The 109,850-nt window shown below is 64.8% G+C and carries 117 protein-coding genes (2 of these 117 only partly in view); 43 read left to right on the top strand and 74 right to left on the bottom strand.

Going from position 1 to position 109,850, the window contains the following annotated elements:
• A protein-coding gene (locus FQU96_RS14945) for an enoyl-CoA hydratase-related protein (protein ID WP_146542068.1) crosses the window boundary here: on the bottom strand, positions 1-216 show its 5' end (the start). Its footprint begins 564 nt before the window's first position; only the first 216 of its 780 coding nucleotides appear in the window; it begins with the start codon at positions 214-216; its stop codon lies off the left edge, out of view.
• A gap of 90 nt (positions 217-306) precedes the next feature.
• On the opposite strand from FQU96_RS14945, the gene FQU96_RS14940 reads away from it, so the two are divergent.
• The 6 genes from FQU96_RS14940 (at position 307) to FQU96_RS14915 (ending at position 5,068) form a co-directional block, all read left to right on the top strand.
• Positions 307-1,176 (top strand): LysR family transcriptional regulator, encoded by an 870-nt coding sequence (locus FQU96_RS14940; RefSeq protein ID WP_146542067.1) that lies wholly within the window; start codon positions 307-309, stop codon positions 1,174-1,176.
• Positions 1,176-1,862, top strand: a complete 687-nt coding sequence (locus FQU96_RS14935) for a DUF2161 domain-containing phosphodiesterase (protein WP_146542066.1) — start codon at positions 1,176-1,178, stop codon at positions 1,860-1,862. The genes FQU96_RS14940 and FQU96_RS14935 overlap by 1 nt, the downstream gene beginning before the upstream one ends.
• A gap of 264 nt (positions 1,863-2,126) precedes the next feature.
• Complete coding sequence (locus FQU96_RS14930) at positions 2,127-2,894, top strand: helix-turn-helix transcriptional regulator (RefSeq protein ID WP_146542065.1); 768 nt, start codon at positions 2,127-2,129, stop codon at positions 2,892-2,894.
• Positions 2,879-3,628, top strand: coding sequence for a crotonase/enoyl-CoA hydratase family protein (locus tag FQU96_RS14925; RefSeq protein ID WP_146542064.1), 750 nt, complete (start codon positions 2,879-2,881; stop codon positions 3,626-3,628). The genes FQU96_RS14930 and FQU96_RS14925 overlap by 16 nt, the downstream gene beginning before the upstream one ends.
• Positions 3,629-3,705: 77 nt before the next feature.
• Positions 3,706-4,455: a class I SAM-dependent methyltransferase gene (locus tag FQU96_RS14920; protein WP_255468319.1), complete on the top strand. Its 750-nt coding sequence runs from the start codon at positions 3,706-3,708 to the stop codon at positions 4,453-4,455.
• Between the two features lie 58 nt (positions 4,456-4,513).
• Positions 4,514-5,068, top strand: coding sequence for a TetR/AcrR family transcriptional regulator (locus FQU96_RS14915; RefSeq protein ID WP_146542062.1), 555 nt, complete (start codon positions 4,514-4,516; stop codon positions 5,066-5,068).
• A gap of 12 nt (positions 5,069-5,080) precedes the next feature.
• On the opposite strand, the gene FQU96_RS14910 is transcribed toward FQU96_RS14915, so the two are convergent.
• Positions 5,081-5,452 (bottom strand): cupredoxin domain-containing protein, encoded by a 372-nt coding sequence (locus tag FQU96_RS14910; protein WP_178130520.1) that lies wholly within the window; start codon positions 5,450-5,452, stop codon positions 5,081-5,083.
• A gap of 2 nt (positions 5,453-5,454) precedes the next feature.
• Complete coding sequence (locus FQU96_RS14905; protein WP_146542060.1) at positions 5,455-6,339, bottom strand: metallophosphoesterase; 885 nt, start codon at positions 6,337-6,339, stop codon at positions 5,455-5,457.
• Positions 6,340-6,477: 138 nt separating this feature from the next.
• Between FQU96_RS14905 and FQU96_RS14900 the strand changes: the two genes are divergently transcribed.
• The 3 genes from FQU96_RS14900 to FQU96_RS14890 all read left to right on the top strand — a co-directional run bounded on the left by FQU96_RS14900 (position 6,478) and on the right by FQU96_RS14890 (position 8,639).
• Complete coding sequence (locus tag FQU96_RS14900; RefSeq protein ID WP_146542059.1) at positions 6,478-7,026, top strand: sigma-70 family RNA polymerase sigma factor; 549 nt, start codon at positions 6,478-6,480, stop codon at positions 7,024-7,026.
• Complete coding sequence (locus FQU96_RS14895) at positions 7,023-7,817, top strand: anti-sigma factor (protein WP_146542058.1); 795 nt, start codon at positions 7,023-7,025, stop codon at positions 7,815-7,817. Before FQU96_RS14900 ends, FQU96_RS14895 begins: the two co-directional genes overlap by 4 nt.
• Positions 7,818-7,913: 96 nt before the next feature.
• Positions 7,914-8,639, top strand: a complete 726-nt coding sequence (locus FQU96_RS14890; protein WP_146542057.1) for an ABC transporter substrate-binding protein — start codon at positions 7,914-7,916, stop codon at positions 8,637-8,639.
• Between the two features lie 24 nt (positions 8,640-8,663).
• Here the strand turns inward: FQU96_RS14890 and FQU96_RS14885 are convergent, their stop codons facing one another.
• Positions 8,664-9,341 (bottom strand): 3-oxoacid CoA-transferase subunit B, encoded by a 678-nt coding sequence (locus FQU96_RS14885; protein ID WP_146542056.1) that lies wholly within the window; start codon positions 9,339-9,341, stop codon positions 8,664-8,666.
• A 2-nt stretch (positions 9,342-9,343) separates the two neighbouring features.
• Positions 9,344-10,015 (bottom strand): CoA transferase subunit A, encoded by a 672-nt coding sequence (locus tag FQU96_RS14880; protein ID WP_146542055.1) that lies wholly within the window; start codon positions 10,013-10,015, stop codon positions 9,344-9,346.
• A 184-nt stretch (positions 10,016-10,199) separates the two neighbouring features.
• Between FQU96_RS14880 and FQU96_RS14875 the strand changes: the two genes are divergently transcribed.
• On the top strand, positions 10,200-11,216 hold the full coding sequence (locus tag FQU96_RS14875; RefSeq protein ID WP_146542054.1) for an LLM class flavin-dependent oxidoreductase: 1,017 nt from the start codon (positions 10,200-10,202) through the stop codon (positions 11,214-11,216).
• 123 nt (positions 11,217-11,339) lie between these two features.
• Here the strand turns inward: FQU96_RS14875 and FQU96_RS14870 are convergent, their stop codons facing one another.
• Positions 11,340-12,599 (bottom strand): serine hydrolase, encoded by a 1,260-nt coding sequence (locus FQU96_RS14870; protein WP_146542053.1) that lies wholly within the window; start codon positions 12,597-12,599, stop codon positions 11,340-11,342.
• A 90-nt stretch (positions 12,600-12,689) separates the two neighbouring features.
• Between FQU96_RS14870 and FQU96_RS14865 the strand changes: the two genes are divergently transcribed.
• A complete protein-coding gene (locus FQU96_RS14865) occupies positions 12,690-12,893 on the top strand; it encodes a hypothetical protein (RefSeq protein WP_146542052.1) in 204 nt (67 codons plus the stop codon).
• Here FQU96_RS14865 and FQU96_RS14860 read toward each other — a convergent pair whose 3' ends face one another.
• Positions 12,894-14,090 (bottom strand): CaiB/BaiF CoA-transferase family protein, encoded by a 1,197-nt coding sequence (locus tag FQU96_RS14860; RefSeq protein WP_178130519.1) that lies wholly within the window; start codon positions 14,088-14,090, stop codon positions 12,894-12,896.
• Positions 14,091-14,480: 390 nt separating this feature from the next.
• Here FQU96_RS14860 and FQU96_RS14855 point away from each other — a divergent pair, with 390 nt between their 5' ends.
• A complete protein-coding gene (locus FQU96_RS14855; RefSeq protein ID WP_146542050.1) occupies positions 14,481-15,989 on the top strand; it encodes an ATP-binding cassette domain-containing protein in 1,509 nt (502 codons plus the stop codon).
• Between the two features lie 47 nt (positions 15,990-16,036).
• On the opposite strand, the gene FQU96_RS14850 is transcribed toward FQU96_RS14855, so the two are convergent.
• The 3 genes from FQU96_RS14850 to FQU96_RS14840 form a co-directional block, all read right to left on the bottom strand.
• Positions 16,037-17,023, bottom strand: coding sequence for an LLM class flavin-dependent oxidoreductase (locus FQU96_RS14850; RefSeq protein ID WP_146542049.1), 987 nt, complete (start codon positions 17,021-17,023; stop codon positions 16,037-16,039).
• A gap of 542 nt (positions 17,024-17,565) precedes the next feature.
• Complete coding sequence (locus tag FQU96_RS43045; protein ID WP_146542048.1) at positions 17,566-18,108, bottom strand: UGSC family (seleno)protein; 543 nt, start codon at positions 18,106-18,108, stop codon at positions 17,566-17,568.
• A gap of 27 nt (positions 18,109-18,135) precedes the next feature.
• A complete protein-coding gene (locus tag FQU96_RS14840) occupies positions 18,136-19,260 on the bottom strand; it encodes a hypothetical protein (protein WP_146542047.1) in 1,125 nt (374 codons plus the stop codon).
• Positions 19,261-19,389: 129 nt separating this feature from the next.
• Here FQU96_RS14840 and FQU96_RS14835 point away from each other — a divergent pair, with 129 nt between their 5' ends.
• The gene (locus tag FQU96_RS14835; protein ID WP_146542046.1) at positions 19,390-20,325 is read left to right on the top strand and encodes a LysR family transcriptional regulator; all 936 of its coding nucleotides are present in this window, start codon (positions 19,390-19,392) and stop codon (positions 20,323-20,325) included.
• A gap of 50 nt (positions 20,326-20,375) precedes the next feature.
• Here the strand turns inward: FQU96_RS14835 and FQU96_RS42475 are convergent, their stop codons facing one another.
• On the bottom strand, positions 20,376-20,606 hold the full coding sequence (locus FQU96_RS42475) for a hypothetical protein (protein WP_218574721.1): 231 nt from the start codon (positions 20,604-20,606) through the stop codon (positions 20,376-20,378).
• Here FQU96_RS42475 and FQU96_RS14830 point away from each other — a divergent pair.
• On the top strand, positions 20,574-22,220 hold the full coding sequence (locus FQU96_RS14830; RefSeq protein WP_218574720.1) for a hybrid sensor histidine kinase/response regulator: 1,647 nt from the start codon (positions 20,574-20,576) through the stop codon (positions 22,218-22,220). The two genes, FQU96_RS42475 and FQU96_RS14830, sit on opposite strands and share 33 nt — an antisense overlap.
• A 12-nt stretch (positions 22,221-22,232) precedes the next feature.
• On the opposite strand, the gene FQU96_RS14825 is transcribed toward FQU96_RS14830, so the two are convergent.
• Positions 22,233-22,904 (bottom strand): response regulator transcription factor, encoded by a 672-nt coding sequence (locus FQU96_RS14825; RefSeq protein WP_146542044.1) that lies wholly within the window; start codon positions 22,902-22,904, stop codon positions 22,233-22,235.
• Between the two features lie 485 nt (positions 22,905-23,389).
• On the opposite strand from FQU96_RS14825, the gene FQU96_RS14820 reads away from it, so the two are divergent.
• Positions 23,390-24,211, top strand: coding sequence for a hypothetical protein (locus FQU96_RS14820; protein WP_146542043.1), 822 nt, complete (start codon positions 23,390-23,392; stop codon positions 24,209-24,211).
• Positions 24,212-24,235: 24 nt separating this feature from the next.
• On the opposite strand, the gene FQU96_RS14815 is transcribed toward FQU96_RS14820, so the two are convergent.
• The 3 genes from FQU96_RS14815 to FQU96_RS14805 are packed head-to-tail and all read right to left on the bottom strand — an operon-like array spanning position 24,236 to position 26,116.
• Positions 24,236-25,072 (bottom strand): glucose 1-dehydrogenase, encoded by an 837-nt coding sequence (locus FQU96_RS14815; RefSeq protein WP_255468301.1) that lies wholly within the window; start codon positions 25,070-25,072, stop codon positions 24,236-24,238.
• Positions 25,044-25,514 (bottom strand): DUF2147 domain-containing protein, encoded by a 471-nt coding sequence (locus FQU96_RS14810; protein WP_146542042.1) that lies wholly within the window; start codon positions 25,512-25,514, stop codon positions 25,044-25,046. The genes FQU96_RS14815 and FQU96_RS14810 overlap by 29 nt, the downstream gene beginning before the upstream one ends.
• The gene (locus tag FQU96_RS14805; protein ID WP_146542041.1) at positions 25,511-26,116 is read right to left on the bottom strand and encodes a TetR/AcrR family transcriptional regulator; all 606 of its coding nucleotides are present in this window, start codon (positions 26,114-26,116) and stop codon (positions 25,511-25,513) included. Before FQU96_RS14805 ends, FQU96_RS14810 begins: the two co-directional genes overlap by 4 nt.
• A 114-nt stretch (positions 26,117-26,230) precedes the next feature.
• On the opposite strand from FQU96_RS14805, the gene FQU96_RS14800 reads away from it, so the two are divergent.
• From FQU96_RS14800 to FQU96_RS14780, 5 genes are all read left to right on the top strand, one after another.
• Positions 26,231-27,055 (top strand): MipA/OmpV family protein, encoded by an 825-nt coding sequence (locus FQU96_RS14800; RefSeq protein ID WP_146542040.1) that lies wholly within the window; start codon positions 26,231-26,233, stop codon positions 27,053-27,055.
• A 119-nt stretch (positions 27,056-27,174) separates the two neighbouring features.
• Complete coding sequence (hutH, locus tag FQU96_RS14795) at positions 27,175-28,716, top strand: histidine ammonia-lyase (protein ID WP_370461369.1); 1,542 nt, start codon at positions 27,175-27,177, stop codon at positions 28,714-28,716.
• Positions 28,717-28,903: 187 nt separating this feature from the next.
• Positions 28,904-30,238 carry an MFS family transporter gene (locus FQU96_RS14790; RefSeq protein WP_304623179.1) on the top strand — a complete coding sequence of 445 codons (1,335 nt, stop codon included), beginning with the start codon at positions 28,904-28,906 and terminating at the stop codon, positions 30,236-30,238.
• Positions 30,239-30,471: 233 nt separating this feature from the next.
• Entirely contained in the window at positions 30,472-31,290 is an 819-nt protein-coding gene (gene xth / locus FQU96_RS14785; RefSeq protein WP_146542181.1) for an exodeoxyribonuclease III, read from the top strand.
• A gap of 122 nt (positions 31,291-31,412) precedes the next feature.
• On the top strand, positions 31,413-32,627 hold the full coding sequence (locus FQU96_RS14780) for a Bcr/CflA family multidrug efflux MFS transporter (RefSeq protein WP_146542038.1): 1,215 nt from the start codon (positions 31,413-31,415) through the stop codon (positions 32,625-32,627).
• A gap of 45 nt (positions 32,628-32,672) precedes the next feature.
• Here FQU96_RS14780 and FQU96_RS14775 read toward each other — a convergent pair whose 3' ends face one another.
• Complete coding sequence (locus FQU96_RS14775) at positions 32,673-33,548, bottom strand: sulfurtransferase (protein ID WP_146542037.1); 876 nt, start codon at positions 33,546-33,548, stop codon at positions 32,673-32,675.
• Between the two features lie 151 nt (positions 33,549-33,699).
• Here FQU96_RS14775 and FQU96_RS14770 point away from each other — a divergent pair, with 151 nt between their 5' ends.
• Entirely contained in the window at positions 33,700-36,012 is a 2,313-nt protein-coding gene (locus tag FQU96_RS14770) for a molybdopterin guanine dinucleotide-containing S/N-oxide reductase (RefSeq protein ID WP_146542036.1), read from the top strand.
• 65 nt (positions 36,013-36,077) lie between these two features.
• Complete coding sequence (locus tag FQU96_RS14765; protein ID WP_146542035.1) at positions 36,078-36,965, top strand: PhzF family phenazine biosynthesis protein; 888 nt, start codon at positions 36,078-36,080, stop codon at positions 36,963-36,965.
• Between the two features lie 3 nt (positions 36,966-36,968).
• On the opposite strand, the gene FQU96_RS14760 is transcribed toward FQU96_RS14765, so the two are convergent.
• The 4 genes from FQU96_RS14760 to FQU96_RS14745 are packed head-to-tail and all read right to left on the bottom strand — an operon-like array spanning position 36,969 to position 41,249.
• Positions 36,969-39,164: a xanthine dehydrogenase family protein molybdopterin-binding subunit gene (locus FQU96_RS14760; RefSeq protein ID WP_146542034.1), complete on the bottom strand. Its 2,196-nt coding sequence runs from the start codon at positions 39,162-39,164 to the stop codon at positions 36,969-36,971.
• On the bottom strand, positions 39,161-40,138 hold the full coding sequence (locus FQU96_RS14755; protein ID WP_146542033.1) for a xanthine dehydrogenase family protein subunit M: 978 nt from the start codon (positions 40,136-40,138) through the stop codon (positions 39,161-39,163). The genes FQU96_RS14760 and FQU96_RS14755 overlap by 4 nt, the downstream gene beginning before the upstream one ends.
• Positions 40,135-40,620 carry a (2Fe-2S)-binding protein gene (locus tag FQU96_RS14750; RefSeq protein WP_146542032.1) on the bottom strand — a complete coding sequence of 162 codons (486 nt, stop codon included), beginning with the start codon at positions 40,618-40,620 and terminating at the stop codon, positions 40,135-40,137. The genes FQU96_RS14755 and FQU96_RS14750 overlap by 4 nt, the downstream gene beginning before the upstream one ends.
• 26 nt (positions 40,621-40,646) lie before the next feature.
• Positions 40,647-41,249, bottom strand: coding sequence for a TetR/AcrR family transcriptional regulator (locus FQU96_RS14745; RefSeq protein WP_178130518.1), 603 nt, complete (start codon positions 41,247-41,249; stop codon positions 40,647-40,649).
• Between the two features lie 122 nt (positions 41,250-41,371).
• Between FQU96_RS14745 and FQU96_RS14740 the strand changes: the two genes are divergently transcribed.
• Positions 41,372-42,604 carry an SGNH/GDSL hydrolase family protein gene (locus FQU96_RS14740; protein WP_146542030.1) on the top strand — a complete coding sequence of 411 codons (1,233 nt, stop codon included), beginning with the start codon at positions 41,372-41,374 and terminating at the stop codon, positions 42,602-42,604.
• Positions 42,605-42,619: 15 nt separating this feature from the next.
• Here the strand turns inward: FQU96_RS14740 and FQU96_RS14735 are convergent, their stop codons facing one another.
• The 6 genes from FQU96_RS14735 to FQU96_RS14710 all read right to left on the bottom strand — a co-directional run bounded on the left by FQU96_RS14735 (position 42,620) and on the right by FQU96_RS14710 (position 46,291).
• Positions 42,620-42,883, bottom strand: coding sequence for a hypothetical protein (locus FQU96_RS14735; RefSeq protein ID WP_146542029.1), 264 nt, complete (start codon positions 42,881-42,883; stop codon positions 42,620-42,622).
• 765 nt (positions 42,884-43,648) lie between these two features.
• Positions 43,649-44,740 carry a hypothetical protein gene (locus FQU96_RS14730; protein ID WP_146542028.1) on the bottom strand — a complete coding sequence of 364 codons (1,092 nt, stop codon included), beginning with the start codon at positions 44,738-44,740 and terminating at the stop codon, positions 43,649-43,651.
• An 8-nt stretch (positions 44,741-44,748) separates the two neighbouring features.
• Positions 44,749-44,928 carry a hypothetical protein gene (locus FQU96_RS14725; RefSeq protein ID WP_146542027.1) on the bottom strand — a complete coding sequence of 60 codons (180 nt, stop codon included), beginning with the start codon at positions 44,926-44,928 and terminating at the stop codon, positions 44,749-44,751.
• Positions 44,897-45,130: a hypothetical protein gene (locus FQU96_RS14720; RefSeq protein ID WP_146542026.1), complete on the bottom strand. Its 234-nt coding sequence runs from the start codon at positions 45,128-45,130 to the stop codon at positions 44,897-44,899. The genes FQU96_RS14725 and FQU96_RS14720 overlap by 32 nt, the downstream gene beginning before the upstream one ends.
• Positions 45,127-46,011 carry a glycosyl hydrolase 108 family protein gene (locus tag FQU96_RS14715; RefSeq protein WP_146542025.1) on the bottom strand — a complete coding sequence of 295 codons (885 nt, stop codon included), beginning with the start codon at positions 46,009-46,011 and terminating at the stop codon, positions 45,127-45,129. The genes FQU96_RS14720 and FQU96_RS14715 overlap by 4 nt, the downstream gene beginning before the upstream one ends.
• Before the next feature lie 7 nt (positions 46,012-46,018).
• Positions 46,019-46,291, bottom strand: coding sequence for a hypothetical protein (locus FQU96_RS14710; RefSeq protein ID WP_146542024.1), 273 nt, complete (start codon positions 46,289-46,291; stop codon positions 46,019-46,021).
• Positions 46,292-46,344: 53 nt separating this feature from the next.
• On the opposite strand from FQU96_RS14710, the gene FQU96_RS14705 reads away from it, so the two are divergent.
• Positions 46,345-46,971, top strand: coding sequence for a methyltransferase domain-containing protein (locus FQU96_RS14705; protein ID WP_146542023.1), 627 nt, complete (start codon positions 46,345-46,347; stop codon positions 46,969-46,971).
• Between the two features lie 5 nt (positions 46,972-46,976).
• Here the strand turns inward: FQU96_RS14705 and FQU96_RS42680 are convergent, their stop codons facing one another.
• Complete coding sequence (locus FQU96_RS42680) at positions 46,977-47,582, bottom strand: hypothetical protein (RefSeq protein ID WP_255468276.1); 606 nt, start codon at positions 47,580-47,582, stop codon at positions 46,977-46,979.
• Between the two features lies 1 nt (position 47,583).
• Positions 47,584-48,993 carry a hypothetical protein gene (locus FQU96_RS42675; RefSeq protein ID WP_255468275.1) on the bottom strand — a complete coding sequence of 470 codons (1,410 nt, stop codon included), beginning with the start codon at positions 48,991-48,993 and terminating at the stop codon, positions 47,584-47,586.
• A 28-nt stretch (positions 48,994-49,021) separates the two neighbouring features.
• Here FQU96_RS42675 and FQU96_RS14690 point away from each other — a divergent pair, with 28 nt between their 5' ends.
• The gene (locus FQU96_RS14690; RefSeq protein WP_146542022.1) at positions 49,022-49,240 is read left to right on the top strand and encodes a hypothetical protein; all 219 of its coding nucleotides are present in this window, start codon (positions 49,022-49,024) and stop codon (positions 49,238-49,240) included.
• On the opposite strand, the gene FQU96_RS14685 is transcribed toward FQU96_RS14690, so the two are convergent.
• The 6 genes from FQU96_RS14685 to FQU96_RS14660 are packed head-to-tail and all read right to left on the bottom strand — an operon-like array spanning position 49,206 to position 55,562.
• Positions 49,206-51,137 (bottom strand): hypothetical protein, encoded by a 1,932-nt coding sequence (locus FQU96_RS14685; protein WP_218574719.1) that lies wholly within the window; start codon positions 51,135-51,137, stop codon positions 49,206-49,208. The genes FQU96_RS14690 and FQU96_RS14685 overlap by 35 nt on opposite strands.
• A gap of 35 nt (positions 51,138-51,172) precedes the next feature.
• On the bottom strand, positions 51,173-52,729 hold the full coding sequence (locus FQU96_RS14680) for a hypothetical protein (RefSeq protein WP_146542020.1): 1,557 nt from the start codon (positions 52,727-52,729) through the stop codon (positions 51,173-51,175).
• A 3-nt stretch (positions 52,730-52,732) separates the two neighbouring features.
• Positions 52,733-54,046, bottom strand: coding sequence for a tail fiber domain-containing protein (locus tag FQU96_RS14675; RefSeq protein WP_146542019.1), 1,314 nt, complete (start codon positions 54,044-54,046; stop codon positions 52,733-52,735).
• A 15-nt stretch (positions 54,047-54,061) separates the two neighbouring features.
• Complete coding sequence (locus FQU96_RS43040) at positions 54,062-54,328, bottom strand: hypothetical protein (RefSeq protein WP_146542018.1); 267 nt, start codon at positions 54,326-54,328, stop codon at positions 54,062-54,064.
• On the bottom strand, positions 54,328-54,828 hold the full coding sequence (locus FQU96_RS14665) for a hypothetical protein (protein ID WP_146542017.1): 501 nt from the start codon (positions 54,826-54,828) through the stop codon (positions 54,328-54,330). Before FQU96_RS14665 ends, FQU96_RS43040 begins: the two co-directional genes overlap by 1 nt.
• Positions 54,828-55,562, bottom strand: coding sequence for a hypothetical protein (locus FQU96_RS14660; protein ID WP_146542016.1), 735 nt, complete (start codon positions 55,560-55,562; stop codon positions 54,828-54,830). Before FQU96_RS14660 ends, FQU96_RS14665 begins: the two co-directional genes overlap by 1 nt.
• A gap of 129 nt (positions 55,563-55,691) precedes the next feature.
• Between FQU96_RS14660 and FQU96_RS14655 the strand changes: the two genes are divergently transcribed.
• Positions 55,692-56,012 (top strand): hypothetical protein, encoded by a 321-nt coding sequence (locus FQU96_RS14655; RefSeq protein ID WP_146542015.1) that lies wholly within the window; start codon positions 55,692-55,694, stop codon positions 56,010-56,012.
• On the opposite strand, the gene FQU96_RS14650 is transcribed toward FQU96_RS14655, so the two are convergent.
• From FQU96_RS14650 to FQU96_RS14615, 9 genes are all read right to left on the bottom strand, one after another.
• A complete protein-coding gene (locus tag FQU96_RS14650) occupies positions 56,013-57,473 on the bottom strand; it encodes a hypothetical protein (RefSeq protein ID WP_146542014.1) in 1,461 nt (486 codons plus the stop codon).
• A 1-nt stretch (position 57,474) separates the two neighbouring features.
• A complete protein-coding gene (locus tag FQU96_RS14645) occupies positions 57,475-57,873 on the bottom strand; it encodes a hypothetical protein (RefSeq protein ID WP_146542013.1) in 399 nt (132 codons plus the stop codon).
• Positions 57,874-58,167: 294 nt separating this feature from the next.
• Positions 58,168-58,299: a hypothetical protein gene (locus FQU96_RS42665; protein WP_255468261.1), complete on the bottom strand. Its 132-nt coding sequence runs from the start codon at positions 58,297-58,299 to the stop codon at positions 58,168-58,170.
• Between the two features lie 2 nt (positions 58,300-58,301).
• Entirely contained in the window at positions 58,302-58,922 is a 621-nt protein-coding gene (locus FQU96_RS14640) for a hypothetical protein (RefSeq protein WP_146542012.1), read from the bottom strand.
• A 204-nt stretch (positions 58,923-59,126) separates the two neighbouring features.
• Complete coding sequence (locus tag FQU96_RS14635; protein ID WP_146542011.1) at positions 59,127-59,864, bottom strand: glycosyltransferase; 738 nt, start codon at positions 59,862-59,864, stop codon at positions 59,127-59,129.
• Entirely contained in the window at positions 59,861-60,472 is a 612-nt protein-coding gene (locus FQU96_RS14630; protein WP_146542010.1) for a hypothetical protein, read from the bottom strand. The genes FQU96_RS14635 and FQU96_RS14630 overlap by 4 nt, the downstream gene beginning before the upstream one ends.
• Complete coding sequence (locus FQU96_RS14625) at positions 60,469-60,789, bottom strand: hypothetical protein (protein ID WP_146542009.1); 321 nt, start codon at positions 60,787-60,789, stop codon at positions 60,469-60,471. The genes FQU96_RS14630 and FQU96_RS14625 overlap by 4 nt, the downstream gene beginning before the upstream one ends.
• Positions 60,782-61,300: a class I SAM-dependent methyltransferase gene (locus FQU96_RS14620; RefSeq protein WP_146542008.1), complete on the bottom strand. Its 519-nt coding sequence runs from the start codon at positions 61,298-61,300 to the stop codon at positions 60,782-60,784. Before FQU96_RS14620 ends, FQU96_RS14625 begins: the two co-directional genes overlap by 8 nt.
• The gene (locus FQU96_RS14615) at positions 61,297-62,391 is read right to left on the bottom strand and encodes a hypothetical protein (RefSeq protein WP_146542007.1); all 1,095 of its coding nucleotides are present in this window, start codon (positions 62,389-62,391) and stop codon (positions 61,297-61,299) included. The genes FQU96_RS14620 and FQU96_RS14615 overlap by 4 nt, the downstream gene beginning before the upstream one ends.
• Before the next feature lie 354 nt (positions 62,392-62,745).
• Here FQU96_RS14615 and FQU96_RS14610 point away from each other — a divergent pair, with 354 nt between their 5' ends.
• Positions 62,746-62,958, top strand: coding sequence for a hypothetical protein (locus FQU96_RS14610; RefSeq protein ID WP_146542006.1), 213 nt, complete (start codon positions 62,746-62,748; stop codon positions 62,956-62,958).
• Here the strand turns inward: FQU96_RS14610 and FQU96_RS14605 are convergent.
• From FQU96_RS14605 to FQU96_RS14575, 7 genes are all read right to left on the bottom strand, one after another.
• Positions 62,955-63,974, bottom strand: coding sequence for a DUF3626 domain-containing protein (locus FQU96_RS14605; RefSeq protein WP_146542005.1), 1,020 nt, complete (start codon positions 63,972-63,974; stop codon positions 62,955-62,957). The two genes, FQU96_RS14610 and FQU96_RS14605, sit on opposite strands and share 4 nt — an antisense overlap.
• A complete protein-coding gene (locus FQU96_RS14600) occupies positions 63,974-64,177 on the bottom strand; it encodes a hypothetical protein (protein WP_146542004.1) in 204 nt (67 codons plus the stop codon). The genes FQU96_RS14605 and FQU96_RS14600 overlap by 1 nt, the downstream gene beginning before the upstream one ends.
• On the bottom strand, positions 64,174-65,427 hold the full coding sequence (locus FQU96_RS14595; RefSeq protein ID WP_146542003.1) for a hypothetical protein: 1,254 nt from the start codon (positions 65,425-65,427) through the stop codon (positions 64,174-64,176). The genes FQU96_RS14600 and FQU96_RS14595 overlap by 4 nt, the downstream gene beginning before the upstream one ends.
• Positions 65,427-66,962 carry a tetratricopeptide repeat protein gene (locus FQU96_RS14590; RefSeq protein WP_146542002.1) on the bottom strand — a complete coding sequence of 512 codons (1,536 nt, stop codon included), beginning with the start codon at positions 66,960-66,962 and terminating at the stop codon, positions 65,427-65,429. Before FQU96_RS14590 ends, FQU96_RS14595 begins: the two co-directional genes overlap by 1 nt.
• Positions 66,937-67,155 carry a hypothetical protein gene (locus FQU96_RS14585; protein ID WP_146542001.1) on the bottom strand — a complete coding sequence of 73 codons (219 nt, stop codon included), beginning with the start codon at positions 67,153-67,155 and terminating at the stop codon, positions 66,937-66,939. Before FQU96_RS14585 ends, FQU96_RS14590 begins: the two co-directional genes overlap by 26 nt.
• An 835-nt stretch (positions 67,156-67,990) precedes the next feature.
• Positions 67,991-68,437 (bottom strand): hypothetical protein, encoded by a 447-nt coding sequence (locus FQU96_RS14580; RefSeq protein ID WP_146542000.1) that lies wholly within the window; start codon positions 68,435-68,437, stop codon positions 67,991-67,993.
• Between the two features lie 14 nt (positions 68,438-68,451).
• A complete protein-coding gene (locus FQU96_RS14575; protein WP_178130517.1) occupies positions 68,452-69,507 on the bottom strand; it encodes a N4-gp56 family major capsid protein in 1,056 nt (351 codons plus the stop codon).
• A gap of 333 nt (positions 69,508-69,840) precedes the next feature.
• On the opposite strand from FQU96_RS14575, the gene FQU96_RS43130 reads away from it, so the two are divergent.
• Complete coding sequence (locus FQU96_RS43130; protein WP_146541998.1) at positions 69,841-70,173, top strand: YegP family protein; 333 nt, start codon at positions 69,841-69,843, stop codon at positions 70,171-70,173.
• Between the two features lie 30 nt (positions 70,174-70,203).
• Here the strand turns inward: FQU96_RS43130 and FQU96_RS14565 are convergent, their stop codons facing one another.
• From FQU96_RS14565 to FQU96_RS14550, 4 genes are all read right to left on the bottom strand, one after another.
• Positions 70,204-71,562: an MATE family efflux transporter gene (locus tag FQU96_RS14565; protein ID WP_218574718.1), complete on the bottom strand. Its 1,359-nt coding sequence runs from the start codon at positions 71,560-71,562 to the stop codon at positions 70,204-70,206.
• 94 nt (positions 71,563-71,656) lie between these two features.
• Positions 71,657-72,442, bottom strand: a complete 786-nt coding sequence (locus FQU96_RS14560) for an ABC transporter ATP-binding protein (RefSeq protein ID WP_146541997.1) — start codon at positions 72,440-72,442, stop codon at positions 71,657-71,659.
• Positions 72,439-73,215: an ABC transporter permease gene (locus tag FQU96_RS14555; protein WP_146541996.1), complete on the bottom strand. Its 777-nt coding sequence runs from the start codon at positions 73,213-73,215 to the stop codon at positions 72,439-72,441. The genes FQU96_RS14560 and FQU96_RS14555 overlap by 4 nt, the downstream gene beginning before the upstream one ends.
• A gap of 72 nt (positions 73,216-73,287) precedes the next feature.
• Positions 73,288-74,238 (bottom strand): ABC transporter substrate-binding protein, encoded by a 951-nt coding sequence (locus FQU96_RS14550; RefSeq protein ID WP_146541995.1) that lies wholly within the window; start codon positions 74,236-74,238, stop codon positions 73,288-73,290.
• Positions 74,239-74,325: 87 nt separating this feature from the next.
• On the opposite strand from FQU96_RS14550, the gene FQU96_RS14545 reads away from it, so the two are divergent.
• Positions 74,326-74,853 (top strand): hypothetical protein, encoded by a 528-nt coding sequence (locus FQU96_RS14545; RefSeq protein ID WP_146541994.1) that lies wholly within the window; start codon positions 74,326-74,328, stop codon positions 74,851-74,853.
• 1 nt (position 74,854) lies between these two features.
• On the opposite strand, the gene FQU96_RS14540 is transcribed toward FQU96_RS14545, so the two are convergent.
• The 11 genes from FQU96_RS14540 to FQU96_RS14495 form a co-directional block, all read right to left on the bottom strand.
• Complete coding sequence (locus FQU96_RS14540; protein WP_146541993.1) at positions 74,855-75,739, bottom strand: hypothetical protein; 885 nt, start codon at positions 75,737-75,739, stop codon at positions 74,855-74,857.
• 8 nt (positions 75,740-75,747) lie between these two features.
• Positions 75,748-76,473 carry a hypothetical protein gene (locus FQU96_RS14535; RefSeq protein ID WP_146541992.1) on the bottom strand — a complete coding sequence of 242 codons (726 nt, stop codon included), beginning with the start codon at positions 76,471-76,473 and terminating at the stop codon, positions 75,748-75,750.
• A gap of 179 nt (positions 76,474-76,652) precedes the next feature.
• Complete coding sequence (locus tag FQU96_RS14530; protein WP_146541991.1) at positions 76,653-77,426, bottom strand: hypothetical protein; 774 nt, start codon at positions 77,424-77,426, stop codon at positions 76,653-76,655.
• Positions 77,426-77,833, bottom strand: coding sequence for a hypothetical protein (locus tag FQU96_RS14525; RefSeq protein WP_146541990.1), 408 nt, complete (start codon positions 77,831-77,833; stop codon positions 77,426-77,428). Before FQU96_RS14525 ends, FQU96_RS14530 begins: the two co-directional genes overlap by 1 nt.
• A 35-nt stretch (positions 77,834-77,868) precedes the next feature.
• Positions 77,869-80,124 (bottom strand): portal protein, encoded by a 2,256-nt coding sequence (locus FQU96_RS14520; RefSeq protein WP_146541989.1) that lies wholly within the window; start codon positions 80,122-80,124, stop codon positions 77,869-77,871.
• Between the two features lie 118 nt (positions 80,125-80,242).
• Positions 80,243-81,661, bottom strand: a complete 1,419-nt coding sequence (locus tag FQU96_RS14515) for a DEAD/DEAH box helicase family protein (RefSeq protein ID WP_146541988.1) — start codon at positions 81,659-81,661, stop codon at positions 80,243-80,245.
• Positions 81,594-81,920, bottom strand: a complete 327-nt coding sequence (locus FQU96_RS14510; protein WP_146541987.1) for a hypothetical protein — start codon at positions 81,918-81,920, stop codon at positions 81,594-81,596. The genes FQU96_RS14515 and FQU96_RS14510 overlap by 68 nt, the downstream gene beginning before the upstream one ends.
• On the bottom strand, positions 81,917-82,081 hold the full coding sequence (locus tag FQU96_RS42200; RefSeq protein WP_178130516.1) for a hypothetical protein: 165 nt from the start codon (positions 82,079-82,081) through the stop codon (positions 81,917-81,919). Before FQU96_RS42200 ends, FQU96_RS14510 begins: the two co-directional genes overlap by 4 nt.
• 264 nt (positions 82,082-82,345) lie before the next feature.
• The gene (locus FQU96_RS14505) at positions 82,346-82,822 is read right to left on the bottom strand and encodes a thermonuclease family protein (protein ID WP_178130515.1); all 477 of its coding nucleotides are present in this window, start codon (positions 82,820-82,822) and stop codon (positions 82,346-82,348) included.
• 146 nt (positions 82,823-82,968) lie between these two features.
• Positions 82,969-83,889 (bottom strand): tetratricopeptide repeat protein, encoded by a 921-nt coding sequence (locus tag FQU96_RS14500; protein ID WP_178130514.1) that lies wholly within the window; start codon positions 83,887-83,889, stop codon positions 82,969-82,971.
• A 199-nt stretch (positions 83,890-84,088) separates the two neighbouring features.
• Positions 84,089-86,752 (bottom strand): SEL1-like repeat protein, encoded by a 2,664-nt coding sequence (locus tag FQU96_RS14495; protein WP_178130513.1) that lies wholly within the window; start codon positions 86,750-86,752, stop codon positions 84,089-84,091.
• A gap of 115 nt (positions 86,753-86,867) precedes the next feature.
• Between FQU96_RS14495 and FQU96_RS14490 the strand changes: the two genes are divergently transcribed.
• From FQU96_RS14490 to FQU96_RS14430, 13 genes are all read left to right on the top strand, one after another.
• Positions 86,868-87,770, top strand: coding sequence for a DMT family transporter (locus FQU96_RS14490; RefSeq protein ID WP_146541983.1), 903 nt, complete (start codon positions 86,868-86,870; stop codon positions 87,768-87,770).
• 12 nt (positions 87,771-87,782) lie between these two features.
• On the top strand, positions 87,783-88,277 hold the full coding sequence (locus FQU96_RS14485) for a DUF2569 domain-containing protein (RefSeq protein WP_146541982.1): 495 nt from the start codon (positions 87,783-87,785) through the stop codon (positions 88,275-88,277).
• A 199-nt stretch (positions 88,278-88,476) separates the two neighbouring features.
• Entirely contained in the window at positions 88,477-89,652 is a 1,176-nt protein-coding gene (locus FQU96_RS14480; protein ID WP_146541981.1) for a transporter substrate-binding domain-containing protein, read from the top strand.
• Between the two features lie 112 nt (positions 89,653-89,764).
• Positions 89,765-90,406, top strand: a complete 642-nt coding sequence (locus FQU96_RS14475; RefSeq protein WP_146541980.1) for an ANTAR domain-containing response regulator — start codon at positions 89,765-89,767, stop codon at positions 90,404-90,406.
• Between the two features lie 126 nt (positions 90,407-90,532).
• Positions 90,533-91,780, top strand: coding sequence for a transporter substrate-binding domain-containing protein (locus tag FQU96_RS14470; RefSeq protein WP_178130512.1), 1,248 nt, complete (start codon positions 90,533-90,535; stop codon positions 91,778-91,780).
• Between the two features lie 127 nt (positions 91,781-91,907).
• Positions 91,908-92,777, top strand: coding sequence for an urea ABC transporter permease subunit UrtB (gene urtB, locus FQU96_RS14465; RefSeq protein WP_146541979.1), 870 nt, complete (start codon positions 91,908-91,910; stop codon positions 92,775-92,777).
• Positions 92,774-93,931 carry an urea ABC transporter permease subunit UrtC gene (gene urtC / locus FQU96_RS14460; protein ID WP_146541978.1) on the top strand — a complete coding sequence of 386 codons (1,158 nt, stop codon included), beginning with the start codon at positions 92,774-92,776 and terminating at the stop codon, positions 93,929-93,931. The genes urtB and urtC overlap by 4 nt, the downstream gene beginning before the upstream one ends.
• Before the next feature lie 140 nt (positions 93,932-94,071).
• Complete coding sequence (urtD, locus tag FQU96_RS14455) at positions 94,072-94,824, top strand: urea ABC transporter ATP-binding protein UrtD (protein WP_146541977.1); 753 nt, start codon at positions 94,072-94,074, stop codon at positions 94,822-94,824.
• On the top strand, positions 94,817-95,512 hold the full coding sequence (urtE, locus tag FQU96_RS14450) for an urea ABC transporter ATP-binding subunit UrtE (RefSeq protein WP_146541976.1): 696 nt from the start codon (positions 94,817-94,819) through the stop codon (positions 95,510-95,512). Before urtD ends, urtE begins: the two co-directional genes overlap by 8 nt.
• A 36-nt stretch (positions 95,513-95,548) precedes the next feature.
• Positions 95,549-96,586, top strand: a complete 1,038-nt coding sequence (locus FQU96_RS14445) for an aliphatic amidase (RefSeq protein WP_146541975.1) — start codon at positions 95,549-95,551, stop codon at positions 96,584-96,586.
• A gap of 149 nt (positions 96,587-96,735) precedes the next feature.
• Positions 96,736-97,755 carry an alpha/beta fold hydrolase gene (locus FQU96_RS14440; protein ID WP_146541974.1) on the top strand — a complete coding sequence of 340 codons (1,020 nt, stop codon included), beginning with the start codon at positions 96,736-96,738 and terminating at the stop codon, positions 97,753-97,755.
• Positions 97,756-97,800: 45 nt separating this feature from the next.
• On the top strand, positions 97,801-98,601 hold the full coding sequence (locus FQU96_RS14435) for a CbbQ/NirQ/NorQ/GpvN family protein (protein ID WP_146541973.1): 801 nt from the start codon (positions 97,801-97,803) through the stop codon (positions 98,599-98,601).
• Positions 98,598-100,895: a hypothetical protein gene (locus FQU96_RS14430; protein ID WP_146541972.1), complete on the top strand. Its 2,298-nt coding sequence runs from the start codon at positions 98,598-98,600 to the stop codon at positions 100,893-100,895. Before FQU96_RS14435 ends, FQU96_RS14430 begins: the two co-directional genes overlap by 4 nt.
• Here the strand turns inward: FQU96_RS14430 and FQU96_RS14425 are convergent.
• The 5 genes from FQU96_RS14425 to FQU96_RS14405 all read right to left on the bottom strand — a co-directional run bounded on the left by FQU96_RS14425 (position 100,874) and on the right by FQU96_RS14405 (position 105,952).
• Positions 100,874-101,467, bottom strand: coding sequence for an alpha-isopropylmalate synthase regulatory domain-containing protein (locus tag FQU96_RS14425; protein WP_218574717.1), 594 nt, complete (start codon positions 101,465-101,467; stop codon positions 100,874-100,876). The genes FQU96_RS14430 and FQU96_RS14425 overlap by 22 nt on opposite strands.
• A gap of 100 nt (positions 101,468-101,567) precedes the next feature.
• The gene (locus FQU96_RS14420; RefSeq protein WP_146541970.1) at positions 101,568-102,992 is read right to left on the bottom strand and encodes an MFS transporter; all 1,425 of its coding nucleotides are present in this window, start codon (positions 102,990-102,992) and stop codon (positions 101,568-101,570) included.
• A 16-nt stretch (positions 102,993-103,008) separates the two neighbouring features.
• Positions 103,009-104,253, bottom strand: coding sequence for an amidohydrolase family protein (locus FQU96_RS14415; RefSeq protein ID WP_146541969.1), 1,245 nt, complete (start codon positions 104,251-104,253; stop codon positions 103,009-103,011).
• Positions 104,253-105,209: a DMT family transporter gene (locus FQU96_RS14410; RefSeq protein WP_146541968.1), complete on the bottom strand. Its 957-nt coding sequence runs from the start codon at positions 105,207-105,209 to the stop codon at positions 104,253-104,255. Before FQU96_RS14410 ends, FQU96_RS14415 begins: the two co-directional genes overlap by 1 nt.
• Before the next feature lie 20 nt (positions 105,210-105,229).
• Complete coding sequence (locus tag FQU96_RS14405; protein ID WP_146541967.1) at positions 105,230-105,952, bottom strand: iron-containing redox enzyme family protein; 723 nt, start codon at positions 105,950-105,952, stop codon at positions 105,230-105,232.
• Positions 105,953-106,177: 225 nt separating this feature from the next.
• Between FQU96_RS14405 and FQU96_RS14400 the strand changes: the two genes are divergently transcribed.
• A complete protein-coding gene (locus FQU96_RS14400) occupies positions 106,178-106,687 on the top strand; it encodes an Lrp/AsnC family transcriptional regulator (RefSeq protein ID WP_146541966.1) in 510 nt (169 codons plus the stop codon).
• 29 nt (positions 106,688-106,716) lie between these two features.
• On the opposite strand, the gene FQU96_RS14395 is transcribed toward FQU96_RS14400, so the two are convergent.
• The 4 genes from FQU96_RS14395 to FQU96_RS14380 form a co-directional block, all read right to left on the bottom strand.
• A complete protein-coding gene (locus FQU96_RS14395; RefSeq protein ID WP_146541965.1) occupies positions 106,717-107,718 on the bottom strand; it encodes an NrtA/SsuA/CpmA family ABC transporter substrate-binding protein in 1,002 nt (333 codons plus the stop codon).
• Between the two features lie 65 nt (positions 107,719-107,783).
• On the bottom strand, positions 107,784-108,563 hold the full coding sequence (locus tag FQU96_RS14390; protein ID WP_146541964.1) for an ABC transporter ATP-binding protein: 780 nt from the start codon (positions 108,561-108,563) through the stop codon (positions 107,784-107,786).
• Positions 108,530-109,402 carry an ABC transporter permease subunit gene (locus tag FQU96_RS14385; protein ID WP_146541963.1) on the bottom strand — a complete coding sequence of 291 codons (873 nt, stop codon included), beginning with the start codon at positions 109,400-109,402 and terminating at the stop codon, positions 108,530-108,532. The genes FQU96_RS14390 and FQU96_RS14385 overlap by 34 nt, the downstream gene beginning before the upstream one ends.
• A gap of 219 nt (positions 109,403-109,621) precedes the next feature.
• Positions 109,622-109,850, bottom strand: partial view of an LLM class flavin-dependent oxidoreductase gene (locus tag FQU96_RS14380; protein ID WP_178130525.1) — the 3' end only. 863 nt of this gene lie beyond the right edge of the window; the window shows 229 of its 1,092 coding nt (coding positions 864-1,092); its start codon lies off the right edge, out of view — the gene reads right to left on this strand; the stop codon is at positions 109,622-109,624.

Here is a 109,850-nt window from a genome sequence, read left to right as displayed (position 1 = left end):
GGCCGCCATCTCACCGATGTCGGCACCGGCCGCGAACGCCTGGTCATTGCCGGTCACCACAATAGCACCGATCTCACCGGCAGCCTCGAAGATGTCCAGTGCATCGCGCAACTCGGCGATCAGCGCCATGCTGAGTGCATTGCGCCGATCCGGCCTGTTGAAGCGGACCAGGCCAACCCTGCCGTGGGTCTCGGTCAGAATGTGGTCGTAAACCATGAAGCCTCCGATCGATATGTCGGGCCGGAGGCTAGCCATGCTCTCTTTATAAGTATAATATATGTTTATGATACTTTCTTATAATCAAATATGATGAAGATCCAACATCTCCAATTCCTCTCGGCTGTGGTGGAGTGCGGTGGCGTCGGCAAGGCGGCCAAGCGACTGCACATTTCCCAGCCAGCGATTTCCGTTGGCCTCCGGACCCTTGAACAAGAGCTGGGGGCTCCGCTTTTCGAGCGCTACGGACGTCGGCTGGTCGCGACGCCGAATACCATGGCTTTCCACCAGCACGCCGTCGACATCCTGAAACGATGCGAAGCCGCGCGCCTGACATTCCGGGCCAAGCCCGAGGCATCGCCGCGGTTGCGCGTGGGTGTGCTCACCACCATTGCGGGGAGCGACGTGTCATCTCTCACCGAGGTGTGGTCTCACCGGCAGCCCAGCACACGCCTGCAGCTGTGGGAAGGTGACCAGCAGCGCCTGGTGCAATGGCTGCGCGCAGGGCGCATCGACGCGGCCTGGACGCTTGTCGGCAAGGAAACCACGACCACGCGCGTCCTCTGGCGAGAGCCGTTCGTCGCCCTCGTCCCCCGAGATCATCGGCTGGCGGGCCGCCGGCCCGCACGCATCACCACGGCGGATCTGGACGGCGAACCCATCGTCATGCGCGGCACGTGCGAACTGAAGAATGGCCGTCTGAGCGCAGCGGGTATCACGATACGGACGGCGGCGCGGGCGCAACGCGATGATCTGGCGTTGCGCCTTGTGGCGCAGGGAATCGGCATCGCCATTGCGCCGCGCAGTCTCGCGACAAGGGATGTCGTTTCGCTGGCGGTGACCAAGCTCGGCCTGGCGCGCGCGATCGGGCTGAAATGGCGAACAGGCCTGCCGAAAGACATGATCGATGCGGTGGTCGACGCTACATCGTCGCTCGGCTGGATCGGAGGACCGCGATAATGCCTCTGGAGAGCGACCTCTACGCACCCGTGAAAGCCCTGCTCGAGGGGCAAGGCTATGTCGTGAAGGGCGAGGTGCGCCACTGCGACCTCGTCGGCGTGCGCGGCGCGGAGCCACCTGTCGTGGTCGAACTGAAACGCGCGTTCAACCTCGGCCTGGTCATGCAGGGGGTCGATCGTCTCACCTTGACCGACTCCGTCTACCTGGCCGTCGGTACGTGGCCCAAGCGCATGCGGGACGTGAAGAAGCTCTGTCGACGCCTGGGCCTGGGACTGATGATCGTGGCCCATGCGCATGTCGAGGTCATCCTCGATCCCCTGCCCTATACGCCGCGCAAGAACACCAGGCGTGTTCATCGGCTGCTCGGCGAACATGCACGCCGCGTCGGCGATCCGACCCGCGGCGGCTCGACACGGCAACCCATCATGACAGCCTATCGGCAGGAGGCGCTGCGCTGTGCCAGTCTTCTGGCCGCCCACGGCCCGATGAAACTCTCGGCACTGCGCACGTCAGGCTGCGGTCCCCACATCGGGCGCCTCCTGCAGCAGGATGTCTATGGCTGGTTCGAACGCACCGGACGCGCCGTCTACGGCCTGACCCCGGAAGGGCGGCGCGGTTTGGAACGGTTCGGTATGGTGCCTACCGAGGTGTCGCGTTCACCGGAACCCGATGCTCAGCACGTGTGATCCGGCTCCCGTATTTCCGTATTGTAACGACTTGATCCGACGCGATTTTCCTGTCGTTGGACGTTCTTTCGAGCGCCTATAGAAATCCCGTCGCTCGCCTATGACTTGTGGTGCCCGCTTCACTAGGCTCCACCAGCAAGCCGGTGCTCCCGTCGCGCCGGCACGGACGCTCCTCGAACAGCAGCGACGCGACTTGTGCCGTTCGCCGTGATGCGTTAAGTATCCAATGGATGCTTTGATCATGAACTTTATTCGAGGCACGTGATGACAGGCCTGCTTGCTGTTCTGAATGGCACGGGCACCGCCCCTCTCTTCCCTGTCCCGATGCCGAACACCGCGGGCGTCGCCGGCAGCCATGCCGTCGGGAAGGCTCATGGCGCCGTGCTCGAGCGCCTCAATGTCGGTGTCATCGTGGTGGATGCTGACGGACGTCCCGTTTTCGTGAACAGTCACGCCGCGCGAATTCTGGCGTGCGAAGATGGCCTCGCTACGGACAACACCGGTGTAAAGGCCGGATCATCAGCCGAAACACGCGTCTTGAGAGCCGCGATCCTGGCATCCGTGACATCGCTGGCCGCTGATGCGTTGCCCCAGGCTCCAACCGTCCAGTCCACCACCGCGCTACCCACCCGTCTGTACCTGGAACGCCCTTCAGGACTCGCACCGCTGGTCGTCACCATCGTGCGTCTCGATGGCATGGCCGATACCGCTTCGTGTGAACTACGCTGCGCCGCATTGTTTGTCGTCGATCCGGCGGCCCCCGTCCGTATCGATACGCATGGCCTCGGTGCGACCTACGGCCTGACACCGCGCGAAGCGTCCGTTACCGCAATGCTGTCGCGCGGCGCGGACATCACGCAAGTTGCCGAGACGCTCGGCATCTGTGTGTCCAGTGCCCGCCAGTACCTCAAACGCGCACTGGACAAGACCGGTACCCGCCGACAGGCGAACCTGGTCCGCCTCGTGCTGCAAACCTTCACCGACGTCCATACTTCAGTGCACGAGGAAACCCGCCAATGTCCAAGCCGTTGACCTATCTGCGTGCTGGCCCGGTCAGCGAAATCATCATGAACGACGGCAAGGCGAACGTGATGTCGGTCGTCATGCTGAGTGAGCTTCATGCCGCGTTCGACAAGGCGGAGAGCGATCGTGCCATCGTCATCCTCAGCGCACGGGGCCGGCACTTCTCCGGCGGTTTTGATCTCAACGTGTTTGCCCGCGGCAGCGCCGGCGACATCCACCAAATGCTGAAGCTGGGCAGTGAACTGGCGCTCAGGATCCTGTCGTTTCCACGCCCTGTCGTCGTCGCCTGCAACGGCAACGCGTTTCCCATGGGCGCTTTCCTGATCCTGTCATCGGACATCCGGATCGCGGCCCAGGGCAGCTACAAGATCGGGATGAACGAGGTTGCGATCGGTCTTACTGTTCCCCGGTTCGCCATCGAGGTCGCACGCCAGAGGCTGACTCCGCCCTATTTCAGCCGCGCGGTCGCGACCGGCCAGATGTTCGGCCCGGATGAGGCGGTATCAGCCGGCTTCTTCGATTGGACGGTCCCCGCCGCGGATCTGGGCGCGGCGGCGCAGCAGGCAGCCGAGGCGCTGACCGCCATCGATCTCGAAGCCCATGCCGCCACCAAGCTGCGCGCCCGCGAGCCGGCCATCAAAGCCATCCGGGACGCCATCGACACCGACATCACCCTGGCGTACGCCGAAGGACGCGTCGCGCGCCGTGCCATGCAGCCGCGCGACACCCAGCCTCGCCGGTGACACCTTGGAGATCCGCCATGACGAATTCCGTCACGCGCCATGATGCCTGGAATGCCGGGGACAGTTACGATTCCTACATGGGGCGCTGGAGCCGCGCGATTGCGCCCCGCTTCCTGGACTGGCTCGGGGCGCCGGATGACCAGAACTGGCTGGATGTCGGTTGTGGGACCGGGGCGCTGTCCGCTTCCATCCTGGCGCAGTGCCAACCCAGGAGCCTGATCGCCGTGGATTCGTCCGCGGGCTTCCTTGAGAGGGCTCGGGCGGCCACGCCCCATGAGCGGGCCTTCTTCCAGGTTGGCGACGCACAGGACCTTCCCCTGGAGACGGCGAGCCGGGATATCACCGTGTCGGCACTCGTTCTGAATTTCGTGCATGACAAGGAGACGATGCTGGCCGAGATGAAACGGGTGACGCGCCCTGGTGGTTCGGTGGGGCTCTACGTGTGGGACTATCCCGGTGGCGGCGTCGCGTTCATGCGTGCCTTCTGGGCGGCCGCGGCCAGTCTCGATGCGGCAGCGGGAGATCTCGCCGAAAACAAGCGTTTCCCCTACTGCACGCCGGACGGGCTGACGGCGCTGGCCACCAACGCAGGCCTGGCGTCCATCGCATGCGCGCCGCTCGAGATCGCGACCGTGTTCGAGGACTTCGACGATCTCTGGCGCCCGTTCACGCTGGGCGCCGGACCGGCACCTGGATATTGCGCCACACTCTCCACAGACGCTCGCGAGCGACTGAAACAGGCGCTGTATGACATGCTGCCGCATCGCGACGACGGCTCCATTCATCTGGCGGCCCGTGCATGGGCCATCAAGGCGCGCGTCGCCTGATTGATCTGGAGGCCACCGCCGATCTGGTATCGTGATCACCTTCTTTGTATGAAGGCGCATGACGAAATCCCAGCGGGATACTTTTCATCACGGCAACCTGAAGGCAGCGGCACTCGATGCGGCCTATGACCTGGTCGCTGGCACAGGACACGAGACGCTCAGTTTGCGCCAGGTCGCGGGGGCCGTGGGTGTCGCCCACCGGTCGATCTACAATCACTTCGAAGACCGCGAGGCGCTGCTCGACGCAGTCGCCATGGAAGGCTTCACGCGACTGGCGGCGCTCCTGAGGAAAGCCACGACGGCGGCGGATTACACCCGCCAGTATGTACGCTTCGCACTGGCCAACCCGTCGATCTACAGCCTGATGTCGAGCCGGCGGCACGGCACGATGAAGCACAACCCGCCGCTGCAGGCCGCCACGCACGGCGTCATTACAGAAGCAATGCGGGTCTTCTGCCGCCCAGACCAGACATCGGCAGAACGGCGTCGAACCGTCATGAAAGTATACATGATCCTCTATGGTGGCATCTCGCTGTATGCCGCCGGCATCCTGGATCTGCCAAACGAGCAAGCGCTGGTCGCCGAACTCATGGCCATGACGACCAGCGCTTGAACGACGGCGCATCTACGCAACGACGATCATGGTGCCTTCCATGTCCTCATGGCCATCGCCACAGAAGACGTCACAGAAATAGCTGAACTTGCCGGCACGATCTGGCGTCAGCCGCACGGTGGTCGTCACACCGGGCACGATATCGGCACGCAGGTTGAAGTCAGGCATCTTGAAGCCATGAATACGATCCTCGGCGGTCAGGAGCAGCACGACGGACTCACCCAGTTTCACGGTGATGGTTGATGGCGTGTACTCGAACCGCTTGGCCGAAATGTGGATTTCGCGCGCGGCAGGTTCGGCCGCCAAACCGGCGGCGGCCACGACAAGACCGGCCGCCGCCGGCGCCGCGATGAGCCACCGCAGCGTGGTTCTACGATCGATCATCATCAGGCCTTGGCGACCGGCAGTTCTTTGATGCCGTAGCCGCTGGCCGGGCTGACGCCGACGTCGCGCGTTCCCAGGCCGCGATAAGGATTGGCCGCATCGAAGGGCAGCGGGCCGCGTTTGGGCTGCGATCCTGCCTGTGGCAGCGGGAAGATCAGCGACTGCGCCGCGTGGTGCTGGATGTGGCCCGTGGTGTGATGGTGTTCCTGATGGATGTGGCCGTAGAACACCACCACGTTGCGATACGGCATCAGCAATTCCATGACCTTGGCGCCGTCTGCCGTTGTCCAATCCCATTGCGGATAGAGATCGAACAGCGGGCGGTGTGTCAGCACGACAATGCGGTCGTCGGGCTTGCGCTGCTTGAGGTCGGCGGCCAGCCAGGCCAATTGTTCGTCACCGACCTTGGCGGCCGGGTCGGAGACGTTGTCGAGTGCGATGAAATGCACGCCCTTGTGATCGAACGTGTAATACGGCGCGCCGAAGAATTCCTTGTAGGCTTCGCCGCGATCGAGCGCCGCGTCATGCTCGCCCGGCATGAACCGGACGTCCTTGACGCGCAGGGCCGAAACGATCTCCTTGAACCGCGCCAATCGCGTCCGGCGTTCCTTGGGATCATCCGTCGTATGTGTCAGATCGCCGGTGAAGACGATGAAGTCAGGTTGTGACGCCAGGCCGTTGACCGTCGCGACCGCCTTTTCCAGCGTGTGCGCGGCGTCCGGATTGGCAGCACCGGCATAACCCCAATGCGTGTCGGAAAACTGCACGAAATGGAAATCGGCGGCCTGTGCCCGCGCGCCGGCGGTCGAGAACAAACCCGAGGCAAAGGCAACGCCGGCGATGCCGCCGAGCCTGAGGAATTCGCGGCGGTCGTAACCCGTGGTCATGCACCCTCCTGGCGTCCGGTCTGGGTTGGGAGACGCGCAGGGGATACCGTCACCGGAAGCCGGTTATTCCTGATGGCACCGCGATGGAATAAAAAGGCGCACGGTCCGGTCTAGGATCGATGTTCCGCGTACGACGGCATGACTGACAAGGTCCGGGCACAGCGTTTTGCCGCCCTGGCGCTACCGCACCTCGATGCCGCCTACGGCTTTGCGCGGCGGTTGACGCGCGACGACAGCGAGGCGCAGGACGTCACGCAGGAGGCGTTCCTGCGGGCATGGCGCTACTTCGAGACGTTCCGCGGCCCCGACGCGCGGCCGTGGCTGCTGAGCATCGTGCGCAACACGTTCATGTCGCACCGGCAGGCACGTGGCGCCCCCATGGCGGACCTGGACCATGCCGATGCGGCGCTCGACGTGGTTCTGGCGGGCACCGAGGCGCTGGCCGCCATCCCCGCCACGCCGGAGAAGACCTTACTGGAAGCTGACGCCCGCCGCTCGGTGATGGCCGCGCTCGATGCCCTGCCGCAAGCGGCCCGGGAGGTGCTGGTGCTGCGCGAGATCGAGGACCTCTCCTACAAGCGCATCGCAACAATTCTCGATGTGCCGATCGGCACGGTGATGTCGCGCCTGGCGCGGGCGCGGGCGGCCCTGGCGGCGGAGATCCGCCGCCAGTCGGATGGTGGATGACGACGATGACCGAGATGGACTGCGCCACCTGCGAAAGCCTGATCGACGCCTATGCCGATGGCGAGTTGTCGGCCGACATGTCGATTGCCATCGAGAGCGCCCTGCCCCGTTGCCCGCACTGCCAGCAGCGCCTGGATGAGGCGCGGCTGTTGCGCGATGCCCTGCGGCAAGCACCATCGCCGCGCGCGCCCGCCGCTCTTCGGACTGCCATCCTGGACACCCTGGCCCCCCATGATGATGCGCCCACGGTGGTCTCCATGGCGCCGCGCCCCACCCCGGCCCGGCGAGACGTTCTGCGGTGGGCGGCCACGGTCGTGGTGGCCTTGACTGCCGGCTGGGCCGTGGGCCGCTATCTGCCGCTGCCGGGGGAGTCCGATGCCACCCGCGAGGTCGTCGACGGCTATCTGCGCGTCACGTCAGGCGAGCGGCTGGTGGAAGTCGCATCATCGGATCGCCACACAGTGAAGCCCTGGTTTGGCGGCCGTGTCGCCTACGCACCGCCGGTTCACGACCTCACCACCGATGGCTTCCCGCTGGTCGGTGGCAGGGTCGACGTGATCGACGGCCGCAAGACCGCCGTGCTGGTCTACCGGCGTAACCGGCACGTCATCGCCCTCTTCCTGTGGCCGGACAGAGGGAGCCTGACGACGCAAGGCGAGGTGCGCGATGGGTTCGGACTGCGTCGCTGGTCGCACGCCGGCTTCACGTTCCATGCCATCGCCGATCTGCCGCTGAGTGATCTCGATCGCTTCGCGGCGGCGCTCGGTGCGCGACTGGATGCCGAACGGTGACGGCGGCCGCATGGCGCCTGCGCTGAGCCGACGATTGCACATCGCCGACAGTCCACTCTACGATGAGACACTTCTTCCCTCGAGGATCAGCGTTTCATGTCTCCAGACGTCGTTTCCCAACTCGCACCCACGGGCGTCCTGCGCGCCGGCATCAACCTCAGCAATTTCCTGCTGGTGACAGGAAAGAGTGCCTCGGGCGATCCGCAAGGCGTCTCGCCCGACATGGCGGGCGAGATCGCCAGGCGCCTGGGTGTGCCGGTCAAGTACGTGCCCTACAAGACACCGGGCGAGCTTGCGGATGCGGCGGGGACCAGCGCCTGGGATATCGGGCTGATCGGCGCCGAGCCGCAGCGTGCCGAGACGATCGCCTTCACGGCCGCCTATGTCGAGATTGAAGCCACGTATCTCGTGCCGGCCGGATCGCCGCTGAAGACGATCGCCGACGTCGATCGCGCCGGCGTGCGTATCGCCGTCACGGCACGCAGCGCCTATGGCCTATGGCTGGACCGCAACATCAAGAATGCCGCGCTGGTGCGCTCGACCAGCCTCGATTCCGCCTACGAACAGTTCGTGGCGGACAAGCTGGAAGCCCTCGCCGGCCTGCGGCCACGGCTGCTGTCGGACGTCCAGAACCTTCCCGGCGCGCGCATCCTCGACGGCCAGTTCGCGGCCGTTCAACAGGCAATCGGCACGGCGCGTGGCAATGATGCCGCAGCGGCCTTCCTGCGCAGCTTCGTCGAGGAGGCCAAGGCATCGGGTTTCGTGGCCAGCCTGATCGAACGCCACAACGTGCGCGGCCTCTCGGTGGCACCGCCGGCGTAGGATCCTCCCCACCCGGTGGAGAGGCTACGCACTCAGCGCCGGTGCCACCAGTGGCCGGCAATCGGCAGCAATCGCGATGGCAGCACCGGTGCGTGACCGCAGGGTCTCGGCAGTCATGCCCTTCAGCACCTCGCGCGCGACGAAGCCTTGCGCCGTCACATCGACGACGGCGATGTCGGTGTAGATGCGCTTGACGCAGCGTACAGCGGTCAGCGGCAGGCTGCAGGCCTCCAGCAGGCGCGGACGGCCGTCGCGGGTGTTGTGCTCCATGATCACCCAGGTCGCCTTGGCTCCCACTGCCAGGTCCATGGCGCCGCCCACCAGCGGGCCTTTGTCGGGGATACGCGCATCCCAGTTGGCGAGATCGCCGTTGGCCGCCACCTCGAATGCGCCCAGGACGGTCACGTCGATATGACCGCCGCGGATCATGGCGAACGACCACGCTGAATCGATGATGCTGCCGCCGGGCCGCAAGGTGACCTTGCGGCTGCCGGCATCGACCAGGTCCGGCTCGACGTGATCAGCAGCAGCCGCCGGACCGACGCCGATGACTCCGTTCTCGGACTGGAAGAAGACGTCCCGGCCGGCCGGCAGGTGATCGGACGCCAACACCGGGATGCCGATGCCGAGATTGACGACCGTACCGTCGGCGATGTCCTGCGCCGCGCGCCACGCCATTTGATTGCGGTTGAGCGCTTTCATGGTCACGCTCCCACCGCCACGACACGGTCGACAAAGACACCGGGTACCTGCACCTGCTCCGGCGGGATCGGCTCTTCGCGCGACTCGCGGACCTCCGCCACGGTCAGGGTCGCCGCCGTGGCCATCGCCGGCCCGAAGTTCATCTGTGCGTGGCGGAAGACCAGGTTTCCGTAGCGATCCGCCAGGTCGGCACGCACCAGGGCCAGATCGCCGCTGATCGCCGTTTCCAGCACGCAATCGCGGCCATCGATGGTGCGCGTCTCCTTGCCGGCAGCAAGATCGGTGCCGAAGCCGACCGGCGTGAAGAAGGCCGGGATACCGGCGCCGCCGGCGCGGATGCGCTCGGCGAAGGTGCCCTGTGGCACGCATTCAAACTCGATCTTGCCGTCGCGCAACAGGACTTCGAACGGCGACAACTCGTTGCCGCGACCACGACCGGCGCTGGCGATCACCTTGCGCACCAGACCCGCCGCGATGAGCTCGTGGGTCAATGATGCCGGGTGCGTCGCCGAGTTCACTACCAGGGTCAGGTCCTTGGGCGCGCGCTCGCACAACGCGCGCAGCAGCACATTGGCAAATCCAGCACCGCCGAAGCCGGTGATGAACACGGTGGCGCCATCCTGCACGTCTTGTAGTGCGGCCGCCGCTGTCGCGACCCGCTTATCGATCGGCATGGGCTTTACCCTACTCTGCGAGCGGTTTCTCGGGCCGCAGGCTACGGTTTTTCGTTAGGCAGTTGTGAGGAAAAATCATGGACCGAGGCATTCCCTGGGTGCTTGGCTTTTGAATTTGTCGCGCAAAACCCATATGAGAAACCAAAGCGCCACGGCGACTGCCCTATCCATACGGTGATCTCGCGTGATTCCCTTCTCTGTTCTTGATCTGTCGCCCATCATCGCCGGCGGCGATGCCGGCCTCGCTTTCCGAAACAGCCTGGACCTGGCGCAACACGCCGAGCGCTGGGGCTACAAGCGCTACTGGTTGGCCGAGCATCACAACATGCCCGGCATCGCCAGCGCGGCAACATCCGTTGTCATCGCTCATGTCGCAGCCGGCACCCGCACCATCCGTGTCGGTTCCGGCGGCATCATGCTGCCCAACCATGCGCCGCTGATGATCGCCGAGCAGTTCGGCACCCTGGAGTCACTCTACCCCGGTCGCATCGACCTGGGCCTCGGACGTGCGCCGGGTACCGACATGCGCACCGCCCAGGCCCTGCGCCGCTATCTGGCCGGGGCCGATCGCTTCCCGCAGGATGTCATCGAGTTGCAGGCCTACTTCGCGCCGGCCGAACCTGGACAACCGGTCCGGGCGGTGCCGGGCGCCGGGCTTGACATCCCGATCTGGATCCTGGGATCGAGCCTGTTCGGCGCCCAGCTGGCGGCGGTACTGGGCCTGCCCTTCGCTTTCGCATCGCATTTCGCGCCTGACCATCTTCTCGACGCGCTGGAAATCTATCGGCGGGAGTTCAAGCCATCGGAAAACCTCGCACGACCCTACGCCATGGCGGGGATTGCCGTGGTCGCTGCCGACACCGATACCGAGGCGCAATGTTTGTTCACGTCGCTGCAGCAGCAATTCATCAATCTGCGCCGGGGTACCCCCGGCCCGCTACAGCCGCCGGTCGACAGCATGGAGGGACGCTGGTCGCCGGCAGAAAAGGCCACCGTGTTCCACGCCATGCGGCGCGCTCAGGTCGGATCGCCCGAAACCGTGCGCCGCGGCATCGAAGCGTTCATCGCCGAGACCGGGGTCGATGAAATCATGATGGCGGGCCAGATCTTCGATCACCCGGCGCGACTGCGCTCTTTCGAGATCGTGTCGCAGATCCATGCGGCGATGGCGAAGGACGAAAAAGCCGCGTCGGCAGCATGATTGGGGCGGATTCCGGTACAATGGAATCATACTCCTGGGAGCGCGGGCGTCTCGCCCGCAAAGGCGAAGACAAAGCTGTCGCCTGACATGATATGAGCGGGCGAGACGCCCGCGCTCCCAGGGTCAGTCGACGATCGCGGCCTGGACCATGGTACGGAACTGGTTGCGCAGCATGATGCGATCGCCATCGTTCACCTGCACCAGGTAGATCGCGATCAGATCCTCCTTCGGATCGATCCAGAACAAGGTGCCGGCGTTGCCGGCCCAGCCGTATTCGCCAATCGAGCCCGGCAGGCTGGCCGCGCCGGCGACACGGCGGACCTCGACGCCCAGGCCGAACCCCAGGCCAGGTGGGCGACCGGGAATGCCGGTAGCGTGATCGGCAGTCATGAATTCGACCGTCTTGCGCCCCAGCAGGCGGGTTCCGTCGAGCTCACCGCCGTTGGCCAATACCAGGGCAAAGCGCAGATAGTCAGCCATCGTCGAGGTCAACCCACCGCCGCCCGACTCGAAGCGTGGCGCTTGCGCGACATCGAAGCGCCGTGTCATCGGGGGGCTACCCGGACGCTGCCACGGCTGTGCCACGCGCGCGAGCTTGTCGGCGGGTACATGGAACGCCGTATCGACCATGCCGAGCGGTTGGAAGATGCGCTCCTGCAGGAACGCGCCCAACGGCTTGCCCGAGACGACCTCGACGACACGCCCCAGCACGTCGGTCGAAACCCCATATTCCCAGCGCATGCCCGGCGAGAAGCGCAACGGCAAACGCGACAAACGCGACACAAATTCCTCGCTGGTGGCATTGCGATCGCCGATCTTGGCGTCGACGTAAGCCGCGTTGATCAGCGAACTGCCCCGCGTGCCATAGATCAGGCCTGACGTATGCCGCAACAGATCCTGCACGGTCATCGGCCGCGTCGGCTCCACAAGCTCGAGCACGGTCTTGCCTGCTGCGTCGGTCTTCTCGGTGCCGACCTTCATGTTGCCGATTTCAGGCAGGAACTGCGCCACCGGATCGCTGATCTGCATCCGGCCTTCTTCGACCAGCATCATCGCCGCGACGCTGACGATGGGTTTGGTCATCGAATAGATGCGGAAGATCGCATCCGGCCGCATGGCGTCGCCCGCGCCGCGATCCCGATACCCCATGGTCTGCGACCACGCGATCTTGCCCTGGCGGGCAACCAGCATCACGGCACCCGGCACCAGGCCGGCCTCGATGTGCTGGCGCGTGACAGCCTCGACCCGTGCCAACTGGCTCGACGACAGGCCGACGTCCTCAGGTCTGTCTACGACCGGAAGCGGCATCTGCGCGTGGGCCGGCATTGCGCCGAGCACGACGGCCAGCAGCCACACAGTCTGGATCCGCCGCAGATACCCCATGATCGCCTCCGGATCGCGGCGCCTTCAGGGCCGCCGATGCGGTACACTATCTCTTGAACAGACCCTCCCAACAACAATCAGGTGACTGTCATGGACGAAATGAAATCGCTGCGCGAGCAGATCAAATCCGTACAGGCGGCTTGCCGCACCGCACGTGCCGAGGGCGGCAAGCACTGGGAGGTGCTGACCGCGCTGATCTCCGTGGTGAACTCATTGATGGACGCCCATCAACGCCAGGAGGACAAATTGCGCGCACTGGAGGCGGCACTGCGTGAGCAACAGTCGCGCGTGTGATCAGTGCCCGGTGCCTATCCCAGCGACGGCACCGCTGGCTACGAGCCGGGCGATCTCCTCGCTGCTGTAGCCGTGCTCGCGCAGGACGGCATCGGTATGCTGGCCGCTCACCGGCGCCGTGGCCGTCGGTGCCCCATCGACCGGCATCGGCATGCCCGGCAGCGCTGGAACGGGTACCGGCTGGGGCACGCCGGGCTGATGAAGCCACTGGATCAGATCGGTTGCCGCGACCTGGGGCTGCGCCAGGAATTCGGCGTAGGAGTTCAGGCGTTCATGCATGATACGCACGGCCGCCAACCGCGGCGCCCAATGGGCACTCGGTTGAGCGGCGACAGCCGGCCTGATGATCCCGTAGAGCGCCACGTCGTTGCGCTGGCGTGCAGCAGCGTCGATGAAGCGCGGCTCGGCGGCGAGCTGCGGCATGTCGAGTACCTCGCAGAACGCCCGCCAGTCGCGGTCATTGATGGCGACGATCGACATCCAGCCGTCGGCGGTGCGGAACACGCCGCCCGGCACGCCGCCGGGCCGCATGCTGCCGCCCTCCAGATGGCACGCCATCATCCGGATCGACTGCAGCGCGGTGGCGGCCTGCATCAGGCTGACATCGATATAGCGGCCGTGCGCCTCATCGCGGCGGGCATACAGCGCCGCCGACAGGGCCTGGAAGGCGTAGAGCGCGGTCGACATATCGACGACGATCACCGGCACGCGGTGCGGAATGCCATCCTCACCGCGATTCTCGACCATCATGCCGGTATAGGCCTGCAGCACGGGATCCATCGCCGGCCGCTCGGCCAACGGCCCGGTCTGGCCAAAGCCTGAGATCGAGACATAGAGCAGCCGCGGGACACGCGCCGATACGGTTTCGTAGTCGAAGCCCAGCCGCTTGATCACACCCGGCCGGAAGCCTTCGAGGAACACATCGGCGCCATCCAGCAGACGCCGCAGGACGTCCTTGCCCGCCGGTGCCTTCAGGTCGAGGGCCACGCTGCGTTTGCCGAGGTTGCCGATGATCGAATAGGCGGTGTGATTGCCGTAGCGAACACCCAGCCCCCGCGCCCAGTCGCCATCACCGATCGATTCGACCTTGACGACATCGGCACCATACTGGGCCAGCAGCATGGCGCAGTACGGGCCGGCGATCCCCTGACTGAGGTCGACGACTTTCAGTCCGGCAAACGGCGCCGCGTAACTCACCACCACCTCCCATGCCCGTGGACGACAGGACAGTGAACGACACTCCTCTTGTCGGGCTCAAGGGCCCCACGGGATACCGGCCATGCGCCATGACGGCATCATGCTGTGGTCACCGCGTCCTGAGCCGGCTTGAAAAAATGACCCTTTTCCCGTAAGCATCCCCGCCTCGGTTCCCATCCAACCAGGGAGGGCTGCGTGAGCGCATACAATCAGCATCACCCGCGCGGTCCCTGTGCCGCCCCGCGACAGCACGTCGTGGGGCTGGCCATCGCACGGAACTGACGTCCCGACGTCTTCGTACGGCTGGTCTGTCCTGAACGGCATCTGACGCTGGCGGCGCCGCGCCTTCAGCGTGACTTCGTTTCAGCCGGACATATCAGCGAGTTGACCATGGGCTCGATCAGCCTGCGCAATGTGAGCGTGCTTGCGCCCGCCCCTCTTTTCCAGAACCTCACTCTGGTCGTCGGCGACGACGACCGCCTTGGCCTCGTTGCCGGCAACGGTGCCGGCAAGACCACCTTGCTGAAGTGCCTCGCCGGCCTGATGGAGCCGACAACCGGCGACGTCGTGCGCTCGCGCGGATTGAAGGTCGGCATCGTCGAGCAGGAGGTGCCGACCAACCTGCTGGGCCTGTCGCTCTCCGAAAGCATCCGCCGCGCATTGGCGCCGGCCGAGCGCGACAGCCAGGCCTGGCGCGTCGATCTCGTGCTCGACGAATTCGACACGCCCGCCGACATGCGCGAGCAACCGCTGCAGGCCCTGAGCGGCGGCTGGCAGCGCCTGGCGCTGATCGCACGAACATGGGTCACGGAACCCGATGCGCTGCTGCTCGACGAGCCCACGAATCACCTGGACCTGGCGAAGATCGCGCTGCTGGAGGCCTGGATCAATCATCCCCTGCGGCAGATCCCGATGGTCATCGCCAGCCACGACCGCCACCTCCTCGATGCCTGCACCACCCGCACGCTGTTCCTGCGTCCGGAGATATCGCGCAGCTACGCCCATCCTTATACGCGCGCCCGTGCGTTGCTGGCCGACGACGATGCGGCCCAGGAAGCGAAATTCGTCAAGGACAGCCGCGAAGCGGACCGGCTGCGCCAGAGCGCCAATGCCCTGAAAAACATCGGTATCAACAGCGGCAGCGACGCCTCGCAGAAAAAAGCCATGCAGATGCACAAGCGGGCCGACAGCATCGAACAGTCGCTGCGAGCCAAGCCAGTCGAAAAGTCAGGCGATATCCGTCTCGCCAATCGCGGTACGCATGCGCGGGTTCTGGTCAGGCTCGACGACATTCCCATCAGCACGCCGGACGGACGACTGCTGTTTCGCAGCGGCAAGCTCGCCATCCTGCAGCGCGATCGCATCATCGTTCTAGGCCGCAACGGTGTCGGCAAATCGCGATTCGTCGCCCTGCTGCGACAGGCGATGATGGGTCATCAGGACATACCGGGCGTATCGATCAGTCCGACGGTGGTGCCGGGCTACATCGATCAGCTGATGTCGCACCTGCCACAAGGCGACTCGCCCATGACGTTAATCGGCGATCGCTATCGGTTGGGCGATGCGCGCACGCGCAGCCTGCTGGCTGGCGCCGGTTTCGCCGTCGATCGCCAGCAGCAGCCGATCGCCAGGCTGTCGCCGGGCCAGAAAGCACGGTTGGGCCTGCTGGCGCTGCGCCTGGCCGAGCCCAACCTCTACCTCATGGATGAGCCCACCAACCACGTCGACATCCCCGGGCAGGAGCGGCTGGAGGCGGAAATCCTGGCGCACGAAGCGACCTGCGTCCTGGTCTCCCATGATCGCAGTTTCATGGCGACGCTCGGCACGCGCTTCTTGTTGATCGACGGCAACAAGATGATGGAGATCGATGCGCCCAAGTCTTTTCATCTCCTGTCGTAGGAGCATCCCCTCTCCACCCGCGCCCGCAGGCAGAGAGGGGATTGTCATCACAGGCGGGCGATCACGCGGCCCAGGCGGTCGATGGTGCGCAGCACCGTCTTCTGATCGAGGCCCGGCCATTGCACGCGCGCCATGATGTGATTGAGCGGTGTGGTTTCACCATAGCGATGAATCTGCTCGACCACCTCGGTTTCGGAGCCGATCAGGAAACGCTCGGCGGCGAACTTGTCGAAGTCCTGCTGGACAGCATCGGCCGGCGCACTGCCCCACTTCGCATAGGATTCGTACTTGAACGCCAAGGGTTCGCGCACCTCGTCGAGCGCCCTGCCGGTACCACTGCCGACATGGCATTCGCGGATGGCAGGAAACTCGGTCGCCGGCGGCAAGCCAGCGGCGGCGCGGCTGTCGCGGAAAAGCCTGCCCAGCCGACCGACGGCTTCGCGCGTCGGCATCGGCGAGGGCATCCAGGCATCGCCCAGTTCAGCCGCCCGCTTCACAGCGACCTCGACATCGCCGGCGAGCCACAGCGGCGGGCCACCAGGACGTTTCGGCGTGACACTCGCCCGCACGCCGCTCAGCCGATGGAAGCGGCCCTGATGCTCCACCGGCGCGTTGCGCCATAGCTTGCGGATCACGTCGATGCCCTCGACGAAGCGCGACACGCGCTCCTTGAAGGGAACACCGATGGAATCAAACTCCTCCTGCCGATAGCCCAATCCCAGGCCCAGCACGAAGTTACCGCCGGTCAGCCAGTCCATCGTGGCGGCCTCCTCGGCGACCACAACGGGATTGAGCATCGGCAGCAGCAACAGGCCGGGCCCTATCATCATGCCCTGCGTCTCCGCCGCGAGACGGGCCAGCAGCGGCATGGCCTGAAACATCTGCAGCGGATGCGACACGAAATGCTGTCCCACCATCAGCGATGCGAAGCCGTTGGCTTTTGCCGCTCGCGCTTGCTCAATCAGATTGGCGAGTTCGGGACCGAGGTCGGCGCCCTCACGCCACTGCGTCGCCATGTAAAGGCCGATCTTCATCGCGGCTCCTGTTCGAAAAAGTGGCGCAGTGTGCGGCGATGAAGGGCGCCCGCGCAACACGGCAGTGGCGCCACTAACCCCTTCGCTTCTCCTCACGCCACAGGTAGCCTATGGTCGACATCTCAGGGAGCGCGCGATGTGCTTCAAGTCCATGGTTCCACCGATCGGCTTGTCTTCGGCTGTCCATGATCGTGCCGCTGACGAACCCAACAGCCGCTCCGAGCAGGCTCTTGCCCATGCCCGTGGCTACCTGAGACCTGTTCGTGCCGGCACGTCGGCACGTTGGTGGCTGCGCCTGGCGATGGCTGTGAGTGCGCGCCTGACGGCAGTCAGCGCCCCACGACAAGAGGGCTATCGATCATTGAGAACAGGCGTTGCCGCGAACCGGCAGCAGCACACGCCTGCGCACGTTCGCACACCACGCCGCGTCGCCTGAAGCGCAAGCTCACATGCGTCCAGCGTAGCGTCAAGCCGCCGACTTCGGCCAGCTCATGCTGGCCGAAGCTACGCACCGCCACGTCTGCCATATCGACCGTGGCTGATCACCCGAGTGCCAGCCATACCTTGCGGGCTTGCTCGACCACCTGCCGCACGCGACCATCGATCTCTTCGTCCGTCAGCGAGCTGAGCGGGTGCGTGATGACGACGGGCTCCAGCCCGTCCATCCCCAGCGCGGCGCGCTGGACGTGTGCCTCGTGCAGAAATTCCGTAGTGACCACCACGGCCACCGGCAATCCCTGCATCTCGAGTTCAATACCGTCGTGCATACAGCACGATGTGCAGGACCCTCAGTCCCCGATCGCGGTCAGCACCAGATCGTTGTTGGCCACGATCTCGCGGATCACTCCAGGCGCCGCGACACGCGAGAAGCTTTCCTTGCGATAGTAGTTCACCGACGCGAAACGGAATTCTTCGCTCAGCTGCGTCATGCTGCGCCGCAGCAGCTTGTTGGCATTCCACTTGGTGTTGTCGAGCACGGCCAGGCGCAGTCCCTCGAGGGCCTGCGGCCGCCGCGCCGTCGGGCAGCTCTGCGCCTCCACGATACCCCGTGGGTCGTAGACGATCGGTCCGCCGATTCCTGTCATTATCAATCTCCTTTTGCTGGAATTGCGTCACACCGCGCAGGCACCGTCGACACAATCCGCAACGCCCGCCGGGGCGATACCGTCGATGGCGCGCAGCACGGGATTGGTCATATGCCCCCAGCCGGGGATAAAGGCGGAGAAGCGCCCCGCTTCACCGCCGGCCACGAACAGGTGGATATTGTCGACGCTGGGCACGATCGGGATGCGTGCCTCAAGATCGCGTTTGTACCAAGCCGGCAGGTTGCGGTTGTAGATCTTGCCGTAGCGGTGGTTGAACGCGATGTCGCCAAAGCGGATCCGCGCATAGGTCCACAGGTACGAGCGGACGTCATGGCGTTTCCAGCCGTGCTTGGCGATGGTCTGCGCGTGCTCGGGCCCCAGCACCACGGCACAATGCCCGGAGCTCACGGCATTGTTGTGCGCGATCGTGCTCATCGCCGAACAGATGCTGTCGAGAATGCCCTCCGGGTCGTTGGCGACGTGATTGGTCACGCTGTGTGGCGGCTCGGCCGCCAGCACGAACACCGTCGAGTCCTCGGCCTTGTAGCCCTTCTCGACATGGTACGGCGCCAGGGGACTCGCCTCCTCGTTTTCGGCAATGCAGTAGGTGTACTTGCCGGGGTGGCCCAAGGTGCTCTTGTCGAGATCGCCCGGCCAGCCACCGCCGACGTTCAACAGGATCAGCCGGATGGCGCGACCGATCGTGGCATTGGCGCGGTTGCCCGAACCGAAGGTGTTACAGCCGGCATTCATGCCGATCGCTGTACGGATCGGCCCGTTCACGACCAACAGCGGGCACGCCATGTGGGTGGTGGCCTGCACGCCGTTGAGGTTGAAGGCAGGGTCGGTCAGCGCCAGCATGGCGGCGCGCACGACGGGCGCGTACTGCGGCAGGCACCCTGCCATCACCATGTTGATCGCCAGCACCTCGCGGGTCAGGTTGCCCCACCGCGGCGGCACGCGGCATTCCACGAAGGCCGGATCACCACCCATGGCCTCGATGCAGGCCGCCACCTTGGCCGGCGTCGGCGGCACGACGGGCAGGCCGTCGGCGTAGCCCTGGGCGTAGTACCATTCGACCAGATCCGTGTCTGACGGCAGGTTCTGGTCGGTCTCGGGCAGGTGCCGTGCCGTGATTGCTGTCTGGGCCATGGTCGTCCATCCGTTCACGAAGGACCATGTCACCACGTCGGCACCACATATATCAATACAAGCCTGATATCGCCTATTATTGCAATGAATGCATGAATAGTGCTTCCGCCATGACGGATCGGAGGAAAAATGCCCACGGCGTTGTCCTTGCATCAGCTGCGCGCCGTGGTGGCGGTGGCGCGCTATGGCAGTTTCGTCGCCGCGGCCAGTGACCTCGCGACGTCGCAGCCGGCGCTGTCGCGCGCCATCAAGCAAGCCGAAGAGATCCTGGGTGTCGTCCTCTTTGCCCGCAGCACCCGCCACGTCGCCTTGACCGCGGCAGGCCGCGAGTTCGCGCCGGCAGCTGAGCGCATGCTGAACGAGCTGGAACTGCAGATCCAGAACGTACGCGAGCTCGCCGAGCAGCGCCGCGGGCATCTGGTCATCGCCTGCCTGATGTCGATCGCCCACAGCGTCCTGCCGGGAGTGATCGCCACCTACCGCCGCACCTATCCGCGGATCGAACTATTCGTGCGCGAGGGCGTGCAGAGCAGCGTGGCCGATGAAGTCCGCAGCGGCGCCGCCGATTTCGGCATTGGCGACATGGCCGGCGGCGAAGCCCCACTGCATGGCGAGCCGCTACAGACCGAGGCCTGCCACGTCGTGCTTCCCCGCCGCCACCGCCTGGCATCTCGAACGACGCTGCGGCTGAACGATCTCGTGGGCGAGAGCGTGATCACGATGCCTGTGGAGTCCGGGCTGCGACGGCTGATCGATGGCGCTGTGACCGGCGCCGGCGTGCGACTCACCTATGCGATCACGGTCAATCAGTTCGCGACGATCTATGAATTCATTGGCCGGGGCCTGGGCATCGCGATCGTGCCTGCCTCCGTGCTGCCGTCGCGACGCGACGCACTGCTGATCGCCCGCCCACTGCGTGAGCCGCGGATCATGCGGCAGGTCGGTATCCTCACCCGTCCCGACCGCCCTCTGTCGCCTGCCGCTACCGGTTTCCTCGCGCTCTTGCGGTCGCACTACCGTAGTGCGCCGGCGCCCAGGAGCATCGGGCACTCGTCCGCCAACTGATGCCGGGGCTATTCGCCTATTGCCATATGACGTAGTGTGCCGAAGACGCATCACGCCGAGGCGCGACGAGCCTGCGCGACATCCTTGCCCGCTTCACCGGCGCCGCGGTGCTCCCTCCCGAGCGGCCGCAGCATGTGACGCCGCAGGATCACGAAATGCCGGTCGAATCGATCCTGGCTGAGCAGGTGCGTGTGCTTTACGTCGAGGGCCAGCGCCTGATCCTGACCGGGATCGCGGCCGCATTGATCATGGTGTGGGTGCTCTGGGACCAGGTCGCGCACGGGGCTCTCTTGGGTTGGCTCGCCGCTTTCGGCGCCTATTCGCTCGTCCGCGCGATCATGACGCGCGCCTATCGCCGCCGGACGTCCGACACCGACGACTCTACCTGGATGACCCGGGTGCAGTGGGCTCTGGTCGTCGGTGGCTGTATCTGGGCCAGCGCCTGCTTCCTGTTCTATGTACCTGATCGGGTTGAGTATCAGCTCTTCCTCGTCACCATGCTGTTGGGTGCCGTGGCATCCGGCCTGGTGACGCTTGCCGTCAATTTGCCGGCATATGTCGGCTTCGTGACGCCGTTCCTCGCCGCTGCGGCGATCCGTTTCGGCATGGAGAATGACCCTCTCCACTGGGGTATCGCGCTTGCTGCAACCGTGACCTTTTTCCTCTTCGTCAACTTCGCCCGCTTCATCCAGAACTCGTTTGTCGAGTCGCTGCGGTTGCGCATGCAGCTTGCCGAACGCAATCGGCAACTCGCAGAACGCAACCGCGCCATCGAAGCAGCCAACCTCGCCAAGTCACGCTTCCTGGCCGCCGCAAGCCACGATCTGCGCCAGCCGCTGCACGCCTTGAACCTTTTTGTCGCCCAGTTGCACGACGAGCGTGATGCAGGCGAACGCAGCCGGCTGGTTGCCCGTATCGACACCGCCGTCGGTGCCATGAATGCGTTGTTCGACGCCCTGCTGGATATCTCCAAGCTTGACGCAGGCGTGCTGGCGCCGACTCTCACGGACTTCCCTGTCCACCATCTGCTCCAGAGAGTCGAGACGACATTCGCCGCAACCGCTCGCGAAAAAGAGCTGCGGCTGCGCATCGTTCCAAGCACGGTACGGATTCGCAGCGACGCCATCCTGCTCGAACGGATCCTGCTCAACCTGGTGTCCAATGCCGTGCGCTACACCATGCAGGGTGGCATCGTCATTGGTTGCCGCCGGCGCGGACCCAACGTACGCATCGATGTCTGGGACACCGGCATCGGCATTCCAGAGGATCAGCAGCGCAACATCTTCGGCGAATTCTATCAGATCTCACGCATGGAACGGGATCGCCATGCAGGACTGGGGCTTGGGCTCGCCATCGTCGAGCGGCTGTGTCACCTGCTTGACCACCCCGTCACCGTGGCATCAACGCCGGGCAAGGGTTCGCGCTTCTCCGTCCTGCTGCCGCAGGCAACAGCGCCAGCGTCGACGGCGCTTCTGGCCGATGCCACCGTGACCGTCGATCCGGTGCGCGGCAAACTCGTGGTCGTGATCGACGACGATACGCTGGTTCTTGACGGCATGCGCGGCGTCTTGCATGGCTGGGGGTGCCAAACTGTCACAGCAGAATCCGAAGAGACAGCGCTGGCCACTCTCGCCCGAGGTGGCGCACGGCCCGACCTGATCATCTCCGACTATCGCCTGGCGGATGGCAGGACAGGCTTTGACGTCGTCGAACGGCTGCGCCGTATTTACGGCACCGCGGTCCCCGCGTTTCTCATCACCGGAGACACCACGACCGAGCGAATGCACCAGGCGCACGCCGGCGACCTGTTGCTGTTGCACAAGCCGGTGACCCCGATGACCCTGCGCGCGACCGTCACCCAGCTCCTGAGACAAACAAGCTCCGCAGCCGGCTGAAGGATCGCACGATCAGCGGTCTGTGTCGGCAGACCGCCGCAAATCCCAGCCCAGCGCGCCCGCCGCCACAACGGCCTCGGTGCGGTTCGAGACTTTCAGTGCCTTCAGAATGGCGGTGACGTGGTTCTTCACCGTCGGTTCGGCAAGGTCGAGCACCCGGCAGATCGCCTTGTTGCTCTTGCCTTGCATCATGAGCGCCAACACGGCGACCTGCCGATCCGTCAGGCCGATGTCGGCCGGAGAGGATCCTGGCCGCACACGGACACAGACATCGGCAGGCGCGTCGTGCCCGGACAGGATCTCCGGCGGGACGTAAACGCCACCGCTGAACACCAGGTTCAAGGCGCTGACCATCACCTCGCGCGAGGCTGACTTGGGAATGAAGCCCAGGGCACCACCCTCGAGCGCGCGAACGACATTGGGGCGGTCATGGAATGCGGACAGCACAACGACGGCGGTCGCGGGCAGCCGGTGGCGGATATCGGCCAGCACTGCGAATCCGTCGCGGTCCGGCAGACTGAGATCGAGCAGAACCAGGGCGGTATCGGCATGATCCGTCAGCACTTGCAGTGCCTGCTCCGAGTCTCGCGCCTCGAACACCGTTGCCTCCGGCTTCAGCTCGCGCAGAACGCCGCGCAACGCTTCGCGGATCAGTGCGTGGTCGTCGATGACGAGAACCTTCATCGGATGGGTTCGCTTCCCACTGTCACAGGTGCACTCTACTGACGCGCCTGGAAATTCAGAAGTGAGGCCCCGCGTCAGTCGAGCGCGCGTATGTACTTTGGTCCCAGGACAAAAGTATGCCCAGCCACGCCTTCACTATGGGTCGGATCCCCTTGAGCGACAAGGATTCGCGATCCAATACGCAGCGCGCCGCTTCGACCGCAGTCATACCTCTGCTCGATTTACCAGCTGGCGCCGCCGCGACAGAGTTGGCCGGCGATTAGCCAGCGTCAATCTCGATGCCGGCCAGACTGCCCTTGTCTGCTCGCCCGAGGCCCTGCAAGCGGTCCGGCCGCTGTTGAGCACCGTGTGACCGGGTTGCGCGGCGCCGGGGAACGAACGGGCCCCTGCCAGGAAGTGGCCACCACGTTCTAACCAGACGACGGCATCGAGCACCGCACATCCGATGATGCGGTCGGAAGTAACCCGAAAGAGGAGTGAATCAGATGGGCTATCCCGGCATCGAATCTCTCTTCAAGAAGTTCGACGAAACGGCTCTCCTTGACGACTTTGCGGCGCAGAAGGGTCCAGGCGTCTGGCCGAAACTTAGTCGCGCGACCTTGGTGTCAGGCCTCAGGACGCGGCTTGGAAATCCGAACGCTGTAGCCCAGAAGAGCACACCGCTGTGTGGTCCTGCTTCTTTTGTTCGGGCTTTGATTATCGACAAACCCAGTGCCTATGTGCAGGCTGCCATTGATTTGTTCAACACTGGACAGGCCACGATTGGCGATCTGAAGATCAAACCAGGAGAATGGGTACGCACCTCGCAACCTGAGGGAAACACCCATCAGGCAGACTGGATCATGCTCGCCAGCATCCGTGACTCTGCCAACGTCACGCCTGCTGTCGCTTTCAATCTCGGGCTTGGCGGCGTTACTCCACCTCGGGACCTTGAGGCGTGGTTCACGGCTGCCGGCTTCTCGACCTCTAGCTGCGCCACTGTCACGCAATCGAATTTGCTGACGGCCGAGATGAACGTGAGGTCGGCCAACGCCTTCTTTTCGAGTGGCCATCATGTTGCGATGTTGATCGACTCCGCAGTCATGTACCAAGCAACGCAGGACGACAGTGTATCGGCTGTTCCCACACACTGGGTGACGCTCGCGACTGCAATCAAGCCAGGCCAATCGTTCGACGATGATGCACCCATTTCACTGTCAGTCTTCAGTTGGGGCGGTATCCAAACCATTCCCGAGTATTCATCGAGCCCCCTGAAGAAAAAGAATTTCCTGAGAAAATTCTACGGGTTCGTTGCAGCCAAGAGTTAGACAATGGCGGATGGCCGCCACACATCACTGCGCAGTCAGGCCACCGTCGATCACCAGCTCCGTGCCCGTGATGTAGCGGGCCTCGTCCGAGGCCAGGAACAGGATGCCGTTGGCAACATCCTCGGCCTGCCCGGCACGCCCGACCGGGACGCCGAGCTGTGCGACGACCGCGACATGCGCCTTGCGCACGGCTTGCACGGCCCAGCCGCCGGCGCGACCGCTTGATCCCTTCTCCCAGATCGGCGTGTCGATCACGCCGGGATGGACCGAGTTCACGCGCACATGGTTGCGCGCCTTGGCACACTCCAGTGCCACGGCCTTGGTGAACAGCCGCACCGCCCCTTTGCTGGCGCCATAGCCGGCCAGCCCTGCGTTGCCCACCAGGCCGGCGACAGACGACACGTTGACGACCGCACCGCCACCGGATCGCGCCAGCAAGGGTATGCTGTGTTTCACCCCGAAGAAGACGCCATCGAGGTTGATCGACTGCTCGCGCCGCCAGGATTCGTAGGAACGCTCGACGATATCACCGCTGATGGCGATGCCGGCGTTGTTGATCAGCGCGTGCAGGCCGCCGAACTCGGCGTGCGTTGTGGCAATCACGTCGATCCAGCAGGCTTCGCTGGCAACGTCATGGTGCAGGAAGATGCCACGCCCGCCGTTCTGCTTCACCAACGACAGTGTCTCGTTGCCGCCCTCATGATCGATATCGGTGGAAACCACGGCGGCGCCTTCGCGCGCGAACCGTACCGCTGTCGCACGACCGATGCCTGATGCCGCGCCGGTCACCAGGGCCACCTTGCCGTCCATGCGTCCCATGACGTTCACTGTCTCAACGCCCGCAGCGGGTGGACGGCGCATCGACGCGCTTCCAGGTTTCGCTGCTGCTGAAGAAGCCGCCGCCGACGCTGACCGTGAGTGCGGTGCCGGCGGACCTCACCGTCAGCGAGACCTCCTTGTACGTTTTGCCCTCGTCGGGATGGTAGAGCCAGCCGTTGACCCAGCCGCTGCCGTTGGTCTGAAAGCCGCCGAGCAGATCCAGACCGCAGATCGGCCGGCTCCGCAGCTTGGCATCAGGGTTCTTGACGTCACGGATGTCAGGCCCCTGCTCACGCATCCACACGATCCGGCCGCACGGATTGTTGGCCGAACACGGCAGGATCTCGACGATGGCGTCGGCATCGTCTGTCAGCCAGAAACCGTAGACGGATGGCGGCGCCGCGCGGCTACCGGCGGCGCCGATCGCCATCCCGATCAGGCCGACCATCGCTGACATCGCCGAACGCCGAAACACGACACTCATCGTTTATCTCCAGGTCGCAGAAAACGGGTGACCAGCAGCCGCAGCATCGGTGTCTGCTCAGCGGGCACGAACGATGACTCGAGCGCCGCGCGGCCGAACGCACCGTCGATCAGTGCGGCTACCCAGGTCGCAGCCTTCGGCAAGTCGAGACTGGCATCGACCTGCCCGCGCGCGGCCGCCGTGCGCAGCAGGTCGAGCAATGCCGCATGCCGCTCAGCTTCATTGCGCTTCACCAGGGCATCGATCTTGGGGTTGCGCAGGGCCTCGGCCATGATCTCCACACCGATGCGCGTCACGATCGGGTTCGCCACCTGCTCGACGCACAAATCCAGCAGGTCCAACAGCGCCGCGAACAGATCGTCGGTGTCCTTGGTCCGGGCAAACCATTCGGAGATCTCGCGCCGGTCTTCCTCGACCAGCGCCTCGATGAGCGCCTGCTTGCTGCCGAAGTAGTGAAACAGGTTGCCGGGGCTCATGCCCGCCTCGGCGCAAATCTCGGCAGTCGTCGTCTGGTGGAACCCGCGGCGGGCAAAACACGTCACGGCTGCCTCGAGAATCCGCTGTCGTGCCGCCTCATGCTTGACCGGATCAACCTTCCGCATCGGCTCATCCCTTTGTTTTTGCTCATTTTCAATAATTAATCGACTAGTCTAATTAATAATGATATCGCCGCCGGGCCTCGTCAAGGGGCAGTTCGTCAAGAGGTGGAACGGGATATGGCCGAGAAACGATCGGTGGCCGGGATCAACGCCCCTGGCGTCACATTGTCGGCGGTGCTGCTGTTGCTCGCCGGCAATGCCGCGGCGCAGATGACGGCCGGGAGTGGCGCCAGCAGTTCGCCGCGCGCCGGGACCTCGTCATGGGACATCACGCTTGGCGCCGGCGTGGCCGTGGCGCCTAAGTATGAAGGCGCCCGCGACTTCAGGGTGCTGCCGATGCCGGCGATCGACATCACCTGGCGCGACCGTGTGTTCCTCAATACGGAGAACGGCCTGGGCTTCTACGCCCTGAAGAGCAATGCCTTTACGCTCGGCGCGTCGGTCACCTACGGCTGGGGCCGGCGCGAGAAATACGACCGGCGCCACCTGCGCGGGCTTGGCAACGTCAACGCCGCCGTGCAGGGGCGGATGTTTGCCAGCTACACCCTGGATGCCTTCACGCTGCACACCAGCCTCGGACGTGACTTCGGCGGCAGTGACGGTCTGGTCGGTACCGTCGGCGTCACCGCGACGCTGCCGGTGTCGCAACGCTTCGCGATGTGGGCTGACATCGCCGCCACCTGGGCCGACGACAATCACATGAAGACGTTCTTCGGTGTCACGCCGACGCAATCCGCGCGCTCCGGACTATCGCGATTCAAAGCCAGCGCCGGCTTCAAGCGCACCGATTTCGCCGTCGGCGCGACATGGAAGTTCACCGATCACTGGTCTCTGAACGCCACGGCTGGCGCAGGCTACCTGCTGGGTGACGCGGCCCACAGCCCGATCACACGCCGTCGCCTGCAGCCCTTCAGTGCGCTGTCGCTCGGCTATACTTTCTGACCGGCCACCTGGGAGCGCGGGCAGACGCCGGTGCTCCCTGTCCCACTCTCCACAAAAGACCATCGACGGTGGCGGGTGCCATGCATGACAATGCCGCCCATCATGGTCGGGAGAGAGTGGTGAGCGAAACAACAGTGCTCGTCCCGGGTCAGGTTTCCCTGGCGGCTTGGCATGCCATCTACACCGGCAACAACGTGGCACTCGATCCGCAGTGTCATGCCGCCGTGACGGCCAGCGCTCATACGATCGAGGCGATCCTGGCACGGCACGAACCGGTCTATGGGATCAACACCGGATTCGGCAAACTGGCGAGCGTGCGCATTGGCGATGCCGACCTAGCAACGCTACAGCGCAACCTCGTGCTGTCGCATGCCGCGGGCGTCGGCGACCCGCTGCCCGTGCCGGTGGTCCGCTTGGTGATGGCATTGAAGCTGGCCAGCCTGGCGCAAGGCGCCTCGGGCGTCCGCTGGCAGACGGTCGAGCATCTGCAGGCAGCGCTGGCACGCGGCCTCGTACCGGTGATGCCCGGCCAGGGCTCGGCCGGTGCCTCCGGCGATCTGGCGCCACTGGCCCACATGACGGCGGCGCTGATGGGCGTCGGCGCGTTCATCGTCGATGGCGCGCGCGTGCCCGCGGATGTTGCGCTCGCATCGGCCGGGCTGGCGCCGCTGGTGCTCGGCCCCAAGGAGGGGCTTGCCTTGCTGAACGGTACGCAGGTGTCGACGGCCTTGGCGCTGGCCGGCCTGTTCCAGGCCGAGCGCGCCTTGCAGGCTGCTCTTGTGACCGGCGCGCTGTCGACCGATGCGGCGCGTGGTTCGGACGGCCCGTTCGATGCACGCATCCAGAATCTGCGCCGTCACCGCGGGCAGATCGACGTGGCCGCCACGTTGCGCACACTGATGGAAGGGTCGGCGATCCGCGCCTCGCATCGCACCGGCGATGAACGCCTGCAGGACCCCTACTGCCTGCGTTGCCAGCCGCAGGTCATGGGCGCCTGCCTGGATGTGCTGCGCCAGGCCGCCATGACGCTGGCGGCGGAAGCCAACGGCGTCTCCGACAACCCGCTGGTGTTTGCCGACAGCGGCGACGTGATATCGGGTGGCAACTTCCACGCCCAACCCGTCGCCTTCGCGGCTGACATGATCGCGATGGCGTTGTGCGAGATCGGCTCACTGGCCGAACGTCGCGTCGCCATGCTGGTCGACTCCGCGCTGTCCGGACTGCCGGCCTTCCTCACACCCAAGCCCGGCCTGAACTCGGGTTTCATGATCCCGCAGGTGACGGCAGCGGCTCTGGTCTCGGAGAACAAGCAGCGCGCCTTCCCCGCCAGCGTCGATTCGATTCCGACGTCGGCCAATCAGGAAGATCACGTCTCCATGGCGACGCACGGCGCGCGCCGGCTGGCGCCAATGGCTGACAATGTCGTCAGCATTGTCGCCATCGAGTTGCTGGCTGCCGCCCAGGGCTGCGACTTCCATGCCCCCCTGCCGTCCGGTGTTCGGCTGGAACGGGTGCGCGCAGCGCTGCGCGCCGTCGTGCCGCGTCTCGACGACGACCGCCATTTTGCCCCCGACATCGAGCAGGCGCGCAGCTTGGTCACGTCCGGCGCGCTCACTGACGCCGCCGGCGGCGATGTTCTGCCGCGAGTCGTGGCGGATTGACTGGACACGACCGCAACGAGGCGACGCCTTCGCCCCATACAACTGATGACACACAGCCGCAATTTCTCGCGGTGACGGGGAAAGTTGTCGCACGCTGGATGACATGCTGCCGCTGATCGCCACATAGGAGCGACCTGGTCATTGGCTGGCGAACAGCACTGCCTCGACCGGGCCGCCAGGAGACATCATGGCCAGCGACATCCCCATGCCATCCGCACCGCCGCGGCAATCGGGCACCGGCGGTGATACGCGCCGACGCGTCATGGCGATCGTTGCCGGCTCATCGGGCAACCTGGTCGAGTGGTATGATTTCTACGTCTATTCGTTCTGCGCCCTTTACTTCGCACCCTCCTTCTTTCCCTCTGACAACCGGACGGCGCAGCTGTTGGCCGCAGCGGGTGTCTTTGCGGCCGGCTTCCTGATGCGGCCGTTAGGCGGCTGGTTCTTCGGCCGCTTTGCCGACCGCCACGGCCGGCGTGCGGCCATGGTGTTGTCGGTTCTGATGATGTGCGGTGGTTCGCTGGTGATCGCGTTGCTGCCGACCCACGCCAGCATCGGTGTCGCGGCACCGGCGTTGCTGCTGATGGCGCGCCTGTTCCAGGGCCTCTCGGTGGGCGGCGAATACGGGACCAGTGCCACCTACATGAGCGAAGTGGCCGTTGCGCGCCATCGCGGCTTCTTCGCTTCGTTCCAGTATGTCACCCTGATCGGTGGGCAGCTGTTGGCGGTGCTGGTGCTGGTCATCCTGCAGCAGTTTCTTACCCACGAGGAGCTGCTTGCCTGGGGCTGGCGTGTGCCGTTCATCCTGGGCGCCGTGCTTGCCATCGTGGCGTTGTATCTGCGCCGTTCGCTGCCCGAGACCACGTCGGCGGAGTCGCGCGCCGCCAAGGAGGCCGGGACGATCCGTGGCTTGCTGCCGCATCTCAAGGCATTTCTGCAGGTGCTTGGATTGACGGCTGGTGGGTCGTTGGTCTTCTACACCTACACGACCTACATGCAGAAATACCTGGTCAACACGGCCGGTATGGACGCCAAGGTCGCCAGCACCGTGATGACCGCCGTGCTGTTCGCCTACATGTTGCTGCAGCCCGTGTTCGGCTCCCTGTCTGACCGCATCGGGCGCCGCCACTCGCTGATCGCCTTCGGTGTACTGACGGTCATGTCGACTGTGCCGCTGCTGAGTGCCCTCAGCCGCGTCACCGATCCCTATGCCGCTTTTGGCCTGATCCTGCTCGCCCTGGTGTTCGTCAGCCTCTACACGTCGATCAGCGGTCTGGTGAAAGCCGAGCTGTTTCCCACGCAGGTGCGGGCATTGGGCGTCGGCCTGTCTTACGCGCTGGCCAACGCCGCTTTCGGCGGCTCGGCCGAGTATGTCGCCCTGTGGTTCAAGTCGGTCGGCCACGAAACCTACTTCTACTACTACGTCACCGCGTTGTGTGCCGTGTCGCTGCTGGCGGCGCTGTGGATGCCCGACACCCGGCACAAGGGGCATCTGAGCAAAGACGATCATCCAACGTACTGAGCGTACGAAAGAAAAAGCGCCGCCATCATCGGTGTTGATGGTGCCTGGCTGTCAGCATGGCAGCGCGGGGGCATATCGGACGGCGACAGCGTCGTTAATCGGTGCGGACGGCCGATCTCGTGATACGGTTGCGTCGTATCGTTTGGAGACCTGGAGGATACGACGGCTATGCTGCGGTCGATATCACAGCATGGCCACGGCGGCTCGACGTCGCATCGCCCAGCCGAACCTTCATGAAAATCGCCACCTTCAACGTCAACGGCATCAACGGACGCCTCGCCGTCCTGCTCGACTGGCTGGCGGACGCCCAGCCCGACATCGTCTGTTTACAGGAACTCAAGGCGCCGCAGGAGAGGTTCCCTCTCGCCGACATTCGCAAGGCCGGATACCAGGCGATCTGGCAGGGGCAGAAAGGATGGAACGGCGTCGCCATCCTGTCGCGCGGCGGCGTGCCGATCGAGACGCGGCGCGGCTTGCCCGGCGACCCGGATGACGCGCACAGCCGCTATATCGAAGCGGCCATATCCGGGATCCTGATTGGGTGCGTCTATGTACCCAACGGCAATCCCGCCCCGGGCCCGAAGTTCGACTACAAGCTCCGCTGGCTGGAGCGCCTCTCGGCACACGCGGCGAACCTGCTGGCCAGTGGCGCGCCGGTGGTACTGGTTGGCGACTACAATGTCATGCCGACCGACCTCGATGTGTACAAGCCGGAGCGCTGGGCCGACGATGCGCTCTTCCGTCCGGAGGTCCGCGATGCCTTTGCCCGCCTTGTCGGGCAGGGCTGGGTGGATGCGGTGCGTTCCCTGCATCCCGGCGAGCGCATCTATACGTTCTGGGATTACCTTCGCAACGCGTGGGGACGCAACGCCGGCCTCCGCCTCGACCACCTGCTGCTCAGCCCCGCCACCGCCGACCGCTTGGTCGCGGCCGGCGTCGACCGCGATGTCCGTGGCGTTCCCAAGGCCAGCGACCACGCGCCGGCATGGATCGAATTGCTGGATAGCGGCGTCGTCAGGCGGCCACGGCGGCGTGGGAAACCGGCTGTCTGAGGGGTCCGGACGCCTTTCGACCTGCGGATGGTCGGCGCCAATATGCCACTATCCCTGCCGTGATCCGGCCGCTACAACGCCCGGCTCCCGCGTTTGCCCTATCGACAAGCCCCCATAACACCTTGACCGATCGCTCCCCCGCCGCCAACGACCGCAAGCTGTCACCGCTGCTGATCGCCGTGCTCACGATGTTGACGGCCTTCACACCGCTGTCGATCGACATGTATCTGCCGGCATTTCCGACCATCCGCGGCAATTTCCAGGCGAGCGCCTCACAAATCCAGCTGAGTCTGTCCGCGTTCATGCTGGCCTTCGGTTTCGGCCAGATCATCTATGGTCCGCTCGGCGACCATTTCGGCCGCAAGCCGGTCCTGGTCGTGGGTGTGTTGCTCTATATCGTCTCCAGTGCGCTGTGCGCCTTGGCCGACACCGCCACGCACCTGATCGGATTGCGCATTATTCAAGGGTTGAGTGCCGGCGCCGCCCCGGTCATGGCGCGCACGATGGTTCGTGACCTGGCCGAACGCGATCGCGCCGCCCAGGTGATGTCGATTCTCATGGCCTCCGTCAGCATGGCGCCGATGCTGGCCCCGCTGATCGGCAGCGAGGTCATGCGCCATTTCGGCTGGCGTGCCATCTTTGACGTGCTGGCGCTGTTCGGTGTCGTGGCACTGGTTACGGCATTGCTGACCTTGCGCGAAACCTTGAAGCCTGAGCTACGCGGTCCGCTGGCTTTCGGGAGCATCTTGGGTCGCTTCGGTGAGCTGCTGTCGTCGCCGCTGTTCCTGGGCTATGCGCTGACGACCGGTTCCCTGTTCGGCGCCATGTTCTCGTACATCTCGGTATCGTCACTGGTGCTGATCGAGATCTACGGCCTGGCGCCCACGACCTATGCCATCGCCTTCGGCGCGCCGCTGCTGGCCATGACCTTTGCCGCCACGCTCAACAGCCGATGGACACGCCGGGTCGGCGCCGACGTGGTGCTGCGCCGTGCCGTCTGGTTGCCTGCCATCACCGGCGTGGCCCTCATCGTTCTGGGCATCGTCGAAGCGCACACCGGCGTGATCGGCTGGATTCCGTTCAACGTCCTTGCCATGGCAATGGTGGCTTCGATGGCTCTGGTCGCCCCCAACGCCACGGCCTGCGCCTTGCAGCGCTACCCGCACATGGCCGGCGCCGCCGCCTCGCTTCTTGGCGTCATCCAGTTCGGCTGCGGGGCCGTCTTTGGCGCCGCCGTGGGCGCATTGCTGGGCACCACGATCCAGCCCATGGCTGTGTTCATGGGCATGGGCGGCATCCTGTGCTTCGTCACCCATCGGCTGCTGGTGAAAGACTGACAACGCTGCCTACGGGCGCACTCGGCTCGCGTTGGCCTGCGACCGCTATCCCTGCTCGATCGGCAGCGTCGTGTCCCTGGCCCACTCCCCCATCGACGCATCGTAGAGCGTGATGTCATCGAAGCCGAGCTGGTGCAGCAGGAACAGGTCGATCGTGGCGGAGATACCGCCGCCGCAGTAGGCAATGACGTGCTTGTCCTTGGCGATACCCGCCGCGGCGAACTTCGCTTCAGCGTCGTCGAGTGCAGTAAAGGCCTTGGTCTGCGGATCGACCAGAGTGGCGGCGGGTACATTGACACTGCCCGGCACGCGCCCCGCGCGGCCATAGCGGCTGGGCTCCAGACCCTTGTGGAACTGCGGACCCAGCGCGTTCACGATCACCGCTTTGGGATTCGTCGTCGCCGCCAGCACCGCCTGCTTATCGACAAAGCGACCGGGTCGCGGCTTGGCGACAAAGCGTGCCGGCGGGTAGCCCTTGGCAGCACCAGTCTCCACCGGCCGGCCTTCCGCACGCCATTTGTCGAAACCGCCGTCGAGCACGGCAGCCCCATCGAACCCCAGGGCCTTCAGCATCCACCAAAACCGCGTTGCCCACATCATGGTGCCGATGCTGTAGAGCACCACGCGGCTGTCATTGCCGATGCCGTGACGGCCAAACGCCGCCTCGAGCTGTGCGACCGACGGCATCATGAACCGCAGCCGGGTGGTGGCATCGGAAAATTCGCCCTGCAGGTCGAGGAAGTCGGCACCTGGAATATGCGCGTCGGCGAAGCTTTTATGCCCGGGCACCGCAATGTAAGGATCGTCGCTGCCGGCCGGCGTCGGCTCAAGGTACGTCGTACAGTCGAAAACCCGCAGGCTGGCATCCCCCAGCGAGCGCGCCAGGGTGTCAGTGCTGATCAGGGCGTCCGGCTCGCGCATCTCTCTGCCTCCCTCAAAGATGACACGCTATCATAGCGCTGACTGATTGCGATGATCCGAGGCCCCTAGTTTTTCTCATAGCCGCACCCACGATTCCTGAATTGAGACGGTGCCCCAACAGCGGCATCGTAGCCGACCATGAGGTGAGCGTATGACTCGTGTTCCTGATGACGTCGTCTTCCGGCCGCACAGTGCCCACTGGGGTGCATTCCAAGCCGGATGGCATGGTGATCGGCTGATCGTGAAACCGCACGCCGCGGATCCCGATCCCAACCTGGTGCTACAGAACTTCCCGGAGGCGCTGCGGCACAAGGCCCGCATCGCACGACCGATGGTGCGGCGCGGCTGGCTTGAACGCGGCCCTGGCCCCGATGAGCGGCGCGGCCGCGACGAATTCGTGCCGATGGCCTGGGACCGCGTGCTCGACCTGCTGGCGGATGAACTCAAGCGCGTGCGCGATGTGCACGGCCCCCGCACGATCTTCGGCGGTTCCTACGGCTGGGCGAGCGCCGGTCGCTTCCATCACGCGCAAAGCCAGGTGCACCGGTTCCTCAACACGTCGCTGGGCGGTTACGTCCGGTCGGTGAACAGCTACAGCGCCGGCGCCTCCGGCGTGATCCTGCCCCACATCCTGGGACCGATGGAATCGATCAGCCGCCGCAACGTCACCTGGGAGCAGATCGTCGAGCACACTGACGTCGTCATCGCTTTCGGCGGCATGGCGCTGAAGAACAGCATGGTGGGTGGCGGCGGCATCAGCCAGCACATCGAGCGCAGCGCGATGCGCAAGGCGCAGGCGCGCGGCTGCCGGTTCATCCTGGTCAGTCCGCTGCGCAGCGATTTACCAGCGGAAGCGGGCGCCGACTGGCTATCGCTGGTGCCTGGGACCGACACGGCACTAATGCTGGGTCTGGCGCACGTCCTGGTGAGCGAGCAGCTGCACGACAAGGCTTTTCTCGACCGTTATTGCGTCGGCTGGCCGGTCTTCGAGGACTATCTGCTGGGCCGCCGCGATGGTCAGCCGAAAGATGCACGATGGGCAGCCGCCATCACCGGAATTGCCGCCGAAGAGATAACGCAACGCGCACGCCAGCTTGCTGGCAAGCGCACGCTCGTGGTGGTCGCCCATTCACTGCAGCGGGCCGAATACGGTGAACAGCCGGTCTGGATGGCAGCGGTGCTGGCGGCCATGCTGGGGCAGATCGGCCTGCCCGGCGGCGGCTACAACTATGCGCTGGGTGCTCTCGCCCATACCGGCCGCCGTTCGAATGCCGTGCCGAGCCCTGCCCTGCCGCAAGGCACCAACGGCGTGCGCGACTTCATTCCCGTCGCACGCATCTCCGACATGCTGCTGAATCCAGGACAGGATTTCGACTACAACGGTGACCGGCTGACCTATCCCGACATCAAGCTGGTCTACTGGGCCGGCGGCAACCCGTTCCACCACCACCAGGACCTCAATCGATTGCGCCAGGCGTTCGCCCGCATCGATACGCTGGTCGTGCACGAGATCGCCTGGACCGCCACGGCGCGACATGCCGACATCGTGCTGCCGAGCACGATGACCTTGGAGCGAGAGGATCTCGGCACCACGCCGACCGATCCGCTGATGGTGGCCATGCACCAGATCGCGCCACCTTACGGCGAAGCACGCGATGACTACGCGATCTTCTCGGCGCTGGCCGAGCGGTTGGGAACAGCGGCGGCATTCACCGAAGGTCGCTCGGCGCGCGACTGGCTGCACCATCTTTACGAGCCGGTGCGCACCGCGCTCGCGGCACGCGGCCTGTCGGCGCCCGATTTCGAGACCTTCTGGCAACAGGGCGAGCTGATCCTGCCATCGGCGCCCGATGACGGCGGCATGTTGCGCGCCTTCCGCAACGATCCCGAGGCCAGTAAGCTGCCGACACCCAGCGGCAGGATCGAGATCTTTTCACCGACCGTCGCCGGTTTCGGCTATGCCGATTGTCCCGGCCATCCGGTCTGGCTGGCGTCCGTCGATGTGCCCGACGCCGATCGGCCGCTGCGATTGGTCGCCAATCAGCCAGCGACACGTCTGCACAGCCAGTTCGACTTCGGTGGCCATAGCAGCGGGATGAAGGCGCGTGGCCGCGAAGTCGTCCGTATCCATCCCAATGATGCCGCGGCACGCGGTATCGCCGACGGCGACATCGTGCGTCTGTTCAACACGCGGGGCGCCTGCCTGGCGGCGGCGAAGCTGACCGAAGACATCCGGCCGGGTGTTGTCCAGCTGCCGACCGGCGCCTGGTATGATCCGGCGGATCCGGCGGAAGACAACGCGCTGTGTGTCCACGGCAATCCCAATGTGCTCACGCGCGACGTCGGCACGTCGCGTCTGGCTCAGGGTTGCACGGGGCAGCTCACCAGTGTCCAGGTCGAGCGCTTCACCGGCAACCTGCCGCCGATTCAGGCATACGATCCACCGCTGTATGGAGACAATTGAGCGCTGGCCGTTCCAGGGCATCGCCGGCACGGTACGCCGCGATACTCCAGAACAGCGGATCTGCCATGCCGGCTTACCCCTTCGTTACGGTCGACGTCTTCACCACACAGCGCTTCGGCGGTAACCAGCTTGCCGTCTTTCCTGACGCGCGCGGTCTCACCGACGCGCAGATGCAGTCGCTCGCCAACGAGTTCAATCTCAGCGAAACCACATTCGTATTGCCGCCGGACAACCCTGCGCACACGGCTCGGGTCCGCATTTTCAATCGCACGTACGAGATGCCGTTCGCTGGCCATCCCAATGTCGGCACGGGTTATGTACTGGCCCAACAGGGGCGTGCCCCCAACGGCGTGCTCCTGTTCGAGGAAATCGCCGGCCTCGTCGAGATCAAGATCGACACCGACGCCACCGGCACCGTGGTCGGCGCCACCATTGCGGCACCACAACCGCTGTCGCTCGGACCACGCTTGCCGGCCGAGACCGTGGCGGCGTGTGGCGGCATCGGGACGAGCGACGTCATCGTGACGGCACACCAACCGGTACAGGCGTCTGTCGGTAACACGTTCGTGCTCGCGGAGGTCTCGGGCGACGCCCTGTCACGAGCGACCCCTGATCTCAGCCAGTTCCGCCGCGGCCTCGCGGCCTTTCCGGCCCTCAACGGCCGGCTCTCGCTCTACCTCTATGCGCACGACGGCACACGGATCCGGGCCCGTATGTTCGCACCGCTGGCCGGCACTTACGAAGATCCCGCAACCGGTAGCGCCGCCACACCGCTCGCGGCGCTGTTGCTGTCGCTGACGCCGAACACCAATGTCAGCTACGATATCGTGCAAGGCGTCGAAATGGGCCGCCCCAGCTTGCTGCGCACCACGGCGCATCGTGCCGAGGACGGCATCCGTGCAACCGTGGGCGGCGGTTGCGTGCAGGTGTTGCGCGGCGAGGCCACGGTGTGACGTCTACAGGCAGTGCTCCAGCCGGATCGGCAGATCACGGATCCGACGCCCGGTCGCGTGGAATACGGCATTAGCGATCGCCGCGGCCGTGCCGACTGTGCCCAGCATGCCGATGCCTTTGATACCGCCGGCCAGGTGCGGATCGTCCTCGTCGATCATGTGGATGTCGAACGCCGGCATGTCGGCGTGCACCGGGATGAGATAGTCTGCGAGGTTGTCGTTGACGATGCGACCCAGGCGTTCATCCATGATGGTGGTCTCGTGCAATGCCATGCCGATACCGCCGACGATGCCGCCAATGAACTGGCTGCGGGCCAGCCGCCGATTGAGAATGCGCCCAGCCGCATAGGCTGCCGTCAATCGCACAACGCGGACCTCGCCAAGATCGACGTCGACCCGCACCTCGGCAAATATCGCGCCATAGCCATACGAACTGTATCGTGGTGCCGCATCGGGCGCTGCGTCGGCAAAGGCCTCGATTCCATCGGGTGCCCGGCGTGCGACGACATCAGCCAGGCGCTCGGCGGCGTTTCCCGTTCCGGCGCGGATATAGCCGTCCGACAGCACGAGCTGGTCAGCCGACAGGCCATGCAATGGCGACTCTCCATCCTCGATGACCAAGTCGATCAGGCGCTGACGCACTCGCCCGGCCGCCGCTTCCACCGCGGGCGTGAAGCTCGCGGTTGCCATGGAACCACCGGAATAGGGCCCTTCCGGTAACGCTGTGTCACCGAGTTCGACGTCAATGCCATCGACCGGCACACCCAGTGCCTCGGCCGCCAGCTGCGCCAGCACCGTGTACGTACCGCTTCCCATGTCCTGAGTGCCGCAACGCACGCGCACCGTTCCATTGGCCTCGATGCGCACGACGGCTTCGGACGCCATGCGGTAGACAGGATAGCATGCCGCTGCCATGCCCCACCCCAGCACATGATGCCCATCGCGCATGGTACCGATCGCAATCGGGCGCCGCGCCCAGCCGAAGCTTTGCGCGCCGACACGGCAACAGTCGCGCAGGCCGTTGCTCGACCATGGCAGGTCGACGTGCTGGTCGCGCTCCGCATAGTTGCGTAGTCGCAATGCCAGCGGATCCATCTTCAGCACATGTGCCAGCTCGTCGAGGGCCGACTCCAAGGCGAAGCTGCCCGGCCCTTCACCGGGGGCGCGCATCGGGTTGGGCTGCGGCGCATTCACCCGCACCAGCCGGTGCGACGTGGCGACATTGGGACAGGCGTAAAGCACACGTGTCGGCGTAGCGACAGGATCGGCGTAGTCGGCGAAGCTGGAGGTCTGCGCGACCGTATCATGGGTCATCGCAACCAGACGGCCATCGCGCATCGCGCCGAGCTTGAGGGTCTGGATCGTCTCCTGGCGCCGCCCGACAAGGGTGAACATCTGGGCTCGCGTGAGCTCGAGCTTGACCGGTCGCCCGACATGCCGGGCAGCGGCGATACCGAGCATCAGGCATGGAAGCCAGGCACTGCCCTTGGACCCGAAGCCGCCGCCGAGATACTTCGAAACAACGCGAACCCGGCCTACTGACAGTCCGAAGCCGTCAGCAATCGCCTTGCGGTGCGCGAACACCGCCTGAGAGCCTGTGTGCACCGTGACACCAGCGCCGTCCCTGTCCCAGACCGCGATCACGCATTGCGGCTCCAGCGCGAGGTGATTGTGCGTTGGCGTGGTGTACCGTTTTTCGATCGTGACCTCAGCCGCGGCCATGGCGCCTTCCGGTTCACCACGACGGCTATCGGTTGACGTGCGGCCGGCGACCTTGGGAGCAAAGGCCTCGCTGCTCCCCTGTGTCACGGACGTGATGGCAGGCAAGGCTTCATAGTCGACGTTGATCAGGGCAACAGCACGGCGCGCGTGTGTCGCGGTCTCGGCAACGACGACGGCAACGGGCTGCCCCGCGAAATGCACGCGGGGCTCGCGCAGCAGCGCCAGGAAAGCCCCTTGATTCAATCTCGGCATAGCCTCGTGCGTAATCACGCTGACGACACCTGGTTGTGCCCGCGCCTTGCTCGCATCGATGTGCCGTATCCTGGCGCTTGCAAGCGGTGCCTGAACCAGTGCAGCGTGCATCACGCCCTGTATTGGGATTTCCGCCGCAAATCGTGCGGCACCCTTGACCTTGATCCCGGCCTCGATGCGAGTCGGCACGCGATCATCGTTCTTGTCGGTGACCACTGCGGTCATAGATCACCTCTCACGGCCTGCAGCGCACGCAGCACCGTGCGCTCCAACAGCGCCATCTTGAAGCCGTTGTGCCGCAACGGCTGTGCTCCCTCACCTGCCAGGCGCGCGGCGCGCTCGAATGTCGCCGCGTTCGGCGCCGCGTCGATCAGCGCTGCCTCGCATCCTCGCAGTCGCCATGGCCTGGTCCCCACACCACCGGCGGCGATGCGCGCGGTACGAATGCGGTCGTCCGCAAGATCAAGAACAACCGCAGCCGACACTACGGCGAACTCGAACGATGCCCTGTCGCGCACCTTCAGATAGTACGAGCGCCACGTCCCTGCTGCCGGTACGTCGATCGACGCAATCAGTTCACCCGGCGCAATGACGGTGTCTTGCTCGGGTTGCGCCTCTGGCAGCCGAAAGAAATCCTCAAGCAACAGCGCGCGCTCGCCGTTCTGGCTGGCCAGCAGCACCCGCGCGCCTAATGCAACCAGCGCCACTGCGAGATCAGATGCGTGTGTGGCCGCGCACTGTGCGCTGGCACCGAAAATCGCGTGCAGGCGGTTTTCGCCGTCCCGTGCGCCGCAACCGGAACCCGGCTCCCGCTTGTTGCACGGCAGGGAGCCGCTGCGAAAATAGAGGCAGCGCGTTCGCTGCAGCAAGTTACCGCCAATGGTGGCGACATTACGTATCTGCGGTGAAGCGCTCGCCAGCAAGGCCTGCGCCAGCACGGGATAGCTGTTGCGTACTTCAGGGTGGTCGGCGACATCGCTCATGCGCGCCAGCGCGCCGATCCTGAGTCCACCGTCGTGCCGCTCCACCGCAGTCAACGGCAGGCGACTAATATCGATGAGCAGGTTCGGCGCGCTGATTCCCGCTTTCCAGAGCTGCATGAAATCCGTGCCGCCGGCGATGAAGCAGGCGTCCGGCCGCGCTGCCATGTCGATCGCACCGCGCGGATCGATCGCGCGCCGATAGACGAACGGGTTCATGGCACGATACCCGCGACCTGGGCGATGGCGGCGACGATGTGTGGATGGGCACCGCACCGGCACAGGTTGCCGCTCATGAACTCGCGGATACTGGCGCCGCTGGTGGCGCGACCTTCCTGCATCAGGCCGACAGCCGACATGATCTGCCCCGGCGTGCAGTAACCGCATTGCAGGGCGTCGTGTTCGACAAAAGCGCGCTGCAGTGCATGCGGTTCCTCCCCGGACGCCAAGCCTTCGATGGTCAGTATGTCCTTGTCGTCCTGCATCACAGCCAGAGCCAGGCAGGATTTGATCCGCCGCCCATCGATCAGCACGGTACAGGCGCCGCATGCCCCCATATCGCACCCCTTCTTGGTACCGGTCAGCGACAGCCCATCGCGCAGAACATCCAGCAGCGTCGCACAGACATCGGCCACCACCTCATGGTCGCAGCCATTGACCCGCAGCGTCACCATGACCTGATCATCACCGTGATCCGTCATCACAACACCTCCGATGGAAAGACACGTCAGGTGCGATCAGCCAACGCTCGCGCACCCGCCAGATGCGTCATCACAAATGCCTCGAGATCGGCCTCCAGCACAGTCCTGCTGGCGCTGTTAACGCCGATCTGGGCGCTGCCGTAGAACAGCGCGCGCGCCAGTCGGGCAGCCGACGGTTTGAGCACCGAATCTTCACGCAACGCGCTTGTCAGGAGCCGCAACATGAATTCATCCGACCGCACGAAAATGTCGCCGGCCAGCTGATGCTTATGCGAAATCAAATCCTCAGCATGCGGCGAGCTTGCCATGTACGTAAAGAGAGACGCGCGGCGGCCGACAATCGCCGCAGCCACCCGCTCGTCCAGCGTCTTGCCTGCGGCATTCGCAAGCGCCGCGGTGAAACCTGCACGGTGGCCCTCGGCGATGCGCGCCGACACGGCGATGAACAGCTCATCCTTGTTCCGGAAGTAGCTGTACAGCGTCGCCTTGGCCACCACCGCTTCGCGCGCAACAGCCTCCATCGTCACGCCGCGAAAGCCGACCTTCTTGAACAGCGCATCCGCCGACCGGATCACGCGCTTGTAAAGCGCCCGTTCCTCGGTTTCAGCCGGTTCCTGTCGGTCTTGCACTGAACGATTTAGACATAATTCGTTCAGTCCGTCAATTTGATACTGCGACGCCGGATGAGTTGACGCTTACTGGCAGCGCCCCTAATGCTGTGCATCTCTGGGCAACGACGCGTAGGCAGGTCATGACGGCAGCAGGTTCGCGCATCAAGCGCTGGGTCGGATCGACAGCCATGGTGCTGGTGGCCGTGTTCCTGGCGTTGTGGGTTGCGGAGTTCGGCCTTCGGCTCGTGCTGCACGGCCACCTGGGCACCACGGCCGGCAACGAGAGCGAGTGGCATGTGCCGCATCCCACTCGCGGCTGGGCACACCGTCCCAACGCCGTCTTTCGGATGGAGAAGCTCGCCTACTCCGAGGTGGCTCACATCAACTCACGCGGCATCCGCGGGCCGGAGTTCGACCAGACACCCAAGCCCGGTATCACGCGCATTTTGATGGTTTCCGACTCGGGGACGTTTGGCAGCGGCGTTGCCGATGATCAAACCACCGCCGCGCAGCTCCAGCGCATCCTGGGCAACGACAAGTTCGAGGTCATCAACCTCAGCGTGGCCGCTTACAGCACGGTGCAGGAATACCGGTGGCTGATCGAAGACGGCTTGTCCTACAAACCCGACTTGGTGCTGCTCGGTTTCGCCCCCAGCAACGATGTGCAGACCAACTACTACCCGCTGCAGAAATGGTTCCAGCGCGAAGCCAAGCGGCCCTATGCCAAGCTCGATGCCGCCGGCCAGCTGGTGATCGAGGACCAGCAGCTGAACGAAGCGCTTGAGCGCCGACGCACCGAGTCACGCCTCAAGGACCGCATCTATGACCTGCTGGTCGGCGATATGGTTCAAAAAGTGATCCGGCAGGCAAGCCAGGCCGTCACCGGCGGCCGCAAGACCGATCCCAACATCTGGATCGGCTGGATGATGATGGATGATTTCGCGATGGACTACGCGCGCAAGGGACGGACGCGCGAGCAATACGAGCAATTCTGGCGTGAAGGCTGGCAGGTGACCGGCGCCTTGATCAAGGCGATGCGGGATCAATCACAGGCTGCCGGCGCACGCTTCGCGATGTGGGGCTACGTCAGCAAAGTCCAGGCCGAACCTGAGAGCCTGGGGCACCTGCAGCGCTCACTGCCGAAGGTGAAATTCGACGTCGCCAAGCCGGAACGCGAATTGAAGGCGCTCGGCAAGCAGCTCGATATCCCCGTGATCGAGATGCTGCCGGCGGTGCAAGCCGCCGCGACGAAGGGCGACCCAAAGCTTTATTTCAGTCTGGGCGATGAGCACATGACGGCCGCGGGTCACCGCGTTGTCGCAGAGACGCTGGCAAGTCAACTCAAGACGATGGGCCTTCTACAGGCCCCCTGACGGCACGCCATCTGGTCAGGCCGATCTACCGGCCAGGACGGCAAGTGGCGCGGGGAAGCTGTCGTATTCCTCGACTTGGCGCAATCCGATCGGTGGCGCCCCGACATCCAGCTGGGTGTAGCCGTAGGAGCCCAGGCGGATGCCGGGCTTGCCGGTGTAAGGGCGACGGAAGATTTCGATCCGGTCGTCCTCCTCAACCGTCAGTAAGACCCGATGGTCATACCAAAACGCACCACTGCGGACCATATACCCGGTCTCAGGGTGGAACCGCTTCGACATCCCCTGCTGATCTCCGTTGTCGCGACGCACCAACGTACTCGTTGCGTGGTCGCGGGCCGTCATAGAGATCGCGAGGCCGTTTGTCGCGCAGTCTTTGGTCCGCATTGGACAGGCGCAGTCGCCTGCAGGTTGTATGATCCCACTTGTCGCGACGGCTTCGGGATCATGTCGCGTCGCGCCGCCGTCCCTGGTCTGGTCGTTGTCGCCGACTGCTGAAGCCGATCAGGCCGAGCCCTGAGGGAGATCTCATGAGGCCTGGCCCACACGAGGTCTGTGTGGTCGTGAACAAGGGTACGCTGAATGAGCGGCACACAATCGCCTACTGGGGTGGAAACGCGGCGGCACGGACGGTTGCGTCCGGAAGAATGGCGTGACCGTCTGCTATCACGCCGCACATCGTTGCTTCATCTGATCGAGTAGTCGAATGATCCAACGCCGGCGGTTGGTGGAAGGAGTGCGCTGGTGCTATGTCGCGCACTGCCATCGCGTCTGATGCGCAAAGCTCGTACGACTGCTAATCTAAGTCCAGAGTACCGATATCCGGCGCGTAGTGGTGCATGCATCAGGTGCAGAATGGGCGAGCGAACTCTTGGCCCTTATGAAGGCTTTATCATCAGCGATGACGGCCGACGCCAGACCTGCGTCTATTGGGGTCAGTATGAATCGATCGCGGACTCCCTCGTTATAACGGCGCTGCATGAAGCTGGACCTGGCTACCATGGCGTCGTTCTGCGCGACGGCGCCGTGATCCATCGCATGCGTGGTTCAGCGCGGCTCCGGCTCGTTGAAAAAAAGACCTAACCCAAGCGCTGGTGGCAGCACTGCCGCGAATGGATCCGGTCTATTGCGAAAACGCGGGTCAAACGCCGCCTTGTCGGCATCCCGTACTTGTCCTTTAGAGCGGCGTAGTGTGATGAGTTCCTGTCCGGCGTCGATGGTATCGTAGCCGGCCTTTCGCAACACGGCGTTAACATCTGATGCGTGACTTCGCACGATCTGGTGAACCGCTTTTGCGGGAATGCGGCCATTCCAATCGGCGACATGCTCGATCAGTTCTCGCGCGGCGCTCGGGTTCTCTTTGGCCAGTGCGCTAGCTATCGGCCTTAGCGCGGTGACATCAAAAACGTCGTTGTGAAAGTCGAATACATTGCCCAACCGCAACGCATATTCGCGCGTGTCCCCGGAGGAGCCGTGCCGCCTGGCAAAGTCCGCGGCTGCCGCCGGATCAGGCGTGTAGTAGTTGCCATCAGCCGGCTTGGCGCCGCCCCGCCAGTAACCGCGTGTATATCCTTGTTCAGCCATTCGCTGCGCGCGGTCCGCCTCGCCCATCGGCAGCCCCTCACCAGGACGCACTTTGCCGCGTCGTAGTGCCCTAGCACCCGCCCCGATGGCATCATCAGTGGCGCGCACGATGCCGCGAGAAAGGCCTCCGAGGATAGGCAGAGTCCCGATGGCCCCCAGTGTAACGCCCGCGCCAGCTCCCAGCATGCCCATCGGATCGCCAGCCATAGCCGCCCGACTAAGATTGCCTGCCGCTTCGAGCGAATCTCGAATCCCTGCGCCGGGCGTCGTCTCGGCCCACAATGTCGGGATGGTCGCCCAGCTCTTTCGCACCTCTGGCGGCAACATTCCCCACGCGGCGCCCAAGACGCCACCACGCTCCAGGTATTGATCGTAGTCAGCTTTGCGTCGCTCCCACCAATTTGGCTGTACGGCCGCCGGCAGCGACGTGTTCAACACCGGCGTTCCAAATGGGTCATAGGTCTTGAAATACCGGTCGTCACCCCGAATATGGGGATATGGATTCGGGTCGTCGGGTGGCGCCAGCAATATGCCAAAGGGATCATCGTTAGCCATCGGCTACCTCATCGGCAGAGTGCTTGCCAGGCCGCGTTGTGCTGGCGCACCTGCCGAACGGTGTCGTCGGTGTCACCGCGCGCGCTGTAGGTGATCGGCTGGAAGGCAGAACATGAACTATCCACCACCGTCGACGTGCAGCCGCCCAGCACCAGGCTAGCGACGATCGCGATTGTACGGATCGGCATCGATCGCCTCCGGTCGGTTGTCCACCTTCGCCCGCGCCTTGGCCGCCGCTCGCGCCCGCTCGAGCGCCAGCGCCGCCGCAGCCGCACCGGCCGCCGCCTCGCCCTGATGATAGACGTAGAGGTACGCTGCCGCCGCCAGCAGAACAGCGCCGATACCGACAACCAGGTACTTACCCAGCGGGCCGGCCAGGAAGGCGATCACAGCCCCACCCCCGCCGCGCCCTTGCGCTGCTGCTCGCGCCAAATCAGCAGCCCCGTCAGGCCGATCACCACGACGGCGCCGACGATGATCGCGACCACCTTCCAATCGGCGCTGAGCAAGGGCGCCACGATCGGCGTGGCAATGCCGGCGCCGGCCGTGAGCATCGCCAGCACCTGGTTGCCACCGGCGCCTTCCTTCGCCACCGGAGGTGCGACAGGCGCGGGTTCCGTCGGCTGCGGCAGTGCGCCGGCATAGACATCAGCGACCACCGGCAACGGCGCCGGCTCGGCCTGCCAATGCGCCCACCACTCAGCCGTTTCCGGCGTCATCCAGTTCGCGCGGTTGCGCCACCCCTGTCGGTACACACCGAGCACCGCATTCCGCCGAATGATGAGGTCGTAGAACGCCACCCGCATGTCACGCACGGCACGGGTCGCTGCCTCCCAGCCCTGCCCTGCCACCCACCGCGCGTAGGCGTCAACCGTGATCGGTCCAATGGCGCCATCGACCACGACACCCAGCATGCGCTGCAGCGAGCGCGCGGCCTGGCCAGGCCCGGAACCCCAAGCGAAATCCACCAGCGCTTCCGTCGCCGGGCCCCAGGGCAGCAGATCCAGCCCGGTCCCCTTGTAGAAACGCGTAAGCCCGATCTCAGCCGCCTCCTCCAAGGTCACCGACTGCATCACGCCCCTGGTCAGACCCGCCACGGCGATTCCACGATGCGCCGCCAGCACAGCGGGCGTGACGCCGCGCATGGTGCCCACCAGGCGCCGGCTACCGTCGGTCGTGGTGACGTAGTTGCCGGGATCCGCGGCCTGGGCCTGGAAGCCACCCTCCCATGTCGCGATGGCCCGGCGGAGTGCTTCATGCGGGGTGGGCATGGTTCACCTAGTTCTTGTTGCGGAAGTACGGTTCCTCGAGCCGCTGAATGCGGGTGTCCTGGCCGTCGATACGGCGACCCTGGGCGTCCAGTTGCTGCTGGATCGCCTGGAACATGACCGGCAGCTTGGCCACCTCGCGCTCCAGGCTGTTGACCGTCGAGAACAGCCAGAACAGTGCGCCCAGCATGGCCGGCACACCGATGACGTTGACACAGCGCGCGGCGACGGCGAGCACCGCCGACTGTGCCAGTTGGTCCAGCTTGCGGGGTTGGTCGGTCATGACGCCACCACTACGGTGGTGACGGGCGCGAGGTCCCAGGGTAGATTCCGGCCATGAGCATCACGTCCCTTTTCAGCCGCTCCCGCGCAACGCCACGAGAAGAGCCGCAAATCGACGACACTCCTTGGGACAGGTTTTTTGCAGACATACGCGCGCGACCACCAACGACTGTTTTGGAAGCCGGCACGGCGCAATCGGTCCCGGGGGTCTCGACTCATCACATGGGGCTGTTTCCCAGTGTCAACCGCGCGCAGTACACCATGATCGACATTCTGTCCGGGCCGGACGTCGATGTGGTCGCCGATCTGCACTTCCTGCCGGCCGAATGGACCAACCGTTTCGACGCCTTTGTCTCGGGCGCAGTGTTTGAGCACCTGGAGAGACCTTGGGTTGCGGCCAAAGAGGTTGCGCGCGTTTTGGCTCCCGGCGGGGTCTGCTACGTCGCCACGCACCAGACGTTTCCGCTGCACGGCCACCCGCAGGACTTCTGGCGCTTCTCGACCGAGGCTTTGTCCCTGATCTTCAGGGATGCCGGGCTTGAGGTGCTGGCCTGCGCCTACAAGCACCGCACCAAGACTGTGCCGCCGCCCGAGCTTCTGGGGCACGAGCAGATCGAACCCTGGAACGCCAAGTATCCATCGTGGGCGATCGTACACCTGGCGGCGCGTAAGTCGGGCTGAAGCGCTCATGGCAGCGGCCACACCGCCCTGAGATCATCGACAGTCTGCGCCGCCTCGATCGCAGGATCATTCGGCGCGTCGCGCAGCACCTGCTTTCGGGCGACGATCGTCGCCTTTGCATCCGCGTCGCCGCGCTCATCGGCGCGCTGATACTCGACATCGAGAACAGCCAGCAGCGGCGCCCGAGCTTGGCGGATCTTGCCCCGCCAAATCTCCCGGGCGCGCGGCATGTCGTGCACGAGGCGGCCGGCCTGAACGATCCAGGCGTTCCGGAACGTCAGGTCAGCCGGCACATCGGCCGCATCGATCACGGCCACATTCTCCGCATCGACGGGCACATCTTTGCGACCGATCCGCGCCAAAAACTCATCGTCCGTTTCGCCGCGGTATAGCTTCGTGGTCAGCCCAGGGAACGGGTTCGCCAGCGTGTCGGCCATGTCAGACGGCGTGCCCGCGAGCATTGCCCGGAGCACTGCGGCATCGTTGGGGAACGCGACGAACAGCTTATCACCGTCGTCGTTGAGTGTGCAGCCGCGCGCCTGCGGTGCTGGGATCACCACGACAGCAGCGCCGCCGCTGGCAGGGTTGTAAGCGATTCGCTTGTCGGCCATATCAGAGCCCCGTTGCAAAGATGGCGGCGGACCACTGGTCATCAGCCAGATTGTTGATATGACTGCGCACCTGTACGCCGCAGGAGGTAGCGTTCCTGGCCGCCGTAGTACCCAGGATGAAGGCAGCCCCCGTGTGCTGCGCCGAACCGACGACCGCATAGCTGGCGTTCGGCATCGCGACGCCGAAATTGATCCTATAATCGCCAACACCGACGTAGCTGACGCTGCTTACATTATGACTGCTGAAGATCGACGAGCCGTCGGCATACACCCACGCCTTCGCATTGCTCGGCGAGCGAAAGCCGAGGCCTTGGTTGAAATTCAACTCGGCTATCAGCGTGGCGTTGACCACCCAACCCCAATTGCCGTTGGCGCGCGTGTAGTAGCTGTAGCAGTTGAGATTGTGCTCATGGATCGTGCTGGCGCCGTCGAAGCGGAGGTTGAAATTCGCCAGGCTACCCTGCGGGTAGAAGATGCCCGGGCCTTTCAGGATGCCGTTGCCGGCCAGGAATTCGGCATCCCCACCAGCCGTGAGCACCAGGCGCTGCTGGCTGCCCGACTCGTCGGCAATCGCGTAGGCCAACCCGATGCCGCCCGCCGTCCATTGCCGTGAGTTGGTCAGGAACCGATTGCGGGCGATCGTTGTGCCGGATGCGTTGATCCACATCTCGGAGTCGTTCTGGGTGATGCGCCCGCCGACTTGCGCCGCCCCGCCCACCACCAGGGTGCCGGGCGTATTGAGATGGGCGCCGATTACCGTGCCGCCAGCCGTCAGCCCGTGTGACGTCGACACGCCGCCAGATGCCGTGATGGAGAGGCCGTTGGCCCCGGCCTGCGCCAACCGTACGTCAAAGTCATCGCCGGGCGCGTTCTTGAAGTCGACGAAAGCGCCACCCGCGCCGCGTGTGATCTCGATGGCGCCATCGGTGGTCAGGCTGACCTGATTGCCGCCCGCCGCTATATTCACGTCGCCCGTCATCGTGCCGCCGGTGAGCGGCAGGTAGCCGCGCGAGGGCGACGCCGTCACCGAAGGCCCCAGCGCCGCGATATTGTGCGACGACGACAGCGACCCGGCGTCGATGGCGAGCGTCACCGTCGTCTCGGCCGTGAAGCTCGAGGAGACCACCGACGCATAGCGCGTGGTGCTGCCGCCGCTCAGCCGCACCCGGCGCTGGGCGTGGAACACGCTGGTCAGGTCGGTCGACACCCGGAAGCTGGTCTGCGACGCCACCGAGGCCGTGTTGCTGAGCTCCACCCAGTGCCACTGGTCCGGCCGGTACTGCTGGCGGACCTGGGCCATCTCCTGGCGGGCGCTGTCGTTCACCGTCGACGGCGGCTGGCCCTCGGCCCAGTTGATGCCGGCGGTGTTGGCGTTGCCGCTGGGGGTGGTGCTCCAGTGACGAAGGGCCATACGCTACTCCTTGCCGGCGGAGCCGGCATTGACTACGTTGAGGGCCATGCTCGACTTCCTACCCCTGGTGCTGTGCATCGCCGGCCTGGTGTTCGTCGCCCGGCTCAACCACGTGCGCAACCGCGATGCCGGCAACGGCTGGCGGTACATATACTGGCAGCCCTGGCGGGTCTGGGGGATGAGCATCGTGGGCGGGCTGTATGTGGCGATGCTCATCGGCGCACTACTCCTGCATCACCTGAGCTAAGCACCTGCTGCAGGCGCAGCGTTTCGTCTCGGATCTCGGGGTTGGCCTCGGCGATCGCGGCCAGGCGCCCGATCATGGCGTCGCGGCTGGCGCCCTTGCCGAAGGTTTCCACGCCAGCGAGCCACCGCACAAAGGTCGGGTTGGTCATCATCTTCGCCGTCACGTAGGGCAGCACCGTCATCGAGGCGAGGATGCCAGCGGCGCCCCCGATATCACCCGACAGCGCACGCTCACCGGCCAACGCGATCGAGCCGCCAGTCAACATACTGAGCGCCGTGCCCGTGGGACCGCTCATCCGCTCGACATCCTTCACGCGGTTGCTGACGCGCGCCAGCTGATCGATCGCCTCGCGGGTTCCCTTCATGTCGCGACCGCCGAACAACGCGTCCTTGGCCTCGGGCGCCAGCTTGTTCCAATTGGTCAAGAAGGTGCTGACGGAGAAGTCATTGGCGACGCCGCCGAGCTCGGCCGCGCCGCGCGCGCCCGGCGCCGCCTGGCCGAGGCGATCGAACACGGTGGCGCTGACAACCTTCCATTCGTCGGGCGTCAGGTTCTTGCGCAGCGCCAGCAGGCGCGAGCCACCCTTGCCCGCTTCGCCGATCGCCCACTGATACGCCTGTTCGTCGGCCCCCATATCGGTGATCTTCTTCAGCAGCGGCACGTTGATGTTCATGTTGAAGCGCGTGTACCGATCGGCAATGTCCAAAGCTCGCTTGGCATCGGGTCCGGCCGTAGCGGCGGCCGCGCGCATGTCGTCCGTCATCGCCCCATAGAGACGCTTCAGGTTTTCGTTCTGGCTCCCGGTGCTGCCCGCGAGCAGGGGTTCATCGACGTCGCGCCCGAGATCCGTTCGAATCTTCCGCCACGTCTCCATGTTGATACGAGTATCGAGGGCGTCGTAGAGAACGCCTTGCGTCCGGTCGATCGCTCCTTGCAGCGCGCCACGCCGCGATACCGGCGCCTTCGCCAACTCCGATCGCATCGTGTCGGCGAGGTCCCGCGTCACGACAGGAACGATCTTCGCTTTGTCGCCCGCATAGTGGTCGGCGATCTTGTAGAACAAATCCTGCGTTTCCTTGAACCGGTCGGCGGCCTTCTTCGCGCCGGTGCGGATCACGCTGCCCGCTTTCTGTGGCGTCGTCGCCGTGCCGATATCCTTAGTGATGTTCCCGGCAGCACGCGCGATGTCGTCCCACTGCATTTTCGCCACGTCCTGCATGACACGGGCGCCGCCCGGCGTGGCGGCCAGCCCCTTCTCGGCCAGTTGCCAGGCACGGTTGCCGGTCAGGGCGCCTGCAGTCTGGCGCACGCCCGTCGAGGCAAAGTCATCGGCCACCTGGCGGCCGCTCTGCCCCATCAGGGCCGACTGGACGGGGCCGATCGCGCCGCGCACGGCCGGGCCCACCATCTCGCCGACACGGGCGCCGATCGCATTGGTGCCGGCGGTGATCGCGGTATCGGCCATCCGCTGGCCGATGTTGCGCGTGTCGTCGGTCCCCATCAGATAATGGGCAGCCAGCTCCGTTCCATAACGGCCGGCGGCGGCACCCAGGCCGATGCCGGCCGGTATCGTCGCTAGCGACGCGCCGAAGCTGGGCACCGCGCCCAGCACGCCCGGCAATGTCGCGGCCATGCCCCCCAACGTCCCGCCGGCGAACTCGCCGTATTCCGGCAGCAGCGACGCCAGGTCGCCCCAGTCGAGTCCTTTGGGGTTGTAGAGCGTCGGCCGTCCACCAGGGCCTCGAAAGACGAAGTTGTCGTCGCCATAGGGCTCCGCGTCCGGGTAGGTCTTGCGCAAGGTGGAGAGGCGATCTTGCGGCGTCGGTGCCGCGCCGACGCGCATGCGCACTTCACCGGGCGCGCCCGTGCGTTTGTCGATGCGGTCGGGATCGGTCAACATGAAACCCGGCGGCAAGGTGGGATCGGCCATGGCTACCTCGTCGGCATGGGCTGTGGCGCGACGGGCGGCTTCAGGGTTTGGACGTCAAGCCACTGGTTTCCGTCCCACAGGATCTCCTGGCCGGTCTGCGAGTTGCCCGCGCGATCGCCCTTCTTGATCTGCTGCTGTTCGCTGAACGTCGGCCGCTTCACGCCCGTGTCGAGATCGACGATATAGACGCCGTCCTCGAATTCCCGCATCTGCTGGCGTTCCGGCCGATCGGCCCGCTGCTGCGCCTCCCGCTGCAAGGTCGCGACCCGCTCGGCACCCAGCTTGTCGGCCGCATCGAGCTCCTGCTGGGTGCGCGCGGTCTGGCGCATGCGCACCGCCTGCTGCACGACCGGGTCGTTGCGATCATCGATCTGCGGTGGCTGGGATCGCGCCGGCGCAGCGGGTGGTTGCGCCTGCTGTTGTTGCGGCGCCGGAGTCGCGCCGGGAGCGATGCGGATCGCACCGCCGGACGGATCGACGCTGGTGAAATCCTGTGTGTACTGCACCGGCTGGACCGGCCCGGGGGTGGCTGGTGCCTGCGGGTTCGGCGAGGTAACGCCGGCGGTTCGGGCGGTGATGCCGCCGCCGCCCATGCGGCGCCCGATCTCCGCCTGCAGCGCGCCGACGGTCGGATACTTGCCGAGATCGTTTTGCGCGATGACGGTCGCCGGCGACGTGCCGCCGTCCCAGCGCACCGAGCCGACCCACTGGGCCGTCGGCGTATTTGGATCAGCACGCAACAGCGACATGCCGCCGCCGGGTCCGAACCAGTGCAGGGCGTAACGCGTGGCGTCGTTGACCGGCATGCCACTGGCCTTCAGCGTCGCATCGCTGTCGGCGGTGTAGAGGCGCATCAGCTCCTGCTGCTTGGCCGGGTCGGCCTTGAGGGCGGCTACGACCTGGTCGCGGCTCATGCCCCTGCCCCACGTCGTGCGCTGGGCGTAGCTGTGCGCCGTGGCCGGCATGAACTGGTAGTAGCCGGTCGCGCCGCTGCCCTTCATGTTGTCGCGCCCGTCGGGTGACTCGACGCCACTCACACGCGCTTCGTAGGGCGAGCTGCCCGGCGGGCCGGAACCGTCGCCGCCCGTTGACCCACCCGGCAGCCACGCCGGGGCGCCGACGCCCGACCGGAACTGCCCCTCGCGCACGCCCGCGGCGTAGACCTTGAACGCCTCGCCCGGATCCGTGGTCACGAACGCCTGCCACGCCTCGTCCGACCAGCCCGGCGGCGCCTTGATGCGGCTCAGCGCGTCCAGCGTCTGGTTGCGCCGCTGCTGCTCGCCGATCTTCCCGGCCCACAGCATCTGCTGCATCTGCTGCTGGGCACGCTCCTGGCCTTGCCGCTGCAGCGCCTGCATGCCCTGCCCGATGCTGGCCATCACCGGCCGGCGCGTGACGGCACCCTCGCTGATGGCGCTACCCAACGTCATCAGTCCGTTGGCGATCAAGGCCTGGCGCTGGTCGGGATCGGTCGGCATCGGCATCATGGCGCCGAACGTCTGCGGGCCGATCAGCATGTTGCCGGCCCGCGTGGTGAAGTCGTCCCACCAGTCGGCCATCGCTCAGGTCTCCGTCGCCGCGACGTAGTCGACGTGCTTGATGCCGCCGATCTCCACGACGGCGCCCGGCTTGACCTTCTCGACGTCCTGCGCCAGCACGCCGATCTGATACGGGCCGCCCTCGATGAAGCGGTAGCGGTACACCGGCAGGCCGTTGTCCAAGGTGCCAACCCGCTTGATGTCGCACTTCACGCGCGCGTCGGACCGGTTCAGCAGCCCCATGCCGGCGCCGGCAATGCCGCCGATGGCGGCGCCCCACGGGCCGAACATGCTGCCCATGCCGGCGCCCTGCATGCCGCCGCCCAAGGCCGAAGAGAACGCGCTGGGCCGCGGCGACGTTGTCGTCGACGTGCTGCCCCATGGCGCACCCATCAGGGTCGTGAGGTAGTCCTGGGTGCGCAGCCAGTCGGCATTCTGGCCATAGTTGTAGCGCTCGATATCGGCATCTTTCAGTGCCTGGTTGTAGGCGTCGATCGCGCTGCCCGAAGCGCCGAGCTGGTTGATGTCGAAATAGTCCTGCTGCGCCAGTTGCGGCGCGAAGAACATGCCCTGGTTCTGCCGGTCGCGTTCGGCGTTCCAGTTCTGGAAGGCCTGGCCGGCGCCCTGCAGCTGGCGATTCGCGGCGGCATTGTAGTTGGCCGCGGCCGCGTCGGCCGCCTGCTGCTGGAAGCCGCGCTCGGCACTGTAGTTGCCGAACGCCATGTTCGACGACACATCGCCGATGTTGCGCATCAGCGTGTCGGTGGCCTGGTCCTGGGCGCCGGTGTGGGCGCCGCTGCCATAGCGGCCGGCGGCCGAGAACTGGCTGTCCAGCGCCGGCATGACGTTGCGGTTGTAGTTGTCGACCATCGGCCGCGTCGCCGCGTTCACAGCACCCTGCAGGTAGGGATTGCCGGCGTTGAGATAGTCGCCGCGCAGGGTGGCGAGCTGCTGGTCCTGGGCCGCGTTGGTCAGCGGCGCCATTCCGTTCAACTGGCCGCCGCCGGCGATGTTGGTCAGGCTGTTCTGTGCCGCAGACGTCGTCGGGTTGAGCTGCCCGACATAGTCGCCCTGCATGGTGCGGGTGAGCTCGCCTTGCGCCGCCGTGGTGAGCGGGCTGCCCATGGCGCCGCGCGCGGCCTGTGCCTGTAGCGCCGCCTGCGTGTACGGCGACATTTCGGCCATGGTGCCGCCGGGGTAGTACGACGGCGTGCCAGCCTTGTACTGGTCCGCCAGCTTCTGATAGCCCTCCGTCAGGAAGGGCCGCACACCCGACCAGGGCTCCGCCGAGGTCGTCGTGGTTTGCTTGCCGCCGCCGCCTTTGCCGCCACCGCCCATGTTACGCTCCTACGCTCACGGTCCGACGTTGGTGAAATTGCTGTAGTAGGCCGCCCACGGGTCGACCGCCGGGGCGGGAGCCGCCGCCGGCGTCTGTGGCGCCTGCTGCTGCGGTGCCGGCCGGTTGAACTGCGACTGCCAGCCCGGCATCAGCATGTGCGACAGCATGCCGGGAATCGGCGCGCCGCCAGGCTGCCCGCCCGCGCCAGGCGTGCCGCCACCGGGTGCCGGCGGCATCATCGCGCCGAAGGGCATCCGCATGATGCTGCGCCAATCCATCATCAGTGCCTCCGCAACGGCAGGATCAGAATCGGCAGGCCATCCTCGGTCCTGCCCACCTCGGTGAAGCCGAACAGCCGCTTCCAGCCCGGCCGGCCATAGCCCGCGATGACGTCGCAGCCCTGCTCGGCCGCCCACGCCTGCAGCATCGCGAACATCCGCGGTCCCCATGCCGCCATGGTCTCGCCGGCGACCAGGGGGCACTCGCAGACCTTGTCGTCGGGCGCCATCGCCGGCCGGTCGAAGATCCGCGTCACCACCACGCCCTCGATGCGCCGCCGCTCGTAGCTCCAGGCGATCCACAGCTGGGCACCGCCTGATATGATCTGGCGAAGGGTGCCGTCCGACGTCCAGGCGTCGGTGACGCCGGGAAAGCGCGCCACCGCCCGCGACAGCAGCTCCCAGCAGCGCCGCCACGGCACCGCGGCGTCATCGGCCGGCACGCCCTCGATCGCCCAGGCGCGGTCGTTGACGGGGCCGCGGATGTCAGGAAGCGCCAGCATCACAGCACCCGGTACGCGAACATGAAGAACACCGTGTGCGACGACGTCAGTGTGGTGTTGAAATTGAACATCGCCCGGTCATTGGCGGCGTCGCCGAAAACGCGCCCATTCGCTTCGACGCCGCCCGAGCCGATGCCGTGCAGGTCGGACGATGCGCCGAGGTTGGAAGCGATCGGCAGCGATATGCCGACACCGGTGGCGCCCGCCGCCGTGGGATCGACGTCGAACTGCCCGGCCACCTGGACGATGTTCCCCACCCGGATGTACGAGGCGGCGCCGTTGGCGACGGCATCGACATTCAAGGTGCCCGCGAGCGTCGGCGTGTAGGTACCGCTTGCCACGTCGCCGGTACCGGCCGTGGCGTTCGGTCCCGTCCCGCGCCAGGCCTCGCCGTCGCTGAAGTAACCCCGCACGCCATACTGCGCGGCGATGCTGTGCGCCGCCTCGCCATCGAGCAGCCCGGCCGCCGCGGTGATCGTGCAACTGTTGGCGCCGCCGCTGATGCGCTTCACGATGTGCGTTTGCCCGGCCGCCTCGGCGACGTCGGGCAAGGTCACGGTGCGATTCGCCGCCGTCGTATCCACCGCATAGAACCAATCGCCGTTGCCCATGCGCGTCACCGCAATGCCTGGTGACGGTGAACCGTACTCCACGCCGCGCTTCACGTTCTGCAGGTCCGCCGCCTCGAGCTGCGGTTTCCAGGTCGGCGGCGGTCCGGTCAGCACCAGGGTCATCGCACGCCCTCCGGTTGCGCCACCCAGGTCCGGCCGCCATCATCGGAGCGGTATACAGGGCCGTATGGCGTGCCCTGGTACATGGGTCCGCTCAACGCATAGAACCGTTCCATATCGAGGGAGGCTTGAGTGCCAGACGACAAAACGGGCGGTGCGAGCATGGTGCCGCAAGCGCCGGTATATGAATTCATCGGCAATGTGCAGGCGCCAGATGTATTCGCAGATGGCGCCTCCGGCTTCCATCTCTTCCAAAGCAACGTCCGCGTGACTCTCGAAACTGTCCGCGCGAGCCACGTGAAGGGAGAGGAAAACAAGTCTGTGCGCGTCGTCATTGGCCGCCTCGTGATGCCGGTGCAAGGTGCGCAGGCCTTGGCCATTGGCTTGTTCGACTTCTTGAAGCGCCATGGAATCGATGTCCCCGGCGTTCAACCCGGAGAGCGGGTGCAGTAGTCATCGCGCGCCCTCCGGTGAGGCCTGGACGTCGAAACCCAGGGCCTGGGTGAAGCCGCCTGATATATCCAGGCGCACCCGGTGGAAGCGGGCATTGGCGCGCACCGGGCACACGCCGCTGGCGTTCATCGCCGAGGCCGCGGTGAAGGACACCGCGTCGATCAGCCGGTCGCGCTTGCCCATCTGCACGGTGATCGCCGTGCTGGCCGTGCCTTGCACCAGCGGCCGCACCGCGTTCACGAAGGCGCGCTGGTTGGAAATGAACTGCGACTCGCCGGTGATGAACCGTGCCGCCAGTGGTGCGCCGTCGAACGTCACGGTGCGATGGTCGGCATCGAAGCCGCTCACCACGGTCAGCCCGCCCGCCCACAGGTCGCTGTCGAGGCTGAACGGCAGCAGGTCGAGATTGGCCGAGATGGTGTCGAGCTGCTCCAGGGTCATGCTGCCGGTGAGGCCGGCGAAGATCATCTCGACGGTGATCTCTGCCCGCGCCCAGCGCCGGGCCGCCCAGTTGTAGAGCATCACCCGGTCCGGGATGCCGGTGCTGCTGGCATTGCTGGGGTAGCTCACGACATACAGCTTGTTGATGGGATCGATCACCGACGTGATCCGGTGCCGGAATGCCGTGTTCAGATCGGCCTTGAAAAAGCCGTCGATCATCCCGTCGCCGATCGGCGAGGCCTGGGCGCCGTCGAAGACGTAGAAGCCCGATTGCGACAGGAAAAACGTCATGTTCTGGAAGCGCGCCGCGCTGCCGCGGGCGAAGCAGCCGACGTTGGGCACCACCTCGTCGAAGCGGAAGATCACCGGCGAGCCGACATAGGTACCGCGCCAGATCGAGCGCTGCGCCAGGATGGTGGCGAAGTCGCCGCCGGTCATGGCGACGATGGCGCCGCCCTCGCCCGGCAGCTCCTGGCGGTCGGACTGCAGGCGGGCACTGGCCGTCCAGCGCAGCGGGTTGTTGATTTGGCACCACTGCACGCCGTTGAGCTGGGCCGATAGCCGCCCGGCGAACACAAAGTCGCGCACCACCGTGATCAGCGCGGCCAGCGGTGCCGAGGCACTGGCGCTCTGGTCGCGAAAGCGCGTCGAGGTGCCCAGCGTGTAGGCCTGCATGGCATCGACGCCGTTGGTGGCCAAGCACGTGTTGCCGAAGGTGGCGAAATCCCAGCGGCCGTCATTGGCGGTGGTATAGCTGGCGGTGCGGCTGACGTTGTTCCAGCCGGTCGCGCTCGACTTGTAGATCTGCCCTGCGGTGGCAGCGAACGTGCTGACGACCCCGCTGATGTCGCGCGTGGCGTAGGCGCCCATGCAGGTACCGCTGAGCGAGGATGAGAACGTGCGTGCATCAGGCATCGGCCCGTAACCGTTGCTCAGCGGCAGGCAGTTCACCGCATCCTCGAGCCCGGCATTGCCGAGATCGGGGTTGTCGGGTGCGAGCGGGCCCAGCGGCAGGCGCATGTCAGTAGCTCAGCAGCCGGGCCAACAGACCACCGATGCTGCCAGGCGTGGCCGGCATGTTCTCCAGGCTACCGTTGCGCTGCATCATGTCGGTCGGCAGTGGTGTCACTGGCTGCGGCGGTAGCGCAGGGTTAGGCGTGTTGTCCAAAACGCCGTCTTTCTGCCCCATGGTCTCCTGCGGCGCTCTGAACAGGCCACTCAACATGCCGAGCAGGTGTGGACTCACGGAGCCGCCCTGCCCCTGCTGGGGCGGCCGCATCGGCACGTTGCTCTGTGCTACCTGCGGCGTTGGCATCTGCGGCCGCTGCATCGGCATCGGCGTGTTCGGCCCATAGGGCGGCATGCCGGCACCTGGCGCCTGACGCGCCCGTATCCAGGGCGGCGTTTGTCCGTACCACATCCTCAGATCCCCGTTTCGGCGGCGGGCAACATGCGACGCATGTCGCTACGCGGCTGTTCCGGCCTGCCAACAAAAAATACAGGAAGAAGCGGTGTTGCCTGACGCGGCAATCGACGATCGCCCGCATTAAGGCCCGGCGGCGGCTTGCCGCGTAACGTGCGGCGGACGAACGCCCGTTTGTCCCTCGGATACCCTCAGGATCAGCCCCGGCGGCGGGACGATTTCTCTTGAATAAAGTCCATATACATCGACACGATTTTCTTTACAACAGAACAAAACTCGACACGTGTTTTTTCACGTTTTCTTTTGTCCGATCAAAAAAGCACGCGCCATCTCGACCCAGGCACGACGACGCAGCTTCCGCTTCGTGACCTTGTTGGTTTCCTTCTTCTTGTCGGCCGTTGCCGTAAGGAAGGGAGCAACCATGGTCAGAACTCCGTCGGGCGGACGCGTCCGCTGTTGCGCGTGTTGAGTTTCAGCTTCAGCGTCCGATAGGCGCGCTGTTCAACGGCCGTCATGACCTGGGCCTGGTCGATTTCCTTGATGACATGCGCATAGAGTTCGGCTTTGACGCGCGCCCGCAGCAGATGTCGTCCCTCGTTGAACCAGGCACTGCCATCGCTCGCGGCACTTGCCGTGCTGATGCGCTTTACGCCGTCCAAAAGCGCGGCGTAGTTCCGGTCGGCGATACTGTCGAGCAATAACGTATCGGCGTAGATGCAGTACGCTGTCGGCCGTGCCGTGGCTTTCGCATCCTGCGACGCCATCAGCCAGGCATAGTCGCGCGGCACCAGATCGACCAGGCCACTGCCGCCGTCGTCGATCCGGATACGGTCGATCTTGGTGAAATATGCCGGCAGTGACGCCAGCCGCACCGAATCGGTACCACTGCCGAGTGCGACCGGCGTGTTCACCGCTTCGTTGAAGATGAAACGCTCCGCTTCGTAGTGCTCGACGGCATCCCGTATTGCCTGTTCGATCTGAACCATCAGATCCGAGCGATCGAGATCGTCGGCGACGCGCGCGCGCAGGTCAGCCAGCGTCGCCATGACGTGCCCTCCTCTTGGCGCGCCGGTTGCCGCCCACGCGCGGCTCGGACGGAAGCGGTTCAGCCCACAGGACGCTCACGGGTGCCGTCACGCAGCACGCCCGCACCGCTTGCCGTTCAGCGGCCAGTCGCGCTGTCTCAAGGGCATGCGCCTGCCGGCGCCGCAGGAATGGCCGTGACTCCGGCCCAAGGGTCGATCGCGTGCTCATGCCGCCTCCTCTTGCTGCGCTGTGATCTGTCCTGCGCCGGCGCGGGCGCGCTCTTCCTGCCACTCGCGGGCGAATGCGACCGACTCGTGATCGGCGAACCAGGGCCCCCCCGCCGTATAGTGCACGGCCCTGGGCGTGCCCCCTGTCACGCCATCGATCCAATTCCAGGCTGGCGGCAGGCCGCCGATCTCATCATCGCGCAGCCACTCGAACCCGTGCAGCCAGGCGCCCGGCGCTTTGTTGACCGCAGCCACCGTGAGGCGGCGCATGCCGGGGTGGCCACAGTTGAGCAGCATGAAGCTGGACCAGTTCTTGCGCCGATAGCTCTGCTGGACACAGCCATCCATTTTGGTGCCGTCGCCGGGGACATGCGCCTGCTGGCACACCAGCACGGCCTTGCTGTCGTCTATCAGCGGCAGCAGGTCGGCAACATCGGCCAGGAACAGGAAGTCGCAGTCGCAGAACAGCGCCCACCCGTCATGCTGGCATAGCGCTGGTACCAGGAAGCGCGTGAAGGCGAACTCGGTCGAGAACGGGCGCCCATCCTGCTCGTCGACCATCACGCCGTCGCGCTCGACCAGGCGGCGGCCGTACAGGCCACGCTCGCGGAGATCGGCCTGGCGCAGTGCCTCGACATGCAGCGGGATCGTCGATCGCTGCAGCAGGGAGAAACGGCAGACATCGAAGGCGATCGCCTCGCGAGAGTCGTAGCCGATAAAAACACGCAGGGTCATGGGCGTTCCTCTGGCGGGAGCGACATGAGTGCACCGAAGGTCGTAAGCGGAAGCAGGCCCGCGAGCAGATTCGCGCTGTCCTTTTTGGCGGGATCGAAGCGCGCCGTGGGCAGGCGCAGCTGGTTTTTGTTGCGCACGACGGTGACCGTTTCTGGTGCTTTGCTGCCCGGCGCGGTATAGTTGAGCACTTTCGCGGAATCGAAGCCGGCATCCCATGCGCCCAAAAGAGATGACTGAAGTTCTTCGGGCGACAGACCTTTCGCGTCCAGACTGCCCTGCCGAGTGGAGCGGTAGAACGCTGGGACCGCACCTGTGGGCATGCTCGATGTGGCGCCGGTGGCCACGGCTGGGATTTGCGGGCCCGGGCCCGTGGATGGCGGCGAATAAGAACGGCCCCACAATCCCGCTGATCCCAACGATCCCGGTTCAGAGGCAGCGACCCGAATTTTTGATGCCGGCGCCTTTGCCGCCTGCGTGACATCCTGTGCCGTAAGACCAAAGCGGGCTTCGAAGCGGTTCGGCCCCGACGCTGGCCGTCGTCGCTGCCCGGTGGCTGCGGCAATGTTTTGCGCCTCGTAGCGCGAGACGAAGCGACCATCGGTGGTCATGAAGCCGCCCCAGATCGGCGCCAGGTCGGCGTCCAGCGGGCCGCCGCGAGCGCCCCGAGGCCAAAGTTTCCGGCCGCTCCCCAGGCGTCACCGGCCGCCTGCATCGCGCCCATTCCCGATAGCGCATCCCGCCCGACCGCGATCGGCGAGAGCATGCCAGCGATGTGTGGTGCCGCTCCCCACGGATCGTGCTGGGCCAGCAATGGCGCGGACTGCGGCACGGGCCATGTTGTCCACTTGCGCCAGCGCCACGCACTGAGATCAGCCAGGGGGTTGCTCTCCGGCGGCGGCAGCAAGGCTCCGAAAGGGTCAGTCATGCTGCGGCCTCACGATGAACCAAGCCTCGTGTTCGTTGTGCCCCTGGTCCCTAACGACGAAGCCGGCGCTGGTGATCATCGTGGCCCACCAGCTGGCGGGCTCCTGGATCAGGTGCGCATTGCGGCCGTCGGGCAGCGTCTTCTTGGCTGCGGTCAGGTGGACCACGAACAGCCCCACCTCTTGCGTCACGCGACGCAGCTCCGCGAGCACCGCGAGGAGGCATTCAGGCTCGACGTGCTCCAGCACGTCACCGCACACGACAACGGGATGCGGCGGCGGCGGCGTGTCGAGGCCTTCAATGCAAGGATCGTAGTTGGTGACCTGGTAGGCCGGCCCGAGTCGACGCGCCAACGTGGCCTTGCCGCAGCCGAAGTCCAGCACCGCCTTGCGGCCCCAGTCGGCGAGCGGCCGCACCTTCGGCGCCCAGGCCTTGCCCGACGTGCCGTAGTGTTCGTTGCTGGCGTGCAGCGCGCGATTCTGCTCGCGGTAGGCGTCCGATATCAGCATCACGGCTGGCGCTCCTCGTCGAGGACCGCGGGCAACAGCATCCCGAACGCCAGGGCCGGCGCGGCCAAGCTGTTGAACTGGATGTACCGGTTCGTTGCCGGATTGGGGTTGGCGTACGCGCGGATGCGCGCGGCCACCTTCGGCGCCGTCGCCTTCAGGTAGTTCGGGTTGGCCATGTAGGCGCGGAACGCCTCGGCCCACAGCTCGTCGACGACCTCACCGGCCCGATACCCCCTGCTCTCGGGGCTTGTCCAGTAACGCGGCGGTACGGGCTCGCCGGTCTTGGCGCTCTTCAACATGCGCCAGTCGCTAGGATCCGTATTCAGGTCATTGTAGACCCGCCGCAAGCCGCTGTAGCCGTGCTCGACTCCTTCGGTCGGGATACCGAACGGGATTCTGGCGTAGATGCCGTGGCCGGTCTCGTGACCAACGACGCGCGGTACCTGAACTGCCGGCAGCGTCTTGTCCAGCGCGATGGCACGCTCGCGATGGCCCGTTACGGGGTCGAACCACTCCCGGTAGAGGCCAGCGTTTCCACCCATTTTGCTCGGCGGAAGGCTCTCAGGACTGCGGCCCGTGAGGCTCGTTCCGAGGGTGTCAAGTTGCGCAGGCGGGAGGGCAACGTCATCCATGCCCACCATTCTTCGACCGACGACCAGCGGCGCTGTGAGCTCTCGTCCTTCGATGTCGTGGGTGAGTTGTCCGGTGGCATCGGCCGGTGGTTCCTTGCGATAGTCGGCCTCGAACGCCCGCGGCGGCTTCGTCGGAGGGTTGAAAATCCTAGCACTTTTCGACGCATTTTGCATCGGCAACCGTGCGGGAGCGACCTGCCGCAGCGGAGGCACCATGGCGCTGAGCAGCCCCAGCCCCATGTAACCCACGCCGGCCAGCGTGCCCCACGGATCGAGACTCCTCACCGCGCGCGCCGTATCGGCCGAAGCATCCACGGCATCACGGATCCCCGCACCCGGTGTCCATTCCAGCGGGTTCATCAATCCTCCCCAGGGCCGCAACGATGCCTGCGTTTCCGACGGCAACATGCGGAACAGCGTATCGAACGGGTCCCTCAAGTCGCGCCAGCTCGGATCGCCCATCACACCTCCTCCTGCATCGTCATGCCCTCGAGTCGGGGGGCAACCGTGTCCAACACACGGCTCCAGTCGCCGGCCCTCTCCTACCGAACCATCTCGACGCTGCCGTACCCGGGCATTGGGCCCCTGTAGCGCCATGCGCACATCACGGGCGTCAGGCACCAGGTCGGTACATCAAGCGTGCCGGCCAGATGCACCAGCGACGTGTTCACGGTGATCACCAGGTCAAGATTGGCAAGGAAGCTCGCCGTCTCCTCGTGGTCGGCGTCTTTTCATACGCTACTCCTGCGTGCATAAAATGAAGACTGCAACCCACGATAGATTGCATTACACCGTCAAAAACGATAGTATTTATGCATGTTCGACAATGAGAACGCGACCTGCCACCTGTTCTGCATGATACACACGCTTGCCACGTGGCGCAGTGACGGTGGCGGCATCCGCTGGTGCCGTCCACAAATGAAGTCCGTGGTGCGTGAGCTGCGCAAACTGGCGCGCCATCCGAATGCGGCGATCCGCGGCCGCGCCGCCGAGCTGCTTGACGAGATCGCACGCTGCCCGGCCCATTAGCGGTTCTCCTCGTCGAGCAATGCTGGCCCCATCAGGGCGCCGAACGTAACAGGCGGCGCCATCAGGCCGAATTGCCGCCACCAATCAATTGCCTCTCGATGGCCGGGCCGCAAGGCCAGCGGATGAGGCATGACGTTGTATGGAATGCCGCGCCGTGCCGTCTCGCGTGAGATCACGGAGCTGCCCAGGAGCGGGTTGGCAATGAGCAGCCTATCCACGTCATTCAAGGTCACCGGCTGCTGGAGACGCGAAATCTGTGCCTCGATGTAGGGATGGACCCTGGTCGCGCGCTTGCCTGAGCCTCGGAGGTTCCAGTCACGCGCCATCAGCAGATCATCGAGGCTATCGCCCAAAGTGTACGTGGCGCGGTTCTTCACTTCGGGCTTGAGGGTGAAGACGTAGGGACCGTAGCCGAATGGCCCGGTGACCTCTGGCATCCCGGGGGCAAGCCCGAGCGAACCATAGACGGGCCGCTTCTCCGGCGGCGTATTTCCTGGAACACCGAGGTACTTTTCCTCGAATTCAGCACGTAGCGAAGGGTCATACCTCCCCCGGCTGGTGCCGGTCTCATGCTGCGATCGGAATTGCCCTTCGCGAAGGATGCCCTCAGCGCCGCGTCTATCTGTGGCGATCACGACGGGGCGCAGGCGCAGCGCCTGGTCGACAGACAGCAGCTCGGATCGCGTTGATGCCGGGGGCAATGCAGGGCGTGCTTTGGGCCCCGGTCCCGGAAGGGCCGCCAGCGCCATGCTGCCGCCCGCCGCAATCGAGCCCCATGGATCGCCAGCCACGACGGCGCGAAAGAGGTCGCCTGAAGCCTGCATCGTATCGCGCACTGCAGCGCCTGGTGTCCATTCGAGCGGGTTCAGGAGCGGACGCAGCATCTCACCCCACGGACGCAGCGATGACTGCGTCTCCCGTGGCAACATTGAGAATAGCGTTCCGGGCAGGCCGCCACGGTCCATGTAATCGATATGGGCCTGCTTCTGCCGTTCCCACCAACTCGGATCCGCCATTACGCCACCTCCCGCATGGTCAGGCCGCCCAGGCGGCGCGCCAACGTGGCCTTGCCGCAGCCGAAGTCCAGCACCGCCTTGCGGCCCCAGTCGGCGAGCGGCCGCACCTTCGGCGCCCAGGCCTTCCCGGACGTGCCGTAGTGTTCGTTGCTGGCGTGCAACGCGCGGTTCTGCTCGCGGTAGGCGTCCGATATCAGCATCACGGCTGGCGCACCTCGTCGAGCATCGAGGGCAGGAGCATCCCAAACGGAAGAGCCGGTGCCGCCAGGCTGTTGAACTGGATGTACGGGTTGATCTCGGGATTGGGGTTGACGTACTTGCGGATGCGCGCCGCCACCTTCGGCGACGTCATCTTCAGATAGTTCGGGTCACTCATGTAGGCGCGGATCGCCTCGGCCCACAGCTCGTTGTTGACATCCTTCGCCGGATATCCCCGAGACTCGGGACTCGTCCAGAAACGCTGCTCTACGGGCGCGCCGCCTTTGGCTTCCCGCAGCACACGCCAGTCAGTGGGGTCGGTGTTCAGGTCGTGGTAGATCCGGCGCAGGTCTGTGACCATGCCGGTGGTCGGAATGTCAGCAGCCCCTCGCATTGATATGACATGGCCAACTTCGTGGCCCAGAACACGATCGGCCGCTGCTTCATCCAAGTCGCTTCTTAGCAAGACTCCTGAGCGAGTAATCTTGCCACTTCGTCGGTCCCTAATTTCGTAGTATCGCCCCGCATCACCGCCGATACGACTAGCCGGTACTCTCTCAGGACCTTCGCCCGTGATGCTCTTTGTGAGGGACTTAAGTTCCGTTCTCGGGTAGGCCGACTCATCTCCGCCCACCACATTTCGGCCGGCCACTCGGTCGGCTGTGAGGGGGTTTCCGTCGATGTCGTGGGTGAGTCGTCCGCTGGCATCGGCGAGTGGTTCCTTGCGATAGTCGGCCTCGAACGGCCGCGGCGGCCTTGTTGGAGGCTCGAAAATCATAGCACTTTTCGATGCATTTTGCATCGCCAGCCGCGCGTCGCGCGCCAGCATCGAGGCGCTTTTGTCGATTGCCTGTCCGGCGCGGGCAATTCCCCCCGCCAGTGGCAGCGCACCGGTCATGCCCAGAGCGAAGTTGCCCATGCCAGCCGCCGCGCCCCACGGGTCACCGGCCGCTTGCGCCGCCTGCATGGTGCCGATACCCCGCAGCCCGTCATGGAGGGCGGCGACGGGCGACACCATCCCGACCAGAAACGGCGCCGCCTGCATCGGGTCACTTCGGGCCAGCAAGGGCGCCGGGTTCGGCAGCTGATCGATGCCCAGCGCCGCACGGCCCATGTTCTCCCATTGCCGCCAGCGCCATGCGGCGAGATTGGCCGCGGGGTCACCAACCCGATCTTGGGGCGGCAGCATGCCCAGAGGATTAACGAGTTCCAGGCCGCCCTGTTGCGGCGCCAGCGTGCCGAAGGGGTCGGCCATCACGTCGCCTCCCGCATCGCGAGCCCCGCGAGGCCCGCCGCGACGGTGTCCAGCACCGGGGGCCAATCGCCGGCCTTGGCCTGGCGGATCGTCTTGACGCTGCCGTACCAGGGGTTTTCACCCTTGCACTGGTAGCGCCACGCGCACATGACCGGCGTCAGGCACCAGGTCGGCACGCCGAGCGCGCCGGCGAGATGCACCAGCGAGGTGTTGACGGTGATCACCAGGTCGAGATTGGCGAGAAAGCCCGCTGTCTCCTCGTAATCGGCGATCATGTCGCCCCAATGGTGGATCGGCACGCCGAGCCTGGTGCCGACCTGGGCGCACTCGTCGGGCGCCTGCGGGTGGTACTGCAGCGAATACCACTCCACATTAGGCACGCGCAGGATATCCGCCCAGGCACTCAGCTCCATGCTGCGCTGGTCGAAGCGTGTCTTCTTCAGGCCGCCGGCCCAGGAGATGCCGACGCGCAGCCGGCGTCGCGACCCGAGGATATCGCGCCACTTGGCGACCTGAACGGGGTCAGCCGCCAGGTACGGCACGCGCGGGAAGGACGCGACGTCCGGCCGATACCAGCGGCCCAGGCTGCCCATCGGCACCCAAGCATCTACGGTGTGGTTGGTGATCCACGGGAACGGCTCATCCCAGCCACTGGTCGGATAGACCGCCTCCCCGTCCGGAAAGCTGCGCCGGAACATCGTCTCCAGCCGGCGGTCGCAGTCGATGATGACGCGGCAGTCGCGCATCAGGTCGGGCAGCATCGACGCGAACATGATCTCGTCGCCAACGCCCTGCTCGCCGTAGCAGATCACGGTCTTGCCCGGCGTGCCGTCCCACTGGGGCAGGCCGCCGTAGGTCTTGAGCTTGCGTTCCGGCGGCTTGGTGCCGCCTTCCATGAAGCCGGCCTCGTCGTAGAGGCGGAAGCCGTCGCGAAACTGGCCGCTTTCCAGCAGGCCGAGCGCCTTGTTCCACAACGCAAAGCGATCGTGCGGATTAAGGGCCAGCGACTTATCAGCCCATGCGATCACTTTCTCCGGTTGGCCGGCATTGACATAGAGTGACGCCATGCCGTGCAGGGCATTGCAGTGGTTGGCGGCCAGCAGCGCCGGATCGACCGGCACGTCCTTGCCGTTGCGCCGCGCCCTGTCGTTGCGCCGCTGCAGGCGCTCGCAGATCTCGAGCGCACGCTGATAGCATTCCGCGGCGCTGGCATCCTTGTGCTCGTTCTTGTACGCACCGGCCATGTTCAACCACGGCTCGGGTCCGCGCGAGCCGTGGTCGATCGACTGTTTCAGCAGCGCGATCGCCGCACCGCTGCGGTCGGTCTGGGCGTAGATGGTACCCAGACCGAACAGCAGCGCCGGATGCTCCGGGTGCAGGTTCAGCAGGCGATGATAATCGTGCTCTAGCGCCAGGATGGGCTCGGGCGTGCTGGCAACGCTGCGGGCGATGCTTTCGTGGCGCTGTTGCAGAGCGCCGAGGGCATGATCGAGATGCATCACCGCACACCTAGAAACGACGCGTCCAGCGACCATCAATCTTTAAGCTGCCGTCGTTAAAATTTTTCTCCCCTCCGACACTGAAGCCCCCAGGAAATTTAATCCTTCCACCAGCCGTTGGTTGCGACAGCTGCAAGTTGCCCTGGCGATCTCGAAGAAGATTCCAATAGATGCCCGGGTTGACTTCGACTGGCCCTAGATTAATCACCCCACCTACGCCGAACTCCATATTGGCTCCTTTCCCGAAGAATCCATCGGGGGATTGCCCCTTCGCATATGGCCGCACTGGAGACTGTCGCGTCGTCGGCTTTGGCTCCCCCTCCAAAACAGGTGCCGGCGGAAGCTGCCGAACTGGCAGCGGTGGTGCTGTCTGCCTCTGTTTCGATGGCAGTTGCGCCCTAACTGTATCGGGATTGATTCGGGCATCGAACGTAGGATCCCATGGCATCTCTGGCTTGAACGGCGCTCCAAACAGAGTTCTCTTCCGCTGCTGTTCAATGAACCCAGGTGTCAGCGCGGCTGGGTCAGCCGACGGCGCATTGACTGTCCGTGGGTCGAACCGAGGATCATACGGAATCGAGCCGAACTCGGATTGCACTGGATGATATGGGGGCGTTTGGTTTTGCAAACGCGGCTGTTTCGATGGCTGCGGAACGGGTAGAGGTGGACTGCCGTATCTGCGATCAAAGTAACGTGGATCAAACGACTGTCCCGCCGATGTGGGGAATTCTCCAAAAGAGCCCGACGCTCCTAGTGGCCCAAATCCAAACAGCTGACGAATGTCGAAACCATCCAACACCGGCGGTGACGACGAGGGATCGAGCGCAGGATCGGGTCCGACACGAAAACCGGGGTAGCCCCAACGATCAGCCATGGTTGCCTCGCTAGAAAGATTCCGGCGGCGGGCCGAGGGAAGAACAAAGACCCGCCGCCGGCGAGTCCTGAGCTGACGTGGTGGAAGAACGCCCACCGAAACACTGCCGGTCCGGACTCAAACGGAAGTCGGAAGATCGGAAACCAGAAGGCCGGATCGTCCGGTTCTGGTTTCCGAGGCTGATGCGGACCTAACGCGTCTTGTTCATCGTCCAGGTCACGCGCACGCCCAGCGACATCGAGGCGGTGCCCGAGGTCGCGGCGCCGTCCTGCGTCAGCGTCGGGTAGACGTAACGCACCGCGGCATCGTCGGAGACCGACACCACGTAGGGCAGCGCCTGGGCCTGCGTCTTCACCGCCGGCGTCGCCGAAGCGGTCGCCGAGCCGAACAGCGCCGGCGCCACGATCCCGCCGCCCAGGCCGATCTGGAAGATCGACTGGCCGTCCTGCGTGTCGCCATACAGGCGCACGTCGAGGATCGTGGCGCCCTGCGGCACCTTCAGGTTGGTGAAGTGGATGACGTCGCCGGCGCTGAGCGTCGCCGAGGTCACGTAGGTCTGGAAGGCATCGACGGTCTCGACACCGTTGGGCAGCCGCGGCTGGTTGGCGGCGGCGAAGGAGGCTGAGATGTTGGCCATGGATTTCCTCCTCCTTACGGCGCCACGGCCCAGGTGCTGATCACGATCGTGCCGAAGTCGACACCACCGAAGACCATCTTCTTCATGCCTGCGATGGTCTGCACCGACTGGCCGAACTGGCGGCCGTAGTCGAAGGACTGCTCCTCGTAGAGCGGTTCCTCCGAGTAGCCCTTGCCAAAGCACATCGCCGCGGCCTGGGCGCCGGCGAACACGGCGCGCCGTGTGTTGGCGTTGGTCGGTGCCGCCGGCAGCCGCACCCACTCGTGCAACACGACACCGTTGTAGACGCCCAGCGCGCCGGTGAAGATCGGGTTGTCCTCGACCTCCCCGCCGGCCATGGCCGCCTTCTGGATGTCGAGCCACTGGCCTGGGTTGGTGTTCTGCCGCATGTTGCGGACCTGGTACGGGTGCAGGAACGCCACGTAGTATTCCTGGCTCCCCACCTTCACCGGCCGGATCAGCGGCGTCGCGGTCTTGGCGATCGTGACGGCCGTGTCGAGCATGGTGAGGTTGAAGGTCTGCGATGCCGACAGCGAGGCTTCGCTGGTCGACAAGCCGTCGGCGTAGATGATGCGCGTGTTGTTGGGCGTCGTCGTCGGCGCGGTGGCTGTCTGGTTGCCTGTGTACAGCAGATCGCTCACGCCGCTGTTGCCGGCCAGCACGTTGGCGGCCCAGGTGTCGATGCGCTCGGCGAACCAGTCGCGCAGACCCGCGGCCGACTCCTCGCGCATGCTCCACGGCACACGCTGCTGGTCGATGCGGGTCTTGTTGCGGACGGCGTGCGCCAGATCGTTGATCAGCACGTCGTCATAGAAGGTGAGCAGCGATTCCTCGTTGCCCTCGAGCGCCTCGGTCTCGCCGACACCACGGCCGGCGAGCTGCATGCGCAGGGGAACCCGGATACGGTCGCCGGCGCCCTTGCTGGTCTCGTCGAGGATCTGGATGAGGCTGTTGGACGACGTGCCCATGAACTTCATGGCCATCGTTTCCTTGAGCGCCTCACGCCAGATCCGCTTCTGCCACAGCTTGACGACGAGCGGATGCCCGACCGGGAAGTCGGTTGCAGCCATGTCGATTTTCCTTTTGCGGTAAGAAGTCGTGTTGCCTGACGACGGCAACCTGCGAAGCGCCCGTTCACGGCCCGGCGGCGGCATGCCGCTTAAACGCCCGGCCGGCGATACGCCCGTTGACCCCGGCGGCAGGAACGCTGTGCTCTTGTGCGTTAAATACGCGACCGCCAGGGTTGCGACAAGCGGTACAAAAACAAACATTTTCGCCGCAGGGTCGGTAGCGATGCACGACGCACGGCAACCTTGGGAATCCACAGTATCCACGCCAGTGTGGGCACCAATGCCTGTCGAGGCATGGTAGGATTCAGGCCCGGCTGCTGAAGGGAGATCGTCATGGCTGGCAAGTTCATCATCAAGAAGGCATCGAACGGCGAGTACTATTTCCGTCTGCAGGCCGGCAACGGGGAGACCATCCTGAGCAGCGAGCGGTATTCGACCAAGGCCTCGGCCGAGAACGGTATCGCGTCAGTCAAGGAAAACGCGCCCAACGACGCCCGCTACGAACGCAAGACGTCCGCCAGCGGCAAGGACATGTTCAATTTGAAGGCCGCCAACCACCAGATCATCGGCACCAGCGAGACCTATTCGAGCGCCGCCGCGCGCGACAACGGTATCGCGTCGGTGAAGAGCAACGCCCCCGGCGCGTCAATCGACGATCAATCCTGATCGCCGAATCGGATCGCTTCTCTGTCGTCTTCAGACGATCCGCTGGATTGCTTTGCGGCGCCAGACGAACGTGTAGTACGCCGCCTGCAGCAACAGCATCGTCACGAACGTTGCCGGATAGGCGATCCAGACACCCTCCACGCCGATGCGGTCGCTGAGAATCCAGGCGACTGGAACCTCGACGCCGATGATGGTGATGATCGATATTGCCGTGGGCGCCAGCACGGTGCCACTGGCGCGCATCATGCCGGCCAGGACGCCGCCCATGCCGAACGGGATGATGCTCCACAGCACGATGTGCAGCAGCTGCTGGGCAAGCTCGATCACCGCGGGGTCGGTGAAGAAGAACCCCAGGATCGTGCGCGACAGCAAGTAGGCGATCGCGATCAGCCCACCCGTGAAGACGAGATTGATCAGCAGCCCGGTACGGGTGATCGGCCACAGCCGCTCGATCCGGCCGGCGCCGATGGCCTGGGCACCGAGGATCGACACGGTGATGGCGACCGACATGGCCGGGAACTGCACATAGGCCAGGACCTGGTTGACGGCGCCATAGGCCGCCGTCGCGTTGGAGCCGAACTGGTTCACCAGGCCCAGCAACACCATCTCGGCCAGCGCGATGATCACCATCTGCACGCCGCTGGGCAGTCCGATGCGCAGGACCGTGCGCAGGATGGCGCCATCCAGGCGCAGGTGCCGCAGCAGCACCGCATCCGGAGCCAGCGGGTGATGGCGCCGGCGCAGATGGACCGCCAACCAGGCCAGGGCGACGATAAAGGCGACCAGGCCCGCCACGGCGGCGCTCGCCGCCCCCAACGGCGGCAGGCCGAGCCAGCCGCGGATCAGCGCCGGCGTGACCGCCAAGCCTATGAGCGTTGACAGGCATAGCGCCCATAGTGGCGTTACCGTGTCGCCGACACCCCGCAGCAGCACCGTCGATACCAGAAAAAGAAACAGGATCGGCATGGAGATCAGCACGACGCGGGCATAGGCGACCGCCTCGGCCAGCACGTTGGCCGGCGTGCCCAGCATCGCCATCAGCTGTCGGGCGAAGATGCCGCCAAAGATCGCGATGACGATCCCGACGACGACCGTCGCCGCCAGCGTGGCACCGGTGACCGCCTTGGCCCGGTCGCCGTCCCCGGCGCCCCATGCCTGCCCGATCAGCACCATGGCGCCACTGCTGACGCCCATGACGAAGGCGATGAAGAAGAACGAGATCGGAAAGACCGCTGACGCGGCAGCAACAGCGTCAACCCCCACCATGTGGCCCAGATAGACGCTGTTGAGCGTGCCGGAGAGCGCCTGCAGGATGTTGCTCGCCATCATCGGTACGAGCAGGACCACGAATCTTTTCCAGAGCGGCAGTGGCGTCGGTGTCGCGGGCATCAGGCGCTTTCCGGGGCAAGGCGATCCGACACCGAGGTGCGATGCGCGGGCCCGTCGATAGCCCCATCATGCCCTGAAATCCAGGGCTGATCGGTCAATGCTCCCCTGCCGCCTGCACGGCTTCGGCGCGGATCTCCTCCGTCAGGCGTGCCTTCAGCTCGGAAAATGCCGGTGTCGTCTTCACCGTGTAGTGCCGCGGGTGTGGCAGGTCGATCGCGATGTCGGCCTTGATCCGGCCGGGGCGCGCCGTCATGACCACGACGCGCGAAGCGACGAAGATCGCCTCCTCGATGTCATGCGTCACGAACAGCACGGTCTTGCGGTCACGTTCCCAGATGCCCAGCAGCAGCTCCTGCATCAGGGCCCGCGTCTGGGTATCGAGGGCGCCGAACGGTTCGTCCAGCAGCATGATCTCGGGATTGTTGGCCAGTGCCCGGGCGATGGCGGTGCGTTGCTGCATGCCGCCGGACAGTTGCTTGGGCCAGTGCTTCTCGAAGCCCCGCAGGCCCACGCGCTCGATGTATTGCGCAACGATCGCCTGCTGCTCGGCCGCCGGCAAGCGCCGCTCGCGCAGGCCGAAGGCAATGTTCTGGGCGACGTTCAGCCACGGGAAGAGCGTGTAGGACTGGAAGACCATGCCGCGGTCGGCGCCCGGACCCCGTACCTCACGTTGATCAAGCAGCACGCGGCCCGTGGTCGGCCGGTCCAGTCCCGCCACAATGCGCAGCAGCGTGGACTTGCCGCAGCCCGACGGACCGAGAATGGCGATGAAGTCGTTGGCGGCGACGCTGAGGTTCGTGGGCTCCAGCGCCCGCGTCGGCGCACCGCCATGCACTCCCGGAAAGACGCGCGAGACGCCGTCCACGAGCAGCTTGGTCACGCCGCCCTCCACGGGAACAACGCCCGATTGCCGGCCTTGAAGAGGAAATCGGAGACCAGGCCGATCAGGCCGATGATGATGATGCCGAAGATCATCTGCCCGGTGGCCAGCAGGGCCTGGCTATCGATGATCATGTGGCCGATGCCGGATGACGAACCGATCAGTTCGGCGACGATCACGTACGTCCATGCCCAGCCCAGAACCAGCCGCAGGATCTCGGCAATGTCGGGGGCGCTGGACGGAATCAGCACGCGGCTGACCACCGAGCGGTCGCCGCATCCCAATGTGTAGGCAGCCTCGACCAGGTCACGCCGGGTCTGGCCGACGCTGACGGCCACCATCAGGATGATCTGGAAGACCGAGCCGATGAAGATCACCAGCAGCTTCTGGGTCTCGCCGATGCCGGCCCACAGGATCAACAGCGGCACGAAGGCGGATGCCGGCAGATAGCGTGCGAAGGATACGAACGGTTCGAGGAAGGCCTCCACGGGCTTGTAAGCGCCCATCAGGATGCCCAACGGCATCGCGACCAGGGCCGCCAGGACAAACCCGCCCACCACGCGCCAGACGGTCACGGCGATATCGTAAGCGAAGCCGAAACGGGTCAGCAGGGTCCAGCCGTCCGCCAGCATGGTGAGCGGATCGGCCAGGAAGGTCTTGGAGACGAAACCGCCCAGGGTCGCCGCCGCCCACACGGCGACGAAGACCACGAAGAAGGCGATTCCCAGCCCGACACGCGCGGCGCGGCCGACAGGCTCAAGAGGACGAGGCATTCGTTTGTTCCGCGGCTGTCATCCCAGGCGCAGCGAAGGATCCTTGAGCTGCGCCCGGAACGACAAAGGCCCTCACTGCTGGAAGCGCGTGTCGATGATCGTGGCGATATCGGGTGCCTGCTTGATGATACCGACCTCGAGCAACAGAGCCGCCGATTCGGCGGAGAAGGCCTGCAGTTCCCCGGCAAAGAACTTCTTGTTGGCCTCCCGGCCCTGCCAGCGCAGGTACTTGGCGGAGTTGCCGAACTGCTCGCCGGTTTGCTTCACGTCGGCGCCCATGATCTCGTAGGCCTTGGCCTGGTCCTTTTCGATCATCGCGAGCGCCTCGAAGTAGCTGTCGGTAAACGCCTTGGCCGCCTTGGGATTGTCATCGAGGAATTTCGGCGTGCAGCCGAACGTGTCCATGATCATCGGGTAGTCCAACGTCGTGGCGATGATCTTGCCGGCCTGAGGGGCCGATCGCACCGATGACAGGTAAGGTTCATACGTCATCGCGGCATCGTTCTGGCCGGCGATGAAGGCCTGTGCCGCCGGCCCTGGCTCCATGTTGACGACCGTGACGTCCTTGACGCTCAGCCCGTTCTTCTTGAGGAACCAGGCCAGCGTGAAATAGGGCGCCGTACCGGGGGCCGAGGCCGCCACCTTCTTGCCCTTCAGGTCGGCGATCTTCTGGACGTCATTGCGCACGACCATGCCATCGGCGCCGTAGGACTTGTCGAGCTGGAAGATCTGCTTGGTGGCAATTCCGTTGGCGTTCCAGACGATCCAGGTTTCGACCGTGGTTGCTGCACACTGGATGTCACCGGAGCCGATGGCCAGGTGACGGCTGGCCTGCGGTACCTTCTTGATCGTGACGTCAAGGCCGTTCTTCTTGAAGATACCGGCCTCCTTGGCCAGTGTCAGCGGCGCAAATCCGGTCCAACCGCTGATCCCGATGGCGACCTTGGTCTCCTGCGCCGCCGCAGCGGTCGACAGCGACAGCGCGGCGACAGCGACGGCCGCCGCGGTCCAGGATGCTTTCATGGCTGTTCTCCCCCGTATTCTGTCCGCGGCGATTGCCCTACCCGCCCGGTCTAGTCAAGTGTACCCACCGGGTATATGCAGACAATCATGAAACGCAGGATTTATGCCACTCTCCTGCTCGCCGCCGCTGTGACGGTGGGGCCGGCTGACGCCCAGCAGATCCTGGGCGCAACGTTCGAATCGGGGAACTGGTACGGCTCGGCCCATGACCGCAACGGACGCTTCTCCCATTGCGCCATGAACGCGCAATACGGCAACGGCACCATGTACTTCGCCGTATCCGGCAACTGGTCCTGGCGCGTCGGCTGGAATTTCGAGGACTGGTCATTGACCCCGGACGAAACCATGCCCGTCATGGTCAAGGTCGACAACCTGCCACCGCAGCCGTTGATGGGACGTGCCCGCAATCCGACCCTTGTGATGGCGGAACTGCCCAAGCAGGCCGAGCTGTTCAATCAATTCCGGCAGGGCAATATGCTCACCGTGTCTGTCCTGCGCCGGCGAGCCTCCTTCCCACTCGCCGGCACCGATGCGGCCCTCACCCGCCTGACCGAATGCGTGAAGCAGCAGCTGGTCGCCGCCGGCTCGCGATCACCAGCGCCGGAGCAACAGTAGCCTAGTCGTTCCGGAACAGGCTCGACCGCTTGCCCTGGGCGCGCGTATAGCGCTCGAATGCCGCATCGAATGCCGGACCGCTGAGCCGGCCGATCTCCTCCAACGACAGGTTGGAACGCGGCGGTGTGCCCCCTTCGCTGATCGAGGCGGCTGCACGCGCCTTCAGTGCCGCCAGCGTCGGATCGGTTGATGCCGACGCTGCCCGTCCCGCACCGCGCGCATATCCCCGTGCCTTGGCGAGTTCATAGGCCTGCTGCGCCGGGCTGCGGCCGGCGCGCAGCGCACCCAGCGCGATGTTGAATTCCTCGCGTTGGACCTGGCCACGGATGGCGTCATCGTGCCAACCCTGGGCCCGCAGTTCGGCAACCCGGCCGGCGAAGAGATGGTTGTAGGCATCCGCGAAGTCGGGCGTCTGCGCCGCGAAACGCTGTGCATCGGCAACGTAGTCCTGCGCCACGCGCTGCTCGAGCGCCTGGGATTGCAGGTAGTGCTGCAAGTGCTCGCGCTGTTGCCGCTCGTAGCGCAGCGCACCGATCGGGTCGTGCTCGGGATCGGGCGGGCCCTCCTGCGGCGGCTGCATTTGCGCCTGCTGATGCTGGTGCGCCAGCGCTTCCATCTGTTCGTTGAACGCCGTCAGCCGCTCCTCCAGCGCACGCCGCTTGCTGCGTTCCAGCTTGAGTGCGCTCAGAGGTACCTGACGTGTGTCGTCACCCGGATCACCATCGTTGCCCGCTTCTGGCTCGACGGCATCGGGTGCCGCGGCGCTTCCGTCGTGCTGCGCGGAGTCCGACCCAGGTTCCGGTTGTTGCGTCGCCTCGGCCTGCAGGGTCGCCAGCTCGGCTTCGGCGCTGGGCTCGCCGCCGGGTTTCTGATCAAACATGCTCATGAGCTCTCCTAAGCAGTCAGTAAAAGGATGTCCTCATCGTCGATTTCCGCTTCGATCGATGCCCGGGCGGCATAAAGGCGCCCTTGAACATCGCGCAGCGCCGCCATGGTCGTCGCGGCTTGCAACTGCGCCACCGCCGCTTCGATCCGGCGAACGATGGAAGCGATTGCATCGGCGTTGCTGTCGTCCGGCGGCAGGCTCTCAAGCGTCGCAGCCGCCACCTGATGCAGCCGCTTCTTCTTACGCGCGAGCTTGTGGCGCAGGCGGGCAAACTCGTGCGCCGACCAGCCACCGCCGCGTTGACCTGACGGCGATGTCGTGGCCGTTCCGGAAATCATCGCCGTGGCAACCAAGCCCGCATCGGCAAGCCCGATGAGAGCCGCCGCGGTCCCGCCCTGGCCGCCGGTGGCGGCAACAGCGGTGGCCGCCAATGAGACTGCCGTGCTTCCTTTGAGTGCCAGCGTGCCGCGGGCCGTCGCGGTGACCGGCGCAAGTCCGATGGTCCCTGTCGCCTTGACAACGCCGGTGCCGATAGCAGCGGTGCTGACCGCGCCGAGTGCAACCGATGCGTTACCTTTGACCGCGAGTCCTGCTGTGCCCACAACGGTCGCAGCATCGAGTGTCACGGCAGCCGCGCCGGTGTTTGCCGCACCGGCCTGATCTTCAAGCAGCAGCCCGTCCCCTGCCTCCAGCAGCAGACGATCACTTGTTTCGAGACGAAGGAAATTGGCCATCAGCGCTGCGCCATCACACGGCCAAACGTTGCGATACGCTCTCGCAACGCTTCATTCTGATCCCAGAAAACCACCAGGATCGCTTGCGAACCAGATCCTGGACGAGTGGCTCGCCATCCTGCCCGGCGCCCGTGATCCGTTCGATGTCACGTTGCGCCTTGCGTTCGTGGTTCATCGCCTCACCTGGCCGTTGCGAGATGTTTTACGAACGCCAAATAGTCGATGATCAGTCGCCGCTCATCGGTGCCGGTAATCTTGCGCGCGTTGATGCCCAGCGTCGCGTCGCGATCGTGAACATTCGTCGTCGCCGCCACCGGCACGCTGCCGTTCACGCTGGCGCTGCATGACGACAAATCGGCCGCGACGTCGATCTGTATCCGATACCATGTGGCAGCCTCGACGAGTACGCCCGTATCGACTACCGTCGTCCCGCTGTTCACGTTGCCCGTCACCAACTGCCACTTGCCGCCGTTCACGTCGTCGCTATAGCGGAGATAGATACCGGCTTGGTCGGCCTGGGCATCACCTTCCATGGGCATGCCGACGAGTGCCTGATAGCGATCGGTGGGGGTGCTGAGATCATCGCCGATCTTGACGCAAGCGACAAAACGGAGCGCGCCGTCGCCCATATTGACGCCACGATAGACACCCCACACGCCGCCGACATCGTCGACGTTGGTAATGCGGACTTCGACGACACCCTGATGCGATGTGTCGACCTGATTCGACGTCTCGATTCGGCCGAACGTGTTCATATCAGTGAAGCTGTGGAAGTCGGCAAAGAAGAACGACATCCGCCGGAAGCAGCCGATCAACAGATCAAATGGCGTGGTCTTGCGCTGCTTGTCGGCGCCGGTCGCGCCTTCCGCCACGACGTAGTACAGCAGGTCGTTGAACGGATCGCCGACGGTGGCCTCGCGAGCCGCGAGCTGGGAAAGCTTCTGGTCGGCCATCAGGCATTACCCGCCGTCAGCGTGAAGGCCGTCACGGTGAACTGTTGCCCGGCCGTGAAATTGACGGCGTCGACCGTCATGTCACCGCCGCCACCCGTCAGCGTGATCGTGCCCTGGGCATGGCAGGTTGCGCCGTCGCTGGCGTAGAGCCGCCAATGAGCTGCTGTGCCCGAATTATCGGCGCTGGCGTCCTGCCAGGTGCCGCTCAGCGCCTTGCTGCCACCCGACGCTGGTGTCATCCAGTCGCTGGGCAGACTACAGGTCGCGAGCACCGTGCCGCTGTCGGCCGTCGCACACGTGGCAGGCTGCGCGCCGGTGCGGATCTTCAGGACGGCTGAGGTACCGATCGCCGTCTCGATGGCGTCGAGCTCGGCATTGCGAACAGACGTGGAGAGCTGAACCGTCATATCGTCACCCGGAAGAGAGTTCGGAACGGTGTTTCTCAGGCCGAACGCGCCACGCGGCGCGTTCCGATGGCGCGGCCGGTCCGTGGATCGCGCACCAGTTCGTTGTCGGCCATCAACGCCCTGGCCAGATCGGCAAGGCCGGCAGCCAGCGCCGAAGAGCTGCGCATGTTGCTCTCCGCCAGCGCTGCCAGCGCCTGATCCTGTCGCTCCGACAGTCCCTCGAACAGACGTGTGATCGGTCCTCGACCATCGGCTGCCGCGCTCGCGAGCTCAAGCTTCAGGCCCTGGGCTTCGGCTTCCAGTGCCTGGCGTTGCTCTGCCGTATGAGCCTCTTGAGCCAGCTTCTCGGCACTCAGCATTGCCTCGGACTGAGCGCGTTGGCGATCCAGCTCGATCTGCGCCTGCAGCTTCTGACGCTGGATCTCCATATCGTTCTGGGCTCGGGCCCGATCGAGCTGCATTTGGGCTTCCGCTTCCTGCCGTCGCATCTGCAACTCGGCTTGCTGGGCCTGCATCTGTGCCTGCATCTGGACCATCCCCGGATTGGGCGGTGGTCCCTGCGACTCGAGCTGCTTCTGCATTTCCTTGAGTTTGGCGACGAAGGATTCCGGCAGCGGCGAGTATTCGACAGCCAGCATCATCATCTGCGGCGGCAGGATGTTCCCGAGCAGCGGAAAGAGCTGGCTCAGCACCGCCCAGGTCTGCTCCTTCTGATTCGGCGCCGTCGCGGCCTGGTCGACGATGACGTCGTAGTCGGCCGTTTCGGGCAGCTTCCACTGCGGTGGCAGGGGCGCCTGCGTTTCCGGCGATCCGCCGAATGGAACGCCGGCCACCTGGCCGTTGTCCTGCGTGATGCGGATGATGCGCCCGTCGCTGACATAGCGCTGCATCATGTAAAGCCAGCAACGGCCCTGCATCTTGCGAAAGCGGCGCAGCGAATCGAACAGCGGTGCCAGCAAGGTCACGGCACTCTGCTTGCGTTGCCACTCCAGTACACCCGGCTGTTCGCGATCGGCGAGGCCGAGCAATTCCTGGTTGACTCCGCTGACATCGTTGAAGCTGGCGTTGGCATACTGCAGCAGGCGCTCGACGCCGGCCGGCCAGGTCGGCGGCGGCTTGGGCTGCACCATGTTGTTCTTCAGCGCGCCGTCGGCGAACCAAGTCACCGCCGCCGGATCGGCCCAGCTCGCCTCGAACTCGTGGCGGTCGGCGACGGCGCTCTCCTCCGCCATCAGGCCGCCTTTGGCATTGCTGTTGAGGATATGCATGATCTGCGCCAGCCACTTGTTGGACCAGCGCTGCGGATCCTTCAGCATGCGCACGATACCGAACCAATGATGATGCTCACGGTCGCGGAAGCCTGTCATGCAGTGGTAGGTAAAATCGTGCGGACAAACGACATCCGGCCCCTGCACGATCGTGCGGCCGATCACGAAGCAGCGGCGTGCGACCGTGCGCCGCTTCATCACGAACGGAATGCCGCGTTCCTTCAACCTGTCGCGCAGTTCTTCATTCAAGTCGTCGGCTGCGATCTCGACGGTCTCGGCCACACCCGGCTGGCTGACCACATAGTAGGCCTCGCGCTCCTTGTACTGGTACTCGAGCACGAGGATGTCGGGCCGGATGTCCCGGCTATCCCCATCGCCGCGATAGCTCGACCGCGGCGAGCGATCGACGGGCTCGCCCTCGTCGTCGATGTCGTCATCGAAACCACCGCCGAACGGGCCGGTAAAATCGGGCCAGATCGCCTTGATTTCCTTTTCGGCGTAGCGCTTGCGGCGGAAGAGATAGCGGGCGTCGGCGAGGTTAGGTTTCTGGCTCGATGGATCCCATAGCATCTCAAGCGGATCGACGCGTTCTTCAATGAGATCGTAGTCCGGATTGCTCGTATCGCTCAACCGGTCGTTGGTCCAGCCCATGCCGCTCACGATCATGTCGCGGAAGGCATCGGACTCCTCGAACTCGGCGTCACAAGCATCGCGGAAATAGGCACTGGCGCTGGTCAACAGCTCGTTGACCCGGGCATCGCCCAGCGTACGGGGGACATAGCGCACTTCAGCCCGGTTGTTGGCCTCGTGGCCGATCACGGCATTGACCAGCCGCATGACGCGGTTGAACGTCACCACCGGCCGCTGCTGCTCCTCCATCTTGGCGACATCGGCATCGTCCCACTGCTCGCCGGCATAGAAGCGAAACGCCTCGCGAGCCTCCTCGCGCCAGCGCGAGGCATGGTCGCGCGCCGCCTCGTAACGCGCCTCGATTTCCGCCAGCAGCGACGTATCGTCAGCCAAGATCGACCTCCTTCCGGTCCCTCCCCGTGCCGCATGGTTCGACCTGGTGAATGCGGAGCATTCACCTGTGCTCGCCATGCGTTTCTCCGGAGCTGTGCTGCGCGAGAAAGGAATCCGTTTACGAACTCATCCAGGAGCCGGGATCCTTACGGCGCGGGGCGTAGCGTGTGGGTCCCGAGGCCGGCTGGCGCTTGTGCTCGCCGCCGGCAAATGTCAGCAGGAGGGCGTCGGCCAGGTCGGGTGAGCGCAGCCCGCGCCGGCGCATGTCATCCTTCGACTCGACCTTGATCTTGCCGGTCGGCATCATGGCGTAGGTGACGGATACCAGTTCGGCTTTCAGCGCGTTGTCGCGCGGCAGGATGGCAGTGCCGTCCTGCAGCCAGGCGCGGCCACGGAACCACAGTTCGTCGCGCAACCGCATGTAGCGCTCATTCGCCGCGGCGGCCTCACCGACGTTGACCATGCGGGCCGGCAGCCCAAGCTCCCGCAGCTTCAGGTAGGTGGCCGCTCCCATGCCGATGGCGTCGACCATGATGGCGGCTGGCCGCTGATTGGCGTCGGTGCGTTCCCAATGCTCGAAGATCCGCAGCGCCGTCTGGTGGGGATCGTTGCCCGACCACCACGTCACGGGCTCCAGCAGCTCGTTGCCGCAGCGCTTGGCCAGCGCACTGCGATCGCCACCCATCCAGGCGACATCGACGCCCCAGACCGGCGCAATGCCCTCGACCCGCGCCACCTGGCCGACACGCGCCATCGCCGCATCGATGGCCTGCAACGGGATCACGGCATCGTCGCCCTCCAGCGGAAACTCGCCCAGCACACGCACCCGGTACTGGTTGGAGTCGCGGCCGTAGTGGCGCACCACGTCCTCGACATGCCCCTGCGCGTTGGGCACGTCGAGCGACGAAACGACCAGCGTCTTCCAACGGTCGGCCTGCTCGTGCTGGGTGCGGTGGAAGTAGCCCGAATTGCGCGTGGGATTGCTGAAGATCGCCTGGATGGCACCTTCGGTGGACAGCGCACCGATGTTGGCCTCGTACATGCGCTCGTCGATGCCGCTGGCCTCGTCGATCAGGATCAGCACGTTGCCGGCATGCAGGCCCTGCAAAGCCTCGGGCTGATCCGGCCGCGCTGTGCGGGCGCGCACGAGGTTCTCGTTCACGAACACGATCTCCAACTCGTTGATCTGCAAGCGCGAGGCGAGCCACGCGCCAACCCGCGTCCTGTCGCGCAGTCGTGGTGCCCATTTGCGGATCTCGGGCCAGAGGTTGACCTCGAGCTGCGGGCCGGCCGGCGCTGTGATCCCGACCTTGGCATCACCACGCGTCAGCGGGAACCACAACGCCAGCCACGCTTCCAGCGTCGTCTTGCCAACGCCGTGGCCCGAGCGCACCGATATCCGTTTCTCGCCTTCGCCCAGCCATTGCAGTACTTCGTGCTGCCACGGATAGGGCTCGGCGCCGAGCGCCTCAGTGACGAACAGCAGCGGCTTTGCCGCCCACTCCGCGATCAGCCGCTGCAGGGCGTCCGTCGTCATGTTCGCCGGTATGTCCGCGGGCGGCGCGGATGGCGGCAGCGTCGGCGAGGATGTCTGCAAAGTCGTCCTGCATGTTCTGATGCGTGACCGATGCGGATCGGCCCCAGCCGCGATTGAGCAGCGCCTCGGCGGCCGAGGTGCGGGCCGACGGCGAGGCATCCGTGTCGTTCACCACGCTGACCAGTGCGTCGATCGCCGCCTGCGTATGATCGCGTGCCAACGCGCGTGCGTCGGCTGCCGGCTTGCCCGTGGCGCTCATTTGCTGCTCGTCGCCGTGTGCTTGTCGCCGGCACGCCGGGTGCCGGATTTGTGGCCGGAACTGGCCTTGGGATGCGGTCCGCAGCCCTTCGTCACATGAGGTGGCTTGGCGCCGGCCGAGAAGCCCGGACCAATACGGGGCGCGTGCAGTGGACGCTTCATGTCCGCTCCTTCGCAAGTCTGCCGATGTTGGAATGGGCGTATTTGTGCTCTATTCAAACTCAAAAGTCAAGAGAAAATAAACATATCAAGAACAAGGGAATGAAATCAGTCCATAAGCCACGTCAACTTGGTTGGTACAAATAAGGACCGAGATGTCGCACCTGGAAGGGGCTCCCGCGAGGAGGCTCCACCTGTGTGGCAGCACGACGCTGAGAGATGGACGGGTAAGCTTCCACAGTCGGCGTACTGGCCGACGCCAAGACGTCATTCCTTCGGCGCTACGCCAGACGGCAGCATGGCGCGTGCACGGCGCCAGTCGTCAGGCCGCTGAAACGGTCCCTGCCACAAGCCGCGCCCTTGCGCGCGCGCATCATCCTCTTCCACACCATAGTCGGATGACTGTGCCGCCATGGCCCAGCCCAATCGGACCAACTCTCGTCCGATATCCGTCTCGCCGATCTGACATGTGACCAATGGTCGACGGTAGCGGTCGCGACGATCACCGCTGCAGCGCACGTCGCGGCTGGCGATGATGACGGCCAATGCCCGGCGTGCTTCGACACCGCAATCGTAGGCGATGTTATCCGGGCCCTGGCAAATCTGCGCATTGTCGGGGGCATCGAGGCCGGCCAGGCGCAGCCGTTGTCCGTTGATGACGATCGTGCCGCCGTCGATCACCAGGGGAACGCCGGACCATTCGCCGGCATAGGCGGGCATTGCGGCCAGCATCGCCACGGCCATGCTCTGCACCGCCACAGGACATCGCCGGAATAACCGCGTACTCAGCCGTCGCCACCACGCCATCCCCGCATATCTAGCACGAGATACCTCTGCCCGTATCTCATCATTCGTGCCGTCGTCCCAACAGCGCGTGGTCCTCAGGAAGCCTATCGCCGCGCCGATTGCGTCGACAAAACCGCTGCGCCGAGTTCCACGGCGTGCCGTCGCGCTTCTGTCGTCTGCACCGGACTCAGGCGTGCCGCCACCCAGTCGCGCAGTGTCCGCGCCCGATCGCGCCACTCGGGATCGGTGGCGAACAGGGCAGCCACCTCATACCAGGCGTAGGCCCGTACATAGTCCGATGCGCGCAATGCGCCGCCGATATAGACCGTGCCCAGGTTGAATTGCGCGATGACATGGCCCTGTTCCGCAGCCCGCCGCAGCCATTGTTCTGCCGCATCCCAGTCGGCAGTCACGCCCTGGCCGCTGACATACATCATGCCAAGATAGAACTGCGCCTCCACGTTCCCCTGCATGGCGGCCAGACGGAAGAGCCGCGCCGCGCGCGGCAGGTCCACGTTGACGCCCCAACCATTGGCGTACATCGTCCCCAGCATGGTACGGGCCAAGACGTGGCCCTGCGCAGCAGCTTTCTCGAGCCAGCCGGCCGCCGTCGCGTCATCGCGCTTCACACCCTGGCCGACACGATAGAGACTTGCGAGCCCGAATTGCGCCGGTGCAAACCCCTGCGCGGCGGATTGACCAAGCCATCGCACGCCTTGCGTATCGTCGCGCGCCATGCCGCGGCCCTGCAGGTAGAGGTTCCCGAGCTCGAACTGCGCCTCCGCATGTCCCTGGTCTGCGGCCTTGCGGAACCAGGTCACTGCCCCAGCGGCGTCTGGGAGCAGATCGCGGCCGGCGAGGTGAGCGATGCCAAGCTGGAATTGCGCCTTGGCATATCCCTGCTCGGCAGCGTTGCGGGTTGAGGCCATCGCGGCGACATCACCAACTGGCACGCCCTGCCCAATATCGATGCTGAAGCCGGCATGAAGCTGAGCGGCGGCCGACGACGCCACCAGCGAGAGCAACAGAAAGAAAGCAAACCGTGCTGTGTGGGTCCGACAGTCTTTGTTCATGGCATCAACCTCCCTGCGATGGCGCCCTACACAGCCATCGGGTCTTGATGCCAGTCATCTTAGATTGATTATCTACATTTTTCCACAATCTATAGATGTATTCCGACCAACACGAAGGGCGCCGACACCCCGTGCAACCGCGGCCGTTCGACTACTGTGCGACCCGTACCGGCTTGAAATCTGCAATGCGCTTGCGGGCCTGAGTGATCTGGGCTGGCGTCATGCGGGTGGCGATCACATCACGCTCCTTCACCGCCTTGTCACGCCAAACCGGATCCCTTTCAGCAAAGGCAGTCGCGGCCAGGTCGAACCAGCTGTAGGCCTCCACGTCATCACGCTTTACGCCCCGGCCTGTCTGATACAGCACGCCCAAACCGTATTGTGCCGTGGCATGGCCCTGGTTGGCGGCACCAAGGTACCACTTGGCGGCTTCCTCATAGTTTTGCCGCACGCCGCTACCATGACCATAGAGACTGGCGAGTTCAAACTGAGCATCGATATGACCGCGTTCAGCAGCCTTCCGGAACCACTTGGCCGCCTCTGCTGCATCCTGAGGCAGCCCCCGCCCCGACAAGTACAGGCCGCCCACAGCATACTGCGCCGACGCCATTCCTTTGTCCGCCGCTGGACGAAGCAGCCGTACTGCCTCTTCGTAATCGATCGTGACGCCACGGCCGAGCATGTACTTAATGCCGAGGTCCATCTGAGCTGTAGTGTGATCTTGGTCAGCCGCGGCGCGAAACCATCGCACGGCTTCATCGCTGTTTTGCAGTACACCAACGCCCGTATCGTAGGCGACACCCAGACTGTGCTGAGCCCAGGCGTTGCCCTGTGCGGCGCCCTTGCGAAACCACCTGACAGCCTCGACATAGTCTTTATCAACGCCCTGGCCGTGAACGTACTGCGCGCCGAGCATGTACTGTGCGCGATCGTCACCCTGGTCGGCGGCCTTGCGGAACCAGCCGGCGGCCTCTTCGAAACTTCGTGTGACGCCTTGCCCATAGTAGAATGCGGCGCCCAGGAAAAACTGGGCACCGGCGTGGCCCTGTTCGGCCGCGAGCCGATAGTAGCGAGCGGCTTCCGCTTCATCCTTGGCTCCCTGCAAACCGTCCGCTAACATCAGTCCAAGCTTTAGTTGCGCTTCGGCGTCGCCCTGATCAGCAGCCCTTCGATACCATAGCGCCGCTTCGGCCTCGTCCTTGTCGATGCCAAGACCTTGGATATACAAACTTCCAAGCGCGTACTGCGCACTGGCGCGACCGCGCTCGGCGGCGCGACGAAAGAGTTTGGCTGCCTCTGTATGATCTTGTGTTACGCCTCGGCCGGCTGCGTACATCAAGCCGAGCTGATAAAGCGCGTCAGCGTTGTCTTGTTCCGCGGCCTTGCGGTACCAGACGATCGCTTCGGCAGCGTCTTTGGGTACACCCTTCCCATCGATATACAGATCACCGAGATGGAATTGGGCGGCGGCCAAGCCCGCATCGGCCGCTGTGCGAATAAGGCGGGCGCCTTCCACCTCGTCCCTGTCCACGCCATAGCCGCTGCTTTGCATCACACCGAGCATATACAACGCCTCAGTGTGATCCTGCGCCGCGGCCTGCCGCCACCACCGAACCGCTTCCACATAGTCTTGGCTGACGCCCTGACCTATGAAGTAGGCTGACCCGACTCGGTATTGCGCATCGGCAAGACCTTGTTCCGCAGCCCGGCAGAACCATTTCGTCGATTCGACCAGATCCTCCGGGACGCCGTGCTCGCCGAGGTAGTACGTACCGAGCGCGGCTTGTGCGACGTCGTAACCGTGTTCCGCAGCCTTCCGTGTCCAAGTTAGTGCGATATTGACGTCCGTGGCCACACCATGGCCGAGACGGTAACTCTCCGCCAACCTGTACTGCGCCTCGGCATTCCCCTGCTCCGCCGCCAGCCGGAACCAACGCGCCGCCTCGGCATGATCCTGGGCCACGCCTCTGCCCTCGCCATGCATGACGCCCAGACGGAGCTGGGCCCTCGCGTAGCCTTGCTCTACCGCCAAACGATACCATTTGATCGCTTCGGCAGCGTTTTGGGAAACCCCCAAGCCTTCGTCGTAAGCAATGCCGAGAAGAGTCTGCCCCTCAGGATCTCGCGCGGCCGCAGCTTTGAAGAATAGCTTCAACGCTGTAGCGTAGTCTTGCGATACGCCCTCGCCATTGCCGTAGAGCCTGCCCAACTCCAGTGTGGCCCTGACATCGTCCTGATCAGCTGCCAGGCGCAACCACTTTACCGCCTCGCCATAGTCGCGCGGCACGCCCGCACCGTTGATGTACAGAATGCCCAGACTGGTCTGCGCGACAGCAATGCCCTTGTCGGCGGCCTTCCGATACCACGCCGCGGCTTCGGTGTAATTTTTGTCAACGCCCGTGCCGTTGGCGTAGGTGACTGCGATATTCACCATCGCCTCGACCATTCCTTGGTCTGCCGCCAAGCGGTACCACTTCAACGCCTCCGCATGATCCTCCAGTGCGCCGGGCGCATTCTGGTAGAACACGCCCAGGGTATTCTGGGCAACGGCGTCCCCGCGTTCGGCCAACGGCCGTAAGAGGCGTATGGCAGTGGCAAAGTCGTTCTTACGATATGCCGCAACCGCCTCGTCGACAGGATTGGCATGAGCAGGCGCTACCAATCCAGCCAGCGCCCAGAGAAGCACTGTGATGACACAGAGTAGACTGCGGACGCTGCCGTGCTGGCGGCCCTCCGGGTCGATGCTACAGGTGGCTGGATCGATCGATCCGGATGTGATTTCTTGTCGACACACCACGCACGCGGCGCTGGTCATGGAGACACACCTTGGATAGCCCAACGGGGCAAACGATAAATAGAAAAAGTAACAGCGTCTACGCGTTTTTGCGCTTATGTGCACATGGTATCGAGATTGAAGGCCGGGGGTGGCCATGCCGGTGACGGGCCCGTCCGACCGACGCCGGGCGACGGCACTGGGCGCTCTCTCGATCCTGATGTGGTCGGCGCTGGCGCTGCTCACGGTGTCGACCGGCACCATTCCGCCCTTTCAGCTCGCAGCGATGACCTTCGCCATCGGCGCTACGGTCGGCGGCATCTGGATCGTGGCGCAGGGCCGCTCGCTGCGGGATGCCGTCGCCTGGCCGCCACGCGTGTGGCTGCTCGGCGTCGGCGGCCTGTTTGGCTACCACCTGCTCTACTTCATCGCCCTGCGCCAGGCGCCGGCGGCAGAGGCGAACCTGATCAACTACCTCTGGCCGCTGCTGATCGTGCTGCTGTCGGCGCCGATCGCCGGCGAGCCCCTGCACGGCTGGCACCTGGGCGGTGCCGCTCTGGGGCTGGCCGGCATCATCGTGCTGACCCTGGGGCGCGGCGAGGTCGGGTTCGCGGGCGCCCATTGGCCGGGTTACCTGGCGGCGCTGGGCTGCGCGGTGGTGTGGTCGGTCTACTCGGTGACCAGCCGGCGTTTCGGCGAGGTGCCGACCGATGCGGTCGCCGCGTTCTGCGCGGCGTCTTCCGTGCTGGCCGCCCTGTGCCATGTGGCCGTCGAAACCACGGTATGGCCGTCAACTTCAGGCGCCTGGCTGGCGGTGGTGGCGCTGGGTATCTTCCCGGTCGGCGCCGCCTTCTATGTGTGGGATGTCGGCATGAAGCGCGGCGACATCCGGGCGCTGGGTGCGCTCAGCTACGCTACGCCGATCCTGTCGACCGCCCTGCTGATCGCGACGGGCCGCGCCGCAGCCAGTCCTTCTCTTCTGCTGGCCGCGGCGTTGGTGGTCGGCGGTGCTGTTCTTGCCGGTCGCGACCTGTGGCGGCGCGCCAAGACGCAAGCGTAGGCGCGTGCTGCCGTGACTGAGTCCAATCCCTCGACCGAGGCACCATCGCCGTCCGGAATCGGTGGTTGGCTGATCCTGCCGATGCTGGGTCTGCTCGTGACGCCGGTCCGCATGGCGATTGAATTCTACTTGTCCTTTGTCCCGGTGCTGTTCTCCGCTCAGGGCTGGGACTATGTCAGTTCGCCGGATCGCCACGCCTGGTTCAGGCCATTCATCATCGCCGAGTGCGTGGTCAATGTCGCCCTGTTCGTTTTCACCCTGTGGCTCATCTATCTTTTCTTCACCAAGGCGCGGCGCGTCCCGGGACTGTTCATCACCTGGCTCGTGGCGACGTTTCTGGCGCAGGTCGCGGACGTCGTCGGTGCGGCGGGGTTGCTGGGCAGTCCGCCGACCGGTGCCGATGTTCGCGACCTCGGCCGGTCCCTGGTCTCTGCCATTATCTGGATTCCCTACTTCATGGTGTCCAAACGCGTGAAGAACACATTCGTCCAGGAGGGTTGGGCCTAGACCCGCCTGGCGTCGCGACGCCTGCCAAGTTGCCGCTCACCTCGACCGTTCTTTAGGCATCTGACCAACCCACGCCCGTCTTGCGCCCGGCACGCGTTCCGTGTCACGATTCTTGCAATACCCATCCCGTAAGGCGGTTCCTCAACGGTTGTTTGGCCTACCGCGTGCCAAGCCAAAACAAGATGCCTGGGAGAATGCCATGACGATTGCTCCCACAAGGAGGAGTGTCTTACCCCAGACTCCCCGCAAAACGGGCGCGCCGTGGCGGGTTGGTGTCCTGTTCTCCCACTCCGGCTTCATGTCGGTGATCGAGGAGACCCAGCTCCACGGTACCATGCTGGCGATCGAGGAAATCAATGCCTCAGGCGGCATCAACGGCCGCGAAGTCGTGCCGGTGGCCTACGATCCGGCCTCCGAATCAGCCGCCTTCGGGCACTACGCCAAGCGGCTGATGATCGAGGATCGCATCACCACGATCTTCGGCTGCTACACGTCCTCGAGCCGCAAGGCCGTGCTGCCGGTGGTGGAGCGTCTCAACGGGTTACTGTGGTACCCGACGCTCTACGAAGGCTTCGAGTTCTCGCCCAACATCATCTACACCGGTGCCGCGCCCAACCAGAACAGCGTCGAGTTGTGTCGGTTCCTGATCGAGACCTATGGCTCACGCTTCTATTTCGTCGGCTCCGACTACATCTATCCCCGCGAATCCAATCGCATCATGCGCGAGCTGCTGGCCGCCAACGGCGGCTCAGTCGTGGGCGAGCGCTATCTGAACCTGCGGGCGCGGCCGCAGGATTTCCTGCCCATCATCCAGGACCTGCGCAGCACCCGCCCCGACGTCATCTTCTCCACCGTGGTGGGCGACGGCACGATCTATTTCTACCAGGCCTACACCGACAGTGGGCTCGACCCGCGCACCATGCCCATCGCCAGCCTGACGACCACCGAAGCCGAGATCCGCGCCATGGGTTTCGACGTCGGTGAAGGCCACATTACGGCGGCGCCTTACTTCGAAGGCGTCGAGAGTGAGGTCAGCGCCTCGTTCGTGGCGCGCTACAAGAAGCGCTACGGTGACGACGAGCCCACCAACATGTGCGTCGAGGCAGCCTACTTTCAGGTTCACATGTTCGCCAAGGCGCTCGAGCAGGCCGATTCGCTCGATACCGACACGCTGCGGACCATGGTGCTCGGTGCCAGCTTCCAGGCACCGCAGGGACAGGTCACGATCAACTCGACGTCGAGCCACACCGATTTGTGGACGCGCATCGGGCGCGCCAATCGCCGCGGCCAATTCGACATCATCCGGCAATCGCCCGCCGCGGTCCGCGCCGATCCGTTCCTGGTCGGCTACGGCCGCGCCACCGCGCGGGGGTGACATGCGGACGCCGGACCAGACCGTCATCCCGAGCGCAGCGAGGGATCTCCTGCGGGCGGAGACTCCATTCCCGAAAGATCCCTCGCTACGCTCGGGATGACGGAACTCACACATGAACGAGCCGCCATCGAAATCCGACCTTCGCAAGGAAGCACCGACGCGCCGTTCCGTTCTCGCGGAGTTGGCCGGCCTGGACGTTGCGATCGTCACGGCGCGTGATGATCAGGGCGTCTTCCTGGTGCGCGAGTTGCAGCGGCTGCGGGTCAGAACACGCCACTTGTGGCCGGCGCCGGAACGCATGCCGTCGGATGCCGACGTCGTCTATTGCGACTACGCACCGGATCTGGCTGGACGACTGCCATGGATTCCCGGCGATGCGCTGGCGGCGTTGGTCGTCATCCTGCCGGCGTCCGATCCGATCGACCCCGAGGCGCTCACCAACGCCACACCGGATGCGATCCTGGCGCGGCCGTTTACTGCCAACGCTGTGCTGGCAAGCCTGGTCAGCGCGCAAAGCCAGTTCCGTTACGAAATGCGCCTGCGCGGCAAGGTCGAGAAGCTCGACGAGACCATTCGCTCGATGCGCACCGTCGAGCGCGCCAAAGCCATCATCATGACCACGCGTCGTGTCGCTGAAGATGAAGCCTATGGCTTCATCCGTCGTCAGGCGATGGACCGACGCGTGCCGGTCAGCGCGGTCGCGGCGGCGATCGTTGACTCGTTTGAACTGCTCGGCTACGATTTGAAACAGTAATTCCCAAGGTTGGGAACCGGCGGCAACAGCGCCGCCCATTTCGACATCGGCGACAAAGCCTTCTCAATGCTCGCGAACCGCGCGCATCGGGAGGGCTTTTTTGTTTTCAAAATGGGGAGGTGGGCCATGGCCCTGACACGTCGTTCTCTGCTTCACGGCGCGGCCGCTCTTGGTGCCGGCGCCAGTGCGGGATTCCCTCACATCTGGATCAAGAACAGCGGACTGGCGATCGCCGCCAACGGCGAGATCAAGGTCGGCGTGCTGTTTTCCCTCACCGGCACCACGGCGATCATCGAGGAATCGCTGAACAAAGCCACGATTCTCGCCATCGAGGAGATCAACGCCGCAGGCGGCATCAAGGGCATGAAGATCGTGCCCGTGGTCGAGGATCCAGCATCCGACCCTGCCACCTTCTCCGAGAAGGCGCGCAAGCTGGTCGTCGGCGACAAATGCGTCAGCGTCTTCGGCTCCTACACGTCGGCCAGCCGCAAGGCGGTGCTGCCGGTGTTCGAGCGCCAGAACAATCTCTACTGGTATCCGACGCTATATGAAGGCCGCGAATGCTCGAAAAACGTGATCTACACGGGCGCCGTGCCGAACCAGCAGCAGGATGAGTTCATTCCGTGGCTGGTCAAGAAATTCGGCAAGAAATTCTATCTGATCGGCTCCAACTACATCTATCCGAAGGAAGAGAACAATTACTGCAAGAAGCTGCTGGAAAAATACGGCGGTGAGGTCGTCAACGAGGAGTACGTGCCGCTGGGTCACTCCGAGTTCTCCTCGGTGATCAACAAGTTCCGGTCGACGCAGCCCAACGTGATCTTCTCCACGGTCGTGGGCGACTCGGTGGTGGCCTTGCACCGCCAATACCGCGCCGCCGGCCTGGACCCGGAGAAGATGCCGATGGCGAGCCTGACCACGTCGGAGAACGAGATTGCCGCCATGGGTGGCGACGCCGCAGCCGGGCACTTCACCTCGGCGCCCTACTTCATGGTGCACAAGTCGCCCGAGAACGAGAAGTTCGTCGCCGCCTACAAGAAGCGCTGGGGCGCCGACAAGGTCACGCACTTCGTCTCCGAGCCCTCCTATTTCCAGGTCTACCTGTTCAAGCAGGCGGTGGAGAAGCTCGGCGGCAAGGACATCTCGCCCAACACGATCCGCGAAGCCGTCAAGGGTGCCGAGATGACGGCGCCGCAAGGCAAGGTGCGCATCGAGCGGGAGAACCTCCACACCTGGTTATGGCCCAAGATCGCGCGCGCCAAGCCGGACGGCCAGTTCGAGGTACTCGTCGACTCGGCGCAGTGGCAGAAGCCGGTGCCGTACGCCGCCTACCCCGGCCAGAACTGCACTGAGAAGGGTCTGACCCAGAGCTGATGTCTCTCCTCCTGGGAGCGCGGGCGTCCCGCCCGCTCTTGTGTCGACGCCATGCGCCGATGCGGGCGGGACGCCCGCGCTCCCAGGAAATACCTCCCCACAGCGTGGGGAGGAGAAGACGGTACCCATGGACGACGCACTGCAGCAGTTCATCACTGGCCTCAGCATCGCTTCCATCCTGCTGCTGGTGGCGCTGGGCCTGTCGATCATCTACGGCGCCATGGGCATCATCAACCTGGCGCACGGCGAGTTCGTGATGCTGGGCGCCTATGCCGCCTGGGCCCTGCAGACCCAATTGCAGATCGGCCTGTTCGCCAGCCTGATCCCGATCTTCCTTCTGGTTGCATTGTTCGGCTGGCTGATCGAGCACTTCGTCCTGCGCTTCCTCTACGCCCGGCCGCTCGACACCATTCTCGCCACCTGGGGTATCGGCGTCATGCTGCAGCAGGCCGTGCGGCTGTTGGCCGGCGGTGAGCTGCGCTATGTGCAGATGCCGGTCGACCTGTCGCACAGCATCGACATCGCAGGCGTGCCGGTATCGGTCTATCGCCTCTTCCTGTTCGCGGCGGCACTGGCGCTCTTCGCACTGACCTGGTTCCTGATGAACCGCACCACGTTCGGCGTGAAGCTGCGCGCCGTCATCCAGGATCGCAGCATATCCTCCGCCTTCGGTATCAACCCCGGCCAAGTCTACGGCATCACCTTCGCTTACGGAGCGGGCCTCGCCGGACTGGCTGGCGCTTTGGTCTCGCCCCTGAAGAGCGTCTCGCCCGAGATGGGGACCGGCTATGTCGTGGATGCGTTCATGGTGGTAGTGCTGGGCGGCGTGCAAAGTCTGGTCGGTACGGTCGCCAGCGCTTTCGTGCTGGGCGAACTGAGCGGCGTCATCGCCTTCCTGCAGAACGACACGATCGCCAAGGCCCTGGTCTTCCTCGCCATCATCGTGCTGATCCGCTTCCGCCCCGAAGGACTGTTCACGGCCCGGGTGCGCGCATGACGGCGCCGCTGGTTCTGCCGGCACCGGCGCACCGCACCCGCCAAGCGGCGGGCCGGACGCGCACGCAGGTGCTGCTTTACGCCTTCGTTTGCCTTGCCGTGTTCGTCATTCCCTTGCTGATCGACAGCGACTTCCTGCTGAACAAGATCGCGCGTTACATCGTGCTGGGCATGCTGGCGATGTCGTTGGCGCTGTCGTGGGGCTATGCCGGCATCCTCAATCTGGGCCAGGCGATGAGCTTCGGCCTCGGCTCCTACGCCATGGCCATGGCGCTGAAACTCAAGACCGTGCCGGTGCACACTGGCCCGGAAGGCTTGCCGGATTTCATGGTCTGGAACAACGTCCCCAGCCTGCCGTGGTTCTGGGAGCCGTTCCATTCACTGGGCTTCGCCATCGCTGCCGGCATCATCGTTCCGGTCTGTGCCGCGGCCGCCTTGGGCTGGTTCATGTTCCGCGGCCGTGTCACCGGCGTCTACGTCGCCATCATCACCCTGGCCGCCATGGTGGTGGTGAACCTCGTGATCATCGATCAGCAGCGTTTCACGGGCGGTTTCAACGGCATCACCGACCTGGCTCAACTCAAGCTGTTCGACATCACCTTCGATGCCTACGGCCGATCCACCTACTACCTCGTCGCCTGCTGTCTCACAGCCAGCCTGTTCCTGGCACTGGCCGTCACCAAGACCAAGGCCGGCCTGATCATCCAGGCGATCCGCGACCATGAGAACCGGGTGCGGTACTTCGGCTACGACGTCGCGGCCTACAAGATCTTCGCCTTCTCGCTCTCGGCCGCGATCGCCGGTCTTGCCGGCATGCTCTACACCGTCGTGATGGAGTTTGCCTCGCCGACATTCCTCGGCGTGCCGCTCTCACTGTCGGTGGTGGTGTGGTGTGCGGTCGGTGGCCGCCAAAGCCTCGTCGGCGCTTTCCTCGGCGCCGTTCTGGTCGCCGGCATGCAGGGCGCCCTCTCCGAATCCAAGACGTTCCTGGAAACCTGGACCCTGGTGATGGGCGGCCTGTTCGTCATCGTTGTCCTGTTCCTGCCCAAGGGCCTGGCCGGCATCGCTGAGCTGCTGAGCGTGCGTATCGCCCGCCTGCGGCAACGCCGGAACGCAACTGTCGCGGAACCCAAGCCGACCGAGGTCGGGCCGTGAAGGCGCTCGACGTCGTCCTGAGCGAAGCGAAGGACCCTGCGGTGCTGCTTCGAGACGACGGCAGCGCTGGTGAATCACCAGAAGGATCGCCGCTGTCACTACCACCGCAAGGTCCTTCGCTTCGCTCAGGACGACAAGAGATGACCGCGCATCTGCAGCTCTCCGACGTCAGCGTCAGCTTCAACGGGTTCGTCGCCGTCAATGCGCTGAATCTCGCGGTCGGCAAGGGCGAACTGCGGTGCCTGATCGGTCCCAACGGCGCCGGCAAGACCACGGCGCTCGACCTGATCTGCGGCAAGATCAAGCCTACGGCGGGCTCCATCACGTTGCGCAACACCGAGCTCACCGCGCTCGAGGAACACCAGATCGCCCGTGCCGGCGTCGGCCGCAAATTCCAGGTGCCCAGTGTCTTCAAGGAACTCACGGTCCGCGAGAACCTGCAGGTTGCCTACTCCAAGCGAACCGGCGTGTTCGCCAATGTCATGCGCAGTTGCCGCGGCGAGGAGACCGATGGGCTGGACATGCTGGCTCAGCTCGTCGGACTGGAGAATGCGCTCGACAAGCCGGCGGCCTACCTGTCGCACGGCCAGACCCAATGGCTCGAGATCGGCATGCTGGTGGCACAGGACACCGAACTGATCCTGATGGATGAGCCCACCGCAGGCATGACGGCACAGGAGACGCTGAAAACGGCCGATCTCTTCAACCGGTTGAAGGGCAAGCACACCTTGCTGGTGGTCGAGCACGACATGGGCTTCGTCAAGGCGATCGGCGACGTCATCTCGGTGATGCACCAGGGCCGCCTGCTGGCCGAGGGCACGGCGGCCGAAGTCGAGCGCAACGAGGAAGTGCGGCGCGCCTATCTCGGTTCGGGAGGGATCACCGGTGCTTGAGCTCACCAACGTCGATGCCTTCTACGGTAACAGTCGCGCGTTGCAGGGCATCAGCTTCCACGCCGGCAAGGGTGACTTTCTGTCGGTGCTGGGCCGCAACGGTGTCGGCAAGACGACCCTGCTGCGCGCTGTTCTCGGCCAGATGGACCGCGTCACCGGCGCCATCCGCCTGGACGGCAGGGATCTCGCGAGCCGGCGCACGCACGAGCGTGCCAAGGCCGGTATCGCCTACGTACCGCAAGGCCGCGGCATTCTGCCGAAGTTCACTGTGCGCGAGAACCTGATCCTCGGCACCTTCGCCGCCAGCGGCCGCCAGGGACAGATCGACGATTGGATCTTCGAGCTGTTTCCCGTCCTGAAGGATCACCTGACGCGGCGCGGCGGCAATCTTTCCGGCGGCCAGCAGCAGCAGCTGGCGATTGCCCGCGCGCTGCTGGCACAGCCCAAGGTCATCCTGCTCGACGAGCCGACCGAAGGCATCCAGCCCAACATTGTCGAGCAGATCGAGGAGGTCATCACCCGCCTGAACCGCGAACACGGCATCACCGTGATTCTGGTCGAACAGAACGTCGCATTCGCACGCCGCGCCTCAACCAGCTTTCTTCTGATGGAGAAGGGGCGCGTCGTCGCGGAAGGGTCCGTCGACAAACTGACGGACGATCTCGTCCAGCGATACATGACCGTTTAGCCGGTCAGGACATGTATCCGACAAGGAGTCCAACACATGTTGCACGGCGATATCTCCAGCAGCAAAGACACCGTCGGCGTGGCTGTCGTCAATTACAAGATGCCGCGCCTGCACACCAAGGCCGAGGTCCTGGACAATGCTCGCAAGATCGCGCGCATGCTCGAAGGCATGAAGACCGGCCTGCCCGGCATGGATCTGGTCATCTTCCCGGAATATTCGACGCACGGGATCATGTACGACAACAAGGAGATGTACGAGACGGCGTCGACCATTCCCGGCGAAGAAACCGAAATCTTCGCCCAGGCCTGTCGCAACGCCAAGGTCTGGGGTGTGTTCTCGCTCACCGGCGAACGCCACGAAGAGCACCCTAACAAGGCGCCCTACAACACCCTGATCCTGATGAACGACAAGGGCGAGATCGTCCAGAAGTACCGCAAGATCATGCCCTGGGTGCCGATCGAGGGCTGGTATCCCGGCAACTGCACCTACGTCTCCGACGGCCCCAAGGGCCTCAAGGTCAGCCTGATCATCTGCGATGACGGCAACTTCCCGGAGATATGGCGCGATTGCGCCATGCGCGGTGCCGAGCTGATCGTGCGCTGCCAGGGGTACATGTATCCCGCGAAGGAACAGCAGGTCCTGATGGCAAAGGCGATGGCGTGGGCCAACAACGTCTACGTCGCGGTCGCCAATGCTGCCGGCTTCGACGGCGTCTACTCCTACTTCGGCCACTCGGCGATCGTCGGCTTCGACGGCCGTACCTTGGGTGAATGTGGCGAGGAAGAGATGGGCATCCAGTATGCCCAGCTCTCGGTATCGCTGATCCGCGACGCGCGCCGCAACATGCAGTCGCAGAACCACCTCTTCAAGCTGTTGCATCGCGGCTACACCGGCACGATCAATTCCGGTGACGATGTGCGCGGGCACGCCATCTGCCCGTACGAGTTCTACAAGAACTGGATCACCGATCCCGAGGGCACGCGCGAGATGGTCGAGGCCATCACGCGGCCGACCGTCGGCACCGACGAATGCCCGATCGAAGGCATCCCCAACCGCCGCGCCACGCATCGGTAGTGATTTCCTCCCCACGCCGTGGGGAGGTGCCCCGAAGGGGCGGAGGGGACCCAACGTGGTCTCTCGATAGATCCACTACGTCGGGTCCCCCTCCGGCCTTCGGCCACCTCCCCCACTACGTGGGGAGGATTTTCCCGGAGTACACCATCATGCCCGCAGACTACGAAGTCTTCGACCTCGGCGATGTGCGCCTGCAGCGCGGCGCGACCTTGCGAGGCTGCAAGCTGGCCTACAAGACCTTCGGCCAGCTCAACGCCCAAAAGGACAACGCCATCGTCTATCCGACCTGGTACTCAGGCCAGCACTATGACAACGAGTGGCTGGTCGGCGATGGCATGGCGCTGGATCCACAGAAGTACTTCATCATCATTCCCAACATGCTGGGCAATGGCCTGTCGTCGTCGCCCAGCAACACGCCCGAGCCGTACAACGGGCCGCGTTTCCCTCATGTCACCGCCTATGACAACGTCCGCGTTCAGCACCGCCTTGTGACGGAGAAGTTCGGCGTCAAGCACATCCGGTTGGTGACAGGCTGGTCAATGGGCGCGCTGCAAACTTTCCATTGGGGTGCGCTGTACCCGGACATGATGGACCTGCTGGCGCCGTTCTGCGGTTCGGCGAAATGTTCGCGCCATAACTTCGTATTCCTAGAGGGTGTCAAGGCGGCGCTGACCGCCGATGCGCACTTCCTTGATGGCTGGTACAACGAGAAACCCGCCAAGGGCCTGCGCGCCGCGGCGCGCGTCTACGCCGGCTGGGGTTTCTCTCAAGCCTTCTACCGCGAGAAGCTGGATCTCGAGGCCATGGGTTACTCCTCGCTCGAGGACTTCCTGGTCGCATTCTGGGAGGGCTTTTTCCTGCCCAAGGATGCCAATAATCTGCTGACCATGCTGTGGACCTGGCAGAACGGCGACATCAGCGACAACGAACTCTATGGCGGCGATTTCAAGAAAGCGTTGGCCGCGATCAAGGCCAAGGCCTATGTCATGCCAGGCCAGACGGATCTCTATTTCCCGCCTGAAGACAGTGCTTTCGAGGTAGAGCATATGCCGAACGCGACGTTCGTGCCGGTGCCGTCGATCTGGGGGCATTTCGCCGGCGGCCCGGGTACGAATCCCAAGGATGTCGCCTTCATCGACGGCAAGCTGAAGGAACTGCTTGCAGGTTGAGTAATTCCCCTCCCCAAGGGAAGGGTCTGTAGTGGAGTACACTCCATGACGCTCGACGCTTATCGCATCACGACCGAGCCCTACTACCGGCCGCTCGGTGACGAGATCGCGCTGTTTGACGCTGCGTACGCCACGCGCATGCCGATGATGCTAAAAGGGCCGACCGGGTGCGGCAAGACGCGCTTTGTCGAGCACATGGCCTGGCGCTTGAAACAACCCCTGATCACCGTCGCCTGCCATGAGGACATGACGGCGTCTGATCTGGTCGGCCGCTGGCTGCTCGATGCCGACGGTACGACCTGGCATGACGGGCCGCTGGCCACCGCCGTACGAGCCGGCGCGATCTGCTATCTCGACGAAATTGTCGAGGCGCGCCAGGACACGACAGTCGTCATCCACCCGCTGACGGATGACAGGCGCATCCTGCCCCTGGAGAAGCGCGGCGAGCTGATCCCGGCCCATCCCGACTTCCAGCTGGTGATCTCGTACAACCCGGGCTACCAGAGCGTCATCAAGGATCTCAAGGAATCGACCAAGCAGCGTTTCGCCGCCATCGACTTCCGCTATCCGGCACCCGACGTCGAGGCCGAGATCGTGGGCCGCGAAGCCCGGATCGCGGCCGAAATCGCAATGACCCTGGTTGCCATCGCCGAGCGCAGTCGCCATCTCAAGGGCCACGGCCTGGATGAGGGCGCCTCGACCCGCATGCTGGTCAATGCCGCGCGGTTGATGGGTCGCGGCATCCCCCTCTCGCAGGCATGCGATGCCGCGCTCGTCGTCCCCCTGACCGATGATGCGCAGTTGCGCGAAGCTCTGCGCGACGCGGTCCTGGCCTGCGCCGCATGACGCGACGGAGCACCGCGGGCATTGCCTCATTGAGCGGCGTACGCGCCGCGCGTCGCATCACGGCACTATTCGACAGTCGTCCCGATCTTGCTCGCGCCCACGAAGCCGCTGAACGATCGCTGGACGCGCGCGGCGGCGCCCTTGAGCACGGCGCCTGGGAAGAGGCCTTGCTTGGCCTGGTCGAGAGCAATCTCGGCAAGCCCACCCTGTTGGCATTCCTGCGACTCTCCGAAACATGGCCGCACGAACGTCCTGTCACGCAACTGGCCATGGCCGGCCGCTCCATCGCCGCAATCGGTCGCGAGGCGGGCGGTTCAGCCGCGCGATACCTTTTGGCGACCTTGCCGGCCTGGATCCGGCGCGCCGGCGATTCGCAGGATGTCACCCGACTGCTGGCCTCGCTGGAACGGCTGTCACGCGACGCACCAGACACCGTCGCGCTCCTGGCACCGCGGCTCGAACACCTGCTAGCGGTCGTCGATATCGACGGCTTCAACGCCTGGATGATGAGCGGCCTGCGTGCGACGGCCGAAGATCGCAGCCGCCGTCGCGCTTACTTCTCGCTCGACGACCCACTGTCACAGCAGATGCTGGCGCGGGGCGATGCAATATCGGACTTTCGCTGCCTGGAACCTCGCCTCGCCGCGCAAATGACGGCGCTCTGGGGTCTGCGGGTGCCGATTCGGCCTGCCCCACTCTCGCCCGGCGCAGCACCTCAGCGCCGCACGTCTTTTGCCGGCACGCTGCTGCGCTTCCCGGAGCGATACGCGGGCGCACCTGCCGATACGGTCGCGGCACTGTACCGCGCCGCCGGTGCCCATCTGGGTGCGCATCTCACCCATACGCGCCATCGCTTTGCCATCGGCACGCTGAAGCCCCTGCAGGTCGTCCTCGTCTCCCTGATCGAGGACGCGCGGGTCGAGGCGTTGGCCATGCGCGCCATGCCAGGCCTGCGGCATTTCTGGAACCCCTTTCACGTGGCATCCCCGCAAGGCGGTACGGCGCCTGTGTTGATGGCACGGCTGGCGCGTGCGCTCTTTGATCCCGCCTATGACGACGAGCACGGCTGGGTCGTAAAGGGCCGCACCTTGTTTACTCAGGCACAGGACCAGTGGCACCGCGCGGAGATCAGCCGCAGCTTGGGTGGCCTGCTGGGCAACGACCTGGGCCAGATGCGCGTGCAGTTCAATCCCCGTACCCATATCGTCGAGCCGGTCTATCGCGATGACAACACGGGGCTGTGGGATTTTCCCGATGCGCCCGACGCGGCCATCGAGGACATCGCCCTGATGGTCGACACGGCGCGCATCGAGCGCCGTGAAGAGCCTGCCCCCGATCCGACACCGGATCAAGCACAGGAGCCCGACGATGTGGGGCGCACGCGCGCGGCCGCGACCGCCAGCATGGAGGGTATTCCGGTCGCAACCTACCCCGAATGGGACCATGTGCTGGCACGCGACCGCTCGGACTGGACGACCATTGTCGAGGTGCCGCCCGCACCGGCGGGCGTATTGGCACCGTCACCGGCGGCGAATGATGACGTGGCACGTCGCGCCGACGCGCTCGCCCGTGCCGCATCGATCGGCCGGCGCATCCGCGAGAAGCGCCGCAGCGACGGTGAAAACCTCGACATCGATGCCTGCATCGCTGCCGTCATCAATCGCCGGGCCCGCCAGCCGCTGGATCATCGGGTCTACCTGCGCCACATCCCTGGGCCCCGCGACCTGGCGCTGTTGTTGCTGCTCGATCTCTCGGAATCAACCAACGACGCCGACGGCGATGGCCACACCGCCTTGATGGCCGAGAAGGACACTGCCGAAGTCATCGCCAGCGCCATCGATGTCGCCGGCGACGCGCTCGCCGTCCACGGGTTCTGCTCCGACGGGAGGCACAAGGTTTTCTACACGCCGATCAAGGACTTTGACGAGCCGTTCGATCTACCGGTACGCGCCCGGCTGGCCGGCGCGCGGGGTGGCTTCTCCACGCGGCTGGGCGCCGCCATGCGTCACGCCGGGGCATGCCTCACCACCCGCCGTGCGTTTCGGCGCGTGCTGCTGGTACTGACCGATGGCGAGCCGGCCGATATCGATATCTTCGATGCGGACTACCTGGTCGAGGATGCCCGCCGCGCCACGCAGGCTTTGCGTGCCACGGGCCTGGACGTATTCGCCTTCGGCGTGGGTGATGGCGTGCATCTCGATCGCATCTTCGGCCCGCGATATGCGCTGCGCGTCCCGCACATCGTCGCCCTGCCCTCGCAGCTCATGCAACTCTATGCGCGGCTCAAGCGCTGATCCGATGCTTCGGCCGGCCCTACATTGTCGCGCGACAGCTTGTAGAGGATGGCGTCGTGCAGCGCCTCGAACGAGGCGTCGATGACGTTGGGCGAGATACCCACCGTCGTCCAGCGGTTACCGGCGCCATCGACGCTCTCGACAAGAACACGTGTGACGGCAGCGGCACCATCTCTCGAATCGACGATGCCGACCCTGAAATCGGTGAGGATCATGTCCGTCAGCGCGTCATAGTACGGCAGCAACGCCTTTCGCAGCGCCGCGTCGATCGCGTGAACGGGTCCACTGCCCTCGCTGACGCCGATCACGCGCTGCCCGGCAACCTCGATCTTCACCGTCGCCTCCGAGACAGTGAAGGGTTCGCCCCCGCTGTTCCACCGCCGTTCGGTCATCACCCGGAAGCTGTGCAGCATGAAGTAGTCGGACACCACGCGCAATTCGCGACGCGCCAGAAGTTCCAGCGAGGCGTCGGCCACGTCATAGTCGCGGCCCTCGGCCTCGCGCACCCTGATCAGGCTCAAAAGCCTGGTGACATCGTCCGGCCGCAAACCGACACCGATCCGGTCGAGCACGCGCCTCAGACTCGATGGGTTGTCGCCGCCTGCACACCGGCGTTTCACATCATCATCACCGGCTTCGCTGTTTTGTTCTGATGTGTTGACCATCGCCACCTCACGCCACTTTGCCGACGCCGGACGACACGCCTTTCGGATCTGCTGAGAGTTCCTCCTGCTCGATCTCCTCCAGCGGTTTGCCCAACGTCTTCGGTCCGAACAGCAGAATCGCCAAGGCGCCGATGGTCAGGAGAGCCGTCGTCATGCCAAAAACGCCGGCAAACCCGTAAAGCGGGTAGATGAATCCGACAAAGATCGGCGCCGATATTGCACCGATGCGACCGATCGATGATGCGGTACCGGTGCCGGTCGCTCGCACAAAGGTTGGAAAGACCTCGGGCGTGTAGGCATAGAGACCGGCAGCCGCCATGTTCATGAACAACGACAGCAGGACGCCGGAAATGGTCACCTGGGCATCCGATCTGGCAAATGACAGTGCCAAAGCCGACAACGCGCCCAGAAGCATGCCCGTCACGATCGTCGCGCGCCGCCCGATGCGCTCGTTGAGATAGGCACCTGAGAAGTATCCGGGGATCTGGGCGCAATAGATGGCAAGCGCATAGGTGAAGCTGCGCGTCACCGTGAGCCCACTCTGCACGAGCAGGCTGGGGATCCAGGTGAAGAAGCTGTAGTACGAAAAGATGAACACGGCCCAAGTGACCCACATCATCGCCGTGACGCGCGCCAGTCCCGCCGACCACAAGGCGGCCAGGTTGGTCATGATGGATGCGGGCCGCACACCGGGCGATGCATCCGCGGACGTGTCGACGGTGGCCGGTTGCGGCGGCTCGCTCGACGGCTGATCGCCGGCGCGGCGTGTCTCAGCCTCCAGCTTATCGACCACCGCGGCCGCTTCGGCATGGCGGCCACGTATCTCCAGCCAGCGCGGCGACTCCGGCAGCGAGCGACGCCACCAGAGCAGCATGCCGATGGGCAATGCGGTGATCACCAGGACCAACTGCCAACCCCACGGCGCCGCGGGAACCAGCGCATAGCCCAGCAAGGCGGCGGCAACATAGCCAAACGAGAAGAAGCCGGCCAGCGCGCCCAGAAAGCGGCCGCGGTAGCGTGCCGCAACGAACTCGGCCAGGTATGGCGCGATAATCGAACTTTCCGCCCCGATGCCGACGCCGGCGATCACTCTCAGCCAGAAGAATGACGACCAGGACTCGGCAAAGGCGCTGGCCAGCGACGCCAGCGAATATATCGCCAGTGCCCACATCATCACCACGCGCCGTCCGATCAGGTCGCCCGCTGTTCCCGCCGCGAACGAGCCAAAGAGGTATCCGATGTAGGTGGCGCTGGCGAGGACGCCCGTCTCGACACTGGTCAACGACCACATCGCCGTCAGGATCGGCAGCACGAAGGCAATCACCGCGCCATCCATGGCATCGAAGCTGTATCCAAGTCCCCCCATGGCGAGCAAACGCCGATGGGGGCGTGAGAACGGTAATCGCTCCAGGCGACTTGAAATGGCTGTCACGGCATGCCTCCCTGCATCATCCGCTGCATTGGTTCTTGATGATCCGGCCACCCCGCATGATGAGTGCGAGCGTCTCGTTGGGCCGGGACAGCACGGTGATGTCCTCGAGCGGATCACCGCTGACGCCGATCAGGTCGGCATGGGCGCCGACTTCCAGCACACCGAGCTTTGCCCCGACACCGAGGATCTCGGCATTCACGACGGTGGCGGAGGCGATGATGTCGCGTGCCGGCAACACTTCGGCACGCAGCGTGAACTCGCGATTCTGTTCAGTGTGGAGGTCGCCCAGAAGATCGGTCCCGAAGCCCATCTTCACGCCAAGGCTCCGCAGCATATCGATGGCGCCCTGCCCGGCATGCCGGACATCGTCGAGCTTGGCGATACTGGCCTCGGGAAAGCCCAGTGCCGCGCCGCGACGCGCGATGGCATCGTAAGTCACCAGCGTCGGCACCACAAAAGCGCCGCGTTCACGAACGATCCGCGCCGCGTCCGCGTCGATCAGGTTGCCGTGCTCGATCGTTCGAACGCCGCTTTCGATGGCACGTGTTATGGCGCGCCCGGTATAGGCATGCGCCATGACGTACGTGTTCGCCGATCGCGCCTCGTCGACGACCGCCTGCAATTCGTCCTGGGAATACTGAACGCCGTCGATCGGATCGGTTGGCGATGCGACGCCACCAGAGGCCATCACCTTGATCTGGTGCGCGCCCTTGCGCAGTTCGTCGCGCGCTGCCACGCGCACGGCGTCGACCCCATCGCATATCCGCGCAATGTTGCCCAACGACTGGCAGCACAAACAGCCCTGCTCGCCGCCCACCTGTCGGCCGCGAAAATCGCCGTGGCCGCCTGTCTGGCTCAGCGCCCGTCCGGAAATGAATAGACGTGGTCCCTCGATGAGACCGGTTTCGACCGCCTGCACCATCGGCCAATCGGCGCCACCGGCATCGCGCACCGTGGTAAAACCACGGCCCAGCATCCCTTTGAGAATTTTGGCGGCAGACAGGGCAACCTGCGTATGCGGCAGACATGCATTGCGCCCGAGATCGACCGTTGTCGCAACGCAATGGACATGCGCATCGATCAGGCCAGGCATCAGCGTCCGCCGACCGAGGTCGATGACGGCGCCATTGCCGGCGGAGAGCGGTCGATGCGATATCTCGCGGATGACGCCATCCTCGATCAGCACGTCACCGTTGGGAATGGGAGCCTCCCAACGGACGTCCAGCAGGCGTGCGTTCCGGATCAGGATACGGTGCGACATCATTGCTGCTCGATCGATCGGGACGGTGTCTTTGCGGCCGCCGCCGGTTCTTGGACCGGTGCCGGTTGCTTGAAGCGCATGATGGCAAGAATCAGCATGGCCACGATGAGCAGACCGATGCCCGCAACACCGGCGCTGCTGACACGCTCGTCGAACAGCAGAAGTGCCAGTACCGTGGCCGTCATCGGCTCCAGCAAGGCAATGATCCCAGCCGACATGGCGCGCGTGTCGCGCATGCCGCGAAAGTAGAGCATGTACGCTGCCGCCGTCGGTATAAGGCCGATATAGAAGACCAGTCCCCAGGCTGACGCGGACCAGTCGAGCGCCAATCCGGCGCCGGCCGCGAATGGCAGGAGCGCCAGCGCGCCCATGCCAAAGGCCAGGACGATGATCTTCGCCGGATCGTGTCTGGCCAGTGCCCGGCTCAGCAACACGAAGAGCGAGTACGCCAACGCAGAACCTGCCGCCCACGCCATGCCGGCCGTGTTGGCATTCACGAGCCGATCCCCGCGAACGTCGATCAGCAGCGCTGTGCCGGCCAAGCCAAGACACAGAGCGATCGCGGCCGGGCCCGTCAGCCGCTCCCCCAGAACGACGATCGACAGCGCCGCGATCAGGACCGGTGCGGAACAGATCGTCATGAACGTCGTAAGGACGACGCCAATCTCGGCAACAGCTTGAAAATAGCAGATCTGATATGCTGCCATGGCGACACCGATCGAAACGAGAATGACGGCATCCCGGCCGTGAAAGCCGAACGGCCATTTCTCGAAAGCACGCCAGCGCCACACCAGCAGCAACGGCACGGATATCGCCAAACGAAAGAAGCCCAGAGCGAGCGGGCTGATGTTGTCGAGACCGTAGAGCGTCTTGGAGGCGATGCCGACCGTGCCCCAGAGAATGGCGGCACCCCCCACCAACAGCGGGCCGACGTAAAACGGCGTCGGCCCGGTCATGGAGGGAGTTGGCTCTGAACTCAATGCCGATACACGCCGGCCTTGTCGGCAATGCCGAACCACAGATCGGCAATGAGCGTCAGATGTTCGTCGTAACCCGCCAGGACGTGGTCGAGATCACCCTCACGCGACATGTATTTCTCGGCGCCACGCAGTGACTCGACCTTGTGATCCTTCTCCGCTGCTCCGATATGCGCATAGAAATATTCACAGTCCTCGTGGAACTCGTCCTCGTCTTGCCATAGCTGCGCGTAGTTGCGTGCCCCTTCGTAGAGCTTGCGCAGCATGGTGTACGCCTGCCACTCCAGCGCAAGCTGCGCACCGACCGCCAGCCGCCGATCGGCGTGCCCATAGAGCCGCAGTTCGCCATCGATCAGGGCTTGCGTGGATGGCAGCGCGCCGGAGCCGGCCAGTGCCTGTCTGACGTCATCCTCAACGCCCAGGCGTTTGGCCAGCGCGATCAGGAAAGCGTCGAGCAGAACGGAGTGCGCCTTGGTTGGATTGCCGTAACCCAGTTCCGAGTGCAGCGTTTTGCTGTACTCGACTTTGGCTTCTATATCCGACGTCGCCTGAACCAGGGCCGCCAGGCTGTCAGGAAACGAGCGCACCCAGGACCCGTAATTCGCGGCGAACACCCGAAGCTGCTCTCCGGTAAAACGTTTGGACGTCCAGGCATCATAGAAAGGATTGTTGACGGCACGGTGGCTGCGGATGGCCTGCAGTCTGCTCGCAAGAGTTGTCATAGCGAATCCTCATCAACCCGTTGATCGTCATGATGAATCGGCACCGAATTGCGTCGGTTGGTTGCGAAATGCCGAACCACGATGCATCGAAATGCATCTTTTGGTTGCAGCAATTATATGATATGGCTCTAGAATAATCCGTGCGTTCTGACCTTCAAATGGTGCACGGAGCGCAATCCTGTGTCGCGACGAGGCGTCGTGTGAGACCAAAATTGCGAGGTACTGATGCTTTCAGGTAAGCCCAAACGCGACCCGCTCGGAAACGGGCTGGACGAATTCGATCGCAAGATTCTGGAGCGGCTGCAGCGCAACGCGGCAGAGACCAATGCGGAGTTGGCGGAGCATATCGGCTTGTCGCCGTCGCCATGCTTGCGCCGCGTCCACCGCTTGCATGAGGAAGGACCGATTCGGCGCACGGTCGCCCTGCTCGATCCGCAGGCGCTCGGGCTGCGCCTGAACATCTTCACGATCATCTCGCTGGAGCGGCAGAACGAAGCCTCCCTGAAGGCCTTCGAAGCTGCCGTTGTCGACCTGCCGGAGGTGATCGAGTGCTACCTGATCACGGGATCTGATGCTGACTATCTGCTGCACATGGTACTGCCCGACCTGCCGACCTATCGCCAGTTCCTGCTGGACCATATCACCGGCATTCCCGGCATCGCGCGCATTCGCTCGAGCTATGCGCTGGATCAGATCAAATATACGACCAGCCTTCCGCTCAAGTACATCCAGTAACGTGAACGGTCGACATACCGGTTCCTCTATCAGAGCCGGGCGAGGTAGTCGGTGACCTTGACCTTCTGCGGCAGGATGTTGCGTTCCGACAGCCAGTCGGCGGCGAACTGGAAGTCCTTCAGGAACTTCTCGTCGTACACGTCATAAAGTTGGTAGCGCCGCTTGTATGATACCAGATGGTCGCGCACCTTGTCGCTGTAGTTGGCCTCTTTCTGGGCGATCACCTCGGCCTCGAACGGGTTGTCGGTCACCCATTTCGCCTCCGCGGCGTAGGCAGCAATCACGGCGCGCACGAGGTCGGCGTTCTCCTCGCTGAACTTGCGGGTGGTGAGCAGCGATGAGAAGTCGATGAAGAAATCGAGGTCCCTGCCTTCGAAGAAGATGTCGTGGGCCTTGTACTCGGTGCGCGCGATGTCGACGCCCGGCGACCACATCGACCAGGCATCGATCTTGCCCTGCGCGAAAGCCGGCCCGGCGTCAGGCGGGTTGAGATAGACGAACTTCACCTTCTTGCGGTCGATGCCGTGCTTCTCGAGTGCCGCCACCAGCAGGAACTCGCCGAGGCCCGACCGGTTCACCGCCACCGACTTGCCGACAAGGTCCTTGACCGCGTGGATACCGGAATCGTCCTTGGCGATGATCGCCGTGCTGCGCGGCTCGTAGAGCGCAAAATGCGTGAAGATCAGTGGCGAGCCGGCGATGATGGCGGCCAGCGCCGGCGTCGAGCTGCCCCAGAACCCGAAATCGGCACTGCCGCCTGTCACCGCCTGCAATGACGGTGCATGGTTGGGGAACGGCCCGATCCACTGCACCTTGATGCCGTCCTGCGCCAGGATCTTCTCGAACGCGCCGCGCTCCTTGGCCTGCAGTGGCAACCCACCACGACCATAGGTCAGGCGTACGGTATCGGTGGTCCGGCTTTTGCCCTTGGCCGGCGGCGTCTGGGCCTGCGCGGTGAAGGCGCCGGCGCCGCCAGCGGCAACGGCTGACGTGGCGAGGAAACGACGGCGAGACAGCGCGAAGTCAGACATGAAACACCCCTTGAATTTTTCACGAGATCGGAGCGCCCTGCCCGTGCGCCCCGTCATCCCTGTCATCAGGCAGCCCGTGCCCGCGTGTGTGCATCACCCGAGGCAACACCGAGGTCGGCCAGCAGGGTATCGCGCAAAGCGACAGCCTCGGGATGCGAGCGATTGGTATTGGCGGCGCGGGACACCGCATACTCGCGGGCGATCACACCGTCGCGCATGACCAGCGCGCGATGCGCCAAGGCGATGGCCTCATCGACGTCATGCGTGACCAGCAGCACACCCGGCCGATGCGTCGCCACCAGCTGCTTGACCAGATCATGCATCCGGATCCGCGTCAGCGCATCGAGCGCAGCGAATGGCTCGTCCAGCAGCAACAGGCGCGGCTCGCGTACCAGCGCACGGGCCAGCGCCACGCGCTGGGCCTGGCCACCCGACAGGTTACGCGGCCAGTCTTCCAGACGATCGCCGAGGCCAACCTCGCTGAGCGCCGCCTGGGCCGCGGCGCGTCCAGCCGTGTCATCCAACCCCAGCGCGACATTGCGCCAGAGCGAGTACCACGGCAGCAGGCGGTGTTCCTGGAACACGACAGCCGGCTGCGCCGGTCCATCGATCTGGCCGCTGTCGACGGCGTCGAGGCCGGCGAGCGCCCGCAGCAAAGTGGTCTTGCCACAGCCGCTTTCGCCCAGCAGTGCTACGAACTCACCACGGTGGATGCGCAGGTCAAGCCCGTCGATCACCACGCGCTCGCCATAGGCGCGCCGCAGACCGCTCACGACGACCGCGGGTGCATCAGCAGTTATGTCGACAGCACTCACCGCTTGGCTCCTGCATAGTTGGGGTGCCATGACAACAGCCGGCGCTCGAGTGCGCGGGCGATGGCATCGGACAGCACGCCGACTCCGGCATAAATCACGATCGCCAGCACGATCACGTCGATGCGCAGGAACTCACGCGCATCCATGGCCAGGAACCCGATGCCGGAGCTGGTGGCGATCGTCTCGGCCACCACAAGGGCAAGCCATGAAATCGCCAGCGCGTAACGGATACCGGCCAGTATGGACGGCAGCGCCCCGGGCAGGATGATATGGCGCACCACACCCCAATCGCTAAGGCCGGCGACGCGACCCAGTTCGACCAGCTTGGGATCGACCTGGCGAATACCCAGAACGGTGTTGATGTAGATCGGGAACATCACGCCCAGCGAAACGAGGAAGATCTTGCCGCCCTCGTCGACACCGAACCACACGATGACCAGCGGCAGGATGGCGAGAAACGGAATGGCACGGATCATCTGGATGGTGCGGTCGAGAAACGCTTCGGCCAGCCGTGAGAAGCCGACCAGCGTACCGAGCGCAAAACCGATGCTGCCACCGATCGCAAAGCCCGTGGCGGCCCGCAGCAGGCTGATGCCCATGTCGCCGATCAGTTTGCCATCACGAACGAGGCCGACAGCCGTGCCCAGCACCTTGCTGGGTGCTGGCAGCACGTGCGCCGACAGCACACCGGAACGGGCCAGGATCTCCCACAGGCCGACCACGACAAACGGCACGATCCACGAGATCAGGATCAGCGCACGCCGGCTCAGTGCCAGCGTGCGCACACCAACCCGTGGCTGGCGGCCGGCAGTCGCCGCCCCCACCGGCGTGCGCACCGCGACAACCGCGCCTGTTGCTCCACTGGACATGCTCGCACTCTCCTCACAATCACACCGCGCCAGATCGCCCCAGATCGCGAGCAAATGAGGGGCACGACCGAACGATTGCCGCCGCGCGTCGCGACGACAGGCAATCTCGTGAAGACGTCAATGCCGGACAACCAAGAATTTCTGACGTGCCGCTCTAGTATTTCTTAAGGGCCGCCACTGTCATCCTTGCTGCCCTCGAGATGACGGTGGTGATCTCATCTATGACCGAGCCCGCCGCACGCGTCGCGGTGCGGCCACCGAGGGCCGGACCCGCGGCATGATCTCGGCGGCGAAGCGACGCATCTCCGCTTCGAACGGCTGGAACTGGAGCATGAACGTTTCAATGCCGGCGTCGTGGAAGGCAAGAATGCGGGAAGCAACAGTGTCGTAGCTGCCCACCAGTCCGGCGCCGGTGCCCCCGTTGCTGCCGACGCGCGGGAATCTCGCC

Source organism: Reyranella sp. CPCC 100927 (assembly GCF_007859315.1).
Classification (GTDB): Bacteria; Pseudomonadota; Alphaproteobacteria; order Reyranellales; family Reyranellaceae; genus Vineibacter.
This window is presented reverse-complemented; position numbering and strand designations above follow the sequence as displayed.

What these genes read in the sequence shown, in the direction of transcription:
- FQU96_RS14880 (WP_146542055.1), bottom strand. Translation starts at nt 10,015, where the DNA reads ATGCCGATCGATAAGCGGGTCGCGACAGCGGCGGCCGCACTACAAGAC.
- FQU96_RS14515 (WP_146541988.1), bottom strand. Translation starts at nt 81,661, where the DNA reads ATGACGACGGACGCCCTGCAGCGGCTGATCGCGGAGTGGGCGGCAAAG.
- FQU96_RS14555 (WP_146541996.1), bottom strand. Translation starts at nt 73,215, where the DNA reads ATGCCTCGTCCTCTTGAGCCTGTCGGCCGCGCCGCGCGTGTCGGGCTG.
- FQU96_RS14645 (WP_146542013.1), bottom strand. Translation starts at nt 57,873, where the DNA reads ATGTGGTACGGACAAACGCCGCCCTGGATACGGGCGCGTCAGGCGCCA.
- FQU96_RS42680 (WP_255468276.1), bottom strand. Translation starts at nt 47,582, where the DNA reads ATGGCCGACAAGCGAATCGCTTACAACCCTGCCAGCGGCGGCGCTGCT.
- FQU96_RS14760 (WP_146542034.1), bottom strand. Translation starts at nt 39,164, where the DNA reads ATGACCGCAGTGGTCACCGACAAGAACGATGATCGCGTGCCGACTCGC.
- FQU96_RS14545 (WP_146541994.1), top strand. Translation starts at nt 74,326, where the DNA reads ATGAAACGCAGGATTTATGCCACTCTCCTGCTCGCCGCCGCTGTGACG.
- FQU96_RS14565 (WP_218574718.1), bottom strand. Translation starts at nt 71,562, where the DNA reads ATGCCCGCGACACCGACGCCACTGCCGCTCTGGAAAAGATTCGTGGTC.
- FQU96_RS14705 (WP_146542023.1), top strand. Translation starts at nt 46,345, where the DNA reads ATGAGCATCACGTCCCTTTTCAGCCGCTCCCGCGCAACGCCACGAGAA.
- FQU96_RS14675 (WP_146542019.1), bottom strand. Translation starts at nt 54,046, where the DNA reads ATGGGCGGTGGCGGCAAAGGCGGCGGCGGCAAGCAAACCACGACGACC.
- FQU96_RS14810 (WP_146542042.1), bottom strand. Translation starts at nt 25,514, where the DNA reads ATGAGTGTCGTGTTTCGGCGTTCGGCGATGTCAGCGATGGTCGGCCTG.
- FQU96_RS14870 (WP_146542053.1), bottom strand. Translation starts at nt 12,599, where the DNA reads ATGGGGTATCTGCGGCGGATCCAGACTGTGTGGCTGCTGGCCGTCGTG.
- FQU96_RS14510 (WP_146541987.1), bottom strand. Translation starts at nt 81,920, where the DNA reads ATGAGCGCCACGGGCAAGCCGGCAGCCGACGCACGCGCGTTGGCACGC.
- FQU96_RS14665 (WP_146542017.1), bottom strand. Translation starts at nt 54,828, where the DNA reads ATGCTGGCGCTTCCTGACATCCGCGGCCCCGTCAACGACCGCGCCTGG.
- FQU96_RS14935 (WP_146542066.1), top strand. Translation starts at nt 1,176, where the DNA reads ATGCCTCTGGAGAGCGACCTCTACGCACCCGTGAAAGCCCTGCTCGAG.
- FQU96_RS14440 (WP_146541974.1), top strand. Translation starts at nt 96,736, where the DNA reads ATGCCCGCAGACTACGAAGTCTTCGACCTCGGCGATGTGCGCCTGCAG.
- FQU96_RS14495 (WP_178130513.1), bottom strand. Translation starts at nt 86,752, where the DNA reads ATGACCAGCGCCGCGTGCGTGGTGTGTCGACAAGAAATCACATCCGGA.
- xth (WP_146542181.1), top strand. Translation starts at nt 30,472, where the DNA reads ATGAAAATCGCCACCTTCAACGTCAACGGCATCAACGGACGCCTCGCC.
- FQU96_RS14910 (WP_178130520.1), bottom strand. Translation starts at nt 5,452, where the DNA reads ATGATCGATCGTAGAACCACGCTGCGGTGGCTCATCGCGGCGCCGGCG.
- FQU96_RS14895 (WP_146542058.1), top strand. Translation starts at nt 7,023, where the DNA reads ATGACGACGATGACCGAGATGGACTGCGCCACCTGCGAAAGCCTGATC.
- urtC (WP_146541978.1), top strand. Translation starts at nt 92,774, where the DNA reads ATGACGGCGCCGCTGGTTCTGCCGGCACCGGCGCACCGCACCCGCCAA.
- FQU96_RS14800 (WP_146542040.1), top strand. Translation starts at nt 26,231, where the DNA reads ATGGCCGAGAAACGATCGGTGGCCGGGATCAACGCCCCTGGCGTCACA.
- FQU96_RS14735 (WP_146542029.1), bottom strand. Translation starts at nt 42,883, where the DNA reads ATGTCGAAGCGGTTCCACCCTGAGACCGGGTATATGGTCCGCAGTGGT.
- FQU96_RS14830 (WP_218574720.1), top strand. Translation starts at nt 20,574, where the DNA reads ATGGTGTGGGTGCTCTGGGACCAGGTCGCGCACGGGGCTCTCTTGGGT.
- FQU96_RS14835 (WP_146542046.1), top strand. Translation starts at nt 19,390, where the DNA reads ATGCCCACGGCGTTGTCCTTGCATCAGCTGCGCGCCGTGGTGGCGGTG.
- FQU96_RS14385 (WP_146541963.1), bottom strand. Translation starts at nt 109,402, where the DNA reads ATGTCCAGTGGAGCAACAGGCGCGGTTGTCGCGGTGCGCACGCCGGTG.
- FQU96_RS14640 (WP_146542012.1), bottom strand. Translation starts at nt 58,922, where the DNA reads ATGGCGACGCTGGCTGACCTGCGCGCGCGCGTCGCCGACGATCTCGAT.
- FQU96_RS14905 (WP_146542060.1), bottom strand. Translation starts at nt 6,339, where the DNA reads ATGACCACGGGTTACGACCGCCGCGAATTCCTCAGGCTCGGCGGCATC.
- FQU96_RS14920 (WP_255468319.1), top strand. Translation starts at nt 3,706, where the DNA reads ATGGGGCGCTGGAGCCGCGCGATTGCGCCCCGCTTCCTGGACTGGCTC.
- FQU96_RS14660 (WP_146542016.1), bottom strand. Translation starts at nt 55,562, where the DNA reads ATGACCCTGGTGCTGACCGGACCGCCGCCGACCTGGAAACCGCAGCTC.
- FQU96_RS14890 (WP_146542057.1), top strand. Translation starts at nt 7,914, where the DNA reads ATGTCTCCAGACGTCGTTTCCCAACTCGCACCCACGGGCGTCCTGCGC.
- FQU96_RS14680 (WP_146542020.1), bottom strand. Translation starts at nt 52,729, where the DNA reads ATGGCCGACTGGTGGGACGACTTCACCACGCGGGCCGGCAACATGCTG.
- FQU96_RS14595 (WP_146542003.1), bottom strand. Translation starts at nt 65,427, where the DNA reads ATGGCCGACCCCTTCGGCACGCTGGCGCCGCAACAGGGCGGCCTGGAA.
- urtB (WP_146541979.1), top strand. Translation starts at nt 91,908, where the DNA reads ATGGACGACGCACTGCAGCAGTTCATCACTGGCCTCAGCATCGCTTCC.
- FQU96_RS42200 (WP_178130516.1), bottom strand. Translation starts at nt 82,081, where the DNA reads ATGAAGCGTCCACTGCACGCGCCCCGTATTGGTCCGGGCTTCTCGGCC.
- FQU96_RS14525 (WP_146541990.1), bottom strand. Translation starts at nt 77,833, where the DNA reads ATGACGGTTCAGCTCTCCACGTCTGTTCGCAATGCCGAGCTCGACGCC.
- FQU96_RS14915 (WP_146542062.1), top strand. Translation starts at nt 4,514, where the DNA reads ATGACGAAATCCCAGCGGGATACTTTTCATCACGGCAACCTGAAGGCA.
- FQU96_RS14615 (WP_146542007.1), bottom strand. Translation starts at nt 62,391, where the DNA reads ATGGGCGATCCGAGCTGGCGCGACTTGAGGGACCCGTTCGATACGCTG.
- FQU96_RS14725 (WP_146542027.1), bottom strand. Translation starts at nt 44,928, where the DNA reads ATGCCGATCCGTACAATCGCGATCGTCGCTAGCCTGGTGCTGGGCGGC.
- FQU96_RS14590 (WP_146542002.1), bottom strand. Translation starts at nt 66,962, where the DNA reads ATGGTCGCTGGACGCGTCGTTTCTAGGTGTGCGGTGATGCATCTCGAT.
- FQU96_RS14480 (WP_146541981.1), top strand. Translation starts at nt 88,477, where the DNA reads ATGACGATTGCTCCCACAAGGAGGAGTGTCTTACCCCAGACTCCCCGC.
- FQU96_RS14630 (WP_146542010.1), bottom strand. Translation starts at nt 60,472, where the DNA reads ATGACCACCGATGGTCGCTTCGTCTCGCGCTACGAGGCGCAAAACATT.
- FQU96_RS14395 (WP_146541965.1), bottom strand. Translation starts at nt 107,718, where the DNA reads ATGTCTGACTTCGCGCTGTCTCGCCGTCGTTTCCTCGCCACGTCAGCC.
- FQU96_RS14410 (WP_146541968.1), bottom strand. Translation starts at nt 105,209, where the DNA reads ATGACCGGGCCGACGCCGTTTTACGTCGGCCCGCTGTTGGTGGGGGGT.
- FQU96_RS14390 (WP_146541964.1), bottom strand. Translation starts at nt 108,563, where the DNA reads ATGGCACCCCAACTATGCAGGAGCCAAGCGGTGAGTGCTGTCGACATA.
- FQU96_RS14610 (WP_146542006.1), top strand. Translation starts at nt 62,746, where the DNA reads ATGTTCGACAATGAGAACGCGACCTGCCACCTGTTCTGCATGATACAC.
- FQU96_RS14855 (WP_146542050.1), top strand. Translation starts at nt 14,481, where the DNA reads ATGGGCTCGATCAGCCTGCGCAATGTGAGCGTGCTTGCGCCCGCCCCT.
- FQU96_RS14625 (WP_146542009.1), bottom strand. Translation starts at nt 60,789, where the DNA reads ATGACTGACCCTTTCGGAGCCTTGCTGCCGCCGCCGGAGAGCAACCCC.
- FQU96_RS14825 (WP_146542044.1), bottom strand. Translation starts at nt 22,904, where the DNA reads ATGAAGGTTCTCGTCATCGACGACCACGCACTGATCCGCGAAGCGTTG.
- FQU96_RS14505 (WP_178130515.1), bottom strand. Translation starts at nt 82,822, where the DNA reads ATGGCCGTGGCGATGCTGGCCGCAATGCCCGCCTATGCCGGCGAATGG.
- FQU96_RS14740 (WP_146542030.1), top strand. Translation starts at nt 41,372, where the DNA reads ATGACGGCAGCAGGTTCGCGCATCAAGCGCTGGGTCGGATCGACAGCC.
- FQU96_RS14400 (WP_146541966.1), top strand. Translation starts at nt 106,178, where the DNA reads ATGCTTTCAGGTAAGCCCAAACGCGACCCGCTCGGAAACGGGCTGGAC.
- FQU96_RS14750 (WP_146542032.1), bottom strand. Translation starts at nt 40,620, where the DNA reads ATGACGGATCACGGTGATGATCAGGTCATGGTGACGCTGCGGGTCAAT.
- FQU96_RS14790 (WP_304623179.1), top strand. Translation starts at nt 28,904, where the DNA reads ATGGCCAGCGACATCCCCATGCCATCCGCACCGCCGCGGCAATCGGGC.
- FQU96_RS14840 (WP_146542047.1), bottom strand. Translation starts at nt 19,260, where the DNA reads ATGGCCCAGACAGCAATCACGGCACGGCACCTGCCCGAGACCGACCAG.
- FQU96_RS14475 (WP_146541980.1), top strand. Translation starts at nt 89,765, where the DNA reads ATGAACGAGCCGCCATCGAAATCCGACCTTCGCAAGGAAGCACCGACG.
- FQU96_RS14715 (WP_146542025.1), bottom strand. Translation starts at nt 46,011, where the DNA reads ATGCCCACCCCGCATGAAGCACTCCGCCGGGCCATCGCGACATGGGAG.
- FQU96_RS14925 (WP_146542064.1), top strand. Translation starts at nt 2,879, where the DNA reads ATGTCCAAGCCGTTGACCTATCTGCGTGCTGGCCCGGTCAGCGAAATC.
- FQU96_RS14605 (WP_146542005.1), bottom strand. Translation starts at nt 63,974, where the DNA reads ATGGCGGATCCGAGTTGGTGGGAACGGCAGAAGCAGGCCCATATCGAT.
- FQU96_RS14850 (WP_146542049.1), bottom strand. Translation starts at nt 17,023, where the DNA reads ATGAAGATCGGCCTTTACATGGCGACGCAGTGGCGTGAGGGCGCCGAC.
- FQU96_RS14885 (WP_146542056.1), bottom strand. Translation starts at nt 9,341, where the DNA reads ATGAAAGCGCTCAACCGCAATCAAATGGCGTGGCGCGCGGCGCAGGAC.
- FQU96_RS43040 (WP_146542018.1), bottom strand. Translation starts at nt 54,328, where the DNA reads ATGATGGATTGGCGCAGCATCATGCGGATGCCCTTCGGCGCGATGATG.
- FQU96_RS14865 (WP_146542052.1), top strand. Translation starts at nt 12,690, where the DNA reads ATGGACGAAATGAAATCGCTGCGCGAGCAGATCAAATCCGTACAGGCG.
- FQU96_RS14530 (WP_146541991.1), bottom strand. Translation starts at nt 77,426, where the DNA reads ATGGCCGACCAGAAGCTTTCCCAGCTCGCGGCTCGCGAGGCCACCGTC.
- FQU96_RS14770 (WP_146542036.1), top strand. Translation starts at nt 33,700, where the DNA reads ATGACTCGTGTTCCTGATGACGTCGTCTTCCGGCCGCACAGTGCCCAC.
- FQU96_RS14755 (WP_146542033.1), bottom strand. Translation starts at nt 40,138, where the DNA reads ATGAACCCGTTCGTCTATCGGCGCGCGATCGATCCGCGCGGTGCGATC.
- FQU96_RS14575 (WP_178130517.1), bottom strand. Translation starts at nt 69,507, where the DNA reads ATGGCTGCAACCGACTTCCCGGTCGGGCATCCGCTCGTCGTCAAGCTG.
- FQU96_RS14730 (WP_146542028.1), bottom strand. Translation starts at nt 44,740, where the DNA reads ATGGCTAACGATGATCCCTTTGGCATATTGCTGGCGCCACCCGACGAC.
- FQU96_RS14405 (WP_146541967.1), bottom strand. Translation starts at nt 105,952, where the DNA reads ATGACAACTCTTGCGAGCAGACTGCAGGCCATCCGCAGCCACCGTGCC.
- FQU96_RS14930 (WP_146542065.1), top strand. Translation starts at nt 2,127, where the DNA reads ATGACAGGCCTGCTTGCTGTTCTGAATGGCACGGGCACCGCCCCTCTC.
- FQU96_RS43130 (WP_146541998.1), top strand. Translation starts at nt 69,841, where the DNA reads ATGGCTGGCAAGTTCATCATCAAGAAGGCATCGAACGGCGAGTACTAT.
- urtD (WP_146541977.1), top strand. Translation starts at nt 94,072, where the DNA reads ATGACCGCGCATCTGCAGCTCTCCGACGTCAGCGTCAGCTTCAACGGG.
- FQU96_RS14805 (WP_146542041.1), bottom strand. Translation starts at nt 26,116, where the DNA reads ATGCGGAAGGTTGATCCGGTCAAGCATGAGGCGGCACGACAGCGGATT.
- FQU96_RS14445 (WP_146541975.1), top strand. Translation starts at nt 95,549, where the DNA reads ATGTTGCACGGCGATATCTCCAGCAGCAAAGACACCGTCGGCGTGGCT.
- FQU96_RS14815 (WP_255468301.1), bottom strand. Translation starts at nt 25,072, where the DNA reads ATGCGCCGTCCACCCGCTGCGGGCGTTGAGACAGTGAACGTCATGGGA.
- FQU96_RS14415 (WP_146541969.1), bottom strand. Translation starts at nt 104,253, where the DNA reads ATGTCGCACCGTATCCTGATCCGGAACGCACGCCTGCTGGACGTCCGT.
- FQU96_RS14710 (WP_146542024.1), bottom strand. Translation starts at nt 46,291, where the DNA reads ATGACCGACCAACCCCGCAAGCTGGACCAACTGGCACAGTCGGCGGTG.
- FQU96_RS14635 (WP_146542011.1), bottom strand. Translation starts at nt 59,864, where the DNA reads ATGACCCTGCGTGTTTTTATCGGCTACGACTCTCGCGAGGCGATCGCC.
- FQU96_RS14650 (WP_146542014.1), bottom strand. Translation starts at nt 57,473, where the DNA reads ATGCGCCTGCCGCTGGGCCCGCTCGCACCCGACAACCCCGATCTCGGC.
- FQU96_RS14820 (WP_146542043.1), top strand. Translation starts at nt 23,390, where the DNA reads ATGGGCTATCCCGGCATCGAATCTCTCTTCAAGAAGTTCGACGAAACG.
- FQU96_RS14435 (WP_146541973.1), top strand. Translation starts at nt 97,801, where the DNA reads ATGACGCTCGACGCTTATCGCATCACGACCGAGCCCTACTACCGGCCG.
- FQU96_RS14535 (WP_146541992.1), bottom strand. Translation starts at nt 76,473, where the DNA reads ATGGCCAATTTCCTTCGTCTCGAAACAAGTGATCGTCTGCTGCTGGAG.
- FQU96_RS14775 (WP_146542037.1), bottom strand. Translation starts at nt 33,548, where the DNA reads ATGCGCGAGCCGGACGCCCTGATCAGCACTGACACCCTGGCGCGCTCG.
- FQU96_RS14490 (WP_146541983.1), top strand. Translation starts at nt 86,868, where the DNA reads ATGCCGGTGACGGGCCCGTCCGACCGACGCCGGGCGACGGCACTGGGC.
- FQU96_RS14550 (WP_146541995.1), bottom strand. Translation starts at nt 74,238, where the DNA reads ATGAAAGCATCCTGGACCGCGGCGGCCGTCGCTGTCGCCGCGCTGTCG.
- FQU96_RS14585 (WP_146542001.1), bottom strand. Translation starts at nt 67,155, where the DNA reads ATGGAGTTCGGCGTAGGTGGGGTGATTAATCTAGGGCCAGTCGAAGTC.
- FQU96_RS42675 (WP_255468275.1), bottom strand. Translation starts at nt 48,993, where the DNA reads ATGGCCCTTCGTCACTGGAGCACCACCCCCAGCGGCAACGCCAACACC.
- FQU96_RS14540 (WP_146541993.1), bottom strand. Translation starts at nt 75,739, where the DNA reads ATGAGCATGTTTGATCAGAAACCCGGCGGCGAGCCCAGCGCCGAAGCC.
- FQU96_RS14900 (WP_146542059.1), top strand. Translation starts at nt 6,478, where the DNA reads ATGACTGACAAGGTCCGGGCACAGCGTTTTGCCGCCCTGGCGCTACCG.
- FQU96_RS14940 (WP_146542067.1), top strand. Translation starts at nt 307, where the DNA reads ATGATGAAGATCCAACATCTCCAATTCCTCTCGGCTGTGGTGGAGTGC.
- FQU96_RS14765 (WP_146542035.1), top strand. Translation starts at nt 36,078, where the DNA reads ATGCCGGCTTACCCCTTCGTTACGGTCGACGTCTTCACCACACAGCGC.
- FQU96_RS14470 (WP_178130512.1), top strand. Translation starts at nt 90,533, where the DNA reads ATGGCCCTGACACGTCGTTCTCTGCTTCACGGCGCGGCCGCTCTTGGT.
- FQU96_RS14430 (WP_146541972.1), top strand. Translation starts at nt 98,598, where the DNA reads ATGACGCGACGGAGCACCGCGGGCATTGCCTCATTGAGCGGCGTACGC.
- FQU96_RS14580 (WP_146542000.1), bottom strand. Translation starts at nt 68,437, where the DNA reads ATGGCCAACATCTCAGCCTCCTTCGCCGCCGCCAACCAGCCGCGGCTG.
- FQU96_RS42665 (WP_255468261.1), bottom strand. Translation starts at nt 58,299, where the DNA reads ATGGTTGCTCCCTTCCTTACGGCAACGGCCGACAAGAAGAAGGAAACC.